We start from the raw sequence: 84,884 nt of genomic DNA on the forward strand, positions 1-84,884 counted from the left end.
CCCTCTAGATTTGAATACAATACGTATAGAATAGACAACATCTTTAGATGTTGGAACATATATTAACAATCAAAATGGCTTTAGCCGAATAACCCAATGAATCCTATTTTAAATTTAAAATGATAAAATTGCCTCCAAATTTATCTGGCGGACACATAAGATTACATCATAAAAGGCTTTAGCCAAATAAACAATCCTCTTAAGAAATGAAAAAAGAACTGCATATTTTCTTTACCTGTTTAATGTTTTACACCAGAATCCCGTGTCCTAAAAACATCAATCATGATCCTGACTATTTAAATAAGGCAACACGCTACTTCCCTTTCATTGGCTGGATTGTTGGGAGTATTTCCTTTCTGGCTTTTTATCTTTTCTCGCTTTTTCTATCTATTGAAACCGCAGTACTTTTGGCTATTATCGCCTCAATTTTAACCACGGGAGCTTTTCATGAAGACGGTTTTGCCGATGTCTGTGATGGTTTTGGAGGTGGCTGGACCAAAGAAAAAATTCTGCTTATCATGAAAGACAGTGCGATTGGAGCCTACGGAGCGATCGGTTTGGTTTTACTATTTCTATTAAAATTCAAACTGCTTTCAGAATCCATTTCACTTTTTACCACTAACATTTTTCTAATTTTCCTTTTGTTTATTTCGGCCCATTCCTTAAGTCGTCTCGCAGCAATATCTATTATTTTTACTCACGAATACTCCCGCGATGATGCGACGAGTAAAAGCAAACCTATCGCTAAGAAACACAGTTGGAAAGAAATTACAGGTTCGTTCTTCTTCGGACTAATTCCATTATTGGCATTTTCATTTTTTCAATCTGAATTTCTTTTGGCAATTATTCCGGTATTCATCATGCGTTATTTTTTAGCCCGCTATTTCCAAAAATGGATTGATGGTTATACGGGCGACTGTCTGGGAGCAACGCAACAGGTTTGTGAAGTTATTTACTATTTGAGCATTCTTTTGATATGGAAATTTATCTAGTTCGTCATACCGAAACAACCTGCGCAAAAGGAATCTGCTACGGTCAGACTGATGTAGATTTGGCTATTCCATTCGAGGAAACCTTTAAGGATATTGTCTCGCAATTACCTTCTGAGGCCCTACTCTTTTCAAGCCCATTGAAGCGTTGTACCCTACTGGCCCAATACATCCAAAATACTGTAAAACCCGTTTCCTTTGTTATGGATGATCGTCTGATGGAAATGAATTTTGGCGATTGGGAATTGAAAAACTGGGATGCAATTCCTGCGGAAGAACTTAATCCCTGGATGGAAGATTTTGTCACCACGCAAGTCCCAAACGGCGAATCTTTTACAACACTTCACGAAAGAGTGGGTGCGTTTTTACAGGATTACGTTTTCAATCAAACTGCTCCTGTAGTCATTGTCTCACATGCAGGTGTGATCAGAAGTATTTTATGTCATCAGTCCGGATTGCCTTTAAAAGACGCTTTTACCAATAAAGTCGCATTCGGACAGGTTATTAAAATAGTGAATTAAATGATCATTTGTTCAGAATCCCTCTCTAAAACGAAAACAAATTTGAAAATTCAATAATTTTAACTTTATCTTTGCAGAAAATTAAGGTTGTGTTCATTCATACACATTAAAAGGGAATCAAGTAATAAATCTTGAGCTGTACCCGCAACTGTAAGCTTTGTTCTGAAAAGAATGCTTGTTGTTAACTACAAAACCACTGTTCGCTCTGACGAATGGGAAGGTAAACAACAAGACGCAAGCCAGGAGACCTGCCTTTGTAATCAATATCGAGCTCTCGGGAAAAAGAGTGTAGAAATTATGACTTTAAAAAAACTTTTTGCTCTTTGTTTCTTATTGTTGTGCCAGATTACCGTGGCGCAGAGCGATTCTATTACGAAACTTAAAACAGTAGTCGTTTCTGACGCTAATCTTAAAAAATACTCCAATTCACAATCGGTTTTAAAACTAAATGACTCTGTTATTGGCAAAAATGAAGCCTTATTAACGGATTTGTTAAACTTTAATTCGACCATTTATTTTAAAGAGTACGGCCGCGGAATGCTTTCTACAGTTGCTTTTAGAGGTACAACATCATCGCAAACGGCTGTAATCTGGAACGGAATCAACATTAATTCCCAAATGAACGGAAGTACTGATTTTAATACCATTTCCGGATCCGATTATAATTCTATTAGTGTAAAAGCAGGAGGAGGAAGTGTTATTTACGGCAGCGGAGCCGTTGGAGGAACCGTGCACTTGAATACGGATCTCGCTTTTTACAATAAATTTGAAAACAGTTTAAGATTGGATTACGGAAGTTTCAATACTATCGGGATTAATTATAAAACAAGTATCTCCAATAAAAAATGGAGTACTCAAATTGGTTTTTCCAAAAACAGTTCTACAAACGATTATAAATATCTGAACCAATACAACTGGAAAGGCGAACAGCGTTGGAATCAAAACGGTCAGTATGATGTTATTACCCTAAGTGCTAATGCAGGATATAAAATCGATGCCAAAAACAGTTTAAAGCTATATACCCAAACTTCAAACACCGACAGAAATACTTCATTGGTTTCGGAATCTGAAACTAAAAGCAAATATGTTAATGGCTTTAATCGGAACTTATTAGAGTATGATGGTGATTTTGGCAGATTCAAAACCAATTTCAAAACAGCCTATATTTTTGAGAATTATAAATATTATGCCGACAATTCCAGCAATATTTATACCTACGGAAAAACAGAAAGCCTGACTACAAAAGCCGATTTAGGATATCAGTTATTAGAATCGCTGCAAGTAAATGGTATTCTGGACTACAACCGAACTAAAGGATACGGAAGTGGTTTTGGTGATAATGTTAGAGAAATAAGTTCTGCGGCTTTACTTATAAAACAAGAGGTTTCTCCAAACTGGAAAAACGAATTTGGGGTTCGTAAAGAATTTACAGACAATTATAAATCTCCGGTACTATTCTCGGCAGGCTCTTCTTATCAGTTTGGAAAACTGTACAATTTAAAATTGAATGTATCCCGTAATTTCCGAATTCCAACTTTCAATGATTTGTACTGGGAACAAGGCGGAAATCCTAATTTAAAACCGGAGAGTTCTTATCAGGCCGAAATTGGAAACGTTTTCACCATTCAGAACTTCTCTTTGACTCAGACTTTTTATTATATCAAAATAAAAGATTTATTGCAGTGGGTCCCGGGAGCTAATGGTATCTGGTCACCGCAAAACACAGACAAAGTTAATAGTTACGGCGCCGAAACACTATTGAGTTGGAAAAAGAGTTTTGGCAAAAACAACCTGACTGCAAATGCGACGTATGCCTATTCAATTTCAGAAAATGTAGAAACCAAAAAGCAATTGTTTTTTGTTCCTTTTCATAAAGTAACCGCTGCCATCGCTTACTCAAGAAATAACCTATCAGCCCATTATCAATTTCTTTATAATGGCTTTGTGTACACACAAGCTGACAATGACCCCGAAAAAATCGTATCGGCTTACACCGTTTCTAATATTGGTGTAGACTACGATTTTAAATTTTTATCTTCTTTCAAAGTAGGTTTTCAGGTTTTGAATGTTTGGAATACCTTCTATCAAAGTCTGGAATACCGACCAATGCCCGGAAGAAATTATAACCTGTACTTAAACTTTAAATTTTAAAATAATGAAACTAACTAGATTATTCTTACTAGCATTAAGCGCATCGCTTTTTGTTTCTTGCTCTAATGACGACTCTGATGGACCTAAAGGAGTTTATGATAATGGCGTTTTCATCTTAAATGAAGGAAACTTTACTGACGGTGGTTCCGTTTCTTTCACATCTGACGATTTAAATACTTTCACGAAAGATGTTTACAAAACTGTAAATACGAGCGATTTCGTTGGAAAATATCTTCAAAACATCTTTTTTGACGGAGACAAGGCTTATATTATTGCCGGTGGTTCAAATGTTATTAATGTAGTAGACCGCTATAGCTTTAAGCTGATTGCAAAAATTGACACCGGACTTGCTAATCCTCGCTATGGTGTTGTTAAGGATGGTAAAGCTTATGTAACTAATGCTAATACCTATCCTAGCTACACTGACCCGGAAAAAAACCCTAACGCCAATATTGACGATTATGTTGCCGTAATTAATCTGAGTACAAATACTGTTGAATCTAAAATCGAATTGAAAGGTACAGGAAACAGAATTGTGTTAGATAATGGAAAACTATACATCACTGAGCCAAATAACAGCGACAAGTTGTTGGTGGTAAACATTACAACCAAAACAGTAGAAACTGTTACTATTGGTTCAGATGCAGATTCTATTGAAGAAGAAAACGGAGTTCTTTTTATCCTTAGAAAACCTTACGGTGCTGCCGGAGAAATTGTAAAAGTAAAAATTTCAGACAAATCTGTTTCCAAAATTGCTTTGCCTGCTAATTTAGGAAATGCTGGTCAATTAGATATTGAAGGTGGTAAGATTTATTATACTGCTTCAAGTTCTGTTTATGTTATGAATACTACTGCTACAACAGCTTCTACTACACCAATCTTAACTTCTCCTGTAGGTTATTTATACGGATTTGCAGTAAACGATAATCGTATATATCTTGCTGACGGAGGTGATTTTAAATCAAACAGCAAAGCTTACATCTACAATTTAAGCGGAACATTACAAAAAGAATTAACAGTTGGTGTAGGACCAAACGGTTTTTATTTCAATGATTAATTCCAGTAATTCGTTTGGATTATGACATAAAAAAGGCTTTCATTTCTGAAAGCCTTTTTTATTATTTCAATGCTCGTAAAAGTCCTTCCGGAGCTTTATCAATATACATTTGATTTTTAATTCCGTCCATTGCTTTAGCATCTGTAAACGCTTTCAATACTACCCCACTGTCGTCTCCTGCTTTTTTCGCACTGATTCCTGTTATTTGAGATATTGCTACACTCAGTAACGGTTCATTTGGATCTCCCAGAACTCCTAAGTTTGTAATGCGCTCTAATTTTTCATACGTTGGTTTCAAACCGTCTGTGTATTCTCCAAAATCAGATGCATTTACAATTTTTAAAACCAAAGGCTGCATCGCATACTTATGATTTGGATTACGGTTCGTTTTTCCAAAAGTTGGAGAATCGTATAAGGTTACTGATCCTACATTTTTACCAACAGTAGTCTCTCCTACCTGAACTACAGAAATATAAGGCACCAAACCGTTTATAACCAATTCACTTGCTGATGCTGTACCACTTGTGGTTAAAATATAAACTTTAGTCAGGTTCAGGCTGTTAATCGCAACACCGTCCATTTTATCTACAAATTTATTCAGCACCGACTCAGGATCTTCACTTTGATAATATTCGTTGATTTTGGCATTCCATTTCTCTTTCGAAAAAACTTTCCCGGTAAACTGTCCGGTAATCATACTGGCCAAACGTGTTGAAGTTTGTATCGAGCCTCCTCCGTTATATCTCAAATCTAAAACCAAATCCGTAACCCCCTGCGCTTTTAATTCTCCAAAAGCCGCATTAAGCTGCGCATCATAATTGGCATAAAAACCATTGTACATCAAATAACCGATTTTGCGACCTCCGGATGTAATCACTTTATTGATAAAAACAGGATTTTCATCTAAAGTTGTTTTTACTAATACAACTGTTTTTCCATTACCATCAAAACCGGTACCGTTAAAAGTAGCCATATTCAGGGTATAACTATCCGCTGCCAATAGCGACTGATAATTTGAAACCGTCAAAGAAGTTCCGTTAATCCCTGTAAAAAGATCCCCTCTCTTGATCTCTTTTTTAGAAGCATCAGAATTAGGTATAATATAACGTACGTAACCCACTAAATCAGTAGTACTTCCCGGTTTGTAACTAAGCCTGAAATCCATACCGTTATTTTTTGAAGTCCCCTGAAGTTCCTGTTCCAAAACCGTATAATCGTCAACAATCCAGCTAAAACGATCAATTGCCTGACCTTTTGGAAATTTACTTATGGGTTTATTCAATAAATCCTGAAATAAATCCTGCGGTTTAGAATATCCTCTCAAAAATGCATTTAATGCTTCCTGATTGCTAAAACGGTCATCCGCCAAAGTAGGAACATCAGCTTGCCATAAATAAAACTGATTCAGTCCTTTCCATACAAAATCATTAACCTGCAATGAGGCCGGAGCCGCAACATCATCCTGATCTTCACAAGATTGCAAAGAAAAAGCAAGTAAAAATAATAACAGTACACTTCTTAATATTGTCTTCATATAGTAAATATCTATCTAGTAGTAACGTAAAAATACTATCTTTAGTTTTAACTCTAAGAGTTTTATTGCTTTTTTTATTGCAAAAAAAATTAATCCCCCGTGTAACAAAAATAATAGTGTCTCGTCTTCACTATATAAGCTAACGAATAACCAACCAATTTTATGAATCAGAATGTGTTTATAGAATTAATAAATCCTTTTAAAGACAAAGTTTTTCGTCTGGCAAAAAGATTGTTAACCAGCACCGAAGAGGCTGAAGATGCCACTCAGGAAGTTATGGTAAAGTTATGGAACAAAAAAGACACTCTGGATTCTTACAATAGTGTTGAAGCTGTTGCAATGACAATGACCAAGAATTATTGTCTGGATCAGTTGAAATCGAAAAGGGCCGGGAATCTCAAAATCGTTCACAACAATTATACGGACCGGGAACCTCAACTGGACAAGAAACTGGAGGATTCGAATAGTTTAGAATGGGTTGAAAAAATTATAAGCCAATTACCCGAACAATTACAAATATTAATTCAATTGCGGGATGTAGAACAATATGAATTTGACGAGATTGCAAAAATTGTCAATATGAATGAAACGGCTATACGCGTAGCCCTTTCAAGAGCGAGAAAAAAAATAAGAGAATCAATGGTTAATACACACAGTTATGGAATTCAATAAAATAGAAAATATACTAGAAAAATACTTTCAGGGAGAAACCACGATTGCCGAAGAAAATCAATTAAAAGAATATTTTTCTTCACCGGATGTTGCGCAGCATTTGGAGCAATACAAACCAATGTTTGGTTATTTCTCTCAGGTAAAAGAACAGAAATCGACGCAGACGATCCCACTAAAAACTAAAAAACGAAATGTGGCGTGGTTATCGATTGCAGCTTCAGCTGTTGTTTTGCTGGGAATTGGAACCTATTTCTATACGAGCGAAAAAAATGCAACTCCGGTTACAGCTCAAACAGAATTGGGAACCTATGATGATCCGGAAGAAGCACTTGCCGCAACGCAAAAAGCTTTGGCCTTATTATCAAACAATGTTAATGTAGGTATTGAAAGTGTACAATACATTAAAGAATACGAACAATCAAAAAACAAAATTTTTAAACAGTAATTTAAATCTCAATCAAAATGAAATCAACGATTCACGAATACAGAAAAAACAATAAAAAAAGCATGAGTAAAAATTTTATCATAACACTAGTTTTAGTATTCATTAGCCATGCTTTTTACGCTCAGGGAGCATTTGACAAATTTGATGGTCAGGACGACGTAACCTCAGTAATCGTAAACAAAAAAATGTTTGATTTAATGAGTAAGGTAAAAGCTGACACTTCAGATAAAGAAACGCAGCAATACATTAATCTGATTAAAAAATTAGACTACCTAAAAGTGTTTACCACTAAAAACCCTAAAATTGAAGCTGACATGAAAGCTTCTGCAGATAAATATATAAAAACTGCCGGTTTAGAAGAATTAATGAGAGTGAACGACAGCGGTAAAAATGTTAGAATTCTAATCAAATCAGGATCAAGCGATACGCAGGTAAAAGAATTACTAATGTACATCGACGGAGCTAAGGGCAGTGAAACGGTATTACTGTCTCTTATTGGTAACTTTGACTTAAACGAAATCTCAGTACTAACAGATAAGATGCAGCTTCCTGGAGGTTCTGACCTAAAAAAAGCTTCTAAAGGCAAAAAATAAGATGAAAGCAAGCGTTATTACCTCAGCCCTATTAGTTTTACTAACTTTGGTAAGTTGTAATTCTACCCCTTCATTGCAGAAGTATTTTGTTGAAAACACAGACAATAAAGATTTTATTGCACTTGACATTTCATCATCGATTCTAAATGTGGAGAAAGCGAAATTATCTGCAGAGCAAAATGAAGCTTTAAAATCGTTCGATAAAATGAATATTCTGGCTTTCAAAGAAACCTCAAAAAATCAGGCGCAATTTGAAACAGAACGCAGCAAACTGAAAGAGATCCTGAAAAATCCAAAATATCAGGAACTAATGAAGGTCGGTTCAGGTAAAGACGGCGCATCGATAAGTTATGTAGGAGCCGACGACAACATCGAAGAATTTGTGGTTTTTGCCAACAAAAAAGAAAGCGGTTTTGTAGTGGTACGTGTGTTAGGAAAAAACATGAACCCTAACAACATTATGACCTTGATGTCGGTTATGAAACAATCCAATATTAACATGGATCAACTAAAGCCTTTGCAGCAATTAATGAAACCATAACCTCTAACTTTATAGTAAAACAAGAGAGCTCCGTAATCCGGAGCTTTTTTTATTTAACATTTTTAGAAGATTATACTGAATAATATCGCATGTGTTTGTTTTAAGATGACCCGAATTTATCTATATTTGTTCATCAACCAAAACAAAATTATTAAACTAAGTATGGTACAAAAAACATCGAACGCCTTTATAGCGGCATCATGGGTAGCTCTTGGAGCAGGAACAGTTGGATTTATAGTAGGACTTGCCAGAGCCGAAATGCTCTTAAACGAAAAAGGATATTATTTCACCGTTTTAATGTTTGGTCTTTTTGCTGTTGTCTCCTTACAAAAAAGTGTTAGAGACCGACTGGAAAAACTTCCGGTAACTGATATGTATTACGGAATCTGCTGGTTCGGAACTCTTTTATCTATTGTATTATTAATTGTGGGCCTATGGAACGCTACGATCTTACCAAGTGAAAAAGGTTTTTATGCTTTTGCTTTTTTACTGGCTCTTTTTGGAGCTATTTCGGTACAAAAAAACACGAGAGACAATATGGCGTACTCTTCAAATGAATAATATTTCAACTAGAATTAATCAAAAACAACTTCCAAAATTAACCACAAAAAAAGCTCCATAACTGGAGCTTTTTTTATGACCGTATTTTGTGGTTTGCACGAACATCATTTCCCGTTGTGCTACTAAAGCAATCACAACAGACCAAATAAATCCATTTATCAAACGAAAAATACATCATTACTACCATTTATTACAAATTACAAAAAATTAACCATACATAACTTACTTTAGCGGTTTAAAATATTTTTGTATGAAAAAAAATCTCCTCTTAGCATTAGTATCAGCCTTTAGCCTTAATGCACAAACCGTCTCAAATTACACGACAGATTTTCTTCAAACTGCATACGCCGTCCCATTTGGCCTTGTGTTTGATTCAACTGGAAACTTATATATTGCTAATAATGATTATAATAAAAATTTAGGAATTACCAAAATGACTCCAAATCTGGTTCAAAGTACTTTTATTTCATTAAAAAAATTTCCTAGGCAAATAGCTCTTGATGCCAACCAAAATTTTTGGGTAATCAGTCGTACTGAAAATGGGTATAAACTTTTTTCAGGTGAAAACGAAATTACAAAAATAACCCCCGGCGATGTAATAAGTTATCCTACTTCTGCAGACATATGGGGAATTGCTATCGATGCAAGGGGAAACGTTTTTTATTCAGAAAGGACTGGGAAAATTCAAAAAATAAGTACCACAGGAGAAATTAGCACCTTTTTTTCAGATCCTGCTACTCTTAAATCCCCATCAGGATTAGCTTTTGATAAGGCAGGAAATTTATTCGTTATTGATGAAAGTGATGGTAATAATCCCCTCAGAAAAATAAATCCTGCCGGTGTCATTACAAAAATTCCTGTAACTTTTGAAAAGACATCACAAACAATAGAAAATGGATACCTCTCTTTTGCTTCAAATGGCGACTTATACATTTCTGGAAAAACAAGTGAAAATAATTTTTCTGCAAAAATTTTTCGTTTACCTGCTGCTGATGTAAGTGGTAAGCTAATACTTTTTTACGATTTTCCTTACGGCGCCATTAATGGAATAACTATTTACAATGGAAATCTTTATGCAAGTTTATATGTAAAAAACGAAAGTAAAGTAGTAAAAATAGCACCTAAAATTCTGGGAGTTGAAAACGCAACCAAATCTATTACTAAAGAAATTATAGTCTACCCAAATCCTGCAATCGACTATTTGTCTATTGACAGTAAAAACGAAGTTGTTGAATCAATCCAATTATTCGACCTTACCGGACACCTACTTAAAAGCTACAAACCTGCTGAAGTCAAAGAGGATAAAATCGCTTTACCGGCTTTAACTTCCGGAAATTATATTTTAAAAATTAACAATACTTCTAAAAAGATTCTAATCAATTAAACAACCTCCATTAAACTAAAAAAAGCTCCAGTTATGGAGCTTTTTTTTATCAGAATTTGAGATTATTTACTCAAGTACATTTTTCTTCTAGAATACAATTCGTAGAACTGATCGTCTTTTAAGTCATCAATAAACAAGATACTCTCTCCTGTCGATTTCATTTCAGGCCCTAATGCTTTGTTTACATTGTGGAATTTACTGAAGGAGAATACCGGCTGTTTGATCGCATATCCTTTCAACTGTGGATTAAAATCAAAATCAGTTACTTTATTGTGCCCTAACATTACTTTGGTAGCGTAGTTCACATAAGGTTCTCCATAAGCTTTAGCAATAAACGGTACTGTTCTGGAAGCTCTCGGGTTTGCTTCGATAATGTAAACGGTATCGTCTTTTATCGCAAACTGAATGTTGATCAGACCCACTGTTTTTAAAGCTCTGGCAATTTTCTTTGTGTGATCTTTGATTTGCTGCATTACGAATTCTCCTAAGTTAAAAGGAGGTAAAGTAGCATTACTGTCTCCGGAGTGCACTCCACAAGGTTCGATATGCTCCATAATTCCAATAATATAAACGTTTCCGTCTGCATCACAAATCGCATCCGCTTCTGCTTCAATTGCTCCGGCCAAATAGTGGTCTAAAAGCAGTTTATTTCCGGGAATCGTTTTCAATAAATTGATCACATGCTCCTCTAACTCTTTCTTGTTGATCACGATTTTCATTCCCTGACCTCCTAATACATAAGAAGGACGAATTAATAGTGGGAAATCCAGCTGATCTGCCAGTGCAGAAGCCTCATCAGCCGTTTCTGCAATTCCGAATTGCGGGAAAGGAATGTGTAATTCTCTCAACAAATCCGAGAATCTTCCTCTGTCTTCGGCTAAATCAAGTGCATCAAAACTAGTTCCGATGATTTTCACACCGTATTTAGATAATTTTTCTGCCAGTTTCAAAGCAGTTTGCCCACCTAACTGCACGATAACACCTTCCGGTTTCTCATGCTGAATGATATCGTATATATGTTCCCAGAAAACCGGTTCGAAGTATAGTTTATCCGCTGTATCAAAATCAGTCGAAACCGTTTCAGGATTACAGTTGATCATGATGGTTTCGTAACCACACTCTTTGGCCGCTAAAACTCCGTGTACACAAGAATAATCAAACTCAATTCCTTGTCCAATTCTGTTTGGTCCTGAACCTAAAACGATGATTTTCTTTTTCTCTGTTACAACACTTTCGTTATCTACATAACGCTCACCGTTTGCTTTTTCAATTTCTGCCTCAAAAGTCGAGTAGTAATAAGGTGTTTTTGCTTTAAACTCAGCCGCGCAGGTATCTACCAATTTAAACACACGGTTGATATTTTTGTCCATACGCAAAGTGTGTACTTCACTTTCCAGACAATTCATCATGTGTGCAATTTGTCTGTCGGCGAAACCTTTTTGTTTGGCTTCAAGCAAAAGCTCTTTCGGAAGAGTCCCTATTTTATAATTTGAAATTTCTTTCTCTAAAGTATAAAGTTCCTCGTATTGTTTTAGGAACCACATATCGATTTTTGTGATTTCATGAATACGACTCAACGGAATTCCCATTGCGATGGCATCATAAATTACGAAAACACGATCCCAACTTGCAAAAGTCAGTTTTTCGATAATCTGCTCGTAGTTTTTATATCCTTTTCCGTCAGCACCTAAACCGTTTCTCTTAATTTCTAAAGACTGGGTGGCTTTGTGTAATGCTTCCTGGAACGAACGTCCGATCCCCATTACCTCTCCAACAGATTTCATCTGAAGTCCTAAAGTTCTGTCGGCACCTTCAAATTTATCAAAGTTCCAACGTGGTATTTTTACGATTACATAATCTAGAGTTGGCTCAAAAAGAGCCGAAGTTGATTTTGTAATTTGATTTTGTAATTCGTCTAAGTTGTATCCTAAAGCCAGTTTAGAAGCAATTTTAGCAATCGGGTATCCTGTTGCTTTTGATGCTAAAGCTGATGAACGCGACACACGAGGGTTGATCTCGATCGCTACGATATCTTCTTTTTCATCTGGTGAAACTGCAAACTGTACGTTACAGCCTCCTGCAAAATTTCCGATACTACGCATCATCAGGATTGCATAGTCACGTAATTTTTGGAATGTTGTATCCGATAATGTCATCGCCGGTGCAACTGTAATCGAATCTCCTGTATGAATCCCCATTGGGTCCATATTTTCGATTGAACAGATGATCACAACGTTATCATTTTTATCTCTTAAAAGCTCTAACTCGTATTCTTTCCATCCCATTAAAGCTTTATCAATTAAAACCTCATGTATTGGAGAAGCTTCAAGACCTCTGGTTAAAAGCTCATCAAAATCTTCTTTTTTATAAACTACCGCAGCTCCGGTTCCTCCAAGAGTAAAAGAAGGACGAATTACTAACGGAAAACCAAACTCCTGTGCAATTTCTTTACCTTCTAAATAAGAAGTCGCCGTTTTTGCAGGTGCAGTTGGTACATTTATTCTTTCTAAAAGCTGTTTGAACTGCTCTCTGTCTTCTGTAATATTAATGGCATTGACATCAACTCCAATTAATCTCACTCCGAAATCCTGCCAAATTCCTTTTTCTTCAGCTTCCAAACACAAATTTAATGCGGTCTGTCCTCCCATTGTAGGTAAAACGGCATCAATTTGTGGATGTTCTTTCAGAATTTCAATAATCGATTTTGTCGTTAATGGTTTCAAGTAAATATGATCGGCCATACTTGGATCGGTCATAATTGTTGCTGGATTCGAATTTATCAAGATAACTTCAATCCCTTCTTCACGAATAGAACGTGCAGATTGAGAACCTGCATAGTCAAATTCGCAAGCTTGACCAATAACAATAGGTCCTGACCCTATTATTAAAACTGATTTTATTGATGTGTCTTTAGGCATTTTATTTGTATTGTGTAGTTATTATAAAAGTACTTCAAAAAACATTCGTAGTGTATTCTAAACTAGAACGTTGCAGATTTTTTTACCGACAAGGTATAAAAAAAGGCGATACTAAAAAAGTAACGCCTTATTTATGTTTATAGAAACATTATTTCTTGTGTCTAGGTTCGCTAGAAACAGTTAATTTATGTCTTCCTTTAGCTCTTCTACGCGCCAGAACTTTTCTTCCATTCGCTGAAGCCATTCTGTCCATAAATCCGTGCTTATTTCTTCTTTTTCTTTTCGATGGTTGAAATGTTCTTTTGCTCATTGTTTTGTATCTTTAAAATGGTATCTAATATCTCTTTTCTGTTTTTGAATATCATTATTCCAAAACCGAGTGCAAATATACAAAGACTTTTTTTTCTGGCAAGTAGTTTTATAAAAATATTTTTAATTCCTTTTGCTATCTTTGCAATCACAAATTTACAATCATTATGTTTCACAAAAATATTAAACTTATTTTAGCCGGACTTCTTGTAGTCGCTGGTATTTGGCAATTTACAGAGAGCAATATCGGGAATGGTATTTTCCTTATATTATTAACTGCAATTCCTATTTTTCTTTACTTCAAAAACGAATTTATCCTTTTAGCCTTCCTTAAATTAAGAAAACAAGACTTTGAAGGGGCTAAAAAATGGCTTGCCTATATCAAAAACCCTGAAGCTGCCTTAGTAAGAAAACAACAAGGATACTTCAATTACCTGCACGGTATCATGTTATCTCAAACCAATATCAATCTGGCTGAGAAACATTTCAAAAAAGCAATCGAACTTGGATTATCAATGGATATGGATCTTGCGGTTGCAAAATTAAACCTTGCCGGAGTAGCAATGTCACGCAGAAGAAAGCTTGAAGCAACTAATTTATTAAACGAAGCTAAAAAATTAGACAAACAGGGAATGCTAAAAGAGCAAATCTCCATGATGAAAGAGCAAATGAAGAAAATCTAATTTTTCAATTCCAATATTTTAAATCCCAAATTCCACAAGAGTTTGGGATTTTTTATTTAGATCTTCTTTCTAATATAAAGATTAATGTTGAATTTGTCATTTCGACCAATATTGCCATCCCGAGGAATGAGGGATCACACAATTAACTCGACAAAGATTCACGATTCAGCTTACAAAATTTCTGGTGCCATCCCTCATTCCTCGGGATAACAAGATTACGGCTAAAAACTTTAAAACCTGAAACTTGAAACTTGAAACCTGAAACCTGAAACTTAAAACTTAAAACCTGAAACCTGAAACCTGAAACCTGAAACCTAAAGCCTGAAACCTGAAACTTGAAACTTGGAATTTTAATTTTCCAAAATGATCGAAGGCAGATTCTCGTTGAGCCATTTGTATTTATTAAGAATCATAATATGTGTTCCTCCTTTGACTACAATGCAGCTATTAATATACTTTATAGGAAAAACATCATCCTGATCTCCGTGAATATGAATCACTTTAGGATCGATTTCACTTCTGTTCCATAAAATAATCGATTCGACCGCCCATTGCAAATAATTGAGATCTCGTACCGCGAGAAACTTTTCATACAACTTAATACGTTTGTTTACTTTTTCTCCAAAAGAATATTTCGCCAGATTTTCGATATTCAAAATTAATTTCATCGGAATGAGCTTATAGGCTTTTGTTGTTTTTCCGATTTTCATTCGTCTTGGAAATTCTTTATTACTTCTTACACTCGAAATAACAATTACTTTTCGGGCATTAATATGTTTTGCTATTTCCTGAACCAGAACACCTCCGAAAGAAACCCCTACCAGGACCGGATTCTCATGTTTAATGTTTTTAGAAATTCGAAGAGCATAATCTGACAAAGATTCTTTCGGCTGCGGAATCTCCCATTCCAGCAAACACATTTCAAAAACAGACTCGTCTAAACTGATTCTCTCAAAAATAGCGGGACTAGCCGCAAGACCGGGCATAAAGTATACAGGAATTTTACTCATTTGACTGCAAGAGAATTTAAGGTTACCGCTTTTTTTAAGCTAAAATTACTTTTTTTAGCGATATCCAATGCAAATCTTACCCCATAAATTACTCCACAAACCAAACAAAAGCAGTAAACATGCACAATTCAGAGCTATTTCAGGGGAATAAAAAATAATTTTATATTGAAAATCAATTGATTAACTTTGCAATCCCGTTAACTTATATTGAAACATTTTTTCCAGAATGTTCTTTATAAAATTACCAAATGTTCTTTTCTATTATTTTTTTTAATTCAATCCCCCAAAACATGACAAATATGGAACACATTGAAACTATGGAAATCAAAGACAATACTTTTGCAAGACAATTTGAAACCATAGTCCCTGAAGGCTTACTTTCTGTGGAGTATTCTTTTCAGGAAAAGAAAATTTTCTTAACCAAAATCAACTCCCCTGAAGGCTTTGATAATCAAGCCACAATTGACACTTTATTAAAAGGCATCATGGAAGTGGTTAGCGAAAAGAAATTCCGAATAATGCCTATCCATCCAAAAATTGTATTGTTTATTAAAAAGAATCCGGAATACAAAGAGTTACTTCCTCCGGGAATCCGTATTTAGAAATCCCCAATTAACCGGAGCCATAACCCTCCTATTACCATATAAATAAAGAGCATAACCAAACCGGTTATCAAACCTTTGACCCACCAGCTTTTCAGGTCGACATAACCGCTTCCGAAGAAAACTGGTGCCGGCCCATGTCCGTAATGGGTTAAAGTTCCGTATAGAGACCCCACAAACCCCAACATAAAAGCCAACAGCAAGCCCGGAATTCCAAGTGAAATTCCAACACCCAATAACGCAGCATACATGGCAGCCACGTGAGCTGTTGCACTTGCAAAAAGGTAATGACTAAAAAAGTATACCAATACAATAATAGGAAATGCCATTTGCCAGCTTAAACCTCCTATTTCAGCTTTTACCACATCGCTAAACCAGCCAATAAATCCAAGTTCATTGAGAGAACTTGCCATCATCACCAAAACCGAGAACCACACTATAGTGTCCCAGGCTCCTTTTTCGGCTTTTACATCATCCCAGGTTAATACCGAAGTCAGCAATAAAATAACCAAGCCGATAAAAGCAGTAGTTGTCGCGTCAATAGAAAACAGATCACCAGTCATCCAAAGAAACAACAGAATAAAAAAGGTTAACAGCATCATCCATTCGTTTCGCGTGATCGCTCCCATTTCCTTTAGTTTCTGAGCTGCAATTTGCGGAGCATCACCTGTTTTTTTCAATTCCGGCGGGTATATCTTGTACAACACCAAAGGAATTACAAAAAAAGCGACCAGACCCGGAACTATCGCTGCTGTTGCCCACGAAATCCAGCTAATTTTAATCCCAAGATTCAACGCAAACTTCTGACACATTGGGTTACTTGCCGTTCCTGTTAAAAACATTGATGATGCGATCAGATTTGCATTGTAACTGCTAAGGGTAAGATACGATCCTAATTTTCGATGTGTTTCAGGCTGATCCGGCATCGAACCAAAACTCATTGACATTGATTTCATAATAGGGTAAATAATGCCCCCTCCTCTTGCCGTATTACTGGGCACTGCCGGAGCCAAAACTAAATCGGCAAGTCCAAGGCCATAAGCCAGTCCAAGTGAACTTTTTCCAAATATCCTGATAAACAAAAAAGCTATTCTGTTCCCCAAACCTGTTTTGATAAATCCTCTCGCAATAAAAAACGAAATTCCGATAAGCCAAATTACCTTATCACCAAAGCCTTTCAAAGCCAAAGTGATCGATTTTCCCGCATCTCCGGGAGCCAGCACCTGTGTAAAAGCGGTTAATGCAATCGCAATCATACACATAGTACCCATAGGGGCTGCTTTTAAAATGATTCCAAGAATAGTAGCCACAAAAATGGCAAACAAATGCCAGGCTTCTGCAACAACACCATCCGGTGCCGGAATAAACCAAATTGCAATTCCAACGGCAAGTGTAATCAGGGTTTGAGGTATTTGTACTTCTTTCATAAAAAGGAAATTAAATTGTGTTATAGACGAAGTTGTAACTGAAGCAGGAATAGATTATCATTATAAAATGAGGTGTCAGGAATATTTTTATCGAAACGATCTATTTCAAATCCCAATTCTATTCGTCCCGTATACGCTTTTCCAAACTCAAGACTCAACATAGGCGTATACGTCTGACGTACATTTGAATTGACTTTATAATTATTGTCAAACGATTCAAAACGACAGGACAGTTCCAGTGAGGTTAACTTTTTATAATCGACCAAGTATCTCAAATTAGGCAAAAAGTAAATTCCCCGCATTTGATAATCGTCAACATGTGACGTTCTCGCATCTGCCGGTAATGAAAAATACAAATTATGATTGGTTCCCTGCTTGTATTCAATCTGCAAATCAAAAGTCAGTCTGTCGGTAAGTTTAAAGTCACTGGTAATATCAATCCCCAAAGCAAAAACTTTCTGATTGGATCTTTTCCCGATTCCACCATTTAAGCCCAGATTAATCTTATGTTCCTTAGACAGACCAAAACCCCATCTGGTTGTATACAATTTTCCGTTATCATTATCTTTTTCCTGATTTTTTCCGTTACCATTTAAAACAGAAACTGCATAGTTAACCGGAATCTTTCCAATATCAAAAGCTCCCGTTGCCGAAGCTCCAATCTGAAAACTTGTCCATCCGTTTTTACCAAACTCATAGTACTGATTGGAAAAATCAAATGACTTTATAATATCAACAGGAACCAACTCTTCAATACCAAATGCAGGACGGAACTGACCACCTGTCAAGGCTAAATATTTACTGAAAGTATATTTTCCATAAGCATTTTCAAGAACTTTAGATTTGGGATCAGACTTAAAATCAGCAAGATTTACGAGAATTACGACTTCTGTAGCTTCGCTTAATTTGGTATTGAGTCCAACACGCATTCTTTTAATATCAAAGGAGCTTTGTGTTACTTCACCCGTAGAATGATGAACTCCCAAAACATCTACATTTTTTCCGGTGTTTTCCAAGTAACGTGCCTGTAGAAGTCCTTTGAACTGAAATTGTGGATATTTAACCTCACTTTCTTTATCAGCGGCTGTTTGCGCATTCATAAAAAATGACGTTATAAAGAGAAAAATAATTTTTAGTAGTAGCGTTTTATTCATAAATGCCGTAAATCAAAAATTAGCTTAATATTTATAATCTAACCTTACCTCCTATTGGCACCAGAACCACGATTGGAAGCTGGTGGCGCTGCCATACCTCTATTACCTGCAGGTCGGGTCGCGGGACGTGTTACCGGCCGGGTCGTTGGTCTTGTAGTTGGGTTTGTTGGCCGATTCACGGATTGAGATGGTCTTACCGCTGGTCGGGTTGATGGATTTATTGGGGTCACCGGCCGCGTCGTTGGATTTGTTGGCCGATTCTCTGGCCGAGATGGTCTCGCCTCTGGTCGGGTTGATGGATCTGTTGGAGCCACCGGTCTCGTCGTTGACGGATTTGTCGGACGTGTTACCGGTCTTGTTGACGGATTGACGGGACGGGTGGTAGCGGGTCTCGTTGGTCTTGTATTGGTAACCGGAGCAGGTCTCTTATAATCCCTTCCGTTATAAGTTGCATTATAACGACCGCTGGTTCTATAATTTCGAACTACAGCCGATGAATTTCTTCTAGTTGTATAATTACTATAATAACGCTGGTTTCTTATAGTGATCGTTCTTCTGTAATAAGGATTTCTATAGTAATGCCCGTGATATCCCCAATAATCATGATAATAAACCGGACGCCACGGACGCCAATAAGGAGGATAATATCCCCAATACCACGGAGATCGGTACACTACATATACAGGAGAAAACAAGTACAATACAACCGGCCATACGTTTATGTTGGTTGTCACATAACCCGGATTACCGGCTGTTGTATTATAATTATTGGTTGTATTATTATTTACAATTACGGGAGCATCTCCTTTATATCCGGGATTAGGTGTTCCGGCTGCAGCACCTGAAGGCTCTACAATATAATTTTTGCCGTACAAATCCGCATCTCCTATGATCTGAACATGTACATTATTCTTTTTATCTTTATCTACCTCAATAACAGCAACATCCTGCTTTTCTGTACTGCTTACCGCCACCTGAAGTACAATCACATGTGTATTCCCTTTCTTTTGACTTTCGATTTCGATATAATCAATCTCGCCATCATTATTCAAATCCAGATTATTCACCTTACTATCCTGTTCATTTAAAACTTTTTCAAAATCTTCTAAAGTTTTGGATTTCTGAAAGAGGTCTAAAACAGCATACAAATTAAGATTATCACCCGGCAAACCTAAAGCAACAGGTTCGTTATCAGTTTGAGAAAACAATGGCAAACTAAACAAATAAGCCATCAAAACTACCAAAAATAAAAAACTCTTTTTCATGTTAAAAATAAGTTAATTTGGAAATACATTTACTAAGGTATGAAAAAACAGACAAACTCCAATGCAAGCCGATAACTTTCTGTAATACAAGTATAAAATACTAAAAAAGTTTCAATCACTGTTTACTTTTTAATTCCTTCAACCTTGATAATGTAAGACTTATATTCTTAACTTTGTAATAATCGCCATTTTTATTCCTTCCCATCTCTTGTACTATCTTACAAAACCTGTTTCATGATTTGTCAAATAACAGAAATAAAAATTGTAATGAAAAAACACTTACTCCCTTTTCTTTTTTTTCTTTCTTTCCACTCTGTACAAAGTCAGATTGCAGTTTCTTCAACTCTGGAAGAAGCCATTCAGAAGGCTATTGAAAAAAGTACTTCATTAAAAAATAAAGATTTAGATATTGAAAAATTAAATCTTCAGGAGAAAGGCGTCTGGAACAAATACATTCCAACAATTGAAGCCAGTGCCTTATATTCATATTTTGACAACAAACTCACGGTCGATCTCCCTACGGCTACCATTCCAATTGTAAACTATCCTTTGTTTGACGGAAAAACCGCTTTTAAAAACTATGGCAACATTTTTACAGGAAGTGTCATGGCCAAAACCGTACTATTCAGCGGCATGCAAATCCCAAACGGAGCAAAAGCCATCAAAGAGAAAACGAAGGGAACGGTATTTTTAAAAGAAACCGAAAAAGATGCCATCACAAAAGAAGTCATCAACACTTTTGACCAACTGGAGCTGCTAAAGGAAATAGACAAACTTATTAAAGAAAGTGAAAACCGACTGGGTACGGAAACCAAACGTGTTACAAAAGCAATTGAACAAGGACTTGCTATTCCGTATGACAGAGATAAGATCAAACTAGCGGCACTGGAACTTTCCTCCAAAAAAATTGAACTGGATGGAAAACGAAAACTAATTTATAAAAAAATTCAATATTTAACCGGCTATTCGATTACCGAGATAGATCATGTTCAATATACCTTAACACCTTATCTGATTACGGACGAGAAATTAAGCACACAAAACAAGCAGGAAATAAAAGCTTTAGAATCTTTCAAATCAGCTTATGAATATTTATTAAAAAAGGAAAAAGGAACTTACTTACCCACACTCGGAGCTTTTGGAGGTGTATCCTATTCCAGTTTATTCAATGCCAATGCAACGACTCCCATTGTTACAGGAATCAATCAGGCCTTATATTTAGGTCTTAATGAACTGACCATAAGTCAGAACTGGGTCGTGGGAGCAGCTATGAAATGGGAAGTCTTTTCCGGTTTTGAAAGAAAACACAAAGTACACGAAGCGAAGATTAACATTGAACAGGTACAAAATCAAATTGATGATACGAAAGAAAAACTTGAACTGCTTCTTGAAAAAAATCTTGTTGATTATACGGTTCTGACTCAAAAAATAGACATCACCCAGCAACAGGAAAAAGTCGCCAGTAATAATTTGAATCTGGCTATAAAACAATACAAAGAAGGCCTCATCAACATATCGGAACGACTTGAAGCAGAAAACGATTCTTATAAAGCAGCAGTAAACAAAACCACCACTTTAATCGAGCAAAGACTTGCTGCTATTGAAACCATAATTGCCACTGGCGATCTGTCGAAAAAACTATCCAAATAAAAGTTCTGTTTTATGAAAAAAGCAATCATTAGCACCACAATCATTTTTCTTTTCGTAGCCTGTCAAAAGACAGAAAAAGGAAATTTAATTCAGGGAAAAATAGAGAAAGAACAAATTGCCGTTGTGAGTAAAATTCCGGGCAAGATTTTAAAAATATGGGTCAAAGAAGGCGATTTGGTTCAAAAAGGAGACACGCTCGCTGTTTTGGATATTCCTGAAGTAGACGCTAAAAAAAGTCAGGCCGAAGGAGCTGTTGTCTCAGCAAAAGCCCAATACAAAATGGCTGTAAAAGGAGCCACGGAAAACCAAATCAAGCAATTGGAAGCTAAAAGAACGGGGCTGAAAGAACAATACGAATTTGCTCAAAAATCGATCAGACGACTGACCAACATGCTCAAAGATTCTCTCATATCACAGCAAACTTATGATGAAACTTTCGCCAAATATCAGGGCGCACAAGCACAATATAACGCTGTTATCGCAGAATTAGACGACGCTAAAAAAGGAGCCCGAATCGAACAGCAAACGATGGCACTCGGACAACAGGACCGGGCACTTGGAGCTTTACAGGAAGTAGAAACTGCAGACAAGGAACGCTACATCATTGCTCCGCAAAATATGAGTATCGAAACCATCACCTTAAATCTTGGCGAACTGGCCCTACCCGGTTATACTTTGTTTAATGGCTATATCGATAACAGCATTTATTTTCGCTTTACGATTCCTGAAAATCAATTGGGAGAATTTAAAAAAGGACAGGAAATTACCGTTCATGTTCCCTATAAAAATGAAAACATAAAAGGAAGAATCTCAACGATAAAACAACTGGGAGCCTATGGAAATATTGCTACGGCCTATCCTGATTATGAAATGCAGGAAAGCTTGTTTGAAATAAAAATTACACCTGTTAATATGGAACAAACCAAGGATCTGATTACAAAAACAACTGTCACCTTATCTCATTAACTATGCAAAATTTCTTTTCATTGCTTAAACGGGAATTTCAATTGTTTTGGAAAAACAAAGTCCTGAGAATCCTTTTTATCGGTGCACCTATTTTATATGGTGTTTTATTAGGCTACGTTTACGGAAAGGGCAAAGTTACCGACTTACCCATTCTTGTAGTCGATCAGGACCGTTCTGAGCTAAGCTCAAAAGCCATTCAAATGTTTGAAGACAACGAAGTATTATCCATTTCATCCATTTTATACGACCAGAACAATCTTTCTAAACTTGCCATACAAAAAGATGCCACTTGCGTCGTTATCATTCCGAAAGATTTTGAAAAAATGACGCTCACCAAAAAATATCCTGAAATTACAACTATCGTTAACACCTCTAATGTACTCACTGCTAACTATGCCTCAACAGCCATACAAATTTGTCTGGGCACTTTAAAGGCTGGCGTTCAAATCGAAACCTTAAGAAAACAAGGAGTCCCGGAAAACTTGCTTGCCTCCCAATATGAACCCTTCAAAACTACGTTTATCAAAAAACACAACCGAAGTACCAATTATATGTATTTTCTCTGGCCGGGGGTTTTGGCGACTGTTCTTCAACAGGTTTTACTATTAGGACTGGCGCTTTCATTTGCATCAGAATTTGAGAATGGAACTTTTAAAGACCTTGTGAAAAAATGCCCTTCTCTTCTGAAAATGCTCGCAGTGAAAATAATCCCTTACCTGATCATGAGCTTTGGAATCTGGATCATTTACTGGCTCTTCACTTTGTGGTTCCGACTGCCATTTTACGAAAACTTAGCGCCTCTTACTTTTATTGCCGGAATTTTTGTGCTGGCGGCTTCCTTTATCGGAATTCTGGTCAGCATCGTAGTTCCGAATCAGTTAAAAGCAACCGAGATTTTAATGGTAATAGCCACACCAAGCTTTATCTTAAGTGGTTTTACCTGGCCATTAAGTCAAATGCCACAGACAGTACAAGCCATTGCCAATGTAATTCCGCTCACCCATTTTTTAAAAGCTTTCAGAATATTAATTATAGAGAACGGTACCTTTTCACAAACCACAGCCTCTATACGCAACATGATCATCATTGGACTCGTGTGCGCCATAGCTGCCTACATTGCCTTATACTTTAAAAAGAAAGAAGCACTTAAAGAAATTTAACTCCTTTATTACGATACATAAAAAAAGCACAGAAAATTCAATTCCTGTGCTTTTGTATCTTAAGAGTAAACGAAAATTATTTTTCGATTTCTCGCATAGAATCCATTTTCTTATGCGCCAGGAATCCTGCAACATCTTCAAAGTGCTCTTTTACACGTTTGTTTCCAAATTCAAACACTTTAGTAGCCAAGCCGTCAAGGAAATCACGGTCGTGAGAAACCAAAATTAAAGTTCCGTCGAAATCACGTAAGGCATCTTTAATAATATCTTTGGTTTTCATGTCCAGGTGATTCGAAGGCTCATCCAGAATCAATAAGTTTACAGGCTCTAACAATAATTTAATCATTGCCAAACGAGTTTTTTCTCCTCCTGAAAGCACTTTTACTTTTTTGGTAATATCATCTCCCTGGAACATAAACGCTCCCAGAATATTTTTAATCTGAGTACGGATATCTCCTACCGCAATAGCATCGATCGTTTCAAAAATAGTAGCATTTTCATCTAATAAAGAAGCCTGATTCTGTGCAAAATATCCAATTTGTGCGTTATGTCCAATCTCAACACTTCCGGAATCAACTCCAATTTCCTTCATGATCGCTTTGATCATGGTCGATTTTCCTTCTCCATTTTTCCCCACAAATGCTACTTTCTGACCACGTTCGATAACGACATTAGCATCTTTAAATACCACATGGTCTCCATAAGCCTTAGACATTTCTTTTACAATAACTGGGTATTGCCCGGAACGTGCCGCTGGCGGGAATTTTAAACGTAATGCAGAAGTATCTACTTCATCAACCTGAACAATTTCAAGCTTCTCCAGCATTTTTACACGAGACTGAACGGCGTCTGTTTTTGAGAATGTTCCTTTAAAACGATCAATAAAAGCCCTGTTATCAGCGATCATTTTTTGCTGTTCATCGTATGCTTTTTGTTGGTGTATACGACGGTCTTTTCTCAATTCTAAATAATGAGAATATTTCGCTTTGTAATCGTAAATCCTTCCCATGGTCACCTCAATAGTACGATTCGTAATATTATCTACGAATGCTCTATCGTGTGAAATCACAACTACTGCTTTTGCCGAATTAACCAAAAACTCTTCCAACCATTGAATACTTTCAATATCCATGTGATTGGTTGGCTCATCCAGTAAAATCAAATCCGGTTTTTGAAGAAGAATTTTAGCCAATTCGATACGCATTCTCCATCCTCCTGAAAATTCAGAAGTCTGACGAGTAAAATCTTCGCGCTCAAAGCCTAAACCAGTTAATATTTTTTCAACTTCAGCTTCGTAGTTTACTTCTTCGATCGCATAGTATTTCTCACTTAAATCTGAAACTCTCTCGATTAGTTTCATGTAAGCATCACTTTCATAGTCGGTACGAACCGTTAATTGCTCGTTGATTTCATCGATTTCAGCTTTCATTTTAAAAATTTCTCCAAAAGCCTTAGAAGCTTCTTCCATTACAGTAGAACCATCTTTTGTTAACAAATGCTGAGGCAAATAAGCCACAACAGCATCTTTCGGAGTCGAAACACTTCCGGTAGAAGGTTTACTTTGACCGGCAATTATTTTTAAAAGTGTCGATTTTCCCGCACCATTTTTACCCATAAGGGCAATTTTATCATTTTCATTGATAGCAAAAGAAACATCGCTAAATAATGTAGTTCCACCAAACTGAACCGAAATATCGTTAACTGTAATCATTATCTTCTGTGAATTTGTTTAATCGGTTAATCGTTTATTTGACAACCCATTTTTTTCGTGGTGCAAAGATAGATTAATTAGATAATTAGGCAATTAGATAATTAGAAAATGTGGCAATGTGATAATTCTTCAAAACCTATTCCAAAACAAAACCCGACAGGATTTTAAATCCTGTCGGGTTTGCTAAAATTATCTAATTGCCTAATTATCTAATTTAGTCTTTCCTCCATTTTTTAGTTTCTTCGAAAATGTGTTCTAAAATTGAAGCTTCTGTTTCGTCAAATTCAATATTTCGGCGTCCCATAACTAATTTCGCTGTTTCAAAAGCTTTTTTAGTCACATAAGTTGTAAAACCAGCTGCCCCGCCCCAAGAAAAACTTGGAACAAAATTGCGCGGAAAACCGCTCCCGAAGATATTAGCACTTACTCCAACTACTGTCCCGGTATTGAACATAGTATTGATACCACATTTACTGTGGTCTCCCATCATTAAACCACAAAACTGAAGTCCGGTTTTAGCAAAACCTTCGGTTTCGTAGCTCCATAATTTCACCTCTTCGTAATTGTTCTTCAGGTTCGAATTGTTACTATCTGCACCAATGTTACACCATTCGCCTAAAACAGAATCCCCTAAAAATCCATCATGACCTTTGTTTGAATTCGCAAAAAGCACCGAGTTCTTAACTTCTCCACCAATTCTCGATCCGGGACCTACTGTTGTAGCTCCGTAAACTTTGGCGTTTAGTTTCACCTGTGCATTCTCACATAAAGCAAAAGGTCCGCGAATTACGGTTCCTTCCATAATTTCTGCATTCTTACCTATATATATTGGCCCATTAGAAGCATTCAGTGTTACGAACTCTAATTTTGCTCCTTCTTCCAGAAATACGTTTTCGGGAGCAATAACGTTTACACTTTTTGGGATTGGCTGCGATTTTCTGTCTTCGGTCAAATACTGAAAATCTTCACGGATCGCAGCATCGTTTTTAGAAAAAATATCCCAGGTATGTTCTACGGTCAGACAAGCGTCATTGTATGGAATGATTTCATACGAATCAAAATCAACTTCTTCCTGATTTTCATTCGTAAAAAAAGCAATTACATCATCCCCTTTAAAAATAGCCTGATTAGCCTTTAAATCTGAAACCATCTCAGCAAGTGCATCATTTGGTAAATACGCTGCATTGATCATTACATTCTCTTCCATTTCTACCATTGGAAATTTTTCCGATAAATAATCTTCGGTAATGGTCGTTATAGTAGAACCTAAACGCGCTTCCCATTTCTGGCGAATCGTCATAATTCCAATTAATATGTCGGCAACAGGTCTTGTAAAAGTAAAAGGTAATAATGCATTCCGGACGGGACCGTCAAAAAGAATGTAATTCATAAATAATTAAATTTGATACTTGTTAAAATCTTGATTTGGTTATCGGGTTCAAAGTTACAATTATTTTATTTGTGTCATTTGTACTGTAACAGATATAGTTTATTTTTTTTAACCGCAAAGAGCGCGAAGATTTCACACAAAGTTCGCCAAGTTATATTTGCAGGTATGCCTTTTTAAAGGGGTAAAGCTCGCAAAGCTTTGTAAATAGAGACTTTACATGAAACCTTGTACTTGTTTCTATTAAATAAAAAAAGCCTTCCGAGTGGAAGGCTTTTGTATAATTTTAAACCGCTATTATTTTTTAGCGTGTTTTGCATATTTAGTTTTGAATTTATCAATACGTCCTGCAGTATCGATAAGTTTAGATTTACCAGTATAAAATGGGTGAGATGTTCTAGAAATCTCCATTTTTACAACTGGATACTCAACTCCGTCAACTTCAATTGTTTCTTTTGTATCTGCAGTAGATTTAGTGATAAAAACTTCGTCATTTGACATGTCTTTAAATGCAACTAATCTGTAATTTTCTGGGTGAATTCCTTTTTTCATCTTTTTATTTTATTTATTGTTTAGAGCATTTTTATTTTGAAGCTTTTCCATGGTTAGAAAAAGGTGTAAACAACGATACTCTTTTTTGTTTAAAACTTTTAATTATTTTTAAGTGTGCAAATTTACAACTTTTTTCGAATTAACAAATCTTTTAATCAATATTTTTAACGAGTCGGCGATTTGCATTAAAATTTTTAATATCTATCTCCTGTGTACTCGTAATTACTATATTTGTGGATTAATTTTAAAACATATACAAATATGATCAATGAAGTTATTAAAAAGAATGGAATTACTTACGGTGTAATGATTGGAATTGCATCTGCATTATTTACTGCTACGATATACGCGATTGATCTGAATCTGTTCACAGCCTGGTGGATGGGTATCATAGGTATTGTAATCAGTTTGACAATCAGCATTGTTTTACTTTCTAAAACCAAGAAAGAATTAAAAGGAGTTTTCCCTTTCAAAGATGCTTTTACCACTTACTTTATAGCAGCTGTGATTGGGGTTCTAATTTCTACTTTATTTAATATTGTTTTATTTAACGTTATTGATCCGGGCGCAAAAGATACTTTAAACGAAATCATGATCAAATACACTGCAAACATGATGCAGAAATTTGGAGCTCCTGCTTCATCAATTAATGAAGCCATTAGCAAAATGAAAGAAAGCAGCCCTTACTCGACTTTTGAATTATTAAAGGGATCTGTTTTTGCAATTGTTATCAGTGCCATTTTCGGATTAATTTTCGCCGCATTTTTTAAAAGCAAAACTACACAAGAATAAAAAAATAAATGAATTTATCTATACTTATACCGCTTCTTAATGAGGAGGAATCACTAAAAGAACTCTATTCGTGGATTATTAAAGTGATGCAATCTAACAATTACTCTTATGAAATCATTTTTGTGGATGATGGAAGTACGGATGATTCTTGGAATATCATTGAAAGTTTCTCTAACGAAAATCCGAATGTAAAAGGAATTCGTTTTATGAAAAACTTTGGAAAATCGCAGGCTCTGCATGCCGGTTTTGCCAAAGCACAAGGAGATGTTATCATCACCATGGATGCGGATTTACAAGATAGCCCGGACGAAATTCCGGGTTTATATGAAATGATCACAGTTCAGAAATTTGATTTGGTTTCAGGATGGAAAAAGAAACGTTACGATTCTGTAGTAGCAAAAAATCTTCCTTCAAAACTATTTAACTGGGCCGCCAGAAAAACTTCAGGTGTCGAGTTAAACGATTTCAACTGCGGATTGAAAGCTTATAAAAATGCAGTAGTTAAAAACGTTGAAGTTTCGGGCGAAATGCACCGTTACATTCCGGTTTTGGCCAAGAATGCCGGTTTTAATAAAATCGGAGAAAAAGTGGTTATTCATCAGGCCCGTAAATATGGTGAAACTAAATTTGGGATGGAACGTTTTATAAACGGCTTTCTTGATTTGATTACGATTTGGTTCTTATCCCGATTCGGAAAAAGACCTATGCACTTGTTTGGTGCCATTGGATCTTTGATGTTTATCATCGGATTTTTACTGGCGGGTTATATCGGAATTTCAAAATTATACCATATGTATAACGGAATGAAATACAGCCTAATCACCAATAATCCATGGTTTTTCATTGCTTTGACTACCATGATACTGGGAACGCAATTGTTCCTGGCTGGTTTTCTGGGTGAAATTATCCTGAGAACCAAAAACAACGAAGCTCGTTACAAAGTAGCCCGAGAGGTTAATTTTTAACGCAAAACCTTAGCCCCGATAGTAGTGAAAATCCTTTTTCTTTTTCCTTTAAAAAGAAAAAGATTGAAACGGATAGCGGGAATAAGCTCTATAAAAAACTTATTATTTTAATACAAAAAGACACGAATGATGAATATAGCACCTAATATTCTAAATGCAGTAAACGAATGGCTAACCCCTACATTTGATAGCGAAACGCAAGCTGCTGTTAAAGAATTAATGACAACCTCACCAAAGGAACTAGAGGAAAGTTTTTATAAAAATCTGGAATTTGGAACTGGCGGAATGCGTGGTGTGATGGGTGTTGGAAGCAACCGAATTAACAAATACACCCTTGGAAAAAACACTCAGGGCTTATCTGATTATTTACATATTGCATTCCCAAACCAACCATTAAAAGTAGTTATTGCGTATGATTGTCGTCACAACAGCAATACCTTAGCAAAGATTGTTGCAGATGTTTTTTCGGCAAACGGAATTCATGTGTATTTATTTTCAGATTTGAGACCAACTCCGGAATTATCCTTTGCTCTTAAATATTTAGGCTGCCAATGTGGAATTGTATTAACGGCCTCTCACAACCCACCGGAATATAACGGTTATAAAGTATACTGGGAAGATGGCGGACAAATTGTACCTCCACAGGATACTGCAATTATCGACACGATCGAGAATTTAGGTTATGATAGAATTAAATTTAAAGCTAACGAAAGCCTGATCGAGTATATCGATAGCGAAATCGACAAAGCTTTTGTAAAATCGTCTATCGAAAACGCAAGCTTCAATACTCCTGCTAAAGCAAAAGACAACCTACATATTGTTTTTACTTCTTTGCACGGAACCTCTATAAAATCTATTCCTGATACTTTATCACAGGCAGGTTATAAAAACGTACACATCGTACCGGAACAAGCTATTCCTGATGGAAATTTCCCAACGGTAAAATCTCCAAATCCTGAAGAACCTGAAGCTTTAACTATGGCTTTGGCTTTGGCTGATAAAACGAATTCCGATATTGTAATCGGAACAGATCCTGATTGCGATCGTCTTGGAGTTGCTGTTAGAAACAACGAAGGCAAACTGATTTTACTGAACGGAAATCAAACTATGGTTATGATGACTGCTTTCTTATTGAAACAATGGAAAAAAGCGGGTAAAATTAACGGAAAACAATTCATTGGATCTACCATTGTTTCCACTCCGATGATGATGGAATTAGCCACTAATTATGGTGTTGAATGCAAAGTAGGATTGACAGGTTTTAAATGGATTGCCAAAATGATCAAAGATTTTCCTCAACTTCAATTTATTGGAGGCGGTGAAGAAAGCTTTGGTTTCATGGTTGGTGATGCCGTAAGAGATAAAGATGCCGTTGCTGCAACCTTATTAATCTGTGAAGTTGCCGCTCAGGCAAAAGCAGCAGGAAGCAGTGTTTACAAAGAACTTCTTCAGCTTTATGTTGAAAACGGTTTCTATAAAGAACATTTGATTTCTATAACCAAAAAAGGAATGCAGGGTCTGGAAGAGATCAACCAAATGATGATCAGTTTGCGCGAAAATCCATTGAAAGAAATCAGCGGACAACGTGTGATCATGATGGAAGACTACCAGACATCAATTGCTTTGAATTTATTGACCGGAGAAGAATCTGTAATGGATATTCCAAAATCAAATGTATTGATTTATTACACTGAAGACGGTTCTAAAATTTGCGCAAGACCAAGTGGAACTGAGCCAAAAATTAAATTCTACATTAGTGTTAATGCACAGTTGGATTCCGTTGAGGATTTCGATGCGGCAGAAAGCTACCTGGACGAAAAGATACAAAGCATTATTGCAGGTATGCAATTGAAATAAAACAATGAGTGACAAGCCTGACACAAATGACAAACCTGAACTATTAGACTCGATAATTGGACTAATAGATCAGACACGTCATTTTGTTGCCAAAACGGTTAATCAGGAATTAACAATACTTTATTGGAAAATCGGAAAAACGATTAATGAAGAGATTCTAAAAAATGATCGGGCCGATTATGGAAAAAAAACAGTTCAAATCTTAAGCCTGGAATTATCCAAAAGATACGGAACGGGGTTTAGTAAAAGAAACATTCATAGTTTTATAAAACTTAACACTATTTTTCAAGACTTTACAATTGTGCAGACACTGTCTGCACAATTGAGTTGGTCTCATTTATATTCAATACTAAGCATTGACAACAATATAAAACGTGAATTCTACATCCAAATGAGTATTCACGAAAGATGGAGCGTTCGAACTTTACAAGACCGCGTGGACAGCATGCTTTTTGAAAGAACTGCGATCAGCAAAAAACCCGAAGAAACAATCATTAATGATTTAGCTTTACTCAAAAACGAAAAACTAATTAGTCCGGACTTAACTTTTCGCGATCCGTATTTCTTAGATTTTTTAGGATTACATGACACTTATTCCGAAAAAGACTTAGAAAGTTCCATCTTAGCTCAATTACAAAACTTCATCACAGAGATGGGCAGTGAATTTGCTTTTCTAGCCCGTCAAAAAAGAATCACTATTGATAATGAAGATTTTTATATTGATTTACTTTTTTACCATAGGGGATTAAAATCTCTGGTCGCTATTGATCTAAAACTTGGAAAATTTAAAGCCGGCTATAAAGGCCAAATGGAATTGTATTTACGCTGGTTAGAGAAAAACGAACAAAAAGAAGGAGAAAACAAACCAATTGGATTAATTTTATGCAGTGAGAAATCACCCGAACAGATTAATTATCTAATGCTGGACAATGACGAACAAATCAAAGTCTCAGCCTATTTAACCCAATTACCTGAAAAAAAATTATTATTAGAAAAGCTAGAAAAAGCAATTGCCATAGCAGAAAATAACATCAAAAATAAATGAGTAATTTCAAAAAAATAGTTCCTTTTATATACCCGTATAAAAGATATGCATTCTTAAATATCTTTTTTAATATTTTGTATGCACTTTTTAGCACGCTTTCTTTCATGGCATTAATTCCGATGCTTCAGGTTTTGTTTGACAAAACGAAGAAGAATTATGTGATGCCCACTTATGACGGAATTACCCATGCAAAAGAATTTGCCGAAAACTATCTGAGCTATTACATTACAAAGAATACCGATCCTAATAATCCCGGATTTATACTTTCTGTGATGGTTGCTCTTATCATTTCGATCTTTTTACTGAAAAATTTAGCCGACTATCTCGCTATGTTTTTCATTAATTTTTTACGAAATGGTGTATTGAGAGACATGCGAAATGCATTGTATAAAAAAACATTGGAACTGCCTTTGGCTTTTTATTCTGAAAAAAGAAAAGGAGACGTTATCTCCCGAATCTCTGCTGATGTCAATGAGGTTCAGACTTCGTTTTTAGCCATTTTAGAACTTATCGTAAAAGAACCCTTAACGATTGTTTTTACCATATGTGCTATGTTAATCATCAGCGCTAAACTTACCCTGTTTGTATTTGTTTTTATTCCTGTTTCCGGATATATTATCTCCTTAATCGGGAAACAATTAAAAAAACAGTCGGGTAAAGCTCAACAGGAACAAGGCAGCTTTTTATCGACTATCGAAGAAACGATTGGTGGTTTAAAAGTGGTAAAAGGATACAATGCTGAGAACTATTTCAATACTATCTTTCAAAATTCAACGGAACGTTTTTTCAAACTGTCCAACAGTATTGGAAATCGCCAAAACTTAGCCTCGCCTGCCAGTGAGTTTATGGGAATTACTGTAATTGCAATATTACTTTGGTACGGAGGCCAAATGGTTCTGATTGAAAAAACACTCGACGGTCCCTCTTTTATTGCCTATATGGGATTAGCTTATAATATTTTAACTCCTGCAAAAGCAATCTCTAAGGCTTCTTACGGGGTAAAAAGAGGAAACGCCGCTGCAGAACGTGTTCTTGAAATTTTAGAGCAGGAAAACACCATTACCTCTAAAGACAAAGCAGTTGAAAAAACAACGTTCGACAGTAACATTAGCGTTCAGAATATCAACTTTAAATATGAAGACGAAACTGTTCTGAAAGACTTTTCTCTTGACATCAAAAAAGGACAAACCGTTGCACTTGTTGGACAATCCGGTAGCGGAAAAAGCACAATTGCCAATTTGTTAACCCGTTTTTATGATGTAAACGACGGAACAATTTCGATTGACGGCATCAATATAAAAGATATGAACTTACAGTCTCTTCGCAGTTTGATGGGACTGGTAACTCAGGACAGCATTTTATTCAATGATACCATCAAAGCCAATATTGCCTTAGGAAAACTAGACGCTACAGACGATGAAATTATCGAGGCCTTAAAAATTGCAAATGCTTTTGAATTTGTAAATAACCTCCCTTTAGGTATTTACACCAACATTGGCGACAGCGGAAACAAACTTTCAGGAGGACAAAAACAACGATTATCAATTGCCAGAGCGGTCTTGAAAAACCCGCCAATTATGATTCTGGATGAAGCCACATCAGCATTGGACACTGAAAGCGAAAAATTTGTTCAGGTGGCTTTAGAGAACATGATGCAAAACAGAACTTCAATTGTAATTGCTCACCGACTTTCAACCATTCAGAAAGCGGATGTCATTGTTGTGATGCAAAAAGGTAAAATCGTAGAACAAGGAACTCATGACGAATTGATTGCCCACAACGGAACCTACAACAAACTGGTGACTATGCAATCTTTCGAATCATAAACATAAGTAGACAGGCTTAGCCACAAATTATACAGATTACCACAGATTATTTTTCTCTCAACGAATTAAAATCTTATATTTATCTGTATAATTTGTGGCTTTTTTATTTCGAATATTCTTAAATCCGTAAAAATGTACCTTAATACTTCAAACATAAAACTTCCGGATGACCCGGATACAATTGTCTGGAAATACTTAGACTTATCTAAATTCCTTGATTTATTAATGTCCAAAAAACTATTCATGTCCCGTTCTGACAAGTTTGAGGATCAGTACGAGGGTACTTTTAGCGAGCCAACCTTTGAAGAGATTAAAAAACTGGCCATAGACAATCCTGATTTTTTAAATTACTACAAAACCCATCGCGAACAGGTAGCCATAAGCAGCTGGCACATCAACGAATATGAATCGTTTGCCATGTGGCAGATTTTCACCAAAAACAATGAGGGTTTAGCTATTCAGTCTACCATTAGAAGGTTACAGAATGCTGTAAAACCGGAAAACAATTTCGATCAATACATTGGCGAAGTAAATTATATCGATTACAAAAAAGAATACATTCCGTTTGAAAATTTATTTTTCCCCTTTTTATTTAAGCGCAAAAGCTTTCAATATGAGCGCGAAGTTCGAATTCTTACCGATACTTCAAAAAGTGACATTAAACTAAACGATGGATTAAAAATCAACGTTGACCTAAAGCAATTGATCGAAAAGATCTACATTCATCCAAAATCCGAAAACTGGTACAAAAAACTGGTAATTGATTTAACGGAACGCCTGGGATTTGATCTCGATATTGAGAAATCGGATCTGGAAAGTGATATTTTGATATAGTTTTTTTAAAGGTGCTAAGGTACTGAGATTCTAAGGTTCTGAGTTTTTTCTTATCAGCTGTCAAGGATATAAAAAAGCCATTTAAAAATTGATTAACAATTTTTAAATGGCTTTCATCTTAGTATCTCAGTACCTTAGAACCTTCTAAATAGGCTTATAACTCTTCACTTCCCATTTTTTTGAAGCTAAGTCAATATAGTTATAGTGTAAAACATCATTTTTATCAAACTGCCCGTTTTGATTGGTATCTTCAATCGTTCTAAAATACAAACGATTTCTTGATTCGATTAAATTCCAGTCTACCAATTCCTGAAAATCTTCTGAAACTTTAGTAAAGTGTTCACCACTGATATTACTTAAATACAAGGTCTTAATATCACTAGTATCAATTTTACCATCTTTATTAGTATCTGAGTCGGCCAGAGTATAGACCATAATCTGATTCTGTGTTTTATCAGCAACCGTTTTTAAATAAGTAGCCGTCAAAATCAGGGCTGGTTTATCTGTCAAAGGACGTATGGAATCTGAATCAACTTTCTGAAACTTCAGGTTCTGCAAATAACCCGTGATTTCAAATTCTCCTAAATTAGAGATTGTAAAACTTACATCATTTACACTCGAAGAGCCATAACGGGCTTTTGTTCCTTTTTCAAAAACACGCAAGTCTCCAACCGGATGAATCAAATAACTTGTTCCTTCCATTTGAATCGGCAAATCGGCTATTTCAATCTGTGTAGAATCTGTTTTTGTAACAGTATTCGTTTTACTGGCGGTATCGTAAATTACTTTAGGTTTCTTCACTTCATCCTTACAACTTGTAAGTGTTCCGATGCTTGCCAGGGCTATATAGGTTAAGATCTTTTTCATGTATGCTAATTCTATTAGGATATCAAATATAGTATTTTTGATTGTATTATCTAGTTTTATTGAATTTTACTAGAATCCACTTCTATAAGTTGTTCACGCAGATACTTGCCTGCTTAGTAGAAAGAACGAAATCAATATTTTATAATCTCGCATTCAGCTTCACATTAAAAACCCTTGAGGTCATATAATTTGGAATTGCATACTGGTTTTTAGAATACACATCGCGAACCCAGGTATTGGTAATCGCATTTTGATTATTGAAAAGATTAAAAATTTCAACTCCAACAGACAATTCTTTAAAATTCTTCAACCATTTAGCCTTAGCAACTTTCGTGTTTCCATCTACAAAAACTTTCGCAAAACCAACATCGGCTCTGCGATAATCATTCAATCTCCTTTGATACAGATATGGATCTGAATAGGCCGGTGCTCCTCCGGGTAAACCGGTATTATAAACCAGATTCAAATACAACTTTACACTTGGAATACTTGGCATATAATCCTGAAACAGCATCGCAAATTTCAATCGCTGATCTGTAGGCCTCGCGATATAACCTTTGTTTTCATAGTTTTCTTCAGTTTTTAAATACCCAAAGCTAATCCATGATTCTGTTCCGGGTACAAACTCGCCATTCAGTCTGAAATCAACTCCTTGCGCGTAAGCTTTTGCATTATTATTGGCAACATATCGAATTCTGACATTATCGATCGAATACACATTTACATCCGAAAGCGATTTATAATAAAGTTCTGTAACCCATTTAAAAGGACGGTTCCACATTTTAAAATTATAATCGTTCCCCAAAACGATATGAACGGATTCCTGCGCTTTCACATTTGGATTTACCACACCATTTAAATCCCTAAGCTCTCTATAAAAAGGGGGTTGATGGTACAATCCTCCGGAAAGTCGGAAGAGCATGTCCATATCCCAATCCGGTTTTAAAGTAAATTGGGCACGCGGACTGAAAACGGTTTGAGTCTTACCTTCAACAGCACCTCCTGAAACATTCCAACTCTGAAAACGAGCTCCCAGATTGTACCAAACCTGACTGGATCCTATTTCTGATTTTTTATTCCATTGCGCATATCCCGAAAAGCGGTTTATGGTATTAAAATTTGTCGCTCGTACCTCCTGATACGGTAATAACGGCCCCGTATAAGGCTTATAAGGCTGATTGTTCTTCGGTAAAAAAGCGATAGGTGGATTAATCGAGAATCCAGCCGAATCAATCATCTCCCACTCTACAATTCGATCCCGAATCGATTCACGCGTATATTTCAAACCAAATTCCAACTGGCTGTCATTTTTCCATTCTTTAAAACCTTTGATTTCTGCATTGGCAATTAACGCATCCAAATCATTTCGGGCATGGCTCAATTGCGAACCTATTCCACGAGTGAAATCAACATTTGAGGTGTCTTCATTCTCTATATTACCCAAACGATATTGTGCGAGAATATCAAAATGCTCCTGTTCTATGGTATGAAAAAGGGAACCAATTAATTTCAAAGTAAAAGTAGGTGAAGCTTTGTAAGTCGTTTTCAAGGCACCGAAGTAGGTATTGTACTGATCCCGTTCCCTGCCTTCATAATACACGGCAAGCGCCATCGGTTGATCTATGGTCCCGAATTTTGTCTCACGGGTTAAAGGCTGATACAAATATTTGTTTTGAGAGATATTCCCTAAAAAGCTCATTTGCCATTTTTTAGAAATATCATAATTAACATTGGTCTGAATATCTGCAAAAGTTGGAGTATAATTCGTTTGCGTGTCCTGACTATTCACCAACAAGCTATTATTTCTATAACGAACTCCGGTTACAGCCGACCATTTCTTATTTTTAGAAACCGCATCGACCGATATACTTCCGCCAAGCAAACTGGCTTCAAGCGAAGCGCCAAACTGCGTTGGTTTTCTATAAGTGATGTCTAAAACAGAGGATAATTTATCTCCAAACTTTGCCTGAAATCCTCCTGCCGAAAAGTCAACATTCTGCACTAAATCGGTATTGGTAAAACTCAACCCTTCCTGTTGCCCGGAACGAATTAAAAACGGGCGATAGACTTCGACTTCGTTCACATACACCAGATTTTCATCATAATTTCCACCCCGAACAGCATATTGTGTACTCAGTTCATTATTGGAATTTACACCTGACAGTGTTTTCAAAATATTCTCGATTCCGGCATTGGCTCCCGGTATTTTCTTAATAGTAGCGACATCGACATTTGCGATACCCTGAATCCTCTTCTTACTTTTAGAAGAAACAAAAACTTCTCCCATTTGTTCTTCGGAACTGCTCATTAAGGGATTAAAAACGAAAATCTCATTTGAGGCTAAATGTACGGTCAGACTCATCATTTTTAAAGAGACGTGGGTAAAAATCAACGAAATCTTTTTACCTGAAGGCACTATAATTTCATAAAAACCATCTGAATCAGATTGCGAAACATTCCCGGAAGAACTGATATTTACTCCAGCCACAGGATGTTGCTGCTCATCCAGAATAACACCTTTTACATGAGCCTTCTGAGCAAATGAAATACTGGTCGTGCATAAAAAAAGGAAAACGGCTATTAACTTAATTTGATTCAAGTGTTTGGGTTTTATTTTTGTTGGCTTCTAAAAAAATGAGTCTCAAAGATAGCAGAATTTCCTACATTATCAATCACTTCAATTTTTAAATCATTTGCTCCTTCTGCAAGGAGAGTATCATCAAAAGTATGTGTTATTTTTCTTGATTTACTTTCATATTCAAACAGAATCCAGTTCCCATTAAGATAACCGTTGTACGATTTGATTCCGGAAGAAGCATCATTAATGGTAAATTCTATCTTTTTAACTCCCGTAATCCACTTGTCCTGAATTGGTTTTACGATTTTAATGACAGGCGCTATAGTGTCCAGAACTAATCCAAATTGCCCTAATATTTTTGATTTGGCAGTAAAAACATCTCCTTTTCTCACTGTTCCGTTATAACTGGCAGAGTTTCCGCTAAATCTTCCAATAAAAAGTTTATCCTTCAGGGTTTCCGGAAACGAGCTGTCCTTAATCGTAATGGTAAAATTGGAGTGTACCGGAACGGTATCGTCGTGAACGTAAATACGATTATTTTTAACATCAAAGTTTAAATTAAAATCATCATAAAAAGTTCCAGCCGGAAAAAACACAGACCCATTGTCTTTTTCAAAATTTGAATCTTTATTGGCTTTAATAAAGTATTTTGAAGTTACTGGCTCCTCTTTGACAATTGGCGTTGCCGTGTCGTATTCAACCGGAACAGTAACCGTGCTTAAATTTCCAAAATAATCCGAAACCTCAATTCTATAAGTGGATGCTAAATTAGGTTGGGCCGAAACAATTCCACGTAAGGAATCAGTCTTAATAATGCTCAACGCATAAGGTGTTTTCATAAAGAGTTTCTGAACCCGCTGACCCGACTTTTTATATTTACCATAATCGATAAAAGCATTTATGTATCGCATCTCATCGAAGGAATAGGTATTGAATTGATAATTGTAATTTTGATTTCCGTTCAGAAAAGTAGAAACATTAAAAACACCATTTTTATTAAACGAAACATCATCATAATCTACCGCAGAAATCCCGAAACCAATTCTACCATTGGCTTTTACTTTACCAGCCAGATAAGTCCCGTCTTTCTGCAAGGCGACATTCAGTAACAAAGGCTGTTTGGACTGATTTACCGTTGCATTATCCATCGGATAAACATACACACTCGAAATACCAGGCTTTTTAGTGTCTTTTAGATTTTTATCGAAGCCAAAAAATAGGGGATTAATCACAAATTCTGTTTTAGTATCCCGAATTTCAAAATGAAGATGCGGTCCTTCTGATGAACCTGTATTGCCGGAAAGTCCAATCAGATCACCTTTTGTAACCGGTAGTTCGTTGGGTTTTGGAAACATTTCAATTTCATAGGCCTTTTCTTTATAATGCGTTTTTGTCACATAATCCAAAATGGATCCTACCGGAGTTTGCAAATGTCCATATACCGAAGTGTATCCGTTTGGATGTGTAATGTAGATGCATTTACCGTTGCCGAAAGTCGAAATTTTAATTCTCGACACATATCCGTCAGCAATGGCGTACACCTTTAATCCTTCCCTCTGATTCGTTTTCAAATCAAACCCCGCATGGAAATGATTTGGCCTCAACTCCCCGAAATTACCGGAAAGCTGCATGGGAATATCCAGTGGCGGACGAAAATAATCTTTTGGATATTGCGTCTGCGCAAAAATAAACGGACTAAAAAGCAGGGCAAGTAACGAAAATCTCATAAGTAACATTTTTGCTAAGATAAAAAATTAAGCAGCGAAAACCGAGTATCACGCCACAAAAATACAATCGATTGAATTTCATTCGTTTGTTTATTTTTAATGTAAAAAAATCGATAAAAAATTGCATTAATAAAAAGGAATACTAACTTTGTAGGATTAAGTAATGAATAGGATTTATAATGAGTGTAATTGCCGAAATAATTGATACTCTTGAATATAAAGTCGAAAAGCTTTTTGAGAAATCGAAAGGCTTGGAGCATAATAATCAGGCTTTACAATTAGAATTAGCCAAAGCTGCGCAAATTATCCAGAAACAATCTGAAGAAATTGAAGCTTTGAAAAGGCAACATGAAACACTTAAGATCGCCAATTCGTTACTCGGCAGTGACAACAACAAGAGAGAGACAAAGCTTAAAATAAATTCATTAATTCGCGAAATTGACTACTGTATAGCACAGTTATCCGATTAACCAAGACGACATGGACGGAAAGCTTAAAATTAAAATATCAGTTGCAGACAGAGTTTACCCTTTAACGGTTGAACCTGCTCAGGAAGAAGGACTCAGAAGTGCTTCTAAAAAAATTGATGCTATGATTAAGCAATTCGAAGAAAGTTACGCGGTTCGTGACAAACAAGATGTTCTGGCGATGTGTGCCCTGCAATTTGCATCGCAAGTCGAACAAAAACAAATTGACAATGCGATCGATGGAGAAGAAACTATCGAAAGAATTAAAAGATTAAATGCGCTATTAGATCAATATCTCGAAAATTAAACGTTCTTTTACAACAACTAAGATACTGCCTACATTAGTTCACAATTGGTAAACTCAACACTAACAATTTAGAATGAGCAAATCGTCGCTACTATAGTATGCCATGCTTCGGCTTGGAAACTTGAACAGTGAGTTAGCTCAAAACTTGTCTTTACGAGTTTATTCAAGCAATTAATGTAGGCTTTTTTTATATATAAATTTTTACAAACATGGACATAATAACGATCATTATTTCAGGTATTATAGGAATTGCGGTAGGTTTTGCAATTGCTAAAATTATCGAAAAAAGCAATATTTCTAACCTCATTAAAAACGCCAAAAAAGAAGCAGCTTCCATTTTAAAAGATGCTAATTTAGAAGCAGAAAATATCAAAAAAGATAAAATTCTTCAGGCAAAAGAGCGTTTTATCGAACTAAAATCAGAGCACGAACAAGTTATTTTAGCGAGAGACAAAAAAGTAGCGGAGGTTGAAAAAAGAGTACGCGATAAGGAATCACAAGTTTCTAACGAACTTTCGAAGGCAAAAAAAGTAAACGACGAGTTTGAATCCAAAACACAGGAATACAACAACAAAATTGACGTTTTAGACAAAAAACAAACTGAAGTTGACAAATTACACAAAAGTCAATTGCAACAGCTTGAAGTAATCTCAGGACTTTCTGCCGAAGAAGCAAAAGAACAATTAGTAGAAGGATTAAAAGCCGAAGCTAAAAGCAAAGCAATGTCTCACATTCAGGACACTATCGAAGAGGCAAAACTTACTGCGCAGCAAGAAGCGAAGAAAATTATCATCAATACGATCCAGAGAGTTGGAACCGAGGAAGCAGTTGAAAATTGCGTTTCAGTATTCAACATTGAATCTGATGATGTAAAAGGTAGAATCATTGGACGTGAGGGACGTAACATTAGAGCTCTTGAAGCTGCAACGGGAGTTGAAATCATTGTTGACGACACACCTGAAGCGATCATCCTTTCTTGTTTTGACCCTGTTCGTAGAGAAATTGCCCGTTTATCTTTGCATAAACTAGTAACAGACGGACGTATTCACCCTGCAAGAATTGAAGAAGTAGTTGCTAAAACAGCGAAACAAATTGACGACGAAATTATCGAGGTTGGTAAACGTACTGTTATCGACTTAGGAATTCACGGTTTACATCCTGAATTGATTAAAGTTGTAGGTAGAATGAAATACCGTTCTTCTTACGGACAAAACTTATTACAGCACTCCAGAGAAGTTTCTAAACTTTGTGGTATCATGGCTGCCGAATTAGGCTTAAACGTAAAATTAGCCAAAAGAGCTGGTTTACTTCACGATATTGGTAAAGTTCCGGATACTGAAAGTGATTTACCTCACGCCTTACTAGGTATGCAGTGGGCAGAGAAATATGGCGAAAAAGAAGAAGTTTGCAACGCTATTGGAGCGCACCACGACGAGATCGAAATGAAATCATTACTTTCTCCGATTGTTCAGGTTTGTGATGCTATTTCAGGTGCACGACCAGGAGCGAGACGTCAGGTTTTAGATTCATACATTCAGCGTTTGAAAGATCTTGAAGAAGTTGCTTACGGATTTAGCGGTGTGAAAAATGCATACGCAATTCAGGCTGGTAGAGAACTTCGTGTAATTGTAGAAAGCGAAAAAGTTTCTGATGACAATGCTGCGAATTTATCTTTCGAGATTTCACAAAAAATCCAAACTGAAATGACTTATCCGGGTCAGGTAAAAGTTACTGTAATTAGAGAAACCAGAGCGGTTAATATTGCAAAGTAATCTCAATATATTATTCATAAAAATAAAGGCTATCTTCTAAAACGGATAGCCTTTATTTTTTATATCACTACCACTACGGTCTGGTAATTTACACTTAGCTCATCAGTCTTCGACTTCGCTCAGACTGACACTCAAATCTTCGCTCAGACTGATACCCAAATCTTCGCTCAGACTCACATTTTCGACTTCGCTCAGGACGACAACCTTGATAAACCGTCCTAAATATTGATACTAACATTATCAATAAAACTACTGCCATGACTACTGTCACTGCGACTGAGACTGCAACACCCCCTAAATATCGTTAAAGATAATTTTAAAGCTCGTTCCTACTCCCACTGTACTTTCTACTGAAATACTCCCTTTCATTGCCTCGATTTGATTCCTGGTAATATAAAGTCCAATTCCCCTTGCCTCCTGATTTTTGTGAAAAGTTTTATACATTCCAAACAACAAATCACCGTACACCGCCAAATCGATTCCCAAACCATTATCCGTAATTTTTAACGACTTGTAACCGTCCGGTTCGATTGAAAAATCAAAAACAATAACAGGATCTCTGTCCGGATGCGCATACTTTATAGCGTTTGTTGTAAAATTCAGTAAAACACTTTCCAGATAAGCCGGGTTAAAATTAATTGTCAAATACCTTGGAACATTATTTACAATGGTAACTTTCTTATCCTTGTCATACCCTCTAATCGTTGAAATTGTTTTCTCAATGTATTCTGAAAGCTTTAATGGCGCCACAGCAATATTGATATTACTTTGTGTCTTTACAATCTGGGTTAAATTGGCAATCGTATCGTTCAGATCATTAGAAACAGTTCGCAAATGTTCTAACATTTCGTTTACAGTTTGTTTGTCAACATCCGCGTCAATGAAATCGAGGATCGACTTTATATTTCCGGCCTGCGTATTCAAATTATGTGAAACGATATGTGAAAAATTCACCAATCGGCTATTTTGATCACTGTACAATTTCATCGTTTTTAAGAGCTCCAACTCTTTCTCTTTTTGTAAAGAAACATCAGTATGTGTCCCAATCACACGCAATGGCTTTCCATTTTCATCCCTTTCAATCACCTTTCCACGATCCAGAATCCACTTATAATTACCACTTGAAGTCATGACACGATGGTAATTTTCGTAATATGGGATCTTATTATCAAAATGCTCCTGTATATCCGAATAGTACTTTGGAAGATCCTCGGGATGCACAATCTTATCCCAACGTTCCGGATCATCGAAAATATCAGCGGAATCTAATTCTAAAATTTTTAACGACAATGACGAATAGAAAACCCTATTGGTTACCATATCCCAATCCCAAATTCCGGCAGTAGAGGCCTCTAGAGCAAATTGAAAACGCTCTTCAGAAATACGTAGTTTTTCTTCCTTATCTTTCAATTCCGTAATATCCGAAACATGTCCAAAAAAGCTAACACACCCGTCAGCGGACTGCTCTGTTTTGGCAGAAACCTTGAACCATCGCATCCCTTTTTTAGGTAAAACAGCTCTAAATTCAACATTCCAGGGCTTTGCTTCTTTACGTGCTTTGACTAAAGACTGAAAAAACACATCACGATCCTGAGGAAAAATCCGGTCGTAAATGACCAATTTAATGTCATTGGTAAACTCTTTTACACTAAGTTCAAAAATATCGTCAGCTGATTTACTAACCAGAGGGAAAGTATACCTGTTTTCGCTGTCCACAACAAACTGAAACAGCAGATCCGGCATTTCGGCAAGCAATTTTTTATAAAAATTATTTACCTCTAAGCAATTCTCATTTCCATATAAATCAAAAACCATATATCACTTATTTATGTAGATTGAAATATTAAAACAATGATCCCAATAGTAAAAAACAAAAGCTGAAACTGGCTCTTTTATTCTCTAATTACCACAAAATATTATACAATATATTACTTTTTTGATTTAAAAACGACTTCCGGCTTCAAAAATTACTTCCGTGGATGAAAAGATAACATTACCTCTTTCAAAAAACTCCTGTCTAAATGCACATAAATTTCGGTCGTAGTAATCGATTCGTGCCCTAACATCAACTGAATTGATCTTAAGTCGGCACCATTTTCAAGTAAATGAGTTGCAAAAGAATGTCTTAATGTATGTGGACTAATACTTTTATGGAGGTTAATTTTTACAGCAAGATCTTTTATAATGGTAAAAATCATGGCGCGTGTAAGCTGATTACCTCTCCTGTTCAAAAATAAAGTATCTTCACAACCTTTTTTTATTTTAAGATTCACCCGAATCTCCTTCTGATAAATCTGGATGTATTTCTGAGCGAATTTACCCACCGGAACAAAACGCTCTTTATTTCCTTTTCCGGTAATCTTAACGAACCCTTCTTCAAAAAATAAATCTGAAATTTTTAAAGAAACCAATTCCGAAACCCTAAGTCCGCAGCCGTACAAAGTTTCTAGCATTGCCCTATTTCGTTCACCTTCATTGGTACTCAGATCAATTGCCGCAATAAGAGAATCAATTTCATCTAAAGACAGCGTATCGGGCAATTTCCGCCCTGTTTTAGGAGTTTCGATCAGCTCCATCGGATTGTCGTTTCTGTAATCTTCAAAAACCAGATAATTAAAAAAACTTTTCAATCCCGAAATAATTCTCGCCTGTGATCGTGGATTGACTTCTTTAGCTACCGCATAAATAAACTGCTGAACCGTTTCGTCATCAATCTTTATGGGAGAGATCTCTATACTATTAGTTTCCAGAAAAAGACACAAGCGTTCAATGTCAAAACCATAGTTTTCGATCGTGTTTTTAGACAAACCTCTCTCGATGCGCAAATACGACTGATAATCTTTTATGTAACGGGTCCAATTCATAGCTACAAAGTAAAACATTTTCAGGCATAAAAAAACCTTCCGGATTAGGGAAGGTTACAAATTTTATTATTGGATAAAATTAGAATTTGTAGGCTAAAGATAACGCAAGGTTACTGTTTTTAGCACTATCATAATAATCATCTGAATTATCAATATCTTTATCAGAAAGCGGAGATAATCCGATTGTGTAACGAAGACCTGCTGAAAGGTTATCCGTAAAACTGTATCCGGCTCCTAAGTTAAAACCAAGATCTACCGATCTGGTCAAATCTTTAATGTTATTACCATTTACTTTAGCCGATAACAAAACACCAAGCTGTGGACCCGCTTCAACATTGAATTTTTTATCAATGATATAATACTTCGCAACTACAGGAATATTCAAATAGTTCAACTTAATATCCGTGTCATTCAATGAACCGTCAACTTTAGTTCCCTGAGCAGAAAATAAAAGCTCAGGCTGAATAAAAAATCTTTGAACCACATGAATTTCTGCAAAACCTCCAACGTGAAAACCAACAAGAGCTTTAGTATCTTCAACATCTCCTCCAACTACTGATGAAATATTAAGACCTCCTTTTACTCCGAATCTCGTCTTTTGTGCATTAGCAAAACCAAATACCATTACTGCCATAGCAGCCAAAATTATTCTTTTCATTACAATTTGTTTTTTGAGTTATTCACCCCAAATATAAAGATAACCTTATTAAAAAAGAACTTGGATGCTAATTAATAAATTGTAAATACCGTTTTATGTCTATATGAACAGACCTTTCTTCTTCATTATAACCCAATATCAAATCCAGAATATCAAAATAAACTTACGAAATAAAAAATTTTCAAAACACAATTTGAACTATAAATCTGACTAAATAATAAATACAACCTAAAAAACCGATCACAAATAAACTTCTTAAATAGAGCCAATTACAAGCCTAAAACCAATAAAAATGGGAAATTTAGTAATTATTTAAACCAAAATATAAAACAATAAATTCCTAATTCTGTAGTTTTGACTAATAAATAACATTAAAAAAAAACAAATTTTAAAACCACTTTTATGAAAAAGATAATCTTAGCAGCTGTATTGTTTATTGCAACTTCAGCTACAATTCAGGCGCAATTAGTACAATTTGGAGTTAAAGCAGGGGTTAACTTTGCAAGCCAACCAGGAGACGCATCATTACGAGGTGTAGCATTTGACAAAGAAGGAATCACAAGTTATCATGTTGGTGTCGTTGCAGAAGTTAAATTGTTAGAAAAATTCTCGATTCAACCAGAACTTTTATATTCTACTCAGGGAGCAACTTACAAATTTAAAGATGCTCAACAAGACTTTAAAAACGAATTAGCTTATTTATCTGTTCCTGTAATGGCTAAAATTTATATGACAAAATCATTAAGTCTGGAAGTTGGACCACAAGCTTCCTTTTTAGTTAGTCAAAAAAAAGATGTACGATTTAATGATGCTAATACATTTGACTTTGCTCTTAATGCTGGATTAGGATTAAAAATCACCAAAAGTATTTTTGTTCAGGGCCGCTATAGTTTAGGTTTAACAGATGCTTCATCTAGTGCAGATGTTAGAAACTCTGTAGTTCAGTTATCAGCAGGGTTCTTATTCTAAAAAATATATCACATACTTTTACCAAAACCGTTCTATTAATTGGAACGGTTTTTTTATTTTTACAACTGTTCAATGGCGATGGCAAAAATCAATGGCAATGGCAATGTCAAAATTCAATGATACTATCAATCGTTTCACATTTTACATATTACATTTTACATATCACACCTTACTATCCATGAAAATCTGCATCATCAACGGACCCAATTTGAATCTTTTAGGAAAAAGAGAACCGGAAGTTTACGGAAGTCAAACTTTTGAAGATTATTTTGCAACGTTACAGGACAAATTCCCAAACATTGAACTTTCCTATTACCAAAGCAATATTGAAGGCGAATTGATTGGAAAAATTCAGGAATGTGGTTTTACTTTTGACGGAATTATTCTGAATGCCGGAGCCTACACTCATACCTCTATAGGATTGGGAGATGCCATGAAAGCCGTTACAACTCCGGTAATCGAAGTACACATTTCGAACACCTACGCCCGTGAAAGTTTCAGACATCAATCGTATTTATCCGGAAATGCTAAAGGTGTTATCCTTGGTTTCGGACTAAAAAGCTACGAACTGGCCATTCAGTCTTTTCTATGAGATATGAGATGTAAGATGAGAACCGTGTAGGATAGGTAACTATTACCAATAAATAATTTTGATTAACGATTTTTGATTCTTAAGTCGTGACCAAATGTATTATGTTCCTGGATTTACTATTTAAACAAATACAACATTTCAGATCACATTTCACACTTAGCATCTTACATTTAACAAATTTTTAATAGCCTCATTTTTAACTTATTCTATTTTTGTGAGAGATACGACTCTCATGAAAAACTATACTTTACTTGCCTTTTTATTCTTTTCCGTTTCAAATTTCGCCCAAATTAAGGGAACCGTAACCGATGAAAAAGGGACACCTTTGCCCTTTGTATCCGTCTTTGAAGAAAACACCTATAGCGGAACGACTTCTAACGAGCAGGGAAAATACCAGCTTACCGTAAAAGAGCCGGGCAAAAACAAAATCGTTTTTCAATACCTGGGATATAAAACTCAAAAAATAACAATTCCTGCTGACGCAAAAACGACACTGCCGGATGTGAAAATGTCTGAGGAAAGTTTTGCTTTAAATGAGGTGGTGATTGACCCTAAAAACAATCCTGCCAACGCCATTATTAAAAGTGCTATGGCGGCCAAAAAAGACAACTCCGACAAAATTGCGCGATATACCGCCGATTTCTACTCCAAAGGAATGTTTAAAGTCAAAGACTTACCTAAGAAGATTTTGGGACAAAAAGTAGATCTGGGTGACGATCTTGCATCAAATTTAGATTCTACCGGAACTGGTATTTTATATTTATCCGAAACCATTTCTAAGGTTACTTTTGAAAAACCTAACAAATTAAAAGAACGCATTATCGCTTCTAAAATCTCGGGAAACAATAGAGGATATAGCTACAATACTGCTTCACGGTCGACTTATGATTTTTATGAAAACACGATAAACTTCGACACCAAACTCATTTCTCCTATTGCCGACAATGCTTTCGCTTATTATAAATACAAACTCGAAGGTACTTTTTTTGACGACAATAAACAGCAGATCTATAAAATCAAGGTAATCCCAAAACGCGATAAAGAACCTGTTTTTGAAGGCTACATTTACATTGTAGATGACAGCTTTGCCATTTACGCTATCGATTTGGACATCAAAGGCTATCGCATGAAAAACGAATTCACGGAGGTAATGAATCTAAAACAAAATTTTACCTACAATACACAAAATAAAATCTGGATTAAAAATGCACAAACCTTAGATTTCACTGCCGGTATTTTTGGTATTAAATTCTCCGGAAAATTTGCTTATATATATTCCAATTACGACTTTCCTGCTTCGTTTGAAAACAAAACATTCGGTAATGAAATTGTCTCTTTCGAACTCAACGCAAACAAAAAGGATGATACTTTCTGGAACAACATTCGTCCAATTCCTCTAACCATTGAAGAAAGTACCGATTACACTAAAAAGGATAGTCTGCAAATAATCAGAAAATCTCAAAAATATACGGACTCCGTTGATGCCAAAAACAACAAATTTAAAGTTCTGGATGTCTTAATGGGCTACGATTATAAAAATACTTACAAAAGACATTCTTTCGAATATAAAGGATTGTTGAATTTGGCCTCGCTAAGTTTTAATACCATTCAGGGATTTAATCTGGATTCCGGTTTCTCTTTTAAGAAATGGAGTGAAGACGAAAGTAAAACGACTTCGTTAAGTACCACTTTTAATTATGGCTTTTCAGATGAACACTTTAGGATTACCGGAGAATTCACTCATAAATTCAACAATATAAATCACGCTACGATTAGTGCCTCAGGGGGGACTAAAGTAGCACAATTCAATAGTGCCGAACCCATAACCAAGTTGATCAATTCTATAAGTTCTTTATTTTTTAAAGACAATTACATGAAACTGTATAATTTAGAGTTTGCACAGATCAACTATTCGCAAAACGTTCTAAATGGTGTCAGTCTCAATGCAAAATTGGGTTATGAGCAGCGAAAACCGCTTTTTAACACCACCGATTATTCTTTCTTCAAAAGAGATGACTTATACTCTTCCAACAATCCATTAGCTCCAAACGATTTCACCACTCCTGCATTTGAAAAACATCATTTGTTCAAAACAGCTTTAAGTGCCCGAATTAACTTTGGAAACAAATACATTTCGAGACCAGATGGAAGATATAATTTTAAAAACGACAAATTTCCAACACTCTTCTTAAATGTTGAGAAAGCCTTTGCAGCAAGCGAAAAGAAATATGAGTTTGAAAAAATAGGAGCGGCAGTTCTCTACGATTTATCATTGGGTAATAAAGGCGTTTTAGGAATGAGTTTTAAAGCCGCCAAATTCTTTAATGCTGATAACATTTCGTTTGTCGATTACAAACATTTTAACGGAAACCAGACTCACATTGGCACAAGCAGCCGTTACCTGAATGTGTTCAACCTGATGCCTTACTACACCAACAGCACCAACGACAGTTATTTCGAAATGCATTTGGAACACAACGACAAAGGCTACATTATGAATAAAATCCCGCTTTTGAATCTTTTAAAATCAACGATGAACATTGGTTTTCATTCACTGGCCGTACCGAACAGAAAACCTTACACTGAGTTTACTGCTGGTTTAGACAATTTAGGATTTGGGAAGTTCAAAATCTTCAGAGTAGATTATGTTCATTCTTACCAGGGAGGCATTCAGCAAAATGGCGTTGTCTTCGGATTGAAGATTTTGAATGTTCTAGACTAGGAAAAGTTACTGAGAAACTAAGGTTCTAAGATTCTAAGTTTTTCCTTAGCATCTTAGAACCTTAGCCACTTAGAGTATTTCCCCTCAATATAATCATCTCCTATTCTATAGGAAGAATCCAGCAAAATGATTTGAAAAAGTTACCGAGAAACTAAGGTTCTAAGATTCTAAGTTTTTCCTTAGCATCTCAGAACCTTAGCATCTTAGGTCCTTAGCCACTTAGAGTCTTTCTCCTCAATGATAATCATCCGGTTCAATATGAATCAACACATTGCCCAATTGCGGAATTTTTTCTTTTAAGGTATCCTGTAGTTTGTGTGATAACTCATGCCCTTCTTTCACCGAAATTTTAGCCGAAACTATGGCATGAAGGTCTACGTGATATCGCATTCCTGCTTTACGGATAAAACATTTTTCGGTACCCAGAATACCCGGAACTGTTAAAGCCTTTACACGGATTTCTTCGACTAAATCATCGTTCAGATTTTCGTCCATAATTTCACCCAAGGCTGGTCTGAAAATTTTATAACTGTTGTATAAGATAAAAAAAGCAGCAAAAAGCGCCGCCCAGTCATCTGCTGATTCATACCCCTGCCCCATAATCAAGGCAATCGAAATTCCGGCAAACGCCGCTACTGAAGTGATCGCGTCACTACGATGGTGCCAGGCATCTGCCGCCAATGATGAGCTGTTGGTTTGTTTGCTTCTTTTCATTACCAAACGAAATGAATATTCTTTCCATATGATAATAGCTCCCAAAACATAAAGTGTCCAGGTTTTTGGTAAATCATGCGGAGTCTGGATATTAGCAATACTCTCATATCCGATAATAGTCGCTGAAGTAATCAGAAAACCAACCACCAAAAACGTAATTAAAGGTTCTGCCCGACCGTGACCATAAGGATGATTTTCGTCTGCTGGTTTATTCGAATACTTAATTCCGAACAGGACCAAAAATGACGAAAATATATCGGTTGTCGATTCGATTGCATCGGCAATTAGGGCATATGAATTGCCAAAAAAACCTGCCAGCCCTTTTAAGATGGCTAAGCAGGTGTTTCCTATAATACTGAAATAAGTAGCTTTTACAGCTTTTTGTTCATCTGTCATTTAACTACGTTTATACTTTTTTTTGCCACGAATTCACGAATTATACAAAAAAGTATAATCTTAGTTTAAACTCGTGAATTCGTGGCAAATATTTCTACGCTTACGCTCTCACGATTTTTGCTCCAATGGCTCTCAAACGCTCATCGATACGTTCGTAACCACGGTCAATTTGCTCGATATTTTGAATCGTACTTGTTCCTTTTGCTGAAAGAGCGGCAATCAACAATGAGATTCCTGCACGAATATCAGGAGACGACATGGTTGTTGCTTTCAGTTGAGACTCAAAATTATGTCCCATAACCACCGCTCTGTGCGGGTCGCATAACATAATTTTTGCTCCCATATCGATTAATTTATCTACGAAAAACAAACGGCTTTCAAACATTTTCTGGTGAATTAAAACATCGCCTTTGGCTTGTGTTGCTACAACCAAAACAATACTCAATAAATCAGGAGTAAATCCTGGCCATGGTGCATCAGCAATAGTTAAAATAGAACCATCAATATCCGTTTTTACTTCGTATCCGTCTTTATGAGCAGGAATGTAAATATCGTCATTGCGTTTTTCAATGGTAATTCCCAATTTTCTAAATGTGTTTGGAATTAAACCTAAATTTTCCCAGCTTACATTTTTGATTGTAATTTCGCTTTTTGTCATCGCCGCAAGACCAATCCATGAACCAATTTCGATCATATCCGGAAGAATTGTGTGCTCACATCCACCAAGGCTTTCCACCCCTTCAATAGTCAATAAGTTTGAACCTACTCCGGTAATTTTAGCTCCCATAGAGTTTAACATTTTACACAACTGCTGTAAGTAAGGCTCACACGCAGCATTGTAAACAGTTGTTGTTCCTTTTGCCAAAACAGCAGCCATGACAATGTTTGCTGTTCCGGTTACTGATGCCTCATCAAGCAGCATATCTGTTCCGGTAAGACCTTCTTCAGGAGATTCTACTCCATAAAAATGATCTTCTCTGTTGTATCTGAATTTTGCTCCAAGATTAATGAAACCTTCGAAGTGTGTATCTAATCTGCGACGCCCAATTTTATCTCCTCCAGGTTTTGGAATATATCCTTTACCAAAACGTGCCAAAAGCGGTCCAACAATCATAATAGATCCACGAAGAGCTCCACCTTCTTTTTTGAAAGCTTCAGTTTCCAGATAACCTACATTAACCTCATCTGCCTGAAACGTAATCGAACCTGGCTCATTTCGTTGGATTTTCACACCTAAATTACCCAATAAAGTAATTAATTTATTGATGTCAATAATATCGGGAATATTATTAATTCTCACTTTATCCCCCGTTAAAAGCACGGCGCATAAAATTTGTAATGCTTCATTTTTTGCTCCTTGCGGAGTGATTTCTCCTTTTAAAGGTGTTCCTCCTTCGATTTTAAAAATTCCCATATTTCTTTTTTAGGTTCTAAGGTTCTGAGATTCTCAGGTTCTAAGACTCTAAGAAAAAATCTTAGTACCTCAGTCCCTTAGCATCTTAGCTACTTTTTTACTTCTGATTATTATTTTTCTGAAAAGGTTTCGGTTTTCCTGGACCTTTATTGTTTTTATTGTTTTGGATTTTTGGTTGTCCTGCCGGTGTAATCTTATTCGACATACGCTTATTGGTACGCAATAAATCAGTTGTATTTAAAAGCTCTTCTGAACTTTGAAGCAAATTGATTTTACCTCCCGACAACTCATACAGATGCTCAAAAATCACATCGTCTTTTACGGTATCCTTGTTCCAGCTTAAATAAGACTTTTTCATGTGATTGGCAATCACCATTACCAAAGCATTTTTCATCTCGCCATCTTCCCATTTATTGGCAACATCGATCATGTACTTGATATTGTTTCCGTAAAATCTGTATTTTGGAAAATTCTGCGGATACTGTAAAGCATCCGGTTTTAACTGCAAAACATCACGAGACGGAATTGGGTACGGCGAATCAACATTCAATTTGAAATCAGACATAATAAAAAGCTGATCCCATAATTTATGCTGAAAATCCGGCACATCCCGCAAATGCGGATTCAGACTTCCCATTACCTGAATAATGTATTTAGCAGCTTTGTTGCGTGTTTCGGCATCTTCAATTGCAGTAGCCTGATCGATCAATTTTTGCAAATGACGACCGTATTCCGGAATGATTAACCGTTGTCTTTCAGAATTGTATTCTAAATTAAAAACAACGTCATTCGCACTTTCTTTTTTATATTTTTCGTTCATAAGTTATAATGAAACTATACCTTCTATGGTAGAAACTTCTTTGTATTTGCTAATCACCTGCTCAGCACTATGCATGGTAACATCAACCGAAACACTGGTAAATTTACCGGTTTTAGATTTTGTGGTTTTGATAACCGCTCCCATACTGTCAAAAGCTTTTTCAACTCGCTCAACATTATCGTCTACTGAAGGAACTATGAATTTATACAAGTATTCTGCTGGCCAGGTATTTGAATTGTCTAACTCAACTTTTAATCTTTCGTAAAATTCAGCGGTGTTTTTTTCTTTATCGTTCTCCATTCGTAATTAAAAATAAACGCAAATATACGGTTTTGATTTCAGACTTTCGGTTTTAGATTTTAGATTTTTCAGAAGGAAATAATGATTGTTTTTTTACTACAAATTCCACTAATTATCACTAATTAAAACAACAGATAAAAACTGTAGTTTTTGCACCATTTTAAAACAAGTTACTACCTAAAAAAGCAGCTGAAATTAGTGGAATTCGTGGCAAACTTTTATATTTGAAAAACTTCACACCTTTGCTCCCGATAGCTATCAGGATTACGGGATTGAACCACACCACAATGAAAAAAATTATCATCTTTCTTTTTACTACTCTCACTTTTCACAACATTCACGCACAGGAAATTAAAACTTTAACCTATTTCCAAAACGACACACTCAGACTGGATTTAGATTTATACCTGCCCCAAAAAAAAACAAATGAAAAAACTCCATTAATCTTATTCGCATTTGGAGGAGGTTTTTCGGGTGGAGAACGAACCAGTGAAAAAGATTTTGGCCTTTTTATGGCGAAAAACGGCTACGCGGTTGCCAGCATCTCCTACAGCCTGTACATGAAAGGAAAAGATTTTGGCTGTAAAGGCACTTTAACCGAAAAGATAAAAGCAATTCAAATTGGCGTTAGTGATATGTGGCAAGCCACCTCATTTTTAACTGAGAATGCAGCCCAATACAATCTCGACACCTCAAAATTCTTTATTTCAGGGATCAGCGCAGGTGCCGAAATTGGCTTTCACGCTTCTTTCTGGGATTACAAACTGATGAATTTGTACCCAAACAATTTATCTCCTGATTTCAAATATGCCGGTTTCATTGGAGGCTCGGGTGCTATTATGGACATTAATCTAATTACCAAAGAAAAAGCGATTCCAATGTTGTTAGCACACGGAAACAACGACGAAACGGTTCCTTACAATGCAGGCTCGCATCGCTCCTGCCTACCAAATGCTTCTGGCTGGCTGATTTTATTTGGATCTTATGCCGTATACAATCACATGAAAGACTTACACAAAAATATAGAATTGATTACTTTTTGTGGAGGCGGACACGAATTTTCGGGATATTTATTTCATGAAGGACAACAATATGTTCTGGATTTTGTAAATAACGTTTTGAAAGGCAAAAAAATCGAATCGCATTTGATTATTCCTTCACAAAAGAAAAGCCCCGGGAATTATTTGTTTTGTGAATAATCATTTCACCCCAATGGGGGTTCTATAAATATTACGTCCCGATGGGACTTATCAATATTTTCTAAGATATATTGGCTTTTCAAAAAAATCCTGAAATCTAGACATCTTTTGAAACTGCTCCAGCGCAGCACAATATCTCTAACGAATACGATTTCCCAATACCAAAAGCTCCAACGGAGCGATATATCCCGGCTAAAATTTATTTCTCCCCAATGAGGGTCCTATAAATATTACGTCACTTCGGAGCTTCTTGAAATTCAAAAAACAAAAGATTTTTAACAAACCGCCGAAGCTTACATTTATTTTAAATTGCGAAATCGTTCGTTTAAGGCAAAATAATCTTTTTAAATACCAATAAGTTTAGGTAAATTTGCGCTTTATTTTTAGAAAGTGCAAAAACAAATTATAGTTCTCATTGGTGGCCCGGGAACGGGAAAATCTACTCTAATCAACGAATTGGTAGCTCGTGGCTACTGCTGTTACCCTGAAATTTCAAGACAAGTTACACTCGAAGCGCAACAAAGAGGCATCGAGCAATTATTTTTAGAACAACCTTTATTGTTCAGCGAAATGTTATTGAATGGCCGAATTAAACAATTTGAAAATGCGATTGAAGAACCTCACAATGTAGTTTTTATCGACCGTGGAATTCCCGATGTTGTAGCTTACATGGATTACATTAATGATGATTATCCTGAAAGTTTTGTAAAAGCCTGTAAGGATTATAAATATTCAAAAACTTTCATTTTACCGCCATGGGAAGAAATTTACGAAAGCGACACCGAGCGTTACGAAAATTTTGAGCAGGCCGAAAAAATCCAAAAACACCTTGTTGATACCTATAAAAAATATGGCTACGACTTAATTGAAGTACCTAAAGATACGGTTGAAAACAGAATTCTTTATATCTTAGATAAAATTTAGGCAGGCGTTTAAAGTTGCAAAACTAGAAACTGATTTCTAAATTTTTTAACTTTAAAACACGACCAATGCCACAAGCACAGGAAATTCTTTCAAAATACTGGAAACACGACAGTTTCAGACCGATGCAAAAGGAGATTATTGACTCTGTTTTGGACGGTCAGGATACCTTTGCCCTGCTGCCAACAGGTGGAGGAAAATCGATTTGTTTTCAGGTTCCAAGTATGATACTGGAAGGCATTTGCTTAGTCATTTCACCTTTGGTTGCTCTTATGAAAGATCAGGTTGCCAACCTGCAGAAACGCAACATAAAAGCTATTGCACTAACAGGAGGTATTCATACCGAAGAAATTATAGATCTTCTTGACAATTGCCAATACGGCAATTACAAGTTTTTATATCTTTCTCCCGAAAGACTGCAATCAGACTGGATACTGGAACGCATTAAAAACCTTCCGATTAATCTAATTGCAATCGACGAAGCGCATTGTGTTTCACAATGGGGACACGATTTTCGCCCTGCCTATCTGAAAATTTCAGAACTTAAAAAATATTTTTCAAAGATTCCGTTTTTAGCTTTAACTGCAACAGCAACACCCAGAGTCATCGAAGACATTAAAACAGAACTGGGATTAAAAGACCCCGTACTTTTTCAGCAATCTTTTGAAAGAAAAAATATTGCCTACATGGTTTTTGAAGTCGAAGACAAGCTGTATCGCACCGAACAAATCTTAAAGAAAAACCCGCAGCCCTCTATTATATATGTACGAAATCGAAAATCGTGCATCAACCTTTCCACTCAATTACAATCATTAGGTTTTACTGCAACCTATTACCATGGCGGACTTTCGGCTAAAGAAAAAGACAAAAACATGCAGCTTTGGATGTCGGAACAAGCACAGGTTATTGTAGCGACTAATGCGTTTGGAATGGGAATCGACAAAGACAATGTAAAAACAGTCATTCACACACAACTACCCGAAAACTTAGAAAACTATTATCAGGAATCCGGAAGAGCCGGACGAAATGGAGAAAAAGCTTTTTCGGTATTGCTCTTTAATAATTCAGATGCCACTCAAACTGAACAGCAGTTTTTAAGCATTCTGCCCGATAAAAAGTTTCTAAAAGCAATGTATATAAAACTCTGTAATTATTTTCAAATTGCGTATGGAGAAGGTTTAGACGAGTCCTTTTCTTTTAAACTAAATAACTTTTGCAACAAATACGATTTCCCCACTTTAAAAACATACAATGCATTGCAGTTTTTAAACCAACAGGGAATCATTACTTTGTCGCAGGAATTCTCAGAAAAAATTACTTTACAATTTATAATCGAATCCAAAGAGGTGATTCGATACATGAATCTCAATCCAAACGACGAGGAAATTATATTAGCAATTCTAAGAACTTACCCCGGAGTTTATGACATCAAAACTCCTTTTAATCTTTCGCTGATTGCAAAAAAATCACACCATACAGAAGAACAGGTTTTATCTCTTTTAGAAAAATTAAAAGAGAAAGAAATTATCGAATACAAAGCCAAAAACAACGATTCAACTGTGTTATTTAATGAAGTGCGTGAAGACGAATTAACTATAAATCGCGTTTCTAAATATCTGGAAAAACAGAATGAACTCAAAAAAGAACAACTTTCTTCCGTCCTCTATTATATAAAAGAAAACAAAACCTGTAAAAACAGATTGATTCTGGATTATTTTGGAGAAGAAACCAACGAAAATTGTGGCGTTTGCTCCTATTGCATTACGCTAAAAGGCAAAATCACTGAAGCCGATTCGATTGCAGATAAAATTCTGTATTTGCTAAAATCAACCGCTTTGACTTCTAGAGAAATTCAGTCTCAAATTAAAATGGATGCCAATGATATTATTTTGGTACTTCAGAAATTATTAGAAAACAATCATATCACCATACTGGCGAACAATAAATACACTTTAAAATCATAATGGAAAAATTGAGAATTATTTTCATGGGGACTCCCGAATTTGCTGTCGGCATTTTGGACACCATTCTTAAAAACAACTACGATGTTGTGGGTATAATTACTGCGGCAGACAAACCTGCAGGACGCGGACAAAAAATAAAATACTCAGCAGTAAAAGAATATGCATTGGCAAATAACCTTACGTTACTTCAGCCAACAAACTTAAAAGACGAGACTTTTTTAGCGGAGTTAAAAGCGCTGAATGCAAATTTACAAATTGTAGTTGCCTTCAGAATGCTTCCAAAAGTCGTCTGGGAAATGCCGGAATTTGGAACATTTAACCTTCACGCTTCTTTATTACCAAATTACCGTGGTGCCGCACCAATTAACTGGGCCATTATTAACGGAGAAACCAAAACTGGAGTCACCACCTTCTTTATCGATGACAAAATAGATACCGGAGCAATGATCCTGAATTCGGAAATTGCAATTGAGCCGGAAGAAAATGCCGGACAATTACACGACCGACTTATGGCATTAGGAAGCGAAACTGTTATTGACACTTTAAAAGTTATTGAAAGCAGAAATGTAAAAACTACCATTCAGGAAGACACCGCCGAAATAAAAACCGCTTACAAATTAAACAAAGAAAACTGCAAAATCGACTGGACCAAATCCGGTGCCGAAATCAACAATCTCATTCGCGGTTTAAGTCCGTATCCTGCATCCTGGTGCTTTTTAAAAGACAGAGAAGAAGAACAAACCATCAAAATATATGAGGCAAAACTGCTTCCTGAGACACATTCTCACGAAGCTGGAAGTCTGATTTGCAGCAAAAAAGAAATCAAAGTTGCAGTTAAAGATGGTTACATTCAACTTTTGAGTTTACAGCTGCCCGGAAAAAAAAGAATGCAGGTAGCAGAATTACTCAATGGAATCACTTTTTCTGAAAGTGCCAAAGTCTATTAAGGTCAATAAAACAGGGGTTTCTACCTGATTTTGACCAACTAACGCTCTGCTTTATGAACAAAAAAAGCAAGTTATTAACAATTTTTACTAAAAATAAAGAAAACACTTGCAAGGAACGGATTTCCTATTAAATTTGTGTATTAACAATTTTTTTTAACCAACAATTAATAACTAATATTATGAACAAATCAGAATTAATCGATGCTATCGCTGCTGATGCAGGAATCACAAAAGCTGCGGCAAAATTAGCTTTAGAGTCATTTTTAGGGAACGTAGGAGCTACTCTAAAGAAAGGTGGGAGAGTTTCATTAGTAGGTTTTGGATCATGGTCTGTATCTGCTAGAGCTGCAAGAGACGGTAGAAACCCACAAACAGGAAAAACTATTCAAATCGCTGCGAAAAATGTTGTAAAATTCAAAGCTGGAGCTGAATTAGAAGGTGCAGTGAACTAAGTAAGAAAGTTCTCTAAACTAATAATATAATCAAAACCCTTCTTATGAAGGGTTTTTTTTTGCGCTTCAACGATTTTATTTGGGATTTTAGAAATTTTATGATTAAATTTAATAAAAATTGTAGCCGTATGATTTCAGAAAAATTAAAAAAAGGACACCTGCTTATTGCCGAGCCTTCTATAATTGGAGATTTATCATTTAATAGATCGGTAATTTTATTAGCAGACCATAACAAAGAAGGATCAATAGGATTTATCATTAATAAACCTTTAAAGTACACTATTAATGACCTGATTCCTGAGATTGAAGCCTCTTTCAAGATATATAACGGAGGTCCTGTTGAACAGGACAACCTTTATTTTATTCACAATATTCCAGAGTTAATCCCGAATAGTGTTGAGATTTCTAATGGAATTTATTGGGGAGGTGATTTTGAATCGACCAAGGACTTAATAAACAACGGATCTATCAGTAAAAATAACATTCGTTTTTTCTTAGGGTATACCGGTTGGGATGAAAATCAGCTTGAGAATGAAATGCAGGGGAACTCCTGGATTATTGCCGATAATAATTATAAAAATAAAATTATCGGAAAATCAACCACCCATTTCTGGAAAGAGCAAATCATTGAACTTGGAGGCGATTACCTTATCTGGTCAAATGCACCTGAAAATCCATATCTGAATTAATTTTCAGAAATGGATTCATTCAGCTTTTGTAACAACAGCTGAGCCAAATTACTTGTAAAGTCCTTTTTTCGATATTTCGTGATCGGCTGTATCCCCATGATCACATTAGTCAGAAATAACTCATCAGCTTTTTGAAGATCAAATGGTGAAATTATTTCCTCCACTACTTCTATGCCCTCTACTTTTTTAGCCAAAGCTAAAATCTGCTTGCGCATCACACCGTTCAGACAACCTTCAGAAACCGGTGGAGTTATAAGTTTTTTACCCATAACCATAAATAAATTCCCCTGTAATACCTCAACTACATTTTTTGTATCGTTAAGTAAAATACAATTGGCCAGACCATTTTCATGAGCAAAAACACTTCCGGTAACATTTATCATCTTATTAGTAGTTTTGATCGACGACAACAATTGCTTCGTCACATAAAAATCTTTATACAAATCCACTTCGTATTCAGCTGAATTTAAAGCATATAAAACATCTTCAAGTACTGTTGCATGAATCAAATACGAAACCTCATTTGTTTTAGGCAAATAAAGTCCGCCCTCTTTTCTAAAAACAGTAATTCTGGCTCTGGCTGATGCCGAAATTCCTTTTTGCTGAACGAGGTTTAAAATCTGCTCTTCAAAATATTCCATGGTAAAATTCATCGGAATTTCCATTCGAACCACACGCATGGAAGCCATTAATCTGAAATAATGATCTTCTAGGAACAAGATTTTATTATTGATAATTTTTACTGTTTCAAAAACACCATCTCCGTATAAAAATGCGCGGTTTTGAGTTAATATATTATCTTCTTCTGCTACTATATTTCCGTTAAAATTAATCATAAAAAAACCCTGAATTTTGTTCAGGGCAAATATAAGGTATAAAATAGAATTTTACTAAACAGATCCAATAAGATGTTTCAGGTCTGAGATCTGATTCTCCCACAGTTGTTTAGCTTCTCCTACTTCTTCTTTATCAGCGAAATCAACTACCATTAACGATACGTCTTTGGTAAGTTCATCAACCAGAATATGCAATTCAAAAAAATACTCCGTGTCTTTACTACTTTCATCCACCCATTTGAATTTGACTTTTTCACCTGTTTTTTTGGAAGCCAAACGTGCTTTTTCCTGTGAGTCATTCCAGATAAAAGTAAAAAATTCTCCTCTTGAATTCACATTATCAGCAAACCATTCTGATAATCCTGACGGAGTTGATATATATTGATACAATAGTTGCGGCGAAGAATTGATCGGAAACTCGATTTCGTAACGTATTTTTGGATCCATGTGCTACTTTTAATTTTTTTGGAAATATAAGAATATATGTCCAAAAACAACACATTTTTAAAAATATTTTTTTTTCTTCATTTTATGCTTGTATGCTTTAATATTATTTCTATCTTTGCACCCGCAATGAGGAACACGGTTCTACTTGCAGTCTTGGCGAGGTAGCTCAGTTGGTTAGAGCGCAGGATTCATAACCCTGAGGTCACGGGTTCAATTCCCGTCCTCGCTACAAAAAATAAACCCCTAATCATCAATTGATTAGGGGTTTTTATTTAAATTTACACCCTCTCTAACCAGTTGATTTAGAATGAGGAAATTAAAAAAAGCAACTGGAATTCGAACAATGTAAACAATACGACAGCGGACTTCAGACTTTATACTTCTTCTTTTTTTATAAGAAAAGTATGCGGACAGTTCAGAATAGTATTTTATAAGCTAAATCATTTATAAAAACATGGATATAGTTAAATTTAAAATCACGTCAAAAACGATAAAAGTAGAAGTACGCAATTCGAATAACTACGTTTTTAATTTCAACACTGCTTTAGAGATTGAAAAAGAAGACAGAGAGGTTTTATTAAGACTGTACAATGCCCTGGACCTTCTTTTTAAAAAAGAAACTCATCCTGAGATTAAAAACTATATTTCACCTAATCAAACTAACATTTTGGATCAGATTTCTGCTGCTGATAATCTGGAGCAGGAAAAATAAACCATCGTTAGTATATCATTGAAAATTTATTTTCTAAAAAGAGGAAGTCTGCACACCGTGAGATTTTCTCTTTTTTTTTGTTTTTTTGTTAGATTCTAAACAATTTCAGAACATCCAAATTCTAATCTCCGGCTTTTGTTATTCAAAAATAACTTCTCCAAAACCTTAATCTGAGGCTCACACTGTCTTTTACGAGACGAAAATCAAAAACTTACTTCAAAATCCAAACCAAAATCAGGTATTTCTACTTAGTGAATTCATCTATTAAAAAACGATTTTTGTTGCGAATTACGTGAAACCGTAAGTTATTCTCTGAAAACTGATATAACTTAGCGTATTAAAAAGAATAAAAATCACAAAAAGAAAACTATAATACTTAACCATAAAATAAAAACCAAAAAAACGAACCATGGAAAAACTTTGGTGTTGGCGTTGCAAAACAGAAGTTCCTATGTTACATACAGAAGAATATCAAATTGCAACTAAACTCTATCGTAATGGCTTTGAACATGGAAAATGTAATATGACCAGAACAGAGCGATTCAGTGAACTTCTAAATTACTATAAAGAACTAACCGGATTTAAAGAAACCAATCCCAATGCTATTATGCATCATCGAATTGATCTTTACGGTCCGCCTTGTGAATGTTGTTCTAAACCTTACCGAACTCCTCAGGCAAAATTTTGTGCAGCCTGTGGACACAAAAGAACAGCTACAGTAACCAACAGTAATCACACCTTTACAGAGGAGGAACAAAAATGGTGGCAAAAACTACTGGAATCAAACACCATTAGTCAGCCAGTGCTTGCTGTTAGTACTTTAATTGCAAAACTGGATTTAAATTTATAAAAATCAAAAAAACGAAATCAATCCTGGAATCCATTTTTAGTTGTACTAAAAGTGGATTTTCTGCTTTCAGGAATATACAGCTGTTTTTTTAATGTAAAAAATGCGTTAAAATAGCTTTCGGACAACAATTCTTCGACAATTAAAAATACTTTTGTGAGAACGAAAACACACATTGGTATGGATTCCGAAAAATTCATCTTCTGCCTCGAAGGTGTTCCTGACATCGAAAACAATTTTGTTACCCAGGTAGTAAAAAACCTGGAAGAAATCGCTATTGATCAGGGTATCGCCAGTATTTACAAAACTTGCGACACCATTGAAGGCTTAGAAGAAAGCCTGAATGTTTTACTTTATGAAGATCACAATTTTAAAGATTACGAAATTATTTATTTGGTAATGCCAGGCGGACCCAACAACATCTGCCTGCATGATTACTATTATAGTCTGGAAGAAATCGCAGAACTTTTTGAAGGAAAAATGAAAGGAAAAATTATTCATTTTGCCAATTTAAAAGTACTTGATTTAAACGACGAAGAAGCGCAGTACTTTTTGGACATTACCGGTGCACGGGCGATTTCGGGTTACGGCTCTTCTTATAATAAGATAGCGAGCTGTAGTACCATCGACAAAGCTTTTTTTAGTCTGTATCAGGAAAATGACGACATTACTGAAGTGGTGGAAGAACTTTATCAAAAACATTATGCGCTTTGTAAATTACTTGATTTTAGACTGTATTATTAAATTATGAAAAGCAATGCCAACGGAGAGATAAAAACCTATGGTGCGAAAGTGTTTCGTGAAAAATTTCTGGGACAGGAAAACCCCATGCATTTATTGTTTAAATCCAGCTCTGACCATTTTTTTTGTCTGGAAATGGAAGAAATGATGCAGCTTCGTTACGCTGTTCCTCCTTCAAAACACAGTTGTCATACCATACTTTTTGTGACTTCCGGAGTTCATGTTGCAAAGGTTGGTTTCGAAGAATACCAAACCAATCCAAATGAAATGCTTATTGTTCCGGCCGGGCAGATTTTCTCTATTGAGCATATTAACACGAAACATATTGGTTTTATTTGCCAGTTTCATCCGGATGTTTTGATCGGCAAATACGGCAACAGTGAAATGCTAAATGATTTCGACTTTCTTAAAATTGGAGGAAATCCAAAAATTACAATCTCTCCGGACCACTTTCATTTTATAGTGAATCTCTTTGAGCGTTTACAAGCTGCTTATCTTGAAACTGAAATCGACAATGCTGATATCGTTCAGTCTTATTTAATGGCTTTGTTCTTTGAGATGAATAAAAATGCTCCCAAAACATCTAAAAGCAATACAGCCGCAGCTGTTATTTTTGCTAAGTTCAAAAAACTCATTTACGCTAATATCAGGACGCATCATCAGGTAAATTATTACGCCTCTTTACTTAATGTTACCCCCAATCATTTAAACAAATCAGTCAAATCGGCAACCGGTAAGTCTGCAGTCAAATGGATTGATGAGACCATTTTAACAGAAGCTAAATACCTACTGTATCAAACTACCTTTTCTGTAAGTGAAATCGCCATGCAGGTAGGACACGAAGATCATTCTTACTTTAGCCGTTTCTTTAAAAAACATGAAGGAATCACTCCTATTCAATATCGTAAATTGATTGATAAGTCCTAATTATTGCTTCCTGTATCCTATAAACTTGAAAAACGTTTATTGAAATTTGTTCCGTTAAAAAAAACAAATTATGATTTACGTTTTCAAAACATCCGTTGACACACCATCAAAGCTGGAATTCGCAAGTGCATTACTTGATGAACGGATACCAAATGCGATATGGAATTTTGACCTTGAGGACTGCGATAATATCTTAAGAATTGACAGTGAGGCTGAAATAAATGAAAAGATTCTCAAGAATGCGATTTTCGATTGTGTCGAATTAGAATAAATTCAAAAAAAGTATAGTATACAACACTTGCCTGTTTGTTAGAAAAGCTTGATTTGAGTGGTCAGTAATTTTTTACCTCTATACCCAAAAAAACAGGGATGCAAAACCAATTGCATCCCTGTTCCTTTTTAAACAACTTATAAACTAATTACTGTCTCCATTGCGGATCTCCTACTTTTTTATCAATTAACGTTTGATTTTTAAGTGTAAAATTTCCTGTTGCACTATTCGTAAACTGAGGATCCAACGTTCCGTAAGTTCCCGAAGCATCATATTTTACCGCAGCAACACCGGCTGTATGTAATGCAGCCGAATTAAAATAGTTATTATTCAAGAAAGTAGGTGCTGTCGTTAAGGTCTGATTGGTATACATCGCTAATGGTGTTTCAAAAAGCGTGTTGCGAATTGTCGAAGCATTACTGGCAAAACGTACGTACAGAATTCTATTAGAAGCTGTCATCGCTTTATTTGAAATGGTACAGGCATCTACCAATACTGTAGTTGTTAAACCCGTCCCGGTAATGTTAGGCGCGTTATCGACACGGATAAAATCGCGGCCTGTAGCACAATTGTTAAAAGTACTGTTTTTAAGGGTTAACGATGCCAAATGCGAGGTTCTAAAATCGATACAATCACCTTGTACCGTTAATATGTTAGTAACGACACTATTTTCAACCGTCACCGAAACAATTTTAGTAATACCTGTTGCCGTTTGTGTTATAAACGATTTCACAAAATCATGAACATTACAACCACTAATTAAAAGTGCCCCATAAGCAGTACTTACTTCATTGTACTTTACAGCATCACTTTGAGTTTTGTCTCCGTTAATATCCAAATCAATTAAACTAACGGATTTAGCGCCTGCGTTTAGTGTAAATTTATTATGAAGCAAAGGCTTATTATCGCTTCTTAGACCTCTAATCGTAATCGATTTATTCAAAATAATTTCACCAACAAAAACATTGTATTCTCCCGGCATCAATACCAATACTGCATCAGGATCTGCCGCTGCGATTTTTGCATTCAAATCATCCGTAGGTTTAACTAAAGTAGCTGTTCCAATATCAATTCCTGTAGTAAAAGTAACCACTCCTCTCTTTTTGGTTCCGTTAAATAAAGTGGCAGTATAGGCCGTTTCTCCTGTAAATCCCGTAACTATCGCTGCACCGGCCGTTTTTTCGGCTGCTGTAATCGTGTGAGTAATTCCACCCGGCCCCACAGTAATTTGGGTAACAGAACTGTTAGGCGTCCATCTTAACGTCACTTGTTTTGCTTCGATATCGGCAGGCTGCACAGGGAAGAAGATTTGCTCCGTTAATGTTGCTGCTGTTGTTATGGACCATTTCGAATCGGCAAGTCCTGAAGCACTTACCGCTTTTACTCTTATCGAATAAACCGTTTCTCCTTCTAACGCTACTTTTACCGGAAGTTCTTTTGCGGTAACATTAACCGTTTTGTAAATTGTTTTGAAATCCGGATCATCAGCACTAAATTCTACCGTATAATGATCAACATCTTCCTTAGCAGTCCAGTTTAATTCCACCGTGGTTTGATTTTTCACTACCGCTTTCAGTTCTATTGGAGAAAATACTCTATTAGCTCCTATATCTTCCAGCACTGCTTCATTGTAACTTTCGCAACCGGCAATTACCAATAAAAACATAGCCAGCAATCCTTTAAATATATATTTTGCGTTCATAATTCTAAACTATAGTTTATTTCTTAATTGTTTTTAGTTTCCAAAAACCCAGTCATTGGCTAACTGTCCATTACTTCCGTCAATAAACGTTTGCCAGATTGGCCAAAATTGTCTTTTATCAGGATTAACTCCGGCTTTATACAATGTACTTATTTTGTTATCATCCAGCTTGTCCCAGCTTTTTGAGGTATAATCAGTACCCTGCGCCTGAGTTTCTCCACGGTTTAAACCATAAATTTCAAGTGTAGTATTATCTGCTTTGTATTTATAATAAAGTGTTGAAGGTACATTGGCATATTCATCACTGCGTGCTTTTAAACGAGTCATTTTAACCTTTGCTTCATCTAATTTTACTTTTAACAAGTTCCAACGGATCAGCGCAAACTTACGTTCCATTTCTCCGGTAAACTCATATTTATTCTCCTCAATAATACCGTTCAGCATGGCTTGCTTACTTGTCAGACCGTCTACATAAGCGTCTACTTTTACCGCTTGGTTTTGCGAAGCAAACGCTCTGCGGCGGATTTCTTTTAAATAGACCGCAGCAGATCCCGGGCCTTCCAATTCATTTGCTGTTTCAGCAGCCATTAAAAGTACCTCGGCATAACGCATATAAATTTTATTTACCCCATCGTCACTTGGCGCCGAAACGATACGATTCATCCATTCGAAACGATATTTACCAAAATACCAGGTTTGTAAATCTGTAAGTTCCTGTTTGGACTTGCCATTTACCGCGGCTCCCCATTTGTAAGGCACACAGGTAACATCTCTGCGGCTGTCGGCCTGATCGTAGTCATAAAAAACAAATGGCAACGGTCCGTTTACACCGCCTTTATTAGTTCCCATCTGCTGAAACTGATCCGAAGCATCATGTCGCACCGCAAAAGTGAATAACATTCTGCCACGTGTGGCTGCAAAAGGGATTTCCCAAAGCGATTCTCCTCCGGCTGTTATACTTTCCTGATTGTATTTTCTCCACAAACCTTCAAAAGTAGGCTCTAGTCGTGCAGAACCACTGGCAATTACAGAACGACACTCGTCTAATGCCAGTTTGTACATTGCCGCTACTGAAAGTGCAGGATCTGTACTTCTTCTCACTCCGTCGGGATATTGTTGAAAGCCACTGGACATCAAAGCCAAACGGGCTCTTAAACCTTTTACAAAAGCCTTGTTGATACGCTCTGTGCTTGTTGTAACTGCAGTTTCATTAGGCCATGCTACTAAACTTGAAGCTTCGCCTAAATCGGCAATTAACTGTTTGTAAATTTCGTCACGACTTGTTTTAGACACGTAGATTGTGGACGTAGAAACAGGTTCAAAACGAGCTGGGACATCGCCCCAGTTTCTGATCAGATCAGCATAATAAATGGCTCGTAAAGTAAGTGCTTCTCCTAACAACTGCCCCATCTCTGTATTCGGTAATGGATTGCCGTACTTGCGCAGACCTCTGATACACAAATTAGCACGTTCAATTCCTTCATACATCATGGCCCAGGCATTTTTTGGCGAATTCATTTCTGTATTATCCGATTTTGCATCGTAAACTACCAGATCCGATTTGACATTGTCACTCGAAGAAGTCAAAAGCCATTCTGTATCTGTATTTAGTCCTTGGTAAGTCAAAAGTCTTCCTCTATAAGATTGCTCCTCTCCAAATGAGACTTTTATTCCATCGACAGCACCCTGAGCTAATCCGGCAGTAGAAAAAATAAGCTGTTCGTCTAAGGTTGACTGTGCCGGTGTATCAAAATATTCCTCCCCGAAATCCTGACAAGAAGTCAACAAACCTGAGATCATCAATCCTGCTATTATTACTTTATATTTCATTTTGTGATACGTTTTAAATTAGAAATTAAGGTTTAAACCAAAAACCAACTGCCTGCTGCGTGGATAAGCCGAATAATCAACTCCCGGTGTTAGCGGAGTTTTTCTTCTTGTTGATACTTCAGGATCCGGACCAGAGTAATTTGTAATTACAAACACATTCGTTGCTGTAAAATAGAATCTCAATTTACTTACTCCCAGCTTAGAGGTTAAGGCTTGCGGTGTACTATATCCTAAAGTCAGCGTATTCAGTCTGAAGAACGAACCATCTTCTACTGCCCAGTCTGTAAACATGAATTTTTGCATGTAAGGAGACCACATGGTAGTATTGGCATTTAACGCTTCCAAAGCGGTAGGATCTGTTACCAATTGTCCCGAAGCAGGATCTAAATTTGTCCATCTTTTGCCATCTGCCATCTCGGTGTTTAAATTTTTGTATTGCCCGTTTCGGTTTGCTGTTGAAAACTCGGCTTTATTGGCATTGTAAATATCATTACCAACGCTCCAGTTGAAAGCAGCAGAAAGATCAAAACCGTAAGCATTTGCATTAATAACCAAACCTCCGGTATGTTTTGGATTAGAATTTCCTATTACTTTTTGATCCGATGCTGTCACTTTATTATCAGCAGAACCATCTGTATTTTTCAGCTTCATCATCCCCGGCTGCAGAGCACCTACTACACTGCTTGCATCAACAACTCCTGCTTTTAGAGTATACCTTCCTCCTGTATAATCAAAATCCGAAACTTCATAGCGCCCATCGCTTTGATACCCGTACATTAATCCCATTGGAGAACCTACATTTACCACATAATCATTCCCAACATCAGTAGACGCCCAATTGGTATTTGTCCCAAAATTATCCATTACTCCAAGAGAGTTAATTCGATTTTTATTCATTCCAACATTCACAGAAAAGCTCAAACCAAAATTTTTCTTTTCGATGGCTATAAAATTCAGGGTGGCTTCAAAACCGGTATTTTGTGTTTCACCCATATTTCTAAACTGGGTTTTGTAACCTGTACCTCCTACCGGAAATTCAATCAGTAAATCCTTCGTTACATTTTTGTACACATCAAAAGTTCCGTTCAGACGATTTTTGAAAAACCCGAAATCAAGACCGATATTTTGCGTTACAGTAGTCTCCCACTTCAAATCCGGATTTGCCAAAACACTCGATGGAGACCAATAGCTATCGAAACCGTTTATGAACCCATTTGTACTGGACAAATAACTCTGAACGGTTTGTCCAACAGGAATGTTATTGTTACCCGCCTCACCATAACTAAGTCTTAGCTTTAGAAGATTTAACCAGGAAGCATTTTTGAGGAAATTCTCTTCAGAAATTTTCCATGCTGCCGCTGCTGCCGGGAAATACCCCCAACGGTTGTTTCCTAAAAACCTGCTGGAACCGTCTGCACGAAAAGAAGCTGTTACTAAATAGCGATCTTTGAAATCATAATTTAAACGTCCGAAAAAGGACAGTAATTTATCATCCGCACTGTAAAAATTGTCCACTGAAAAAGGCGTTCCCTGTGTCGTTAATTTCTTAGCCTGATCTAAATCAAAAAATTTCGGATAATTTAAAATCGTGGTGGTTACGGTATTTGAGGTTGTCGTAATCATCTCTTCTCCTAAAAGCGCCGTCAAATGATGATTGTCTCCCAGAATATTTTTAAAATCATAGTTTAAAGTATTGGCATTTCTGAAACGTACATCTTTACGATCGCTCATGACCATACCTGGTTTTCCTGCACCTATCTTGGCTGTACTTGAAAAATAAGTAGAAGACCCATAAAAACGATAATCAGAATAGTTGGAATTGTCCAATCCTAAATCACTTTGAAATTTTAGATCTTTGGCCAGCTTCCATCCAAAGCTTCCTAATAAATTATAATTTTTTCGGTACTGCTGGCGGTCATTGTCTGTTATAGCTAAAAATGGATTAACCAGATAACTGTTCACAGACTGGTCATCATTATCAGTAGTTAACCCCGGCATTGGAACAGGTGCATAACCCACACTATGACGCAAACGGCTGTCTAATGATGAAGCCTGATTTTGATCGTTTGCACCACCACCATTGATATCAGTATCAGAGTAACGCACTGTAAATCCAAGGTCTATTTTTTCGCTTGCTTTATTTTTCAAGGCCAATGAGAGGTTATTTCTTTTAAAATTTGAACCTGCCATAATTGCTTTTTCATCGTAATACGCATAGTTGAAGTTGTAACTAAGCTTTTCATTCCCTCCACGAATTCCTAAATCACGGCTGTTTACTTCACCGCGACGGCCGTAAACCTGCTTTTGCCAATCCGTTCCTTTTAAACCGTTATACAGATCACGATCCTGCCAGTTACCAAAATACTTGGTATAGGAACTTGGATTGCTCAAGATCGTTTTATCCGTCTGATCCAATAAAGCGTATTCGTATTGCCATTTTACAAAATCATCAACCGGAAGAACCTCGATTTCTTTGGCCATGGTTTTCATTCCGTAAAACATATTATAGCTCACAGCCATTTTTCCGTCTTTACCGGTTTTAGTTGTAATAATAATAACCCCGTTTGCTCCTCTTGATCCATAGATTGCAGTAGAAGAAGCATCTTTCAAAACCGTCATCGATTCAACATTAGAAGCCGCAATATCACTCATGCTGTTTACCGGAAAACCATCCACAATAATTAATGGGGAAGCATCTTGTGTTAAAGACCCGCCTCCACGTACTCTGATTTTAATATCGGCATCCGGTGAACCTTCGCTTGAACTAACCTGAACTCCGGCGATTCTCCCTGTTAAAGCTTCGGCTATATTAGAAACCGGAACTTTTTTCAGGTCATTTCCTGAAATGGAAGAAACAGCCCCTGTCAGATCCGATTTTTTAACGGTACCATAACCTACCACAACCACTTCATTTAAAGCATTTGAATCTTCGATTAAAACAACATCAACTTTCGTTTTTCCGACAGCATTGACTTCTTTGGTTTTAAAACCTATAAACGAATAGGTTACAACTGCTTTAGGATTGGTCAATTTTAATTTGTAACGTCCGTCAAAATCTGAGGAAGTTCCGTTTTTTGTTCCTTTCTCTAATATATTAACACCCGGCAACGTGAGTCCTGCAGCATCCTTAACGGTTCCTTCGAGTGTAATACTTTGCGCATGCATTTGATTGCCGGCCAGTAAGCACAATAAGAAAACAACTGCAAAGCAACAATTTGCTCCTTTGTTAAATAAATCTTTAAAATTCATGATTGATTGTTTAAGTTATTAATTGTTTGTTCAAAGTGGTTATTTCGTTTTTATCAGGTTACCTCTTTTTTAACTGATTGTCAAAGCCTCACTTCTAGGACAACAGTTTCTTTTTTAGGTTGTTTTTGACCTTCGAAATAAGGTCCTTTTTTAAGCCTTAAAAAAAGTTGTAATCGATTACACAAACTTAAATATTTTTTTGAGATAAAAAATTAAAAGTCATAAAAATTTCCCAAAATAAATGACATACCCAAAATAAAGTCGCCTTTTTATATCACAAATGCAATTTAAGTTCGATATAAATAGTAAATATATTTTTATTTTTTTAGCGGATTGCCGTGGTTTTACAAAAAAAACAATCGATTACAACGAAACTCATTGCGATATTGTCAACTCCTTTTTCCTGCTTTTTTTAATGGCTGTTTTTTCAAAAAAAACAACAAAAAACAGTATTCCTGTCACAAAAAATATCGCTTTTGAAGTCACACTATTACTACAAAGACACCATATTCTTACTAAAAAAACACGACATCCCACAACCCTGCTTAGGAGGAATCAAAAAACAATAAAAGACAAAAAAAAGAGTCTTTGAACCCGATAAGTTCAAAGACTCTTTTTTAATATAATTTGCAAATATTAATCCTGACGAATTCTTCTTTCAATCTATGTGAAAGAAATGTATTTCTTTTATATATTCTTTTGCACACATACTAATATCTATGTTTCTATGTGTTTAAGCATTCTAAGAAAAGATTAACTTCACTAATTTGCTACTGTTACTTTTAATAGATCTTTTTTGCACTCAGCTCCCCCTTGGGCTATTGGCCTAAACACATAGAAACATAGTTTTCTAGTCTGATATAAGGTTGTCTATGAGAAATACATTTCTTTCACATAACACAAATTCAAGCAGTAACAATAGCTTCTCAAAGATTACAACAGCATCATTACGCTTTTTGCAACTGCAAATTCCCTTTATGTTTCTGCATTAAAGCAAAAGTGATTACCATTCCGCTTAACGCCATAACCAAACCGATTAAATTTGGCGAAGCATAACTGTACCCTGCAGACAATGGCAAACCTCCCAAAAAGGCTCCCAACGCATTTCCGATATTAAAACTACCCTGCAGCGCTGCCGAAGCAATCATCTCAGCATCTTTAGCAGTTTTGATCATTAACATCTGAATTGGAGCAATCACTGAAAAAGAAACGGCACCTGTTAAAAAAGTCAGAAATAAGGATACATATTGATTGAAGGAGAAAAAGTATACCATAATTAAATCAATGGCCATAACAAACAGCAGTGCCAATACAGTAGGTGCCGGAGAATATTTATCAGCCAGTTTACCTCCGGCAAAATTGCCCACCAGCATTCCTAAACCAGCTAAAATCAAAATATAAGACACATCCTCAGGCGCAAACTTCGAAACATTTGTCATTAGAGGTGCGATATAACTAATCCATGCAAAAAGACCTCCGAATCCAATGGCTGTGATTCCAATAATTAGCCAGGCTTCTGTTTTCTTAAAAAACAATAACTGGGTTTTCATATGGACCGTTCCGCTCTTTTCCAGATTTGGCATCCATAACGAAATAAACAAAAACGTTAGCAAACCTACTGCGGCAATTAAAACAAAAGTATAACGCCAGATAAAGTTATGTCCTATATAAGTACCAATAGGCACACCTATTAAATTCGCCAGTGTCAAACCCGAAAACATAATGGCGATCGCCTGAGCCTCTTTACCCTTATCGGCCAAACGGCTCGCAACTACAGCACCAACTCCAAAGAAGGCTCCGTGCGGTAATCCCGAAAGAAATCTTGAAGCGAATAGAAAATTATAGTCAGGCGCAATAATCGAAAGAGCATTAAATACGGTCAGCATCAAAGCCAAAATTAAAAGCATTTTTTTGGGCGCAAAATTTCTTCCCAGAATTACCAATAAAGGCGCACCAATGACAACGCCAAGTGCATAAGCAGAGATTAAATATCCGGCAACCGGAATCGAAACTTTCATATCTGAAGCAATATCAGGCAGCAAACCCATCATGACAAATTCGGTAATTCCGATAGTCAAACCTCCTAATGAGAGTGCAATAAGACTTTTTTTCATTTTTTTGTAATAGAAAGGAATAGAATTTCTATGCTGCAAATTTAACACCGTTAAACGGAAAATAAATTGTACATTTACGACATAAACTTGTAAATTTAAGTTATGCCTAAATTCAATCAGTTTGAAAAGCTTGTCATTCATGAGTTCGAAGATGACATATTCCCCCATGTTCCGCACACTCATACCTATTATGAGATTATTTACATCAAAAAAGGCAACGGAATTCACCATCTTAACCACAACTTATTGCCTTATAAATCAGGTGATCTCTTTGTGATTTCTCCGGAAGACGAGCATTACTTCGATATTAAAAAAAGAACGCGTTTTGTTTACATCAAGTTTACTGACAACTATTTTGATTCGAACAGGAATCTTTTTTGTGATGATTTACTGCTGAACACTCCGGAGGATTTTATGCGGAACAAATTGCTAAAGGAAACCATTTTAAAACTAGACGATCCTTGTAAAACCATCTTAAAAAATACGATCGAAAACATTACCGCCTACAATTGCAAGACGGATGTCTCGAGCTCGCCAATTGTTTTTTATCAGATTCTTTCCATTTTTGGATTGATTAAAGAAACCATCCGTTGCATGAATCTGCAACTGAAATCAACTCCTATTGACAACGAACAAATCGCAACCTATATTCATCAAAACATTTACAACCCCAAATTGGTTCAGATTAAAGTTATTGCCGATCATTTTAATATTGCCCAAACTTATTTCAGCGCTTACTTTAAAAGAACTTTTGCCATAAGCTATCGCGAGTACATTCACCATCTGAGAACCACTTTAATCGAAAAACGAATTCACAACAACCAGCTGCCCATTAAACAAATTGCTCATGAATTTGGTTTTACCGATGAAAGCCACCTTTCGAATTACTTTAAAAAAAGGAAAAACATGAAACCTACCGATTATAAAAAACTGTGAGTATGGAATTTCAAAAAACGCAAGAGTAAAAAAAAAATACCTAAATTTGTAATTCTAAAACATTTTCGTTGACAGGAAAAATTTACATAGTGTTTCTAATCATGACCTTTGGCTTCTTACTGATGCCCAGTGAAGGTTATGCCTGCGGAAAAACGAACGCGAAAAGTTCCTGCGAAAAGAAAGCAGTTTCAAAACATGAGACGGCTGATACTTCTCAAAAAAACTGTTGCCAAAAAGATAACGGCTCAAAAAATGAGGAGCACGGCTGTAACCGAAAATGTGATCATTCGGGCTGTACCCCATCAGGACTTCAATTCAGTTTAATGACAAAGAATGAATTTGAGTTTGAAAAAAATCTATTCAATTTCTCTCTGGAGAAAACAATACCTTACTACAAAAACATCCCTATTTCTGATGGTTTTACATCTATTTGGTCACCCCCAAAAATAAAATAATTGTATCTCTGACAGCCAAAGTTGCGCTTTGTAACGAAACTTTTATTTCTCACAGAAGAAGTAATACACTGTGCGTCAGATTATTTACGAGACCATAATTAGCAATAATCAATCTTAAATTATTTAACTTAGAGGGAATTTAACGCTCTAATAAAATCAGATACAATGAAAAAATCAATTTTAACCATAGTAATAGTAATCTTAGTCGCTTTTTCTGCTAATATTATTCTGGCCACTTCCATAAAAAGAGAAACTACAACAATAGAAGTTGCCGATTCAAGTCAGTTACAAACTGTTTATGATGCTTATTTTACGGTAAAAGATGCCTTAATTAAAAGCGATGCCAAACTCACTTCGGCAAAAGCCAAAGATTTACTGGATGCCATCACGGCTATAAAAATGAACCAATTAAAGGGTGACGAACACAACACCTGGATGAAAGTCATGAAGAAAATAACGGCTGACGCTAAAAGTATTTCGGCTACAACAGATCTTAAAAAACAGCGCGAAACTTTCAAATCGCTCTCCAAAAACACTTACGAACTTATTAAAGTGTCAAAATCAGATCAGGCGGTATACAAACAACACTGCCCGATGGTCGATGCCGACTGGCTGAGCAAAGAAAAGACGATTAAAAATCCTTATTACGGTTCGTCAATGTTAACTTGCGGAAGTGTGGTAGAAACGATCAAGTAAATATGACACTCTGCATCAAAAACATGGTGTGCAGACGATGTATAATGGTTGTGGAGTCTGAGTTAAAAAAACTCGGACTCCATCCAATTTCTGTGGTATTAGGTGAAGTCAAACTACAGGACTCTATTTCCGAAAGTCAAAAAAAAGTGCTGCTCAAAAGTTTACAAACACTGGGCTTTGATTTTATTGATGACAAAAAAAGCAAGACGGTGGAGAGCATAAAAAAAGGCATCGCTGACCTGATTCATTCTAAAAACAACGACCACAAAGTCAACTTGTCTGATCACTTAATTAAAAACCTCGGCCAGGATTACAGCACACTGAGCAATTTATTTTCAGAACTGGAAAACACAACTATTGAAAAATACTTTATCAGCCAAAAAATAGAAAAAGTAAAGGGGCTACTCCTTTATAGTAAACTGTCGTTAAGTCAGATTGCAGATACACTAAACTATAGCAATGTAGCGCATTTGAGCAATCAATTCAAGAAAATTACGGGCTTTACACCCACTAGCTTTAAACAATTGCAAGGACAAAAAAAGCATTGAGATTGAGAATTTGTAACCCTTTTTCATTTATTCTAACCCGTAACTAAAAGAATTTGAAAGATTTTGTTTTGAGCAGATTCTGCAGATTGAGCAGATTTACATTTTAAAAATTTGCTCCTAAATAATCTACAAGATCTGTTCAAAATCTTTTAAAATCTGCGTGACAAAAAAATTACGGTTCCTATAAATGATTACACCCTTTACATAAGCCCTCGCGAGCTTTGTGACTGGCTGTTTTTTGAAATCTTACAAATCATTCTCAAAATTGTACAACCCTAAAGTACTCTTTACTTCAGAAATTTGCATTGTAATACTTAAAACATTGAAAAAATGACATTTACAGCCCGAGGAAAAAATTACGACAATGGGAACCTGAAGCGGAATGGAGATCAAAAGCACCCAAATAACGCAGCTAAAAATCAAGTTCGGCTTTAGTAATTGTAAACACTTTACGATTACGAAATCCAAACCTTTAAAATATCAATATGAAACTACAGACTATTATACTCCTCTTTTTAATCACTTTTAGTGCAAAAGCGCAAAAAGTGGTTCGTTACGATCTGCATGTTCGGGACACTATTGTGAATTTTTCCGGAAAAGAAAAAAGAGCTCTTACGGTCAACGGACAAATTCCGATGCCCACTCTGACTTTTACGGAAGGAGATATAGCAGAAATTTACGTCCACAACGACTTAAAAAAAGAAAACACCGCACTTCACTGGCACGGATTATTCCTTCCGAATAAGGAAGACGGTGTTCCTTATTTAACCCAAATGCCCATAAAACCAGGAACAACGCACAAATACAGTTTTCCTATTATTCAAAATGGAACGTATTGGTATCATAGCCACTCGGGGTTACAGGAACAAATTGGTTTGTACGGTCTTTTTATCATCAATAAAAAGAAAGACGATCCGACCATTAGAAAAGGAATCGATGATTTACCGACAATTCCGGTTATTCTGAGTGAATGGACGGATCTGAAACCGGAAAATGTACAGCGAATGCTACACAATGCCGACGATTGGTTCGCCATAAAAAAAGGGACGACACAAAGTTATGCCGAAGCCATTAAACAAGGCCACTTTGCCACAAAGGTAACCAACGAATGGAAACGTATGCATGCCATGGACGTTAGTGATATTTATTACGAAAAGTTTCTGATCAACGGTAAAAACGAACAACAACTTTCACAATTTAAAGCAGGCGATAAAGTAAGACTGAGAATTGCAAACGGAGGCGCTTCGAGTTATTTCTGGCTGACCTACGGCGGTGGAAAAATAACTGTTGTGGCGAGTGACGGAAATGATGTTGAGCCCGTAGAAGTTGACCGTTTGATTATTTCGGTTTCGGAAACCTATGATGTGGTGGTTACTATCCCTGAAGATAAAAAATCCTTTGCATTTTTGGCTACAGCCGAAGACAGAACCGGATCTGCTTCATTATTTTTAGGAGCAGGAACGAAACAGTCTGTCAACCATCTTCCGAAATTAAAATATTTCGAAGGAATGAAAATGATGAACGATATGATGAAAATGAACGGTGACATGAACGATATGGGCATGCAAATGTCGCTGAACAAAATGGATATGAATGCCGTTATGTATCCTGAGATTACTGGAGGCGGCGAGCCTATGAAAATGGAAGATCACTCCAATCACAACATGGAAGGCATGAACATGGCTACAGACACCACTGAGGTTGCCGGAATTACTACTCTGAATTACGGAATGCTGAAATCACCAACCATAACAACGCTGCCTAAAGATGCACCGGTAAAAGAACTGCGCTTTGAGTTGTCCGGAAATATGAACCGTTATGTTTGGAGTTTAGACAATAAAGTTATTTCTGAAACCGATAAAATCCTGATCAAAAAAGGCGAAAACGTCCGAATCGTATTGTACAACGGATCCATGATGCGGCACCCCATGCATTTACACGGACATGATTTTAGAATTTTGAACGAACATGGCGATTACTCTCCGTTAAAAAATGTGATTGATATTATGCCAATGGAAACCGATACCATCGAATTTCAGGCCAATGCCGAAGGAGACTGGTTTTTTCATTGTCATATCCTGTACCACATGATGGCCGGAATGGGACGTATTTTTACTTACGAGAATCAGGCACCCAATCCGCTAATTCACGATAAAAAAATGGCCGATAAGATGCTAAAGATGGACGATCGTATGTTTCATTTTAGAGCCGAAAATGACTTTGCTTCCAACGGAAATGACGGAGAAGCTCTTTTAAGCAGTACACGTTGGAGTATTGGTACCGAATGGAGATTAGGTTATAACAACAAAAATGGTTTCGAAACTGAGACACACATTGGACGCTACATAGGCAAAATGCAATGGTTTATGCCTTTCATCGGTTTTGACTGGCGTTACAGAAAAATGGGAATTGACGAACAGGAACAAAATATGTTTGGACAGAAGAATACCAAAGACCATCGTTCGGTTTTAAGCGCCGGTATTGAGTACACCTTACCTATGCTGGTAAAAGCGCAAGTTGAGGTTTTTACGGATGGAAATGTCCGAATTCAGTTTGAGCGAAAAGACATTCCCCTTGCCAGACGTCTGCGCATGAATTTGATGTGGAATACAGACAAAGAGTATATGGCCGGTTTGAAATACATCGTTGGACGAAACTTCGGAATCACAACGCATTATGACAGTGATATGGGAGTTGGTTTCGGAGTAAATCTCAATTACTAAACAGATCGGCGTATCTACTTTAACTCAAATGTATAGCCTAGAAATGCTATAATAACCTTCTCTTTATGCCCCGTTTTAAAATGAATTATTACAAAAACATTAACTAAACCGTAAGAGTTAACTTTAGAAAGTCTTTTTATATTTGAATTTCTATCTTCAATTAAAAAACAAAATCGTAAAACCTTAAATTAAACAAAAATGAAAAACTTATTTGCCGTTTTAGCTGTTGCTTTATTTACAATTGGTGTTCAGGCTCAAGACACTAAGCCAGCTCCAAAAAAAGAAAAAGCTAAAAAAGAATCCTGTTGTAAAAAAATGGACAATGCGAAAACTGACACTGCAAAGACAGATACTGCAAAATCAGACAAGAAATCTTGTTGCGCTAAAAAATAAACGAAACTTACTTTCAATAAAAAAGAGGCTATCATTAGCCTCTTTTTTTGTTCCCCGTCCTTTCGACTAAGATCAACGATAACAGAAAAAATCTGCGAAATCCGCTAAATCTCCTTGCAAAAAACGCCCCAACCAAAGGGAACGCGTAAAGCGATTGTCACAAACTACATTCGACATCTATCATTTGACTTTAAATTGCATACTAATTCATGACCAAATGCCTGTCTCTATTCCCTTAACCAAGCTCTAAATTTCATCAAAGGTCATCATTGCTCCTCCCAGATATCTGAACATTTGCAAAAAATAATTTGCAAAATCACTTCGTGCGTTCCCTTTGGCGGAATTTGGCGAAAAACTATTTAACGCGAACGCTCCACTCAAAGTCCATTTCAGAAACGGGAGTACCACTTTCGTCTGTTCCAATTGATTTCATCCAGAAGGTTTGTCCTTCACCGGTTTTGATTGTTTCTTTAATCGCATCGGCTATTAAGTGTCCGTCATTACAAACAAATGTTATTCTTCCTGTCGCCTTTTTGGTGAAATTTCCTTTATTGTTTGCGACTAACATCGAAATCTTTTTCCCGCTTTGTTGAATCTGAGAGATTACCAATGCTCCGGTAGTTAACTCTGCTGCCATTGCCTGAACGGCAAAATACATCGAATTGAACGGATTTTGATTGATCCATCGGTGCTTAACACTTACGACGCATCTGTCTTTGTCGATTGCCTTTACACGAACGCCACAAATGTAGGCCGACGGCAGTTTGAATAATACAAATTTATTGAGTTTAGAAACCGATAATGCCATGATGTTTATTTTTTTATGTAAAAATACAAAAAAACTATGCACGCACAATAAATTACAACTACTTTCAAGGACTACCAATAAAATCAGGTACTCCGGATGATTTTCAGCGTTTTATCCGTACTTGAAGCATTTTAAACTTGTTAATATTTTGTTAATATTTGGTACTATGCAAAACAAGATACTGTCTTTTAGATATATATTTGCATAAGAAATTACTATATACTTTTAATCATGGAAACAACAACACCACTCATCATGGAAACTTCATCAGAAAAGAACACTGCAACGTTCACACACTTAAGCACTTTAAGTCAGTACATCATTCCATTTGGGAATTACATTTTCCCGATATTAATCTGGACGAGTTACAAAGACAAATCAGAATTTGTAAACCACCATGGAAAACAGACTTTAAATTTTCAACTAAGTCTTCTGCTTTACACTCTGGTTTTGGCCTTAATTGCCATCCCGATCTTCATCACTGTTTTTTTACAAAATATTCCTATGGAAGCTGTATTTAACGACGAAGATTTCATCATCAGAAATTTTGACTTTAATGGAAACATTGCATTATTAAGTATTGGAGCAACAGCCGTTTTACTTTTTGGACTATTAAAATTTGTTGAATTCTTTTTAGTGATTTACGCTTCAATAAAAGCATCAAACGGAGAATTATACAAGTATCCGATAACAATTCCTTTTATCAAGTAGGCCTTGACTTCGCTCAGTCTAACATAAAAATTAAAAGTTATAGTCGGAACCTTATTGACCATCATCAGAAAAGTTCCGAAATCAATCATCAATCATCAATCACCCGAGCCGGAAGGGCAAACCGGCATCTCAATCATCAATCAATCATCATCAATCAAAAAACGAATTGTTCAATCAAAAAAAAACAAAATGAAATTATGAACATTGAAAACACAAAAGCACAGATGCGCAAAGGTGTTCTTGAGTTTTGCATCTTATCTGTATTAAAAGAAAAAGATGCCTACACATCAGAAATATTAGACACTTTAAAAAACGCAAAATTACTAGTTGTTGAGGGAACAGTTTATCCACTTTTAACTAGGCTGAAAAACGACGGTTTGCTTAATTATCGATGGGAAGAATCTACTTCAGGACCACCAAGGAAATATTATGGATTAACCGAAATAGGACAAACATTTTTAAACGAACTTAGCGGTACCTGGACAGAATTGTCTGACGCCGTAAAACTAATCACCAATCAAAATCAATAAGTCATGAACAAAACAGTAAATATTAACTTAGGCGGTATGGTTTTTCACATCGATGAAGATGCATATCTAAAACTGACACGCTATTTTGACGCCATAAAACGATCTCTTACCAACTCGTCCGGACAGGATGAAATTATCAAAGATATCGAAATGCGTATCTCAGAATTGTTAATTGAGAAACAAAAAAGCGATAAACATGTTGTAGGACTGAAAGATGTGGATGAGGTGATTACCGTTATGGGGCAGCCAGAAGACTATATTCTGGAAGATGAAGAAAAAACAAGTCAGTCTTTTAATGATTACGGAACAAGAAAGCACAAAAAATTATACCGTGACAAAGAAAAAGGAATGATTGGTGGTGTAGCAACCGGTTTAGGGCATTATTTTGGAATTGACGCTGTTTGGATCAAAATTATCTTCTTAATATTTGTTTTCGCAGGTTTTGGAACCGGAATCTTAGCGTACTTCGTTCTTTGGATCGTTACTCCTGAAGCGATTACTACTTCGGAGAAACTGGAAATGACTGGTGAACCGGTAACGATCTCCAACATTGAGAAAAAAGTTCGTGAAGAAATTGAAAACTTATCGGACAAATTTAAAAATGCAGATTATGACGCAATGGGAAACCAGGTAAAGTCGGGAGCTGAGAGAATAAGTAGTTCATTTGGAGACTTTATCATGACGGTTTTTAAAATATTCGCTAAATTCTTGGGAGTCATTTTAATCATATCCGGAATCAGTACTTTGATTATGTTGTTAATTGGAGTTTTCACTTTGGGAACTAATGTTTTTGTTGATTTTCCATGGCAAAACTTTGTAGATGCCGGAAACTTTACAGATTATCCGCTTTGGTCATTTGGTTTATTAATGTTCTTTGCTGTTGGAATTCCATTTTTCTTTTTGACCCTTTTAGGTTTCAAATTGTTATCTCCAAACCTGAAGTCTATTGGAAACATTACCAAATATACCTTGTTAGCCATTTGGATTATTGCAGTTGCTATCGCAATCAGCATTGGAATCAAACAAGCGACAGAACTTTCATACGACAACAAGATGGTCGAGAAAAAATCAATCAACATTACTTCAAAAGATACTCTTTTCGTAAAATTCAGATACAATGATTATTATGCCAAAGATCTGGACCACCATAGTGATTTTGAATTTGTACAGGACTCAGCCAACAATCAGTTGATCTATTCTAACGATGTTCGCTTACATGTTTTACCTACAGATGAAGCTGCTCCTTACATTCAAATTGAAAAAACAGCCAGAGGAAACTCGTTTATCAATGCCAAACAAAGAGCAGAAAAAATTAGCTACAAGTTTGAGCTTAACGGAAACCATTTGATTTTAGACAATTATTTCCTGACAGATGTAAAAAATAAATTCAGAGGACAGGAAGTCGATGTATATTTGTACTTGCCTGAAGGACAATTATTCAAGCCGGATTCATCTGTACAAGATTATGACGATTCTGACAACGATTTTTTCAACTTACACTTTAGCGGTAACTACAATTACAAAGTACAAGGTTCAAAAATTAAATGTCTTGACTGCCCTGCCGAAGAAAACGAGTATGGAGATGAGTATGACGACACGACTGAAGAAAGTGTTATGGAGAACGATACCGTAAACGAAGTTTCTATTAAAGTTAATGGAAAAGAAATTTTAAACGGAAAGAAAACCAACGGAAGATTAACCACTGATAAAAACGGAGTTGTAATCAAAATTAACTAAGCCATGATAAAAATAATCATTCATATTACAAAATTCATTATTGCAGCAGTTACTGCATTATTGTTTGCCTCTTGTAACTTTAATGTGAATAGTATTAAAGGAAGCGGAAATGTTACTACTGAAAAAAGAACCATACCTGGCAATTTTACAAAAGTGTCGGTTAGCAATGCGATAGATCTTGTTATTATCCAATCTGATTCTACGGAAGTTGTTGTGGAAGCTGACGATAACATACAAAAGGAAATCACAACAAAAGTGGAAAACGGAACGTTATACATCAAATGCAAATACAATAGTTTTCAGGATATTGCCACAAAAAGGGTAACCGTAAAAATGCCTGTTATCGACAAATTAGTCGCCTGGAGCGCCGCATCTATCATGAGTAAAGGCCTAATTCAGGGTCAGGATATTAATATTGAAGCTTCAAGTGCTTCAACTGTAGATGTGAATATCGAATCGGATAACATTACTTGTGATTCAGACAGCGGGAGCTCTATCCGCCTGGAAGGAAAAGCATTAAAAATGCAGGCTTCAGCTTCAAGCGGTGGTAGTGTTAGTGCTCGTAAACTATTGGCAAATGAAATTCATGCAGAAGCCTCAAGCGGAGGAGACGTAAATGTTCATCCAATTGTAAATCTGAAAGCCTCAGCCAGCAGCGGAGGAACTATCAATTATGACATCACTCCAAAAACAATTGAAAAAACTTCAAGTTCGGGAGGAACGATTAGCCAGGGATAAACCTTATTTATCTGTTAAATGTAAAAAAATCATTCATCGAAAGTGGATGATTTTTTTATATTTGTCCAAATCAAATCTTAGAATTAATGAAAAAGAATACAGCCCTTCTTCTATTATTATTATTGATCACAACCTTAACTTTCGCACAGCGAAGAGAAAAAATAAAAGGATCTAAAATTGTAACCACTTCGGTAAAAGAAGTTGGTGAATTTGATGGCATTGAAGCGGATGACAATCTGGAAGTTTACCTGGAACGAGGAGAAAAAAACGAAATTAGAATTGAAGCCGATGATAATCTGCATGAAATCATTGGAACGGATTTAAGAGAAAAAGTACTTCGCCTCTATACTGCCAAAGAAAGTACGATCTTCAAAAAATTGGTTGTTCATGTTATTTATACCGGTTCATTAAAAACCGTAATTGCCAAAAATGAGGCTGTAGTCTATGCCATTCAGGAGCTTAAGTTAGACGATATCACTTTTCATAGTTTCGATTACGCTAAATTACTGCTCAACGTAAATTCGAAAAAATTCAGTTTGTTTGCAGATGACAGATCCAAAACCGAACTAAACTTAAAATCAGAAGATGCTTCCTTACAGCTAAGCAAAAACGCTTCGATTAAAACATTAGTTTCTGCCATAAAATTCAAATGTGATTTGTACCAAAAAACAACTGCCGCTATTGAAGGTATCGCCGAAAAAGCAACAATTCGTTTGGACAATAACACTGTTTTTACAGGAATAAAATTTACTTTAAAAGAGGCTAATGTTACCACCGAAGGCTCTTCTGTCGCTACTATTTTAGTGGAGAACAATTTAGCCATCGCAGCCGGCGATAAATCAGAGGTCTCACTGTTTGGAAGTCCAAAAATCGAACTTACCCGTTTTAGCGAAGAAGCAAAACTCATCAAAAAACCAAGTCCTGTAAAAGCGAAGGCAACTACGCCATTGCAGGGCTAGATTCTTAGATTCTTAGATTCTTAGATTCTTAGATTCTTAGATTCTTAGATTCTTAGATTCTTAGATTCTTAGAT

Annotated in this window: 77 protein-coding genes, 1 tRNA gene and 1 riboswitch; of the genes, 50 read left to right on the forward strand and 28 right to left on the reverse strand. The window is 36.1% G+C overall.

All coding sequences use genetic code 11. The features are described 5' to 3' along the window. Positions 1-206: 206 nt before the first annotated feature. From JO950_RS04195 to JO950_RS04210, 4 genes are all read left to right on the forward strand, one after another. A complete protein-coding gene (locus JO950_RS04195; RefSeq protein ID WP_202701426.1) occupies positions 207-992 on the forward strand; it encodes an adenosylcobinamide-GDP ribazoletransferase in 786 nt (261 codons plus the stop codon). Next, entirely contained in the window at positions 977-1,510 is a 534-nt protein-coding gene (cobC, locus tag JO950_RS04200; protein WP_202701428.1) for an alpha-ribazole phosphatase, read from the forward strand. The genes JO950_RS04195 and cobC overlap by 16 nt, the downstream gene beginning before the upstream one ends. Before the next feature lie 67 nt (positions 1,511-1,577). Beyond that, positions 1,578-1,781: riboswitch (cobalamin riboswitch) on the forward strand. A gap of 26 nt (positions 1,782-1,807) precedes the next feature. Further along, on the forward strand, positions 1,808-3,661 hold the full coding sequence (locus tag JO950_RS04205; RefSeq protein WP_202701429.1) for a TonB-dependent siderophore receptor: 1,854 nt from the start codon (positions 1,808-1,810) through the stop codon (positions 3,659-3,661). Between the two features lie 4 nt (positions 3,662-3,665). Further along, a complete protein-coding gene (locus tag JO950_RS04210; RefSeq protein ID WP_202701431.1) occupies positions 3,666-4,718 on the forward strand; it encodes a YncE family protein in 1,053 nt (350 codons plus the stop codon). 61 nt (positions 4,719-4,779) lie between these two features. Here the strand turns inward: JO950_RS04210 and JO950_RS04215 are convergent, their stop codons facing one another. Further along, positions 4,780-6,252 carry a S41 family peptidase gene (locus JO950_RS04215; protein WP_202701433.1) on the reverse strand — a complete coding sequence of 491 codons (1,473 nt, stop codon included), beginning with the start codon at positions 6,250-6,252 and terminating at the stop codon, positions 4,780-4,782. Positions 6,253-6,414: 162 nt separating this feature from the next. On the opposite strand from JO950_RS04215, the gene JO950_RS04220 reads away from it, so the two are divergent. From JO950_RS04220 to JO950_RS04245, 6 genes are all read left to right on the forward strand, one after another. Further along, positions 6,415-6,924 (forward strand): RNA polymerase sigma factor, encoded by a 510-nt coding sequence (locus JO950_RS04220; RefSeq protein ID WP_202701435.1) that lies wholly within the window; start codon positions 6,415-6,417, stop codon positions 6,922-6,924. Next, positions 6,911-7,369, forward strand: a complete 459-nt coding sequence (locus JO950_RS04225) for a hypothetical protein (RefSeq protein ID WP_202701437.1) — start codon at positions 6,911-6,913, stop codon at positions 7,367-7,369. Before JO950_RS04220 ends, JO950_RS04225 begins: the two co-directional genes overlap by 14 nt. A gap of 17 nt (positions 7,370-7,386) precedes the next feature. Continuing rightward, the gene (locus JO950_RS04230) at positions 7,387-7,962 is read left to right on the forward strand and encodes a DUF4252 domain-containing protein (protein ID WP_229998684.1); all 576 of its coding nucleotides are present in this window, start codon (positions 7,387-7,389) and stop codon (positions 7,960-7,962) included. 1 nt (position 7,963) lies between these two features. Continuing rightward, on the forward strand, positions 7,964-8,503 hold the full coding sequence (locus JO950_RS04235) for a DUF4252 domain-containing protein (RefSeq protein ID WP_070907610.1): 540 nt from the start codon (positions 7,964-7,966) through the stop codon (positions 8,501-8,503). A gap of 162 nt (positions 8,504-8,665) precedes the next feature. Continuing rightward, complete coding sequence (gene yiaA, locus JO950_RS04240; protein WP_017498692.1) at positions 8,666-9,064, forward strand: inner membrane protein YiaA; 399 nt, start codon at positions 8,666-8,668, stop codon at positions 9,062-9,064. 250 nt (positions 9,065-9,314) lie between these two features. After that, positions 9,315-10,448, forward strand: a complete 1,134-nt coding sequence (locus tag JO950_RS04245) for a T9SS type A sorting domain-containing protein (RefSeq protein WP_202701439.1) — start codon at positions 9,315-9,317, stop codon at positions 10,446-10,448. Positions 10,449-10,510: 62 nt separating this feature from the next. On the opposite strand, the gene carB is transcribed toward JO950_RS04245, so the two are convergent. The 3 genes from carB to JO950_RS04260 form a co-directional block, all read right to left on the reverse strand. After that, a complete protein-coding gene (carB, locus tag JO950_RS04250; protein WP_202701441.1) occupies positions 10,511-13,366 on the reverse strand; it encodes a carbamoyl-phosphate synthase large subunit in 2,856 nt (951 codons plus the stop codon). A gap of 148 nt (positions 13,367-13,514) precedes the next feature. Then, positions 13,515-13,676, reverse strand: a complete 162-nt coding sequence (gene rpmH, locus JO950_RS04255; RefSeq protein WP_008464848.1) for a 50S ribosomal protein L34 — start codon at positions 13,674-13,676, stop codon at positions 13,515-13,517. Then, positions 13,630-13,851, reverse strand: coding sequence for a hypothetical protein (locus JO950_RS04260; RefSeq protein ID WP_202701524.1), 222 nt, complete (start codon positions 13,849-13,851; stop codon positions 13,630-13,632). Before JO950_RS04260 ends, rpmH begins: the two co-directional genes overlap by 47 nt. Between JO950_RS04260 and JO950_RS04265 the strand changes: the two genes are divergently transcribed. Then, positions 13,843-14,358 carry a DUF2892 domain-containing protein gene (locus JO950_RS04265; protein WP_202701444.1) on the forward strand — a complete coding sequence of 172 codons (516 nt, stop codon included), beginning with the start codon at positions 13,843-13,845 and terminating at the stop codon, positions 14,356-14,358. The genes JO950_RS04260 and JO950_RS04265 overlap by 9 nt on opposite strands. Positions 14,359-14,708: 350 nt before the next feature. Here the strand turns inward: JO950_RS04265 and JO950_RS04270 are convergent, their stop codons facing one another. Then, positions 14,709-15,368: an alpha/beta hydrolase gene (locus JO950_RS04270; RefSeq protein ID WP_202701445.1), complete on the reverse strand. Its 660-nt coding sequence runs from the start codon at positions 15,366-15,368 to the stop codon at positions 14,709-14,711. Between the two features lie 317 nt (positions 15,369-15,685). Here JO950_RS04270 and JO950_RS04275 point away from each other — a divergent pair, with 317 nt between their 5' ends. After that, a complete protein-coding gene (locus JO950_RS04275) occupies positions 15,686-15,970 on the forward strand; it encodes a GNAT family N-acetyltransferase (RefSeq protein ID WP_026110230.1) in 285 nt (94 codons plus the stop codon). Here JO950_RS04275 and JO950_RS04280 read toward each other — a convergent pair. From JO950_RS04280 to JO950_RS04290, 3 genes are all read right to left on the reverse strand, one after another. Then, positions 15,967-17,397, reverse strand: coding sequence for an anion permease (locus JO950_RS04280; protein ID WP_202701447.1), 1,431 nt, complete (start codon positions 17,395-17,397; stop codon positions 15,967-15,969). The two genes, JO950_RS04275 and JO950_RS04280, sit on opposite strands and share 4 nt — an antisense overlap. A 20-nt stretch (positions 17,398-17,417) precedes the next feature. Continuing rightward, complete coding sequence (locus tag JO950_RS04285) at positions 17,418-18,497, reverse strand: porin (RefSeq protein WP_237732272.1); 1,080 nt, start codon at positions 18,495-18,497, stop codon at positions 17,418-17,420. A 98-nt stretch (positions 18,498-18,595) separates the two neighbouring features. Beyond that, a complete protein-coding gene (locus JO950_RS04290) occupies positions 18,596-19,816 on the reverse strand; it encodes a hypothetical protein (RefSeq protein ID WP_202701450.1) in 1,221 nt (406 codons plus the stop codon). A gap of 267 nt (positions 19,817-20,083) precedes the next feature. Here JO950_RS04290 and JO950_RS04295 point away from each other — a divergent pair, with 267 nt between their 5' ends. The 3 genes from JO950_RS04295 to JO950_RS04305 are packed head-to-tail and all read left to right on the forward strand — an operon-like array spanning position 20,084 to position 23,592. Next, positions 20,084-21,466 (forward strand): TolC family protein, encoded by a 1,383-nt coding sequence (locus JO950_RS04295; protein WP_202701451.1) that lies wholly within the window; start codon positions 20,084-20,086, stop codon positions 21,464-21,466. Positions 21,467-21,478: 12 nt separating this feature from the next. Continuing rightward, the gene (locus JO950_RS04300; RefSeq protein ID WP_202701453.1) at positions 21,479-22,432 is read left to right on the forward strand and encodes an HlyD family secretion protein; all 954 of its coding nucleotides are present in this window, start codon (positions 21,479-21,481) and stop codon (positions 22,430-22,432) included. A 2-nt stretch (positions 22,433-22,434) separates the two neighbouring features. Then, on the forward strand, positions 22,435-23,592 hold the full coding sequence (locus JO950_RS04305) for an ABC transporter permease (protein ID WP_202701455.1): 1,158 nt from the start codon (positions 22,435-22,437) through the stop codon (positions 23,590-23,592). 76 nt (positions 23,593-23,668) lie between these two features. Here the strand turns inward: JO950_RS04305 and JO950_RS04310 are convergent, their stop codons facing one another. From JO950_RS04310 to JO950_RS04320, 3 genes are all read right to left on the reverse strand, one after another. Beyond that, entirely contained in the window at positions 23,669-25,303 is a 1,635-nt protein-coding gene (locus tag JO950_RS04310; RefSeq protein ID WP_017498126.1) for an ABC-F family ATP-binding cassette domain-containing protein, read from the reverse strand. 214 nt (positions 25,304-25,517) lie between these two features. Then, on the reverse strand, positions 25,518-26,693 hold the full coding sequence (locus JO950_RS04315; RefSeq protein ID WP_202701457.1) for a GlmU family protein: 1,176 nt from the start codon (positions 26,691-26,693) through the stop codon (positions 25,518-25,520). 294 nt (positions 26,694-26,987) lie between these two features. Then, positions 26,988-27,242, reverse strand: coding sequence for a type B 50S ribosomal protein L31 (locus tag JO950_RS04320; protein ID WP_008464817.1), 255 nt, complete (start codon positions 27,240-27,242; stop codon positions 26,988-26,990). 261 nt (positions 27,243-27,503) lie between these two features. On the opposite strand from JO950_RS04320, the gene JO950_RS04325 reads away from it, so the two are divergent. The 6 genes from JO950_RS04325 (at position 27,504) to JO950_RS04350 (ending at position 34,561) form a co-directional block, all read left to right on the forward strand. Beyond that, complete coding sequence (locus tag JO950_RS04325) at positions 27,504-28,034, forward strand: DUF4199 domain-containing protein (protein WP_202701459.1); 531 nt, start codon at positions 27,504-27,506, stop codon at positions 28,032-28,034. 8 nt (positions 28,035-28,042) lie between these two features. After that, positions 28,043-28,999 carry a glycosyltransferase family 2 protein gene (locus tag JO950_RS04330; RefSeq protein WP_070907617.1) on the forward strand — a complete coding sequence of 319 codons (957 nt, stop codon included), beginning with the start codon at positions 28,043-28,045 and terminating at the stop codon, positions 28,997-28,999. Between the two features lie 129 nt (positions 29,000-29,128). Further along, a complete protein-coding gene (locus JO950_RS04335) occupies positions 29,129-30,856 on the forward strand; it encodes a phospho-sugar mutase (RefSeq protein WP_202701517.1) in 1,728 nt (575 codons plus the stop codon). Between the two features lie 4 nt (positions 30,857-30,860). Then, complete coding sequence (locus JO950_RS04340) at positions 30,861-31,901, forward strand: YhcG family protein (RefSeq protein ID WP_202701461.1); 1,041 nt, start codon at positions 30,861-30,863, stop codon at positions 31,899-31,901. Next, positions 31,898-33,727 carry an ABC transporter ATP-binding protein gene (locus tag JO950_RS04345; RefSeq protein ID WP_202701463.1) on the forward strand — a complete coding sequence of 610 codons (1,830 nt, stop codon included), beginning with the start codon at positions 31,898-31,900 and terminating at the stop codon, positions 33,725-33,727. The genes JO950_RS04340 and JO950_RS04345 overlap by 4 nt, the downstream gene beginning before the upstream one ends. A 132-nt stretch (positions 33,728-33,859) precedes the next feature. Further along, a complete protein-coding gene (locus JO950_RS04350; protein ID WP_202701464.1) occupies positions 33,860-34,561 on the forward strand; it encodes a DUF2971 domain-containing protein in 702 nt (233 codons plus the stop codon). A 144-nt stretch (positions 34,562-34,705) separates the two neighbouring features. Here the strand turns inward: JO950_RS04350 and JO950_RS04355 are convergent, their stop codons facing one another. The 3 genes from JO950_RS04355 to JO950_RS04365 all read right to left on the reverse strand — a co-directional run bounded on the left by JO950_RS04355 (position 34,706) and on the right by JO950_RS04365 (position 39,733). Beyond that, positions 34,706-35,428, reverse strand: a complete 723-nt coding sequence (locus JO950_RS04355; protein ID WP_202701465.1) for a hypothetical protein — start codon at positions 35,426-35,428, stop codon at positions 34,706-34,708. Positions 35,429-35,567: 139 nt separating this feature from the next. Then, positions 35,568-38,027 carry a carboxypeptidase-like regulatory domain-containing protein gene (locus JO950_RS04360; RefSeq protein ID WP_202701466.1) on the reverse strand — a complete coding sequence of 820 codons (2,460 nt, stop codon included), beginning with the start codon at positions 38,025-38,027 and terminating at the stop codon, positions 35,568-35,570. Positions 38,028-38,038: 11 nt separating this feature from the next. Continuing rightward, a complete protein-coding gene (locus tag JO950_RS04365; protein ID WP_202701467.1) occupies positions 38,039-39,733 on the reverse strand; it encodes a M23 family metallopeptidase in 1,695 nt (564 codons plus the stop codon). 179 nt (positions 39,734-39,912) lie between these two features. Between JO950_RS04365 and JO950_RS04370 the strand changes: the two genes are divergently transcribed. The 3 genes from JO950_RS04370 (at position 39,913) to rny (ending at position 42,279) form a co-directional block, all read left to right on the forward strand. Then, positions 39,913-40,203 (forward strand): hypothetical protein, encoded by a 291-nt coding sequence (locus tag JO950_RS04370; protein WP_202701468.1) that lies wholly within the window; start codon positions 39,913-39,915, stop codon positions 40,201-40,203. 10 nt (positions 40,204-40,213) lie between these two features. Beyond that, entirely contained in the window at positions 40,214-40,507 is a 294-nt protein-coding gene (locus JO950_RS04375; RefSeq protein ID WP_017498112.1) for a cell division protein ZapA, read from the forward strand. A gap of 209 nt (positions 40,508-40,716) precedes the next feature. Next, positions 40,717-42,279, forward strand: coding sequence for a ribonuclease Y (gene rny, locus JO950_RS04380; protein WP_202701469.1), 1,563 nt, complete (start codon positions 40,717-40,719; stop codon positions 42,277-42,279). Positions 42,280-42,573: 294 nt separating this feature from the next. Here rny and JO950_RS04385 read toward each other — a convergent pair whose 3' ends face one another. The 3 genes from JO950_RS04385 to JO950_RS04395 all read right to left on the reverse strand — a co-directional run bounded on the left by JO950_RS04385 (position 42,574) and on the right by JO950_RS04395 (position 45,801). Then, positions 42,574-44,094 (reverse strand): PAS domain-containing protein, encoded by a 1,521-nt coding sequence (locus tag JO950_RS04385; protein ID WP_202701470.1) that lies wholly within the window; start codon positions 44,092-44,094, stop codon positions 42,574-42,576. Positions 44,095-44,246: 152 nt separating this feature from the next. Then, entirely contained in the window at positions 44,247-45,143 is an 897-nt protein-coding gene (gene xerD, locus JO950_RS04390; protein ID WP_202701471.1) for a site-specific tyrosine recombinase XerD, read from the reverse strand. A gap of 79 nt (positions 45,144-45,222) precedes the next feature. Beyond that, on the reverse strand, positions 45,223-45,801 hold the full coding sequence (locus tag JO950_RS04395; protein ID WP_202701472.1) for a porin family protein: 579 nt from the start codon (positions 45,799-45,801) through the stop codon (positions 45,223-45,225). 402 nt (positions 45,802-46,203) lie between these two features. Here JO950_RS04395 and JO950_RS04400 point away from each other — a divergent pair, with 402 nt between their 5' ends. The 3 genes from JO950_RS04400 (at position 46,204) to JO950_RS04410 (ending at position 50,084) form a co-directional block, all read left to right on the forward strand. After that, on the forward strand, positions 46,204-46,770 hold the full coding sequence (locus JO950_RS04400; protein WP_202701473.1) for a porin family protein: 567 nt from the start codon (positions 46,204-46,206) through the stop codon (positions 46,768-46,770). Between the two features lie 178 nt (positions 46,771-46,948). Then, positions 46,949-47,362, forward strand: a complete 414-nt coding sequence (gene aroQ / locus JO950_RS04405) for a type II 3-dehydroquinate dehydratase (RefSeq protein WP_202701518.1) — start codon at positions 46,949-46,951, stop codon at positions 47,360-47,362. 232 nt (positions 47,363-47,594) lie between these two features. Further along, a complete protein-coding gene (locus JO950_RS04410) occupies positions 47,595-50,084 on the forward strand; it encodes a DUF5686 and carboxypeptidase regulatory-like domain-containing protein (RefSeq protein ID WP_202701474.1) in 2,490 nt (829 codons plus the stop codon). Between the two features lie 234 nt (positions 50,085-50,318). Here JO950_RS04410 and JO950_RS04415 read toward each other — a convergent pair whose 3' ends face one another. The 4 genes from JO950_RS04415 to JO950_RS04430 form a co-directional block, all read right to left on the reverse strand. Beyond that, entirely contained in the window at positions 50,319-51,194 is an 876-nt protein-coding gene (locus tag JO950_RS04415; RefSeq protein WP_202701476.1) for a cation diffusion facilitator family transporter, read from the reverse strand. 100 nt (positions 51,195-51,294) lie between these two features. Beyond that, the gene (gene murA / locus JO950_RS04420; RefSeq protein WP_202701478.1) at positions 51,295-52,608 is read right to left on the reverse strand and encodes a UDP-N-acetylglucosamine 1-carboxyvinyltransferase; all 1,314 of its coding nucleotides are present in this window, start codon (positions 52,606-52,608) and stop codon (positions 51,295-51,297) included. 97 nt (positions 52,609-52,705) lie between these two features. After that, positions 52,706-53,428: a DUF4290 domain-containing protein gene (locus JO950_RS04425; RefSeq protein ID WP_202701480.1), complete on the reverse strand. Its 723-nt coding sequence runs from the start codon at positions 53,426-53,428 to the stop codon at positions 52,706-52,708. A gap of 3 nt (positions 53,429-53,431) precedes the next feature. Then, the gene (locus JO950_RS04430) at positions 53,432-53,728 is read right to left on the reverse strand and encodes a DUF493 family protein (RefSeq protein WP_202701482.1); all 297 of its coding nucleotides are present in this window, start codon (positions 53,726-53,728) and stop codon (positions 53,432-53,434) included. A 287-nt stretch (positions 53,729-54,015) separates the two neighbouring features. On the opposite strand from JO950_RS04430, the gene JO950_RS04435 reads away from it, so the two are divergent. From JO950_RS04435 to JO950_RS04460, 6 genes are all read left to right on the forward strand, one after another. Then, positions 54,016-54,927 (forward strand): carboxylesterase family protein, encoded by a 912-nt coding sequence (locus JO950_RS04435; RefSeq protein ID WP_202701484.1) that lies wholly within the window; start codon positions 54,016-54,018, stop codon positions 54,925-54,927. A gap of 390 nt (positions 54,928-55,317) precedes the next feature. Next, positions 55,318-55,851 (forward strand): AAA family ATPase, encoded by a 534-nt coding sequence (locus tag JO950_RS04440; protein ID WP_202701486.1) that lies wholly within the window; start codon positions 55,318-55,320, stop codon positions 55,849-55,851. A gap of 65 nt (positions 55,852-55,916) precedes the next feature. Further along, positions 55,917-57,812, forward strand: a complete 1,896-nt coding sequence (locus JO950_RS04445) for an ATP-dependent DNA helicase RecQ (RefSeq protein WP_202701488.1) — start codon at positions 55,917-55,919, stop codon at positions 57,810-57,812. Then, complete coding sequence (gene fmt / locus JO950_RS04450) at positions 57,812-58,759, forward strand: methionyl-tRNA formyltransferase (RefSeq protein ID WP_202701490.1); 948 nt, start codon at positions 57,812-57,814, stop codon at positions 58,757-58,759. Before JO950_RS04445 ends, fmt begins: the two co-directional genes overlap by 1 nt. Before the next feature lie 179 nt (positions 58,760-58,938). Further along, positions 58,939-59,211, forward strand: a complete 273-nt coding sequence (locus JO950_RS04455) for an HU family DNA-binding protein (RefSeq protein ID WP_017498096.1) — start codon at positions 58,939-58,941, stop codon at positions 59,209-59,211. Positions 59,212-59,339: 128 nt separating this feature from the next. Next, a complete protein-coding gene (locus tag JO950_RS04460) occupies positions 59,340-59,900 on the forward strand; it encodes a YqgE/AlgH family protein (protein ID WP_202701492.1) in 561 nt (186 codons plus the stop codon). Here JO950_RS04460 and JO950_RS04465 read toward each other — a convergent pair. Together JO950_RS04465 and JO950_RS04470 are read right to left on the reverse strand one after the other, a co-directional pair. Next, entirely contained in the window at positions 59,897-60,736 is an 840-nt protein-coding gene (locus JO950_RS04465; protein WP_202701494.1) for an aminotransferase class IV, read from the reverse strand. The genes JO950_RS04460 and JO950_RS04465 overlap by 4 nt on opposite strands. 54 nt (positions 60,737-60,790) lie before the next feature. Further along, positions 60,791-61,183 (reverse strand): START-like domain-containing protein, encoded by a 393-nt coding sequence (locus JO950_RS04470; protein WP_017498093.1) that lies wholly within the window; start codon positions 61,181-61,183, stop codon positions 60,791-60,793. 155 nt (positions 61,184-61,338) lie between these two features. Here JO950_RS04470 and JO950_RS04475 point away from each other — a divergent pair. The 6 genes from JO950_RS04475 to JO950_RS04500 all read left to right on the forward strand — a co-directional run bounded on the left by JO950_RS04475 (position 61,339) and on the right by JO950_RS04500 (position 64,681). Continuing rightward, positions 61,339-61,412: transfer RNA gene (locus JO950_RS04475), tRNA-Met, on the forward strand. Positions 61,413-61,637: 225 nt separating this feature from the next. Further along, entirely contained in the window at positions 61,638-61,895 is a 258-nt protein-coding gene (locus JO950_RS04480; RefSeq protein WP_017498092.1) for a hypothetical protein, read from the forward strand. A 451-nt stretch (positions 61,896-62,346) separates the two neighbouring features. Further along, positions 62,347-62,745 (forward strand): hypothetical protein, encoded by a 399-nt coding sequence (locus JO950_RS04485; protein ID WP_202701496.1) that lies wholly within the window; start codon positions 62,347-62,349, stop codon positions 62,743-62,745. A gap of 177 nt (positions 62,746-62,922) precedes the next feature. Beyond that, entirely contained in the window at positions 62,923-63,486 is a 564-nt protein-coding gene (locus JO950_RS04490) for a DUF6642 family protein (protein WP_202701519.1), read from the forward strand. A 3-nt stretch (positions 63,487-63,489) separates the two neighbouring features. After that, positions 63,490-64,410: an AraC family transcriptional regulator gene (locus JO950_RS04495; protein WP_202701498.1), complete on the forward strand. Its 921-nt coding sequence runs from the start codon at positions 63,490-63,492 to the stop codon at positions 64,408-64,410. Positions 64,411-64,480: 70 nt separating this feature from the next. Next, positions 64,481-64,681 carry a hypothetical protein gene (locus JO950_RS04500; protein WP_017498086.1) on the forward strand — a complete coding sequence of 67 codons (201 nt, stop codon included), beginning with the start codon at positions 64,481-64,483 and terminating at the stop codon, positions 64,679-64,681. Positions 64,682-64,829: 148 nt separating this feature from the next. Here the strand turns inward: JO950_RS04500 and JO950_RS04505 are convergent, their stop codons facing one another. The 4 genes from JO950_RS04505 to JO950_RS04520 form a co-directional block, all read right to left on the reverse strand. After that, entirely contained in the window at positions 64,830-66,383 is a 1,554-nt protein-coding gene (locus JO950_RS04505; protein WP_202701500.1) for a DUF4957 domain-containing protein, read from the reverse strand. 33 nt (positions 66,384-66,416) lie between these two features. Further along, complete coding sequence (locus JO950_RS04510; protein WP_202701503.1) at positions 66,417-68,213, reverse strand: RagB/SusD family nutrient uptake outer membrane protein; 1,797 nt, start codon at positions 68,211-68,213, stop codon at positions 66,417-66,419. Positions 68,214-68,231: 18 nt separating this feature from the next. Beyond that, a complete protein-coding gene (locus JO950_RS04515; protein ID WP_202701504.1) occupies positions 68,232-71,462 on the reverse strand; it encodes a TonB-dependent receptor in 3,231 nt (1,076 codons plus the stop codon). A 947-nt stretch (positions 71,463-72,409) separates the two neighbouring features. Next, positions 72,410-73,576, reverse strand: coding sequence for an MFS transporter (locus JO950_RS04520; RefSeq protein ID WP_202701505.1), 1,167 nt, complete (start codon positions 73,574-73,576; stop codon positions 72,410-72,412). Positions 73,577-73,678: 102 nt separating this feature from the next. On the opposite strand from JO950_RS04520, the gene JO950_RS04525 reads away from it, so the two are divergent. The 6 genes from JO950_RS04525 (at position 73,679) to JO950_RS04550 (ending at position 79,327) form a co-directional block, all read left to right on the forward strand. Continuing rightward, positions 73,679-74,512 carry an AraC family transcriptional regulator gene (locus JO950_RS04525; protein WP_202701506.1) on the forward strand — a complete coding sequence of 278 codons (834 nt, stop codon included), beginning with the start codon at positions 73,679-73,681 and terminating at the stop codon, positions 74,510-74,512. A gap of 68 nt (positions 74,513-74,580) precedes the next feature. After that, on the forward strand, positions 74,581-74,967 hold the full coding sequence (locus JO950_RS04530) for a hypothetical protein (RefSeq protein ID WP_237732273.1): 387 nt from the start codon (positions 74,581-74,583) through the stop codon (positions 74,965-74,967). Between the two features lie 165 nt (positions 74,968-75,132). Beyond that, positions 75,133-75,663 carry a DUF3347 domain-containing protein gene (locus JO950_RS04535; RefSeq protein WP_202701507.1) on the forward strand — a complete coding sequence of 177 codons (531 nt, stop codon included), beginning with the start codon at positions 75,133-75,135 and terminating at the stop codon, positions 75,661-75,663. A gap of 2 nt (positions 75,664-75,665) precedes the next feature. After that, positions 75,666-76,211, forward strand: a complete 546-nt coding sequence (locus JO950_RS04540) for an AraC family transcriptional regulator (RefSeq protein ID WP_237732274.1) — start codon at positions 75,666-75,668, stop codon at positions 76,209-76,211. 485 nt (positions 76,212-76,696) lie between these two features. After that, on the forward strand, positions 76,697-78,934 hold the full coding sequence (locus JO950_RS04545; protein WP_202701508.1) for a multicopper oxidase family protein: 2,238 nt from the start codon (positions 76,697-76,699) through the stop codon (positions 78,932-78,934). Between the two features lie 198 nt (positions 78,935-79,132). Further along, positions 79,133-79,327 carry a hypothetical protein gene (locus JO950_RS04550; RefSeq protein WP_202701509.1) on the forward strand — a complete coding sequence of 65 codons (195 nt, stop codon included), beginning with the start codon at positions 79,133-79,135 and terminating at the stop codon, positions 79,325-79,327. A gap of 355 nt (positions 79,328-79,682) precedes the next feature. Here the strand turns inward: JO950_RS04550 and JO950_RS04555 are convergent, their stop codons facing one another. Continuing rightward, complete coding sequence (locus tag JO950_RS04555; RefSeq protein WP_202701510.1) at positions 79,683-80,135, reverse strand: DUF4442 domain-containing protein; 453 nt, start codon at positions 80,133-80,135, stop codon at positions 79,683-79,685. 231 nt (positions 80,136-80,366) lie between these two features. On the opposite strand from JO950_RS04555, the gene JO950_RS04560 reads away from it, so the two are divergent. The 5 genes from JO950_RS04560 to JO950_RS04580 all read left to right on the forward strand — a co-directional run bounded on the left by JO950_RS04560 (position 80,367) and on the right by JO950_RS04580 (position 84,810). Further along, positions 80,367-80,846: a DUF4870 domain-containing protein gene (locus JO950_RS04560; protein ID WP_229998784.1), complete on the forward strand. Its 480-nt coding sequence runs from the start codon at positions 80,367-80,369 to the stop codon at positions 80,844-80,846. A gap of 197 nt (positions 80,847-81,043) precedes the next feature. Further along, positions 81,044-81,376, forward strand: coding sequence for a PadR family transcriptional regulator (locus JO950_RS04565; RefSeq protein ID WP_017498072.1), 333 nt, complete (start codon positions 81,044-81,046; stop codon positions 81,374-81,376). Positions 81,377-81,379: 3 nt separating this feature from the next. Next, positions 81,380-83,113, forward strand: coding sequence for a PspC domain-containing protein (locus JO950_RS04570; RefSeq protein WP_202701511.1), 1,734 nt, complete (start codon positions 81,380-81,382; stop codon positions 83,111-83,113). 3 nt (positions 83,114-83,116) lie between these two features. After that, the gene (locus JO950_RS04575; RefSeq protein ID WP_202701512.1) at positions 83,117-83,851 is read left to right on the forward strand and encodes a head GIN domain-containing protein; all 735 of its coding nucleotides are present in this window, start codon (positions 83,117-83,119) and stop codon (positions 83,849-83,851) included. Positions 83,852-83,937: 86 nt separating this feature from the next. Beyond that, on the forward strand, positions 83,938-84,810 hold the full coding sequence (locus tag JO950_RS04580) for a GIN domain-containing protein (RefSeq protein WP_202701514.1): 873 nt from the start codon (positions 83,938-83,940) through the stop codon (positions 84,808-84,810). The last annotated feature ends 74 nt before the right edge of the window (positions 84,811-84,884 follow it).

The sequence above is a fragment of the Flavobacterium sp. UGB4466 genome, from assembly GCF_903469665.1.
GTDB lineage: Bacteria > Bacteroidota > Bacteroidia > Flavobacteriales > Flavobacteriaceae > Flavobacterium > Flavobacterium lipolyticum.

Bases quoted from the DNA above. Each gene is read 5' to 3' on its own strand.
- JO950_RS04555 (WP_202701510.1), bottom strand. From the start codon at position 80,135: ATGGCATTATCGGTTTCTAAACTCAATAAATTTGTATTATTCAAACTG.
- JO950_RS04210 (WP_202701431.1), top strand. From the start codon at position 3,666: ATGAAACTAACTAGATTATTCTTACTAGCATTAAGCGCATCGCTTTTT.
- JO950_RS04225 (WP_202701437.1), top strand. From the start codon at position 6,911: ATGGAATTCAATAAAATAGAAAATATACTAGAAAAATACTTTCAGGGA.
- JO950_RS04410 (WP_202701474.1), top strand. From the start codon at position 47,595: ATGAAAAACTATACTTTACTTGCCTTTTTATTCTTTTCCGTTTCAAAT.
- JO950_RS04305 (WP_202701455.1), top strand. From the start codon at position 22,435: ATGCAAAATTTCTTTTCATTGCTTAAACGGGAATTTCAATTGTTTTGG.
- JO950_RS04490 (WP_202701519.1), top strand. From the start codon at position 62,923: ATGGATTCCGAAAAATTCATCTTCTGCCTCGAAGGTGTTCCTGACATC.
- JO950_RS04215 (WP_202701433.1), bottom strand. From the start codon at position 6,252: ATGAAGACAATATTAAGAAGTGTACTGTTATTATTTTTACTTGCTTTT.
- cobC (WP_202701428.1), top strand. From the start codon at position 977: ATGGAAATTTATCTAGTTCGTCATACCGAAACAACCTGCGCAAAAGGA.
- JO950_RS04315 (WP_202701457.1), bottom strand. From the start codon at position 26,693: ATGAATTACATTCTTTTTGACGGTCCCGTCCGGAATGCATTATTACCT.
- JO950_RS04570 (WP_202701511.1), top strand. From the start codon at position 81,380: ATGAACAAAACAGTAAATATTAACTTAGGCGGTATGGTTTTTCACATC.
- JO950_RS04275 (WP_026110230.1), top strand. From the start codon at position 15,686: ATGGAAATCAAAGACAATACTTTTGCAAGACAATTTGAAACCATAGTC.
- fmt (WP_202701490.1), top strand. From the start codon at position 57,812: ATGGAAAAATTGAGAATTATTTTCATGGGGACTCCCGAATTTGCTGTC.
- JO950_RS04290 (WP_202701450.1), bottom strand. From the start codon at position 19,816: ATGAAAAAGAGTTTTTTATTTTTGGTAGTTTTGATGGCTTATTTGTTT.
- JO950_RS04400 (WP_202701473.1), top strand. From the start codon at position 46,204: ATGAAAAAGATAATCTTAGCAGCTGTATTGTTTATTGCAACTTCAGCT.
- JO950_RS04320 (WP_008464817.1), bottom strand. From the start codon at position 27,242: ATGAAAAAAGGAATTCACCCAGAAAATTACAGATTAGTTGCATTTAAA.
- JO950_RS04445 (WP_202701488.1), top strand. From the start codon at position 55,917: ATGCCACAAGCACAGGAAATTCTTTCAAAATACTGGAAACACGACAGT.
- JO950_RS04500 (WP_017498086.1), top strand. From the start codon at position 64,481: ATGATTTACGTTTTCAAAACATCCGTTGACACACCATCAAAGCTGGAA.
- JO950_RS04395 (WP_202701472.1), bottom strand. From the start codon at position 45,801: ATGAAAAGAATAATTTTGGCTGCTATGGCAGTAATGGTATTTGGTTTT.
- yiaA (WP_017498692.1), top strand. From the start codon at position 8,666: ATGGTACAAAAAACATCGAACGCCTTTATAGCGGCATCATGGGTAGCT.
- JO950_RS04550 (WP_202701509.1), top strand. From the start codon at position 79,133: ATGAAAAACTTATTTGCCGTTTTAGCTGTTGCTTTATTTACAATTGGT.
- JO950_RS04235 (WP_070907610.1), top strand. From the start codon at position 7,964: ATGAAAGCAAGCGTTATTACCTCAGCCCTATTAGTTTTACTAACTTTG.
- JO950_RS04335 (WP_202701517.1), top strand. From the start codon at position 29,129: ATGAATATAGCACCTAATATTCTAAATGCAGTAAACGAATGGCTAACC.
- JO950_RS04230 (WP_229998684.1), top strand. From the start codon at position 7,387: ATGAAATCAACGATTCACGAATACAGAAAAAACAATAAAAAAAGCATG.
- carB (WP_202701441.1), bottom strand. From the start codon at position 13,366: ATGCCTAAAGACACATCAATAAAATCAGTTTTAATAATAGGGTCAGGA.
- xerD (WP_202701471.1), bottom strand. From the start codon at position 45,143: ATGAATTGGACCCGTTACATAAAAGATTATCAGTCGTATTTGCGCATC.
- JO950_RS04425 (WP_202701480.1), bottom strand. From the start codon at position 53,428: ATGAACGAAAAATATAAAAAAGAAAGTGCGAATGACGTTGTTTTTAAT.
- JO950_RS04510 (WP_202701503.1), bottom strand. From the start codon at position 68,213: ATGAAATATAAAGTAATAATAGCAGGATTGATGATCTCAGGTTTGTTG.
- JO950_RS04415 (WP_202701476.1), bottom strand. From the start codon at position 51,194: ATGACAGATGAACAAAAAGCTGTAAAAGCTACTTATTTCAGTATTATA.
- JO950_RS04280 (WP_202701447.1), bottom strand. From the start codon at position 17,397: ATGAAAGAAGTACAAATACCTCAAACCCTGATTACACTTGCCGTTGGA.
- JO950_RS04295 (WP_202701451.1), top strand. From the start codon at position 20,084: ATGAAAAAACACTTACTCCCTTTTCTTTTTTTTCTTTCTTTCCACTCT.
- JO950_RS04460 (WP_202701492.1), top strand. From the start codon at position 59,340: ATGATTTCAGAAAAATTAAAAAAAGGACACCTGCTTATTGCCGAGCCT.
- JO950_RS04520 (WP_202701505.1), bottom strand. From the start codon at position 73,576: ATGAAAAAAAGTCTTATTGCACTCTCATTAGGAGGTTTGACTATCGGA.
- JO950_RS04345 (WP_202701463.1), top strand. From the start codon at position 31,898: ATGAGTAATTTCAAAAAAATAGTTCCTTTTATATACCCGTATAAAAGA.
- murA (WP_202701478.1), bottom strand. From the start codon at position 52,608: ATGGGAATTTTTAAAATCGAAGGAGGAACACCTTTAAAAGGAGAAATC.
- JO950_RS04465 (WP_202701494.1), bottom strand. From the start codon at position 60,736: ATGATTAATTTTAACGGAAATATAGTAGCAGAAGAAGATAATATATTA.
- JO950_RS04385 (WP_202701470.1), bottom strand. From the start codon at position 44,094: ATGGTTTTTGATTTATATGGAAATGAGAATTGCTTAGAGGTAAATAAT.
- JO950_RS04370 (WP_202701468.1), top strand. From the start codon at position 39,913: ATGAGTGTAATTGCCGAAATAATTGATACTCTTGAATATAAAGTCGAA.
- JO950_RS04435 (WP_202701484.1), top strand. From the start codon at position 54,016: ATGAAAAAAATTATCATCTTTCTTTTTACTACTCTCACTTTTCACAAC.
- rny (WP_202701469.1), top strand. From the start codon at position 40,717: ATGGACATAATAACGATCATTATTTCAGGTATTATAGGAATTGCGGTA.
- JO950_RS04265 (WP_202701444.1), top strand. From the start codon at position 13,843: ATGTTTCACAAAAATATTAAACTTATTTTAGCCGGACTTCTTGTAGTC.
- JO950_RS04350 (WP_202701464.1), top strand. From the start codon at position 33,860: ATGTACCTTAATACTTCAAACATAAAACTTCCGGATGACCCGGATACA.
- JO950_RS04375 (WP_017498112.1), top strand. From the start codon at position 40,214: ATGGACGGAAAGCTTAAAATTAAAATATCAGTTGCAGACAGAGTTTAC.
- JO950_RS04545 (WP_202701508.1), top strand. From the start codon at position 76,697: ATGAAACTACAGACTATTATACTCCTCTTTTTAATCACTTTTAGTGCA.
- JO950_RS04220 (WP_202701435.1), top strand. From the start codon at position 6,415: ATGAATCAGAATGTGTTTATAGAATTAATAAATCCTTTTAAAGACAAA.
- JO950_RS04270 (WP_202701445.1), bottom strand. From the start codon at position 15,368: ATGAGTAAAATTCCTGTATACTTTATGCCCGGTCTTGCGGCTAGTCCC.
- JO950_RS04330 (WP_070907617.1), top strand. From the start codon at position 28,043: ATGAATTTATCTATACTTATACCGCTTCTTAATGAGGAGGAATCACTA.
- JO950_RS04470 (WP_017498093.1), bottom strand. From the start codon at position 61,183: ATGGATCCAAAAATACGTTACGAAATCGAGTTTCCGATCAATTCTTCG.
- JO950_RS04540 (WP_237732274.1), top strand. From the start codon at position 75,666: ATGACACTCTGCATCAAAAACATGGTGTGCAGACGATGTATAATGGTT.
- JO950_RS04340 (WP_202701461.1), top strand. From the start codon at position 30,861: ATGAGTGACAAGCCTGACACAAATGACAAACCTGAACTATTAGACTCG.
- JO950_RS04580 (WP_202701514.1), top strand. From the start codon at position 83,938: ATGAAAAAGAATACAGCCCTTCTTCTATTATTATTATTGATCACAACC.
- JO950_RS04515 (WP_202701504.1), bottom strand. From the start codon at position 71,462: ATGAATTTTAAAGATTTATTTAACAAAGGAGCAAATTGTTGCTTTGCA.
- JO950_RS04245 (WP_202701439.1), top strand. From the start codon at position 9,315: ATGAAAAAAAATCTCCTCTTAGCATTAGTATCAGCCTTTAGCCTTAAT.
- JO950_RS04525 (WP_202701506.1), top strand. From the start codon at position 73,679: ATGCCTAAATTCAATCAGTTTGAAAAGCTTGTCATTCATGAGTTCGAA.
- JO950_RS04325 (WP_202701459.1), top strand. From the start codon at position 27,504: ATGATCAATGAAGTTATTAAAAAGAATGGAATTACTTACGGTGTAATG.
- JO950_RS04300 (WP_202701453.1), top strand. From the start codon at position 21,479: ATGAAAAAAGCAATCATTAGCACCACAATCATTTTTCTTTTCGTAGCC.
- JO950_RS04565 (WP_017498072.1), top strand. From the start codon at position 81,044: ATGAACATTGAAAACACAAAAGCACAGATGCGCAAAGGTGTTCTTGAG.
- JO950_RS04535 (WP_202701507.1), top strand. From the start codon at position 75,133: ATGAAAAAATCAATTTTAACCATAGTAATAGTAATCTTAGTCGCTTTT.
- JO950_RS04575 (WP_202701512.1), top strand. From the start codon at position 83,117: ATGATAAAAATAATCATTCATATTACAAAATTCATTATTGCAGCAGTT.
- aroQ (WP_202701518.1), top strand. From the start codon at position 46,949: ATGAAAATCTGCATCATCAACGGACCCAATTTGAATCTTTTAGGAAAA.
- JO950_RS04355 (WP_202701465.1), bottom strand. From the start codon at position 35,428: ATGAAAAAGATCTTAACCTATATAGCCCTGGCAAGCATCGGAACACTT.
- JO950_RS04560 (WP_229998784.1), top strand. From the start codon at position 80,367: ATGGAAACAACAACACCACTCATCATGGAAACTTCATCAGAAAAGAAC.
- JO950_RS04285 (WP_237732272.1), bottom strand. From the start codon at position 18,497: ATGAATGCGCAAACAGCCGCTGATAAAGAAAGTGAGGTTAAATATCCA.
- JO950_RS04480 (WP_017498092.1), top strand. From the start codon at position 61,638: ATGGATATAGTTAAATTTAAAATCACGTCAAAAACGATAAAAGTAGAA.
- JO950_RS04495 (WP_202701498.1), top strand. From the start codon at position 63,490: ATGAAAAGCAATGCCAACGGAGAGATAAAAACCTATGGTGCGAAAGTG.
- JO950_RS04505 (WP_202701500.1), bottom strand. From the start codon at position 66,383: ATGAACGCAAAATATATATTTAAAGGATTGCTGGCTATGTTTTTATTG.
- JO950_RS04365 (WP_202701467.1), bottom strand. From the start codon at position 39,733: ATGAGATTTTCGTTACTTGCCCTGCTTTTTAGTCCGTTTATTTTTGCG.
- JO950_RS04455 (WP_017498096.1), top strand. From the start codon at position 58,939: ATGAACAAATCAGAATTAATCGATGCTATCGCTGCTGATGCAGGAATC.
- JO950_RS04195 (WP_202701426.1), top strand. From the start codon at position 207: ATGAAAAAAGAACTGCATATTTTCTTTACCTGTTTAATGTTTTACACC.
- JO950_RS04205 (WP_202701429.1), top strand. From the start codon at position 1,808: ATGACTTTAAAAAAACTTTTTGCTCTTTGTTTCTTATTGTTGTGCCAG.
- rpmH (WP_008464848.1), bottom strand. From the start codon at position 13,676: ATGAGCAAAAGAACATTTCAACCATCGAAAAGAAAAAGAAGAAATAAG.
- JO950_RS04430 (WP_202701482.1), bottom strand. From the start codon at position 53,728: ATGGAGAACGATAAAGAAAAAAACACCGCTGAATTTTACGAAAGATTA.
- JO950_RS04485 (WP_202701496.1), top strand. From the start codon at position 62,347: ATGTTACATACAGAAGAATATCAAATTGCAACTAAACTCTATCGTAAT.
- JO950_RS04310 (WP_017498126.1), bottom strand. From the start codon at position 25,303: ATGATTACAGTTAACGATATTTCGGTTCAGTTTGGTGGAACTACATTA.